The organism is Microcoleus sp. ARI1-B5 (genome assembly GCF_036705795.1).
Classification (GTDB): Bacteria; Cyanobacteriota; Cyanobacteriia; order Cyanobacteriales; family Microcoleaceae; genus Microcoleus.
Genome location: NZ_JAUBVK010000003.1, coordinates 187,831 through 303,173 on the forward strand (window position 1 = coordinate 187,831; position 115,343 = coordinate 303,173).

Sequence of the window (115,343 nt, forward strand, 5' to 3'; positions counted from 1 at the left end):
TCCGATTTCACTGGATACGATGTCAGATGGGCCCCTAATTGAAAGTCTCCCGTCTTCTAGTTCAATTTGGTAATCTAAACCAGCTTCGGAAAAAGCGGTTTGAACTTGCTCTACATCTTTGACAGTCATCGTTGACATAGGAACTTTCTCCCGTTATGAGCTAATATTTAATTTTAGCACGTTCGCTATTTTCAACCTATAATTTAGTCAAAACCCCCCAAAAAACAAATATTCTATGAAAAATTACCCCACTCGAATGCAATCGGTACAATCGCCAATAATTCCAGTAGTAGGCGAACTGATCCGCCAAAATCCGGGAACTATCTCATTAGGACAAGGCGTAGTTTACTACAATCCCCCCCAAGAATCATTTGACAAAATTCCCGAATTTTTCGCAAATCCCGACAATCACAAATACAAAGCCGTCGAAGGAATTCCACAATTACAAAATGCGATCGCAGCCAAACTCAAAACAGATAACGGTATAGAAATTAACAGCAAAAACTGCATTGTCGTTACCGCCGGCAGCAACATGGGATTTACCAACGCCATTCTCGCTATCACCTCGGCGGGGGACGAAGTTATTATCCAATCACCTTATTACTTCAACCACGAAATGGCGGCAATCATGGCAAATTGCCGGCCAGTGATAGTAGAAACAGACGCCAACTATCAACTCAATATTGATGCCATAAAACAAGCAATTACCGACAAAACGCGAGCAATTGTCACCATTTCACCCAACAACCCAACGGGTGTTGTTTATTCTGCCGAAGCACTCCGGGAAGTGAACGAAATTTGCCGCCAGCACAACATCTATCACATCAGCGACGAAGCCTACGAATATTTTACTTATGAGGGAGTTAAACACTGTTCTCCCGCAGCTTTTCCAAATAGCAGCGAACATACAATTTCCCTGTTTACCATGTCCAAAGCCTACGGTTTTGCGAGTTGGCGGATCGGGTATATGGTAATCCCAGAACACTTGCTCGTTTCAGTGAGGAAAATTCAAGATACAATCTTAATTTGTCCGCCGGTAATTTCTCAGTATGCAGCCCTGGGAGCCTTGCAAGTTGGGAGAGGTTACTGCGATAATTATGTAAGGGCGATCGCATCTGTGCGCCAACTCGTATTAGACGAACTCAATACCATCCCAAATCTGTGTACAATTTCCCCAGCCGCCGGAGCTTTCTACTTTTTCTTGAAAGTTGACACCGAGATCGATACAATGGAATTAGTAGAGCGATTAATTCGCGAACATCACGTAGCAGTGCTTCCCGGTACAACCTTCGGCATGGATAGGGGCTGCTATTTGCGCGTTGCTTGCGGCGCTCTGGAAACTGCCACAGCCGCCGCCGGAATTAGCAGATTAGTTAAAGGTTTGAAAACAATTTTAAACAAGTAATAAATAGGAGATTGTCAAATGGTTGCAACTAACTTGAAAGCAAATACAAATATTCAAAATACCTCCGCAGAAAAACTTTCTGACTTGCGCGCTTTGATGGCAAATCATGACTTAGATTGCTATTTCATTCCAGCGGTTGACGAACACTTAAATTTATCAGTTCCAGCAGCCAAACAGCGGCGAGCTTGGATTTCAGGTTTTACGGGTTCCGCCGGCGATTTGTTAGTTGGCAAAAATTCCGCTTGGTTGTTTGTGGATTCCCGCTATTACGAACAAGCAGAATTGCAAGTCGATACGGGAATTATTCAAATATCGAAACTCGGCTTAGAAGGAAATTTAAGCTTAATTGAAACTTTAGAAAAACTGGCTGCAGATTCTGCCCAAAAATCAACTAAAATTAGATGCGGTTTTGACCCGTTTACCGTAGCGACAGAGCAATATCAAAATTGGGTGAAAAAATTTGCGGCTGCGGAGATTGAACTCGTACCGATACCGGAGAATTTAGCAGACAAAGTTCGACAAACAGCCGAGACTTTACCCGCAATTGACGAATCTCCGATATTTAGCTTACCAGCATCCCTGACCGGAGAAACCTGCGCCCAAAAATTAGCCAGAGTCAGGGAAGCGATGCAGAAAGCTAACATCGATGTGCTACCGATTAGCAACCTCAATCAAATAGCGTGGCTGTTCAATCTCCGAGGCTCGGATATTCCCCACATTCCCATTTTCATATCCTACGCCATTGTCACCGCAGATGCAGCGTTTTTGTTGACAAACCTCGAACGAGTTTCACCAGAAATCGAGCAAGATTTGGCGGCGGATGTAACTTTGCTTCCCTACGCAGACTATCCGTCAACTTTAGAAGCTTGCTTGAATTTGTCGAAAAAAGTTCGGGTACTTTTAGACGCGAAACACAGCACAGCAGGTACGTATCAGTTAATCTTAAACCAGCAAAAAGCTAGTGAAAATAAGATAGAAATAGTTGTCCAGCCGAATCCGGTAGAAGGGATGAAAGCTCGGAAAAATCCTGTGGAAATCGAGCAGATGAAATCTGCTAATTTTAAGGCAAGTCGAGCTAAAACTCTAACTTTAAAGTGGTTGACCGAACAGCTAGAAAGTGGTAATGTCTTGACAGAGTTTGATGTCAAAGAAAGCATCGAAAGTTTTTATCAACAAGAAGCTGATTTTCACATTTTAACGTTTAGAACGATCGCAGGTGCGGGAGCAAATAGCTCGATCGTACATTACGGCACTCCCAGCCCCGAAATCACCTTAAAACCCGGAGAATTGCTCCTCCTAGACTCAGGCGCGCAATATTTAGCCGGGACAACCGACGACACCAGAACCATGGTTGTCGGGGAACCGACGGCGCTGCAAATCGAACATTACACAACAGTCTTAATCGCGCACATCAACTGTGCGGTGCAGCAATTCCCGAAAGGTACAACGGGATCGCAGTTAGATGCGATCGCCCGATCGGTATTATGGCAAGAACAGCTAGACTACGGACACGGTACCGGGCACGGAGTCGGCGCATTTTTAGCAGGTCACGAAGGGCCCAACGGCATCAGCAAATTTGTGCAATATCCCCTGGAAGCCGGAATGGTAACGAGTATCGAACCGGGATATTACGAACCGGGTTGGGGCGGAATTCGCCTCGAAAATCTCTATGTTGTCAGGGAAATGCCGTCTAAAAACGGTACGGCTTGGTACGGATTTGAACCGCTGACGTATATTCCGTTTGAGCAAAAATTGATAAATGTCGATCGGCTCTCAACAACTCAACTACAATGGTTGAACAACTATCACGCTTCCGTAGTCGAGAAACTCGAACCCGTACTTGATGCAGCAACAACCGCATGGTTGAAAAAAGCCTGCGCTGCGTTAGGTAATATTGGTTCGTAGTGAGGACTTTAGTCCTTTGATTTGGAAGAGGACTAAAGTCCTCACTACGAACACCTGATTCTGCTTATAAAGCTGGTGACAAGACTCGAACTTGCGACAGGCTGATTACAAATCAGCTAGCTTTAACTACTTTTGAGGTAAACCAACGGCTTGAAGCTCTACTAGATACCCTCTGTCAAAGAAACTGGGTATGAGGCGGGTATGAAATTTACCCATACCCAAAATCATGTTTATCACCCCTGATGACAACAAAGATGGTGTAGTAGCTAAGTACGGTAAGGTTTCGGTAGAGCGATTCCAAGGTAGTTATCGTATTCGCTGGCGGTTTAATGGTAAACGTTACGTGATAACAGTGGGTAAAGCTGACACTGATACTACTCTCAAGGTAGCCAGTGCTAAGGCTCAAGAAATCAATAGCGATATCCTAATGGAACGCTTCGATGAGAGTCTAGCGAAATATTCCCCTAAACACGCACAAGCACTAGCACCTGTACAACGGGTAGCTAAGCTCAATCTAGCTGATGTTTGGGAACACTACAAGGAAGCCAATCTACAGCGAGTAGCTAAAACAACTCAAAAAAAAGACTGGAAAGAAGTAGAGAGGTGCTTAGCTAAAGTTTCCAGTGAAGCTCTTGACCTTGACAATCCTCACTTACTATTGCAGGAGTTATTGGAGCATTACAGTTCAAGTACCCTAAAAAAAGCAATTGCTAACATCAATGCTGCCTGCAACTGGTCTGTTGAAACTAAGTTAATCAGTGATAATCCCTATCACAATCTCAAAAAGCAACTGCCTAAAGGACAAAAAAGCAAACGTTCTAAAGAATGCTTTGAGCCTGAAGAAGTTAAAAGCATTATTCAGTCATTCTCAAGTAATGAATTCTGTTCACCTGCTAGTGCTTACTCTCATTCCTACTACTCTGGTTATGTAGAGTTTCTAGCTTTAACAGGTTTCCGACCAGAGGAAGCAATAGCTCTCAATTGGAATGATATCAAAGAAAGAAATGGGAGGACTGTGATAGTGGTTAGCAAAGCCTACTCAAAGGGAGAGTTAAAGGATACTAAAACCTACAATACTCGAATTTTCCCTTGCAATGACCAACTTCTTAGCCTCTTAAGACGCATTCCTAAACGTCAAAATGAAAATAATCTAGTCTTTCCTAGTGTAGAGGGAGGATATCTGAATCAAGATAATTTTCTCAATCGGCAATGGCGTCCTATAGTAATCAAACTGTACCAGTCTGGAAAAATTAGCCAATACCTACCCTGTTATAATCTTCGGCACTCATTCATCACTCGCTTAATTCGGGATGGTTATGACCCATCTACAGTAGCAGCACTGGTAGGCAATAGTCCTCAAGTTATTCTAGACCATTACCTAGCAGCTAAAAAGGATTTAACCTTACCTGAGTTGTAAGTGTCGTAAATAAAAAAGAAAATCAAGAGGATAGAGGCGAAAAACTTCTATCCTTTTCATTGTGCGTTGGTACGGTTTACCGAACATGAGATACGGTAATCTGGAAATTGCTTAATCTGTCCATTCAATTAACGACTCTCTATAATGAGTAATAGGTAAACACTGAACCTTGACAATTTAGGAGTCTCTTATTTTCTTGTCTTACAAGCAAGAACTTAGAGATTCTACGTTTCTAGCGATTTTGCTATGGCAATCTCCGTTAGAACATTTTAGTGGTGTTTATATGATTATTTATCTATTTTTTTTTTAAGAATGACGAACTACAAAGAAACAGACAGAATTATTGCTAATAACTTTGCTGATCGGTTAAACCTTAACAAAGTCACCAAGGATATTTACTTGGATGGAGAAGTATTTGACTTACCTAAGTTTAGGTATCAGGTTTCTCTCAAGCATAATACTGTCCTAGAGAATGATAAGTACATCCATGAACTAGCATACCTCTACGCTAGTAAAAATGTATTCTCTCCTTTAGAGGATTACTTAAATGTATGCGAGTCTAAGTTCCCAGATATAGACTACAAAGATGTTTTTAGAGAGCTTAATGAGAAAGTCCTACATATTGATCCTCATTCCTTAGAAGGATTATTTTTACCTAGGACTTTAGTAGGTGCAGTAGCGAGAGTGTTAAAGCCTGGTACTAAATTTGATACTGTACTTTTACTTAAAGGTTCTCAAGGCTTTTATAAGACTTCTTTCTTCAGGGAATTAGCGGGAGAAGATTTATTTACTTCTATGTCTTTGCAAGCTTATAATAAAGATGAGTTAATGATTTGTCATAGTAAGTGGATTATTGAGCTAGGAGAGTGTGAAGAGACTCTGACTGCGAGTAAGATGGGTAAGTTAAAAGCTTTTATTACTCAGCAAAGCGACACTCTTCGTAAACCCTATGATAGTAGACCGATTACACTACCTCGACAGTTTATTATAGTAGGTACAACGAATAAAGATAAGTTTTTAGTTGATGCTACAGGTAATAGAAGATTTTGGTGCGTAGATGTAAACGAGAAAATAGATATTGAATGGGTAAAAGAAAATAGAGATTTGATTTGGGCTAGTGCTGTTAAAGCCTACAAAGATAATTATCCTATCTACTTAAATGAAACTGAGCAAGAAATGCTTAATGCTGTAAATGAAAAATATCAAGCAAATGATATGTGGCAAGATATAGTAGCTGATTGGGTAGAGAAACGACAAGAGCCTTTTGTTTTGGGCGATGTCTTAACTGAGGCTATAAGAAAAGAACGTAAGTCTTGGAATAGAAAAGATGCAGAAAGGATTACTAATATTCTGAAAGATTTAGGCTTAGAAAAACCAACTAAAGCTAGTAGAGTCAACGGTAAGTCCGGTAAATACTGGGAAGTAGCTGTGGCTGTAACTGAGCAATTACCTAGTTACGGTTAAGTTACAAGCTGAATCCTTTATATATCAAGGGGTTCAGCTATTTTGTAACTGTGTAACCGTGTAACTGTAAAATCTTAACTAATCCTTTAGATCGATCGGTCAATCTAGTTAGTTAATTGATAGACCCGGAGAAAATAAATATCCAATGGTGTTAAAGTTAGTTGAGTTACAGTTACATAGTTACATAGTTACACTTGTCAGGATAAAGTCACCTACTGATAAATAGCTAAAACTATTGCTATAGAATTTTATGGTTTCAGACAATTAGGTGATTTAAGTCACAGTATATGCAGAGGACTACTGTTAAATTCATAGGTAAGGCTGGGAGAACTTTTAAATAATTACTAAAATTATTATAAGGTTCTATTTACTTAGTGAGAGTTCCCAAAAACAAAGGAGTTAAGTTTTATGAAAGCAGAATCAGAAGTATCTATTCCTTTTGCCAGATCTATCTTTTTAGATAAAGAATTTACACCTGATGATGATACGCTAAACTATGAATCCTATAAAAAGCTAGGTCTTACTTGTGGTAAATGTAGACAATCTATCTTTTTTAAGCGATGTAAAGAGAGAGTTTCTCACTTCTCTCATTTCAATGAGACAGGCAAAGGTTGTGAGTGGAAAACAAAGAACAATACCAACACCAGTAAACAAGACACTGATTCAGAAAGTAGAGAACAAAGCTTAGAAAAGTTCCAGATTAAATTTCACAGAATTCTTGATCGAGGGATAATCACTTATCAAAATATCTCAAAAATTCAACTTAAAAATTGCAAAGTTCAAGGTAAAACTTTAGTCGCTCAATATAGAATTGATATCGAGTCCTGGTTGAATGAGTTTAACAAGGAAAGAGAAAAGGAAACAGAACCTATTAGAGAAATTGCATTATCTATCTATAAGAATAATAATGAATTATCTGAGATACAGTGTCGAGTTTTGGCAAATCTAGTTGATTACTTATGCGTTCCCCCTAGTAAATATATTTTGGAAGATACCCTTTACTATGTGTTTTATTTGTTAAATAAAAACGTCTCTGTTAATAACGATTATCAGGAAGTTTGCTCTAAAGTCATTGAAATAATAAGTTTTGCTGATTGGGAGGAAAAAGAATATAAACGACCAAAAGAATTGGTAGAGCGACAAAGACCTAAGCCTATTAAGTTGGACGGTGCAAAAGTAGCACAGGGAACTGTAATATTTAGGTCGGTAGTTGGTACTACTCCTTTATTAGCTTGCTTAGTACCATCGGGTAAGCAATGGAAGTTAATAGGACTTCCGGTTAAAGTGCCAGAGTATGACCTTGCGAGGTATGTAGTAGGTAATCTCAGTCAGAATCAAGCTATTGCTTATCTGCATAGGGAAATTGACAGACTCAAAAATCAAAACAAGGTAAATAGTCTAAAGCTTATTGCTAAACTAGAAAACCTATTAATTGAGGTAGTAAAAGGGGAAAAGTTAAATTCCGATAGTTTGCGAGAATCTACTGTAGTAATCAGGAAATATTTAGACAAAGCAGAGTTTAAGCATAATTCCTTGTATACGGATAACTACTATAGGAGTCACACGTTAGGAGATGTTTCCTTTATTCAAGAATTAGAGAGTAAAAAATTAACATACACGTTTATTTGGGGGAGTGAGAAAGCCACGCGACAATCAGAAGTACCTAGTGTTATTAAATGGCTTAAGAGGGTTCCAACTAGCTTAGGAAAACAGTTTCCTATTACTTTTCCTAGCTTTGAAGAAATCCGGGATTATGTACGAAGTATCTTTAAATTTGAAAACGTGGAGCTAATCATCAAGGAAGAGAGAGGAATTTACATTGAGATATACTATGAAGGGAGGTTACAGGCTAGACAGCTTTTAGATATTACAAGTCAGATATCAAAGGACACAAGAGCGAGCAAGGTTTCTACTAAAGTATCTACATCGATCCAATATGTCGGAGATAGTGAGTTCTACAGTCTATTAAGGTGTACGAGTGCCGATCGGCAATTAGTACGGGAGGCTAAAAGCCAACTTGAAAAAATAGTGCAAGAGTTTCTAGCTGCTAATCCGGCAAGATTTAGGGGCGAAAACAAAGTATCAATGCCTACCTCAGTAGCAGATATTTGTGGATTTGGTTCTACTGCTAAGTCAATCAATCAAGTAATTGAAACCTTTAAAAAGTTCTCTCGTCCCTTTACTTCTGAATCAGAGGTGGGTAAAGGACAATTGATTAACTTCCAAACACTGCAAACCTACGATCAGCACAACGTTGCTCAGCTACTTGAGTTAATGACTAAGAACTGGAAACACTGGCCAAAAAGCAAGGATGAAAAAATAAAGTTAGGGGGGCAACTCTTCCATAAGCCCGATCCGGGTAAGTTAATGTTAGTAGTTCACAATCTACTAGATGAACAACCACATTTAGACACTTTAGTTTGGAGGGACTTGATTGATGTATTCTACCAACTGTCAAGATTGTCGATCGGTTTTAGGTGTGAGAATGGGGTAGTGCTAACCCCACATCACTTTTATGAGTCAGGTGTGGAAAGATGGAGTCATCGAATAAAGGTACAGCTAATTGATTTATTGCTAAAGGATCAATCAGCTAAGCAGTTACAGGCTGATAAAATCTTGAAAGATGCTGAAGATTTAAAGGATAAATTAGCAATCGAGTCAGCAATCAATCTAGTACGGAAAACAAAGCAGGGAAGTATTGAAGGTTGGTTGCAGATGTCAATAGCTACCCTATATGCAGCGCTTGAAAAAGTAGACAGTAAATGGGAATCTAAAGTGAGTGCCGATGTATTAAAGCACCTATCTGCATTACATGAGGCTCTGTCAATATCAGAACAAATAGAGGCAAGCTAGAAACAATTAGTTAGGGTATGATGTGGTAATCTACCCTAGCTCTTTCTACTAAAAGCATTCAACCTTCTTTGACTTAAGTCAGTAAAAAGAATAAAATTTAGTAGATGTCAACAAATAAAACAGGTATATATACACTACTAAGATAGGACATTATATGTAAAAAGTGATATAGGAAAGTATATATGAAATATGAGAATCTATAGGAACAGACTAGAGACGATAGCTAAATGGTTGAGGTTAGAGTAACCCGCTTTCCCTATGTGCTTCTATTACATAATTTATTTCAATGCAAACTCAAGCTTCTATAACTAAAACAAATCATATTATACGCCTCTAGATTGAGCTACATGGAGCGATAAGGCACGTCTGGGTATGAATTACATTTATTGTGTAGAGGAGCCTTAAAACTCGATTTAAGAGAGGTAGAGTGAGATGTGACAGCTTAGGGTCTAGGCAAGTAGAAGTATTAGGCAGTAATTATCTTTCTATCTAAAGAATTTTGATTTACTTATAAAGCCTAGCTTTAAGACCTTAGTTGGGTATGAAACAGGTATTGTAGTTCTAGACCCACTTCATACCTAGAAATGAGCAGAAGGCTAGAAGTCTTATCTAACCTTGGTTTGAGCTATAAAGCTGGTGACAAGACTCGAACTTGCGACAGGCTGATTACAAATCAGCTACTCTACCAACTGAGTTACACCAGCAGTGAAAATTAATATAGCAAACTTATCGCCATTAGCGCAACCCCCCAGCCAAGTTTTTTTTCAAATTAGCCCAAAAGCTCTCCCCGTAAGGGCAAAACCGGAATTATCGTCTCCTGGGCGCACCCCGACCTCAGAAACCGGGTTTCTTTCTATATTTCTCGTCACTCAACCCAAATTTTCTCAGAAACCCGGTTTCTCGCCTCATCCTGCGCGCACCCAGACCTCAGAAACCGGGTTTCTGAGTGTATTTCTGGTCACTCAACCCAAATTTTCCTAGAAACCCGGTTTCTCGCCCCAAAATCTAAAATCCTATCTAGTCGCGTGGTGGGGGCGGGTTTATATAGATTGTTAGTGAGAACAATAGATTTTTGGTGAACCCGCCCGTACAACTATTCTTGTTAATTAGCGGACAGGATCTGACGACTGAATACTGACAACTAACAACTGACAACTGAATACTGACAACTGACAACTGAATACTGACAACTGTCAACTGTCAACTGTCAACTGTCAACTGCCTAATCGCAGCGCCAAATCTTAATCGTCTGATCCGCACTGCCGCTGGCGAGCAAATTGCCCGAAGGTGCGATCGCCACTGAGTATACAGTACCCGAATGTCCCTTAAGAGTGCTCAACAGCTCCCCCGTCTGCAAATTCCAAATATTAATCGTATTATCATCGCAGCCGCTAGCCAAAGTCAAACCGTCCCCACTGATAGCAACCGAATCGCCCCGACTCACATAATTCTGCAAAATATGCAGCGCCTCATTCATGCCTAAATTCGCTACACCCTTTACCCTCGCAGAATTAGAATTTAAGATCCGCAACAAACGGCCCGTGTGCAAATTTCGCAGCTTAATCGTATAATCATTGCTGACGCTAGCCAGAATCTGACCGTCCGGCGCGATCGCCACAGAATTCACCCCAACATTCAACCCCGAAAGAGTCCGCAGCAACTTGCCGGTTTCCACATTCCAAACCTTGCTCGTCGCATCACTACTGCCGCTCGCCAATATTTTACCGTCCGGGCTAAAAACCACCGCATTCACATTGTTTGAATGACCCCTCAAAGTCCGCAGCAACTCGCCAGTCCGCAAATTCCAAAGCTTAATCGTATTATCAGCCCCGCCGCAGCTAGCAATTATCTGCCCCTTCGGGTTAATCGCCACCGAATTCACCTCCATAGAATGTCCCGGAAAAGTACACAATAAATCCCCGCTGTACAAATTCCAAAACTTAATTGTTTCGTCCGAACTGCCGCTGACCAACATTTTGCCGTCATAGCTAATAGCCACCGAATTTACGCGATCGGAATGTCCCGTCAGAGTGCCAATTAATTCCCCATTTTCTAAATTCCAAATCTTAATAGTTCTATCCCAACTGCCGCTAGCGAGAATTTTGCCATCAGGACTAATCGCCAGAGAATTCACAAACGATGAATGTCCCGGCAGCGTGTATGCGCACCGCCATTTCAGATTTTTAAATTTGTGAGCTAAGTCCTTCGCCCGCTTAGATGCCGCCTCAGCTTCCTCTCTGCGTTTGAGTTCCTCCTCCTCAAGACGCTTGCGTTCCGCCCTAGCTTTCGCCTCTCGCAGCGCCAGCCGCCGCATCTCTCCCTTATAAGTTATTCGCTGCTGCTCCTGAATTTCTTTAAGAGTTTCCATATATGGTAGAGCCCAATCTTTAGAAAACCATTCCCGAGCAAATTCTTCCTCTAAATTAAAGAGCTGAGGTTCGTGAGTAAAATCGATATTTAAATAATACAAATCAGCTAAAAAACCCGCCAATAACTTGTGAATTGTCACAATTATTTGCCGAATAATCCGCAGGCTCAGCTTTTCATCTTTCCCCTGGGCCTCCAACTGGTGATAAACCTCTTCCCAATTCCAAGGCTGCATCGCCACTAGAGAAACGCTCTGATTGATGATTCCCCAAAAACCGACATGAAAATTAACTTCATAATCGCTGATATCGCTGTACAATATAGCTGTCGGCACGGGAGACAAAACAGTCTGCAACCGCTCCACATCAATATCAGAAATCGCCTTTTTGAAATAGTCTCCGTAAAACTGAACCGGACAGGATTCTCCGTGCAGGGGGTAGTGCTGGTTCAAAAAAGATCTCAACTTAGCCGGCAGCTCGATATTTAGATTGTGGCGAAACGAATCCGGGCAATCTTGGCTAATTTTGGCCGGAGCAACTAACAACAGCAATCGGTGCTGCTGCTGCTGCAAAATCTGTTCAGTTTCCTGCCTGCTCAAATTAGAAAACCAGTTGTCTTTGTCCCAAAGAATTTGAATTTCGTTCAGTTTAACTCGAATTGCTTCTGATTGAAACTCCCGCATCAACTCGCGGGAAAGGCGACTAATTGCGCGCTTATCTCTCAATTCTTCTGCCTTAATTCGATTGGCGCGTTCTTCCTTTACCCGTTCTTCTTCTAGGCCGGCGATCGCAATTAACTCTTGTTCTCGGGCCTGCTGCCGCTGCAAATATTTCACTTGTGCTTTAATCCAGCGGGGGTCTTTTTTGATTTGCTGGTTCAAAGCAGAAGAACCAGACGGCTCAATTTCTGCATAGCGCTCGTTGACAGCGCTTGCTCCCAATCTTTCTCCCAATTCGCAGGCTACAGGCTTCAACAGTTCAATTAGGGTGTCTGAGACGGGGCGAGGTAATGACATACCAGTTAAAACTTTTTCTTACTTTGCGGGCGACAAGCAGCGAGTCAGGCGTATCCCGCTGGGGCTGGGATTTTTGGCATGGCCATACATTGGGGCGATCGGTCAATCGATTTTAGATTTTAGATTTTAGATTTTAGATTTACTTGCAGCATTAAATCTGGGAGCTTGAACTAGGGTCTGCTCCCGACTTAAGTTGGGGGCTTGTATCCGTTTTTGGGTGAGGAGCCAGCGTCTCCGTAAGGCGTATCGTGCAGCCGCGCAAGCTTCGCACCTTAACTCAATCATAGTGTTTCTACGGTTTACATTTTACCGCGAATCTGAGTGGAAAGTACCCAGGGAAAAGACTTGAGGATACTCGATCGACCCGGAGTTCCCCCTATTCGTTTTTTTTTGTTGCCATTTGACTCGCTGTTGTCTATAATCGTACTTCACAACCATAATTACGGTATTCCGACCTAATAACCGTACTTTCATTAGAGGAACAAATATAATGAGCCCGTGGCAACGCCTAACTCAACACCTTCACTGGCCGCAACAGCCACCAGCCGGCAAAAATCGATTGACTTCGCTCAAAAGATTTGTGTCGCTATTTTTAGTGGGAATAACTTTAAGTGTGGCCGTTGCATCCTGCGGCGGGGGAACCCCCAACAACCCCGCAGCCACTCCGGGCGCAAGTTCTAGCCCAGGAGCCAACAAAGGCAACGTAGAATTAACCCTAGTTTCCTTCGCCGTCACCAAAGCCGCCCACGAAGCGATCATTCCCAAATTTGTAGAACAGTGGAAAAAAGAAAAAGGCCAAACCGTCACCTTCAACCAAAGCTACGGCGGTTCCGGTTCCCAAACTCGGGCTGTCATTGACGGTTTAGAAGCCGACATCGTACACCTAGCCCTCGCCCTCGACACCAAAAAAATCGAAAAAGCCGGACTCATTGACACGGGGTGGGAAAAAGAAGCCCCCAACGAAGGCATAGTCAGCAAATCCGTAGCAGCAATAGTCACCCGCGAAGGCAATCCCAAAGGCATCAAAACCTGGGAAGATTTAAGCAAAGACGGAGTAAAAGTGATTACTGCCGATCCTAAAACATCAGGCGTTGCACGCTGGAATTTCCTCGCACTTTGGGGTTCGATTCTCAAAACCGGAGGAGACGAAACCAAAGCATTAGATTTTACAAGCAAAGTCTACAAAAACGTCCCCATCCTGACTAAAGATGCCCGCGAAGCCACCGACGTATTTTTCAAACAAGGCCAAGGCGACGCCTTAATTAACTACGAAAACGAGATTATTTTGGCAGGTCAGAAAGGCGAAAAACCGACTTATAGTATTCCCGAAGTCAATGTTTCGATCGACAATCCGATTGCCATTGTCGATAAAAACGTTGATAAACACGGTACTCGCGAAGTCGCCGAAGCATTTGTCAAATTTCTGTACACCCCAGAAGCTCAGCGAGAATTTGCCAAAGCCGGATTCCGCCCAATAGATGCCACAGTAGCCGCAGAACCAGAATTTGTCCAAAAATATGCCCCCATCAAAACCCTATTTACAGCTCAAGACTTAGGAGGTTGGGGAGATATTCAGAAGAAATTCTTCGATGACGGAGCTGTTTTTGACAAAATCCAAGGTTCGATTAAACAGTAGTAGCTGTAGGGACACGGCTGTAGGGACACGGCAGTGCCGTGTCCCTACTGGACTATACAACAATTCTTACCAACTCACAACTATTGACTTATGGCTGTATCATCTCCAACCAGCAACCCTCAATCTCCGATAGAAAATATCAAAAGGGCGATCGGCAAAATAACATTACCTTGGGGAATCACCCTAGGCTACCTCAGCTTAATGCTATTGCTCCCAGTTGCAGCAATGCTGCTGAAAGCCAGCACAGCAAACCCCGCCGAATTTTGGGCAATTGCCACCAGTCCGATCGCCCTTTCCGCCTACGATGTCACCTTCTTTACGGCATTAATTGCGGCATTAATTAACGGAGTCTTCGGCACATTAATTGCCTGGGTATTAGTCCGCTACGACTTTCCCTTAAAACGGATTGTCGATGCAATCGTCGATTTGCCTTTTGCACTGCCCACCTCCGTCGCCGGTTTAACTCTCGCCACAGTTTACAGCGATAACGGCTGGATTGGTTCGCTTTTTGCACCCTTGGGAATCAAGATATCCTTTACTCGCTTGGGTGTAGGTATAGCGATGATATTTATTTCCTTTCCATTTATAGTTAGAACCGTACAGCCTGTTTTAAACGAGATGGAAAAAGACATCGAAGAAGCAGCTTGGTGCTTAGGTGCTTCTCAATTTCAAACCTTCTGGCGAGTAGTTTTGCCGCCGTTATTTCCGTCTATCTTAACCGGAGTTGCCCTCGGATTTTCGCGAGCGGTTGGCGAGTACGGCTCTACTGTAATTGTAGCTTCTAACATACCGTTCAAGGATTTAATCGCGCCAGTATTAATTTTTCAAAGATTGGAACAGTACGACTATGCAGGAGCAACAGTTATCGGCACTATCCTGTTAGGTATTTCGCTGACAATGCTGTTCGCAATTAATCTATTACAAGCATGGAGAAGACGCTATGACGGCTAATATCAATTCACCCGCTGATTACAACAAATTTCCGCCCGCAGGTTCGAGCCGGAGTCAGGAAAAAGCGTGGGTAAAACCAACTTTAATCGGAATTGCGATCGCCTATCTTGCTCTTGTCTTATTTGTCCCCACGCTCAACGTTTTTTACCAAGCTTTCAGAAAGGGAGTAGAGCCATTTTTTTCTAACTTAACATCGCCCGAGTTTCTGCACGCAGCGCAACTTACCCTGGTGATTTCTCTGATAGTTGTGCCTGTAAATACAGTATTCGGTTTGTGTGCAGCCTGGGTAATTGGCCGCAACAAATTTCCGGGCCGCACGCTATTAATCAGCATTTTAGACGTGCCGTTTGCCATATCTCCCGTAGTTGCAGGTTTAATGATTGTACTGCTTTACGGTCGGGTGGGATGGTTCGGCCCGTGGCTGGAAGCCGCCGACATTAAGGTTATTTTTGCCTTCCCCGGAATGGTGCTGGCTACTGCTTTTGTTACCTTGCCTTTTGTGGCCCGCGAAGTGATTCCTGTTTTGGAAGAAGTGGGAACAGATCAAGAAGAAGCGGCGAAAACTTTGGGAGCAAATGACTGGCAAATTTTCTGGAATGTCACGCTTCCGAGTATTCGCTGGGGATTGCTTTACGGAGTAATTTTGACCAATGCTAGAGCAATGGGAGAATTTGGAGCCGTCTCTGTGGTGTCTGGAAATATTGCTAAAAAGACCCAAACTTTGCCTCTTTTTGTAGAGGATGCTTACAAGCAGTACGCGACGCAAGCAGCATTTTCCGCTGCCGTAATTCTCGGTTTATTAGCAGTTGTTACTCTCGTGCTTAAGGAGATTTTGGAACGGAAAACTAGCATTAAGGAGGTTAAGGAATAAAAAACAATCATGTGTTTTTGCGATCGCCCACTAATCGCAACTCTTCGTAACTTTCGGGTAAGCCACAACCACTCCCGGCTTGTCAACAAACACGTTAAACGTACTACCAGTCTACTGTTTGACTATTAGGCCCCGATCCCCCCTAGCCCCCCTTCTTAAGGGGGGAAATGGAAGCGCTCAAAGTGGGTCTTCGATCGGGGGAGTAGGGGGTATGCGAGGGGATCGGGCAAGAGGCTATAAACGAGTAAATTTAGGGTACAGAGTGCGCGCCTTACCCCTGAAACAAACAAACATTAGGAGACCGAAATGTTAGAGCAGAACAAGAGCGAACCTGAATTTGAGCCGATCGACAATTTCCACCAAACTCAACAATCAGACATCCGGCACGCTGAGCCTGGAGACAACAGATTAACTCAAACCCGCATTCGCATTCGCATTCCCAAAGAATACCATCAGGAACCTGTAATCTCTAACCTGATTTCGGAACACGGTTTGAAGGTAAATTTTAATGCAGCTTTGTTGGGTGGAAAAACTTCCGATGACGGTTGGTTTGATTTGGAACTTAACGGTACAAGTCAACAGATTGAAAGTGCTCTGATTTATCTGAACGATTTAGATGTGGAAATCTGGAGCAATTCCAATCATCCCGATGAAGAAACTTGGTAAACGTTTGTAGTGAGGACTTTAGTCCTCATAAAACTAGGACTCTGGGTTCTCACTACAAACCAATTTTATCGCCGTTGTCCGATCGCCCCAACTATCATTCCTTAGCCTAAAAATACCAAATAACATCTGTTTACAGCCGATCGCCACGACTGAGGACTTTTGACTGACAAATATCGATCGCCGCCTGTTATTTATTTACTTGACAATTTTTATATAATCTGGTATTGTATCCATCTTTTGTATATCAAAAAACAGCCCGCAAGTCTTCTGAAAAATTATTGTAACAGCCGGAACAAGATCCCCCTTTAAAACTTCTTCTACACCATCAAACTAACTCAGTTATCCTAGGCGCGATCGCAAACAAAACTTTTTGTCAATATTCAATTTAGGTGAAAGTTAGGGGCGATCCTCTTCGTTGGCGCAGCCCCCGTAGGGGCGGGCTTGACTGCGCGATCGCTCCTGCGGGGGCCAACGACTCGCAGCCTTCCTCGGAATGGGATCGAACGCTGCTGCGTTTGGTTTGTGCTATGAATTTAATGTGTGCGTGTACCAGAGGAATTTAATCATGGAAGTCTATAAAGAACGGAAACACCAGATAGTTTTTGCAGATTCACAAGTTACAGATTGCGAAAGTTTAACAAAAACCGCGAATCCCGATACAGAAGTTGTTATTCTGAAAGCCGATCGCGACGGCATCGAGCAAATAGCCGAAACACTTAAACAGCGAAAAAACATTGCAGCCGTCCACATTTTGTCTCACGGCGCAGCAGCCAGCGTGCAACTGGGAACGACAGAACTAAATATCAGCAACATTGAAAGCTACCGCAATTATTTAGAAAAATGGTTTGCTTTGCCAGCAGCCGAAGCAAACTCGAACTCTTCAACAACTGCTAAACCTGAAATTCTGCTTTACGGTTGCAACGTCGCCGCCACAGAAGCGGGTGTGGCTTTCGTGGAAAGGCTGAGCCAGCTCACGGGAGCAAATATTGCGGCTTCCGACAACTTGACCGGCAGTGCCGCCTTGGGTGGAGACTGGGAACTGGAAGTAACTACAGGCAATATAGAAACACCTTTAGCATTTTCCCAAGAGGCGAGAGAAGCCTATAGCGCTGTGCTCATTAACCTAGACGTTAACAATTTTAACGAACTAGACAATGCTATTAGGGTTGCCAACACCAACGCTGGCCCAGACACAATCACCATTAAGACCAACTTCACCCTGACAGGGTTGCTACCCAGCATTACCGGCCCTACTGATATTATTGGTGGCGGTTTCAAAATCACCGGCAGTCCCACAGCCCGAGCCTTTGTAGTTAACAGCACCGGGGCAGTCAACATCTCCAACCTCACCATTGATTCTGCAACAGCAGTAGGAGGAATCGCACCGGCTGGTGGTGGTGGTGGCGCTGCGGGTTTAGGCGGCGCACTTTTTATCAACAGTGGCACAGTCAACGTTGACAGAGTGACTTTCTCGAACAACCAGGCGATCGGCGGTGCGGGTGCTGCTGGGATCGGTGGCAAAGGTGGCACTGCTGATTTCGGCGGGGTTCCCTTTGGAGGCAGCCCAGGCACCGCTTTCCCAACAGCAGCCAGCGCCGGTGGTAGTTTTACCCCCAATGGCAACCCCGGCAACAACGGTTCTCCTGGCTTCTCCGCAGGTGCCCCTGCTGGTAGTGGTGGTGCTGCGGGCGCAGGCGGCAATGGGATCGGGCCTGCTGGCGTAGGCGGCACTGGCGGCACTGGTGGCGCTGGTGTGACCGGCTCGATTGGTGGTGGCGGTGGTGCTGGCGGTGCTGGCGGGAATGGTGGTACTGGTGCTACGACCAACGGCGGCGGTGGTACTGGTGGTGCAGGCGGTGCTGGTGGCTTCGGCGGCGGTGGCGGTGCAGGCGGTACTGGTGGTACGGCTACTGCCCCTGCTATTGCTGGTGCTAACGGCGCAGGCGGTGTTGGAGGCTTCGGTGGCGGTGGCGGCGCGGGAGCTACTCCCGGTGTCAGCACTGCTATCAATCTCTTCACCCCTGGTGGGACTGCTGTCGCAGCAGCAGGCGGCGGTGGTGCTGGTTTGGGTGGTGCGATTTTTGTCGGCGGCGGCAGCTTGACCTTGACCAACAGCACCTTGTATAGCAATACAGTCAGGGGTGGAAATGCTGGTGCTGCTACCGCAGGTGCGGGTACAGCCGCAGGCGGTTCAATTTTTGTCAACTTTGGTGCTACAGCTACCCTGACTAACAACACGATCGCCTATAACTCTGCCACAGCAGCGACAGTTGGTACACCGGCCAGTCTGATTGCTAATGGCGGAGGAATTTACAACAACGGCGGTACTGTCACGGTCAAGAATACGATCGTCGCTGGCAACACTGCTGCTATCAACACCGATGTTACAGGGGCATTTATTGGTAACAACAACCTGATTGGGGTTCTCGGCACTAGCACCGGTTTGACAGGTCAGGCATTAGCGGTTCCTCTAACAAGTGTATTAGCACCAGTCGCCGCTGCCGGACTCAACGGTGCAACCGCTCCCGCTCCTTTCACCCTCGCCCTAGTTAGCAACCCCGTCGTCACCACTAGCACTAATCCTGCAATTGGTGGAGGCGACCCAACCATAACGGCAGTGGGCGCTACTGCTTTCGACCAACGCGGCACTGGTTTCCCTCGCAAAATTGACAATACTCTCGTTGGTAAACCCAATATTGACATCGGTGCTTACGAGTATGGGCCAGTTGTTCAGGGTCAGAAATTCAACGATATCAATGGCGACGGCGTTAAAGCTGCGACAGATCCAGGTCTAGGGAATTTTACTATTACCGCAGGAACCCCGACTTCTACTACATCTGTCACTACTGCTGTTAGCTCTAGCGTTGCTGCAACTCTCGGTCAGTACACCCTCACGGATACTAAGGCAAACACTGCGATCGATGAAACGTTGCAACCCGGTTGGGTACAGACTTTAAAGCCAACAGTGACCACTGGTACTGCTGATGTCCCTAACGCCAACTTCGGCAACTTCAAGCAGATTATCATCAGCGGTCAGAAATTCGAGGACAAAAACGGTGACGGCATCCAACAGACAACGGAAACAACTCCTCCTGCCGGGACCACTTGGGACATTCAGTTAGTTAGCTCTACTGCTCCTAATACAGTTCTGCAAACCGTTAAGACTGATGCCACTGGCAAGTACACTTTCGCGCCAGCAGGCCCCCTCTCAGGAGGCGCTCAATATGTCGTCAAAGAAGTCGCCCAAACAGGTTATACCCAGACCCTCACTCCTGCCAACATCACCCCCACCAGTGGCGTGGATGTCCCGAACGTTAACCTCGGTAACTTCAAAAACATCACCGTCAGCGGTCAGAAGTTCAACGACCTCAACGGGAACGGCGTCAAAGAGGCGACGGAACCCGGATTACCTGGCTGGAAAATCTTACTGGATCCAGTTGTCTTTATCGGCACAGCAGCGCCAGCACGATCGGCTACCACTGATGCCTCGGGGAATTACACCTTTACTGACGTTGGCGCTGGTACATACATCCTACGGGAAGAGCAAAAGACTGGTTGGCAGCAAACTTTCCCTGTCCCCCCAGCCGCCACTACCCTTACTACCGCAAGTGGCGTTAACATTGCCAACACCGCCGCCCTTCCCACCAACTTCGGGAACTTCCAGTTTGGCAAGATCAGCGGGATCAAATTTAACGATCGCAACAAAAATGGTGTCCAAGATGCCGGCGAACCATCCTTAGCAGGCTGGAGAATCTACCTGGATCAAAACAACAACGGCACGCTAGAACCAACCGAAACTGCCACTGTCACCGATATCACGGGTAAGTACGAGTTCACCAACCTGCCATTCGCCACCTACAACGTCCGGGAATTACTGGAACCGGGCTGGACGCAAATCGCCCCCGCCGCCAGCGCAACCGCGCCTACCATTTCAGGCGCGTATACGATCGCCCTCACCAGCGGTCAAAACTCCCAAAACAACAACTTCGGCAACTTCTTCGAGGCGAGCACGATCAGCGGTCAAAAATTCAATGACCTCAACAACAACGGCGTTAAGGATGCTACAGAACCGGGTCTACCAAACTGGCAAATCTTCGTAGACACCAACAAGGATGGAGTGTTCCAACAGGGCGAACTGACTACCATCACGGATAAGGATGGCAACTACACTATCACCGACGTACCCGCAGGTACTTTCCAGGTAAGGGAAGTCCAGCAAACCGGCTGGACGCTGACAACTGCGCTCCCTGCCGACGTTATTATAGCTAAGGCAGGAGAAAAACCCACCGGCATTGACTTCGGCAACTTCCTGCCCCAACCGGGCACGATCCGCGGTCTGAAGTTCCAAGACAACAACAAGAATGGCACTCAGGATGCCGGAGAACCGGGTTTACCCAATTTCCAAATTCAGTTAACCAAAGTCGTAGCTGCAACCCCAGGAGCTCCTGTTCCTGCTCCTGTTACTACTACCACAGACAGCAGCGGCAACTACCTGTTCGCGAACCTAGCGCCGGGAACCTACAGCGTCCGGGAAGTCCAGCAAGTTGGTTTCACCCAAAGCAGCCCCAACCCCGCCGACATCACACTGGCTTCGGGCGCTATTGTCAGCGGCATCAACTTCGGGAACTTCCCGGCACCTGTAACGACACCGACACCGACACCGCCGACACCGACGCCGACTCCGACACCGCCTACAACGACACCGACACCTGGAACGACACCGACGCCGCCGACACCGCCGACGCCGCCGACACCGCCGACACCGCCGACACCGCCGACACCGCCGACGCCGACGCCGACGCCGGTACCGACACCGACGCCTGTACCGACACCGACGCCTGTACCGACACCGACGCCTGTAACGACAGATTTGGTTTGCCCTGAGGACTTCCCCAGGATCGCTACTCCCAATGAGTCCGGCAGTCCTTCAGCGGGTAATGTAATCAACGGCCCTAACGGCGACGATACGATCCTCGGTAGTGCAGCCCCTGACTCTATCTTCGGGTTGGGCGGCAGCGATTTGATCTTTGGGCTAAAGGGCGGCGACTATATCAATGGCAATACGGGCAACGATACCGTCTACGGTGGCATCGATAACGATACTCTCTTCGGTGGTAAAGGCTTTGACCTGATTTTTGGCGATATCAGCGAGGATACTATTTACGGCAATCGCGGCAACGACTCGCTAAGCGGCGACGAAGGCAATGACGTATTGTACGGTGGCAAAGGCGACGACGTAATGTTGGGAGGCGCCGGCGACGACGTGCTATTGGGCGATCGAGGTAATGACACTCTCTGCGGTGGCGACGGTAACAATACCTTACTGGGCGGCAGCGACGATGATGTGCTCTTTGGTGGCACGGGCGATGACTTGCTCTTTGGCGGCATTGGCAATGACACCCTGATCGCTAATGGCAACCGACAAGACTTTGTATTGGCAGCGATTCAGGGAACTGACACGATTATCAACTTTAGGCCAGAATCTGATTCGATCCAGTTGGTGGGAGGCTTGGACTTCAGTCAACTGTTGTTAACCGAAACTAACGGCTCAACTGCGATCGCGATCGCCAGCAGCAACCAGACTTTGGCTGTACTGGCGGGCGTGGTGCCTAGCCAGTTAGCGGCGAGCAGTTTTAACGTGCTGGTGGTTTAATTCGCAATCGACAGTAGGATGCGCACGAAGCGCACCCTACTCTTACCTGACAATGGGGATGAGGGGAACGAAATTCCGTTCCCCTTTTTTGGTTAAATTTGTTCGAGATATTTCAGCAAGTCGGCCATTTCTTGCGGGCTCGGCTGAAACTGTGGCATTGGTGGGGTTCGCCCGCTGGTGACTTGGCGGATCAGCTCGAATTGGGATTTGCGATCGGACACTCGGTGCAAGTTGGGCCCGACTTGACTGTCTCCAACGGATATGTGACACCCGGCACAGTTCATTTGAAAGATGGCTGAACCCTGAAACTGGTTGCCCGTCAGGGACAGTACGCTTTTGACGTAGGGGTCGGCTGCTTGAAACTGACGAATTGTCATACTCGCCAACATGATGGCAAGCAACACCGCGATCGCAAATATGGCAAGTCGCTCGATCGGGTTCTTAATTTCATTCCTGGCAAGTTGGTGATTCAAAGGAGTTCAATTTAAAAATAGTATCTACAAGAAAATTTATTTCTCATCACATAGCTTAATCGTTCCCTGCGGGGATATCAAGCTCTGAGACCCCGGAAGGCCCAAGAATGCGAAAATTCAACTGTGTAAGTGCTGGTAATATTAAAAATAGATTGTTAAATCTTAACGTTAAGGAGCTCTCATGGTAGAACCGCTGCTTTCAGGTATTGTTCTGGGTCTAATCTTTGTTACTCTGTCGGGCCTGTTTTTTGCTGCTTACCAGCAGTACAAGCGCGGCGATCAGTTGGGTATCAACAAGTAAAAGGGCGAATTTTGCCTTTAGGGGCGGGGAGGGCGGGTTTACACATATCCTGGATCGGAATCATAGATATTGGCGAACCCGCCCCTACCAAACCCGCCCCCGAAAGATGCTTGCTGACACTCCCAGGCGATCGCACCGTCAATGCGATCGCACCCTCGCATCCGATTCTCTGTGCTGTCATAATAGAAAAATTAGATATATCGATCGAGAATAGCAGCAGTTTCCACGCCTGTCTTTTCCCAGCTAAACTGTTTTGATCTGGCCAAACCGAGAGCCCGCAAGTGCGATCGCACTTTGGCATCTGTTGCAAGCTGTTGCATAGCAGAGGCTATTTCTGCGACGCTGTAGGGATTGACTAACAGTGCTGCCTCCCCCCCCACCTCGGGCATCGAAGACAGGTTAGAAGTGATGACAGGAGTGCCGCAGGCCATTGCTTCGAGCACCGGGAGGCCGAATCCTTCCCAAAGACTCGGGAATACTAGGGCGATCGCCCGGTTGATGACTTTGGGCAAGTCAGCCGCGGGGAGGTAATCTAGAAATTTTACGCGATCGAACAATCCCAATTCTTGAACCTGCGCCTTCAGCAGCGGCGTATAGCGCTTATCTTCCGATCCTGTTATCCACAATTCGTACTCAGAATTATTAGGCAAAGATGCAAACGCTGCGACAACTCGCTGCAGGTTTTTATGGGGATTGTGGCGGCCCATATAAAGAAAATAATTGCTAGTTGGTAAGTCGAGAAACTTAAAAAAACTTGCATCGTATCCGGGAAAAATTCGCGTAATTAAAGAACTTGGAATATTACAAAAATTAGTGATATCCTTGGCTGTTGATTCTGAATCGCAGATGATATGTTCAGCTTGCCGCAGGACTTGGGGAATGTAATAGCGGTGATAAGGTGTCAGCGGATCGAAGCGGCGGGGAAAACGCAGCGCGATTAAGTCGTGTACTGTAATTATATAGCGACAACCGGCAAAGAGAGGAGCTTCGGGAATTGGGGAAAATAAAAGGTTGGATTTTAGCTGTTTGTAAATTTTGGGAATTTGGGTTTGCGTCCACAGCAATCGGTTGATGTGTCCTTTCGTTCCTTGTTCTGGTGTGAGGTTGGCTGGGATTTGGTAGCAGTTGCTGTTGGGGAATTTTTGGGCGGTGAGTAAGGTTGGGTTGAGGGTTTTTAGGTGGGGAAATAGGTTTTTAGCGTAGATGGCTAATCCGGTTGGTTCGGAAATTAGGAAGGAGAGATTAATTAGTAGGTTGGATTGGGGGTTTGGCATAGAATAATATGAGGATTGCGGTTTTTTGGTGGGATTTTTTTTGTTTAACCGCAGAGGGCGCAGAGGGCGCAGAGAGAGGAAAGATTTAAAGATATTGTTGTAAGATGTTGGCGGTTGCTGTTCCGGTTTTGTTCCAGCTAAATTGAGCCGATCGCGCTAAACTAGCTTTTTTTAAGTTCGATCGCACTTTTGCATCTGTGGCTACCGTTTGCATGGCTGCGGCTATTTCTGGGACGCTGTAAGGATTGACTAATAATGCCGCATCTCCGGCGACTTCTGGCATTGATGACAGGTTGGAAGTGATGACTGGTGTACCGCAGGCCATTGCTTCCAAAATTGGCAAGCCGAAGCCTTCCCAAAGCGTGGGAAATACTAGGGCGATCGCCTGATTCATCAGTACGGGCAATTGAGAATAGGGAACGTAACCGAGAAACTTTACCAAAGATTGTAAACCTAATTGTTCAACTTGTGCGATCGACTGCGGCGTGTAGGCGTTCGGAGGCCCGGCCAGCCACAATTCGTAGTTTACGCGATCGGCCAAACTCGCAAATGCAGCAATTAATCTTTCTAAGTTTTTGTAAGGATCGTGTCGGCCGGTATAAAGAAAATAGTTTTTAGCTGGCAAGTCAAGATATCTAAAATTCATCTTATCACAAGCTAGAGGAATTGCGGTCATTTTCTGACGCGGAATTTGGTAAAAGTTAGCAACATCTGCCGCCGTTGCTTCAGAATCACAAATAATGTGTTCGGCTTGCCGCAAAACCTGCGGTATGTAGTAGCGGAAATAAGCTGTCAAGCGAGAAAATTTTTGCGGAAATCGCAAAGGAATTAAATCGTGAACTGTAACTATGTAGCGGCATTTGGAATACAAAGGTGCTTCAGGACTCGGCGAAAATATGAGGCTTGACTGCAATCTATCGTAAATTTTAGGCAATTCAAATTGAGTCCACCGCAGCCTGTTAATTTGTCCTTTCGGGCCTCGATCCGGTGTGATGTTGTCTGGGATTTGATAGCAAGTATAATTGTCAATTTGCTGGGATGTAAGTAATGTTGGTTCTAGCTGTTGCAGTTGCGGGAAAAGATTAGCTGCATAAGTCCCGATTCCCGTGGGTTCGGGAGTTAAGAAGGATAAATTGATTAACAGTGAATTAGACATAATTTTAGGGAACAGAATTTATCCAGATTGTAGGGGCGGGTTTTACCAACAATCTACGTCTCAAACAAATCATCTCCTAAACCCGCCCCCACCCAACCAACAATCAAAATGTACATTTTTCGGAATTGTGGGGGCGGGTTTATATAAACTGTTTGTAATCATTAAATATTGTTGGTAAAACCCGCCCCTACGCAATTTATCGATCGCGATCGACATCGACCATTTTGGCTACATCCGCAGGATTTGGCTGCCGAATTGTAGCATATTCTTGGTGAATAATCTCAAAAAAATTCTTGACTTTGTATTCAAAAAGTGCAAGTCTAAAGTTCTGACTGCGTTGCTGTGCACCAACTTGAAGTTCCGCTAGCAAATCGGGATTCGTAATTAGTTGATGTGAATACCGACAAAGTTCCTCAACCGTATTGAACAAAAAGCCCGATCGCCCGTGTTCGACAATTTCCGGTTGTCCACCGCCACAAAAGGCGATCGGAGCACAACAGTTTTGCATTGCTTCCACAGTCGCCATCCCGAAATGCTCAAACCTTTGAGGATTGACTTCACCCAAACCGCAGGCGTGCCAAAATATGCTCGATCGAGCATAAAGCGATTTTACCTCATCTAACTCAGCATTGACTTTAAGTTCGATCGCCCTGGAATCTGGCTTCAAAAAATTCTGAAGCGTCTTTAAATAAGGATTTTTCGGAACGCTGCTACCCGCTAAAATCAGCCGCCATCCTTGAATATCTTCGGGATAATCTGCTAGCAAACTGCGGAAAGCTTCGATTAATTCAATTTGTTTTTTTGTTCCCCCAGCTTCAAACTGTCCCACAGCTAAAATTATCTTTTCTTTCGGCACTTTAGCTGTTGCCATTTCCACGGGCGGATACAGCATAAAAGTGGGCTGCAAGTTCCAGCGTTTCTCCAACCACTTGACAGTAAATTGACTGTTGGCGATAATAAAAGTGTAGTCATCGACAGCAAAGTGACGGTTGCGAAAAGTATTGGGAAAGTGGCAGAAAAATACTGAAATTGGCGACAGCGGTTTGACTTTTTCCAGTTGGTTCGCATTGACAAAAACATCGTAATTTTTGCTTTCTCTGGCAATTTCATCGAAGGGATTTTCCATATCCTCGGCGATGATGCTGGAATCGATGCACTGCATTCCGCGTTTTTCGTAAAATTGCAACGGAATAATTTTAATTTTGCATCCTGAAAGGTTGAGGCCGTACCACGATTCTAAGTCGGAAACAGCAACAGGTTTGTTGGCGATAAAAGTAATGTCAAATTCATTTTGCAGCAGCGAGGCGGCGGTAGCGACGTATTTTTGACCGCCGCCGATAAAATGCAGTCCGTGATCGTAAATCGCGATCGACATTTTGCGATCGCCCCGCACCACCTCCAATCGAGGTAAAATGCGATCGATCTTCATTCTACTGTAAATCACCGCCAACTTTTCCGACAACTGCGGCAGTACAGCGGCGACGATTTCCGGCTTCTGATAATCTAGCAGTTTTTTAATCGCGACAAACAAACTCTCGAACAGCAAATCGTACTGCTTGTTAGTAAAAAAATCCGAAGTGTGAATTGCTTTAACTAATTGCAAAGGTTCGTGTTTCGCCAAATACAAAAATCGATTGCGGTTGCAAAAATACTCGGTTAGTTTGCTACCTTTACTCGAACCCCGATACTCGTGATGGGCGATAGCTGCGGGAGTATAAAGCATTTTCCAACCGCGTTTGTGGCCGCGTTTGGCAAACTCTACATCCTCAAAATACATCACAAAATCTTCATCAATCAGTCCGACATCTTCCAAACATTCCCTGCGAAAAAGCACCGCAGCCCAACAAAGCCCTTCTACTTCTCTTTCTGTATCGTACTGTCCCGCATCTTTCTCGCCAAAACCGATATCTTGCCAATAAAAGTTAGGTAATTGCTGAATGCCCGCGCTGTTAATTCGCCCGTCTTTAAACAGCAATTTGCCGCTAGCTACACCTATTTTTGGGTCACTTGCTAGCCGTTGAACAAGCGTCTCTAACCAACGACTCTCAAGCGTTGCATCGTTATTTAGAAATCCGATATATTGCCCTTTCGCTTCGCTGATCCCGAGGTTGAGGGCTTTCGCAAAGTTGTTGGCGGTATTAACAAATATGCGAACTTTCGGAAACAGTTCGCGCAGCGCATTAACCGAATTATCTTGAGAACAATTATCAATTACAATTAAATCAAGTTGCTCTTCTGGATACGCAAGTTTTTGTAGAGATTTTAGGCAATCTTTGGTGTGGCGCAGACCGTTATAGTTGACTATAATTAACGAGCATATTGGCAGGAAAGTCATTCGATTTTAGATTTTAGATTTTAGATTTTAGATTGAGGGATTGACAGATTGAGGGATTGACAGATTGACGGATTGACAGATTGACGGATTGAGGGATTAGGGATTGACGGATTGAAGGATTGAAAAATTGAAGAGTTTTGGATTTTTTTATTTAAGCATTACTCAGGCGAATAAATTGGGGGCTTGCGAGCCAATTATTTTGGGTCATTTTTGATGTTTGATTGCGGTCGATCGAGCAATTGAGCGGTAATCTCTTCTAAAATAGCAGTATGTTGCTGCTGGACTGCTTTGATTTGCTCTATTTCAGACTGAAAAGTTGCGATCGCCTTTTGTTGAGTCTCAAGCTGCGCCGTCACTTCGGGACATCCGCCGCTGAATTCCGATTGAATTTTTTTCTCTAGGGTTTGTTGACTTTCTTGCAATTTTTGCAACCGTGTGCTCAATGTTTGCACGACGCGGGTATTAGCAAAATTGTAAATTACTTGTCTGTCAAGTACGGGCTTGAGCAATTTTCGGACTATTTTCCTAACGGCGATGACTGCGGAACCGAGGCGCCTTTGGTAAGATGTAATTGGGATGTTATAAATGTCAAAGCCCGCTTTCAGAAGGGCGATGTCTTCGTCATCTTCATTTTGGGCGATCGTACTATTTGCTATTCCCGATAGCGGCTCAGCAATACCAATTCGTGGCTCCAAAGTTTGCCGCAATTTATCTATAATTTGTTGAGTTGGTATTTCTTCGTACTGCAATCTTCCGCCTCCTTATTAATTTAAGGTGCGCCGAGGCGCACCATCTCGTAGACGTAGCAACGCGCACCATCGGGTAAATTGCCCCTACGAGAATAGTGCAAATCCCAGGTTATACTAACTCAATTTGACTGTCATCACCAATCATAAACCGCAGAGCTTTTGGACGTGCAGGCGCATTGGTGAGTTGAGCTCGCTGCCCGATCACGCTGTCAACAATTCGCTGGTGAATGCCAACTATTTTCGCCCCTTGCAATATTACACTGTGCTCGATATCAGCATCAACCATCGTCACGCGATCGGCAATACTGCTGTAAGGCCCGATAAAGCAATTTTCAATGCGGCAATTTTCCCCAATTACCACAGGCCCGCGAACTGTAGAATTAATGATTTCACTGCCTTCGCCTATTTGCACTCGCCCGATAATTTGACTTTTGGCGTCTACTTTTAATTCAGTTGAAGCTACGATACAGCTATCTAAAATGATTTGGTTTGCACTCAGCAAATCATCTTTTTTACCCGTATCCAGCCACCAACCCTCTAAATTGCAGGCTTCTACGTGTTTTTGCTGATTGATGAGCTCTTGGATGGCATCGGTAATTTCCAGTTCCCCGCGGGCCGAGGGTTGAATTTGAGCGATCGCCTCGTGGATACTAGGAGCAAAAAAGTAAATCCCCACCAGTGCTAAATTCGACGGCGGAACCTTGGGTTTTTCTACTAACTGCAAAACTCGCCCGTTTTCATCAACTTTTGCAACACCGAAAGAACTGGGATTTGGAACTGGACGCAGCAAGATCAGAGCGTCTAGTTTTTGCTTGTTAAAAATCTCTAAGAACGGATCTAACTGATTTTGAATTAAGTTATCTCCTAAATACATAATAAACGGAGAATCGCCCAAAAATGGTCGAGCAATTTTCACCGCGTGAGCGAGTCCCGCCGGCTCTGCTTGCAAGATATAAGTAATTTTTGCACCGAAACGAGAGCCATCTCCTGTTTTCGCCTTCACCTCTTCCCCGGTTTCGGGACTAATAATAATCCCAATATCCGTAATCCCAGCCGCCACAATTCCTTCAATTCCGTACCACAGTATCGGCTTATTTGCCACAGGAACCAACTGCTTAGCACCCGTATAGGTGAGGGGACGCAAGCGTGTTCCTTTGCCGCCAGAGAGGATGAGTGCTTTCATTGGGTGAACTCTGAGTTATCCTTTAGGGTTTGCGGTGCTGGCTCGATGTGCCTGCACTTGTTCGCTCTCGTTAATTTTAAAGCACCGCTACCCCGCTGGCAATAGCCGACCAAAAAGAAGGAAGAATTGACAGTTGACAGTTGACAGTTGACAGTTGACAGTTGACAGTTGACAGAAGGAAGAAGGAAGAAGGAAGAAGTAATAAAAGCAAGGGTTTCAGGAATGCGAGAACATTCTAAGTGTATTGGCGGTTGCGATCGCACTTTTCTACTTTATGGGTACAGAATTGCCCTGAAACCAGATTCCTGATAACTGCGTACCATTTTAATAGCGGCCGTATCGGGCGATAACTTGACTACCACTATTGTTTTGATTTGTCAACCATGCCCACATTTGATCGCCCAGACAAAAATGCCACCACTCGTTAGGATGCTGCTGAAAACCAGCCGCTATCATCGCATCTTTTAATATTTGCCTGCGCCGGTGATATTCTTGTTCTTGCGGCTCCTCGCTATTACCAAAATAATCGGGATAAGAACGTTCTGATATTTCATCAATCGGAGAACCCATATCAATTGGCAGATAATTTTCATCGACTAAAGTTATATCTAAAGCTGCACCTGTACTGTGAGGGGGAGGCGTCGCGCGATCGAGGCTCGGTACAGCCCAAAATTGATATACGTGTTCTATAATTACTTGGCGTTTGTCTTCGGAAACCGGAAATTCGCAGCCTTGAGCTACGGCAATTTGATTAAAAGTATAATCTACCATAAATTGCTGAACTTCCACGGGCCGATAAGCGTCAAATATCAGAATTTTCCAATTTTGATAATTTTGCTGTAGCTGCGTTTGAGCTGCAATTAAACTATCTACAACTCCTTGCCGCAAATAGTAAGGCGAATCTGCTTTGCTGTTGTGATACGGAGCACCCAACTTTTGGTAAGGGTGAGGCATTTCAAAAGCAAAATGTTCGGGTGGAATTGGCACTAAAGGCTCGCCGCATTCGTCAATTTCTATTTGCTGATATGGCTTCATCTCAAGGTTTTACCTACTTGATTATTACTGGTGGACTACAATTGTCTCGCGCTTCATTTCTATCAATGAATGTTCCTCAAATATTTCAACCAAATGCGGCTAGTTATTCATAAATAAGTCTATAAGTTGGTTATTATTTATGTTGCCTGTCGTCAATATCAACAGCTTGTAAGGTTGCTGGTTAATCATAAATTAATCGAGAAAATCTCGATCTTTGGTGATAAAAATTCTGCTTTCTTGCATTGAAAGCAAGTTAATTTCTGAATCGGGAGTTGCGTTTAGTCGAGGTAAATCCTTAGTATGAATAGTATCGCAACCAGCAGATTGCAGAACGCGCGCCAAACGTACTGGTAATTGTGCATCTACCAAAAACTTCATTACACTAATACTCGATATATGCTTTTCACTTGAGTCAGCCGCGCTGCAAATAGCAAAGCAGCTAGAATATCTTCGTGTTCTAAATCGTCATAATCATCTATAATTTCTTTAGCATTCATACCTGAACTAAGTAATTCAAGAATCAACTCTACTGGATATCTGAGTCCGCGAATACAGGGTTTTCCGTGACAGATATTTGGATCGAGTGTGATGCGTTGCAAAAGTTTATTTTCCATATTTAAGGAGCAACTGTTCTATATATTCTAACCTAAAGAGCGTAACTCGGGCTCGGTTTGTAGTGAGGACTTTAGTCCTCTAAAAAATTAGCGGACTAAAGTCCTCACTACAAACGTTAAAAAAAATCCTAACTTTGGCGGTAAGCAACTACCGCATAAAACGGATCGCCACTTCCTATTCGCAGCATTTGCATAAAACTCGGCAAGTTAGGCTTGCGAACAATTACTTCCGGCTTGCTAAATCCGGGTATGTTCGCTCCTTTGACAGAATCAAAGTAACCCTGGACTAATTTTACCCGATCGCCCTCAGAACCTTCCCGCCAAGCCGCAATTGCTTTCTGATAAAACATCCGGTTGGAAAAACTGATAATTGCCACGCCCCCCGGCTTCAAAATCCGGTGAATCTCGGCAAAAATCGCATCCGGGTGCTGCAAATACTGCACCGAAACGCAGTTGACAACCGCGTCAAACTCTGCATCCGGCAGCGGCAATTGAGGATTTGCGTTCAAATTTTGCACGAAATAATGATTCAGTCTGGGATTTTTTGCCAACTCCTCTTCATTCATGCCGTGCCCTTCAACATGGGCAAATTCCATTTCATCGGGCAAGTGAGACACCCAACTGCTCATCATATCGAAAATCCGAGTATTCGGTTTCAGCCGTTCCCGATACAAATCGGTTAGTTGCTGAATGAATCCCTCGTCTACGTGCGTCACCAACCGGGGATAGGCATAGAACAGATTGTCGTCCGTGTCGTCTAACTTGGTGCGTTTGTCCGCTGGAAGCAACATAAATTCCGATCGCAAACTAGATTTACCCTTTCTAGTTTAAGAAAAATTAAGAATTGTAAACACACTTCCCCAGAAGGAGATCCGGCACGCTGGGCGGTTGGGGGTGCGATCGATAATAGTATTGAAAGCTACACACCCTCGGCAGCGCCACAGTCTGGGAGTGCGCCCCCGAGTCCGCCAGTCCGCGAGTCCGCGAGTCCGCCAGGGGTTGAAACCCCTGACTCACAGCTAAAGTCCACTAAAAGTGGACTAACAAATTGAATTCAGCGTGAGTTTTTTAGTCGGTTTCAACCGACTCGCAGCTCTGAGACAGGGGTTTAAACCCCTGGCGGATTCTCGGTTTGAGCGTAGCATTTGCCCTAACCAAAAAACCCTACTTCCGCCCTTGACATCTCCCAAAAAACATCTTACACTAATAATACGAACGCGAAGTAATAAACCTATGGTTACTACATCCACAGTCGATCGCACATATCTAGCTCGGTGGCACGACGTTCTCGCCCCCTACAGCCTGGGCTACCGCATCAAACTGCTGGGGCAGCTAGGGACTCGCAGGCTGCAAGAGGCACTCGAACCTTTTGGGCTGACACCATTTCACTGGCTGGTACTGTGCTGCTTGTGGCAAGAAGACGGTTTGCCGACTTCCAGCATTGGCGACAAACTGCAACAGGTAGGCGGTACACTGACAGGCGTACTCGATCGCATGGAAGAAAGAGGCCTAGTCCGCCGGGAGAGAGACACGCGCGATCGGCGCATTTGGCGCATTTGGCTGACAGATTCCGGTACGGCACTGCAAGAGGTATTGCCCCCGCTGGTAGCCCAAATCCGCGATCGAGCAGTCGAAGGCATTCCAGAAGCCGATCGAGAACTGTTTTCTCAATTGATCGATCGGGCGATCGTCAACCTGTCCTAAACCGACAAATCGCTCTTGCGAGTGAAGCGCAGCAGCATCTACCTCCACTACATTACAAATAACCGCAAAATACTACGCACCCTTAAAAAAAGCCGTCTTACTAAATAAAAACTACGTACCCTAAACAAACGACATCTTACTAAAGTATCAGGAGTCAAATACCATGAAAGGCACAAACGAAATCAACCCAGCAGAATTCAACGGTAACGGCAAAGGCAAAGCAGTAGCTGTATTAGAAAAGCCGATCGACGACACCATAGCAAAAAGCCTACCAGTAATCCCCGCGCCAGAAACAGAAGTCAGCGCCCCCGCCGAACTCAAAACCGGCGCCGAAACAGAAATCCAAGCACCCCTGCCGACGCCTGAAACGCCGAAGAAAAAACCCACCAAAGCGATAATTTTAGCAGCGCTGGGCATCGGGGCGATCGCCGCAGGCAGCTTCGGCTACAACTACTGGCAATACGCCTCCATCCACCAAGAAACCGAAAACGCCACAGTTGCCGGACACATCCACCAAGTCAGCAGCCGCATCAACGGTACAGTCGGCGAAGTCTTGGTAGAAGACAACCAACAAGTAAAACCCGGACAACTGCTGATCAAACTCGACCCCCGCGACTACCAAGTTAAACTGCAACAATCCCAAGCAGCTTTGGAAAACGCCCGCCGCCAAGCCGAAGCAGCCCAAGCCAATATTTCCCTAGCCGCCCAAACCAGCCAAGGCAAAACAGCCCAAGCTCAAGGAGATATCGGCACCGCCAACGCTGGCATTTCCACCGCCCAAGCAGCCATTAGAGAAGCCCAACAAGGCGTACCCGCAGCCGAAGCTGCTGTCGCCCAAGCCGAAGCCGGCGTGCCCGCAGCGCAAGCCAAAGTTGCCCAAGCTGAAGCTGTAATTCCCCAAGCTGAAGCTAAAGTGACGGAAGCCGAAGCCGGCATTGCCGCAGCGCAAGCTCAGCTAGTGCAAGCGCAAGCTAATCTCGTGAAAACGCAAGCAGATTATAAACGGTACGAAAGTTTGCAGCAAGAAGGTGCGATCGCCCGCCAGCAATTAGAAGCATCCAAAGCAGCCTACGAAGTAGCCGCTGGCCAAACCACCGCAGCCCAACAAGGAATTGCTCAAGCTAGAGCGCGTTTAGCCCAAGCCAAAGAAGGCGTAACCGCAGCGATCGCAGCAGTAGCCCAAGCTCGAGAAGGAGTTAAACAAGCCGAAGCTCAAGTCGCGCAAGCCCAAGTCGCCGTCGCCAGCGCCCAAGCTAAAGTCGCTGTAGCCCAAGAAGGCATCAGCACCGCTGAAGCTAAACTTGCTGCATCGAAGGGCGGATTGCAGCAGGCTCAAGCTACGGGCGAACAAACTAAAGTCAGCCGATCGCAGTATGATGCTGCTAAGGCTGCGATCGCCCAATCGGAAGCTGCGGTTAAAGACGCTCAACTGCAACTTTCCTACACGAATATCACCGCACCCGCCGCCGGACAAATCGGCCGCAAATCCGTTGAAGTGGGGCAGCGGGTGCAGTCTGGAACTCCGTTAATGGCGATCGTCAGCAACGATTTATGGGTAATTGCTAACTTCAAAGAAACGCAATTAGCAAACATGAAACCCGGTCAAAAAGTAGAAATCAAATTAGATGCTTTTGGCAACCGCAAATTTGAAGGTCGTCTCGATAGTTTCTCCCCAGCTTCTGGCGCTCAATTCTCCTTATTGCCTCCCGACAATGCCACGGGAAACTTCACCAAAGTAGTGCAGCGGATTCCGGTGAAAGTTGTGTTTGATGCCGAAAGCATTAAAGGCTATGAATCGCGGATTGCACCCGGGATGTCTGCTACCGTAAACGTTGAATTGAAATAAAATCAGTTCTCTAGCAGTTCTGGTGTAAGTTCGCCGACGTTGTTGGGATGAGTGCCCTCTTACCCTAGATTATATAGTAAGCTCGCGGACGCGCCAAGAACTGCGATCGCACTCATACCTCACCTATCCAATCGCGGCTATAGATGCAGAAAATTATGTAGGGTGCGCACGGCGCACCTTCCCGCTTCAATTAGCGCGTCAAACCAATTTTTACCAGAAAGAATTGGTTTAAAGCCCGCCCCCCTGAGCGGGAGAATTAAAAGAAGACTATTCATTACTCCAATCCTCGGACTTCCAGGTAGAGGTCGCCCTCAAGCAGTCAACTGTCATCTGTCACAGGTCAACTGAATGAAGTCATTCCTGCGTTAATCTTATCACTAACCAGCAAATCAGCCTAATTTTGTGTTATCAAAGAGCAGCACAAAACAACTAAAAATATCATGAAAGGGCGATCGCAAATCATACTCAGCACCAACCTAGCAATCTTCAGTATTTGCTGCTTACCCATTTTTGCCCAGCCCGCACAGACACTGCAAAACCTACCAGACGGCCAATATTTTTATGGAGAAATACCAGAAGCCAACCGCATAGCCACTCAATATATGATTTTCCAGAAAACAGGTGAAACCTTCACAGCCTTTGAATACCGCAGCAATACGAGCGACAATAGCTGTCTGAAAGGTACAATTAGTCAGAACACTTTTAATATTAAAACAGTAGCATATCCTCCCGACCCAGGTTACGATCGCCCTAAATGGGAATTCTCCTCCGGGAAACCCTTCGATTTCAGTAAATGGTATCAACTCAACATCAGCCAACTACCTGATTTTGGCGAAAAAAAACTCGCAGAATGTGTCCGCGCATTCAGTACAATACCAGACAACAATAAATAGAGGCAAATATTCATGAAAACCCTCCCCCTGGGCCTCACCCTCATCTCAGCAGTTATCACCGCCATCACACCAGTAGTCTTGGCCCAACCGCAGCCGCCAGCCAACGAAATATACATCGATAAAAATTGCCGCCGCAACCAACAACTACCGCAACTTGAAAGATTGACTATCTTCAGCAGAAACGAATTTATAACTAACAGTCAAAAATATTGGTTCTACGCAGCCCGCAATCTAGATGGAAGCGCGCTTTTCTGTATTTCACAACCCAATTTTAACCAACCAAAAGTTTTAAACGCCGAAAAAATACAAAGACAATTTATTGACAAAGTAATCCCAGACCCCAACAAAAAAACAGCCTTTATCATCGCAGTCAGAGGAGGAAATGGCCCAGAGGCACCAGTGACAAATTTTGGCTTAGATTTGAGCAATGTCGATCGACCAAAACTCACCCCTCTTTCCATCCTACAGCAGCGGGGAGCCCTCAAAGACGGCGACCCCACCCTTTCCAACGGCAGCTTGTCGCGCGAACACAGCTTCCAAGGACGTGCAGGTCAATCCGTCACCATCGACCTCAAAAGCAGGTCATTCGACCATTTCATCACACTAATCGCTCCCAGCGGCGATAAAATTTCAGACATCAAACCTGTTCGCGTGAATGGCAGAGAATCCCAAATCATCGTAAAATTGCCCAGTAACGGCACTTACAAAATAGTTGTTCAAGGACTCGATCGCACCAGCAAAGGTTCATACACCTTAAGCATTAATTCCAATCAACTTTAACAAACACCAGCCCAAATATCATAGAGCACTTCTGGGAAACATACTCTACACATCCGCGTTCATCCGCAGTTAAAAAATCCCAATCTTATTTTTGCGCAAAGCCAAAAATCACACACCAACATAAAAGCGAAAGTTGTTAACCACTGGCGCAACCAACCAAACATCAGCCAAGATAGAAACAACCGCATTCCCGCAACCGCCATGACAGACATCCACCAAATAGCCACCGCCCTAGAAAGCCAAGACTACAAAGGCGCCGCCCAACTCATCAAACAACTGCAAAAAGAATCCCCCGAAAATCCCTGGGTGCAATACTACATCGGCCGCTACTACGAACTCACCAACAACCCCGACAAAGCCCAAACAACCTACAAACAAATACTCCGCGACATCACCAACCCCAAAATAGTCTCACTCGCCCGCCAAGGCATTCAACGGATTGAAACCGCACAACAAAACCTCCGCCAACAAGCCATCGAAACCGCCAAAAACGACCCCAGCAGCCTCGAGCCCGGACTCCTCATCCTCGAACCCGTGAGTCCCGAAGACAAACCCGCAGCCATAAAAAATATCAGCAGAATCTTCAAAATCGACGCCTATACAACCCGGATGCAAATCCAAAGCCGCGGCTGGAGACTCTACAAAACCGGCCCCATCGCCGAACTCCGAATTTACGGCCAAGAACTTCTCAACGCCGGCATTCCCGTATTTTGGGCAACCCTAGCCGACATTCAACAAATCCAAATCTTCCGAGTGCAACACTTCGAGTCTCTGTCTTCCCCAGCGGTTGTTTGTAAAGATGGCCTAAATCGGCTCGGTTTTATAGAATTTAACTGGTCAGAAGTCAGCCAAAGAGTAGAAGGATTGTTGCCAATGTTCATAGAAATCATGGACTACTCGCCCAACCGCAGAACCGAGCAATTTCGCCACAAAGAAATCACTCAAGATTACGCTCAAATCTGCGACTTGCACATTCCCAGCAGAAACTGCATTCTGCGAATTTGCGACCAAAGTTACGAATTTAAACAAGGCGTTGACTTCACCAAAATTTCAGATACTATCCCAGCTTCACCGCACCCGAAAAACAAAACGAACCGAGTCAAAAAATCCCCACAAATGCCTCAAAGTACCACCCGAATTAACTGGAATCACTTGCTGGAAATATTTGACCAACAACTTGACGTTACAGTGTGGTCGGAATTTACTCCTTTTGCGGAGACAGTCCTCGATTACACGCATATGTTAAGCAAGATTGAGTCTCGTGTAGAGATCGATCGCAAATCCGAAACTCCTTGGGACCCTGCGTTCCAGCTATACAGCGGATTAGCCTTTCTCAGGAACCAAGGAAATAGGGAATAAAAAAAGAGTTAAAAATTAAAAATGAGGAATGCCATTTTTAATTCTTAACCCCAGCATTGGGAATTATCCAATCCCCAATTCCCTATTACCAATTCTCAATTTCCTACTTGGTTTTCACCTGACGGGCCATTTCCCGGAAATTGTTCATGCTGGGACCAGGGCTGCGACGAGTTCCAGTGGGTGTCGGCATTAAATTATTAGGAGCAAAAGTCCGAATCGGTTCAGCTTGACTCGGCACTTTGCCGTTAGTTGCAGCAGCAGGTACCTTGGCGGGTTCCGAAGTCTTAGCAGCAACGCTAGCGACTGGTTCCTTTTCCTTCTTAGACTTTTTCTCTACCTTAGCTTTCTTAGCCGGTTCAGACTTCTCAGATTTCTCAGACTTAACAGGCTCAAATGAAGCCGGTGCGGCCGCAACAGGCTCAGCCTTCTTGACAGCAGCAGGCTCGACCTTGGCAGGTGCAACCTTTGCCGGTTCTTTCGCCGGAGATTCGCCCAAATCTAGGAAATATTCAGACTTTTTCAAGCCCAACAGTCTGGCGAAAAAGCCGAAAATACCGCCGAAGAAATTTTTGATAAAACCAAACATTAGACTTACTCCTTTTGTTCTTTTAGAGAAATTTGTACAAGTTTGTCAACAAAGTCAGATTACGAGGTAAGGCAACCTTTGTCTATATTTCTTAATCAAAATTTACATTTTTTGATTAAAAACGCAGACATTGTAGTAATTTTTACTCAGTAATCCCCGCCTTACTTTGCACTTATTTACAAGATTATCTCAGAATTTATGACTGATTTCCGATTTGCCCGCGATACCTCGATCCGATTCGCTAGCTGTCCTAGTAGGGGTCAAACTCACGCCCGGGAGTAATTTATGCTGTAATCAGCAAGCAATTTTCTTTTCAAATGAACAGTTCGCTCGATCGCAATCCCGTCATCCTGATACACGGAATTTGGGACACCAAAACCATATTCAGTCAAATGTCAGCCCGCCTCACCCAACTCGGATGGTGTGTCCACAGCCTCAACCTCACCCCCAACGACGGCAGCCTCGGCCTCGACTCCCTAGCCAAGCAACTCGCAGACTACATCTCTGAGACGTTCGATCCAGAACAGGCTTTAGACATAGTAGGCTACAGCATGGGAGGCATCGTCAGCCGCTACTACGTCCAGCGACTCGGAGGCCTTAACCGAGTCCAGCGTTTCATCACCATATCTTCCCCCCACAGAGGAACCCTCACCGCCTATTCCCTACCCCTACCAGGATACCTGGATATGCGCCCCGATAGCAGCTTGCTGCGCGATTTGAACCAAGATGTAACCGTGCTCAAACGCATAAACTTTACATCAATGTGGACGCCCTTTGACATGATGATTGTACCGTCGAACAGCTCCCAAATGCCAGTAGGTAAAGAAGTTAAAATCAACGTCATGCTGCACCGCCAAATGGTGACAGATTCCCAAAGTATTAACGCATTAGTAGAAGAACTAGAAGCACCGATTAAAAATAAAATTCCCACTTAAAAATGAATAGCAATTTCAGTCGCAACCCAGTCTTGCTAATTCACGGAATCTTCAGAAAATCAGGAATTTTTTACAAAATGTCTGCCTACCTCAGAGATTTAGGTTGGTCAGTCTACACCCTCGATCTCTCGCCCCACTGGGGCAACGCCAGCATAGACGAATTAGCCAAACAAATGGCAAACTATATAGACAAAAACTTCGAGCCACAACAGCGTTTAGATATAGTAGGGTTGAGCATGGGCGGTTTAGTAACTCGCTACTACCTGCAAAGGTTAGGCGGCACGAACCGAGTGCAGCGCTTTATTGCCATATCTTCGCCTCACAGCGGTACTTGGACGGCTTACACTCTCTGGGGAAAAGGCTGCGTTCAAATGCGTCCTGGCAGTGCTTTTCTGGAAGATTTAAATCGAGATGCTGCCTTGTTGGAGAAGCTGAATTTTACTTCGATTTGGACTGATTGGGATTTCATCATCGTGCCGTCGAATAGTTCGCAAATATCGGCGGCAAAAGAAGTAAAATTGTCCGTGTTCGCCCATGGGATGATGGCGAGGCATTCCAGCAGTTTAAAAGCGGTTGCCGAGGCTCTCTCAGAACCATTGAAAAATTATTAATATCATGTCTCTTAGGTTTGATCGTTCGGAATGCGAGTCCTTTTCTCAATCTGAGGACTAAAGTCCTGACTACCAACCTATTTTGATTGCGGGTTCGATCGTTTGGAATGCAAGTCCTGTTCAATATCAGAGGACTTGCATTCCAAACGATCGAACCTATTTTGATTGCGGGTTCGATCGTTCGGAATGCGATTCCTTTTCAATAAGAGAGATTGATTCTCAATTATCAAAAAAATAACTCTATTCTGACCCACCCTACGAGGCTACCACTAAACTGCATCGCCGACTTCAGCGTATTCGCTGCGGCCAAAAATTGCTTCAGCTTCGCAGTAATACTTGAACTCCAGTATATTGTGGAAAGGGTCTTCTAAGAAGAAAGTGCGGTGCTCTGTGGGCAAACCGACAAATCGCCTTCTCGGTTCTTGATAGAAATTCAAGTTGTTTTGCTGGGCTTTTTTTAGCAACCCTTCCCAGTCATCCTCGTCCGTAAAAATTAACCCAAAATGCCGGGGATAGATGCCTCGCTGAGGTGTCAAAGGTTCGCGGCTGACGTGGGCGACTATTTGATGGCCGCACAGGCCCATAATCGCAGAATTCGGTGATTCGCGACCTAATTGGCAGCCGAGCCCGTCTACGTAGAAGGCTTTGGTTTGCGCAATATCTGTCACGGGGAAGGCAAGATGAAATATGACTTGGCTCATGGAGGTACTAGATGCAGAATTCAGAATTGTTCTTTAATTATTTATCTTGGTCTAATCCTTGGTTGGTGGCGATCGCCCTCAATACATTTTTACTCGCGATCGCCACCCTTGCTCCCAAAAAATTGCTTACTCCGGCTGGACAACTCCACGGTTGGCTGCTGGGTGTCATCATCTGGGGCTGTTTGGGATGGCGAGGCTATGCTGTGGTGATGTTCTACTTTCTTGTCGGATCTGGAGTTACCCGCATCGGGAAAGCCCAAAAAGAAGCCCAAGGCATTGCCGAAAAGCGATCGGGCGCCCGAGGCCCGGAAAATGTCTGGGGTTCGGCTTTAACCGCAACAATGAGCGCGGTGGGAGTTTTGGCATTATCTATTTTAGGAGAGACAGGCTCCATGCCTGTGCCACAAGAGGTGATTTACCTGTTGTTGCTGGGCTATGCGGCGAGTTTTTGTACCAAACTTTCCGATACCTGCGCTAGCGAAATCGGCAAAGCTTACGGCAAGCATACGTTTTTGATTACTACGTTGCAGCCTGTACCTAGGGGTACGGAAGGGGCCGTCAGTTTGGAAGGAACGATCGCCGGTATTGCGGGATCGATTCTGATTGCGGTTTTGAGTTGGGCTGTGGGTTTAATTGACTTGACAGGAATTGTTTTTTGTGTTATTGCAGCTTTTATTGCTACCAACATCGAGAGCGTGATTGGCGCGACGGTGCAATCAAAGTTTGAGTGGCTGACGAACGAGGTAGTGAATTTTTTTAATACACTCATAGGAGCGATCGCTGCGATCGTCTTAGCCTCTGTCTGGAAGGCTTTTTTAGCTTAGTCAGTGCCCTCGCGCGATCGCGACCCAAGAAACCGGGTTTTTTACCAAAATTCCCGGCATTAACGCAATATTTTCGCAAAAAAACCCGGTTTCTGCCTCCCCGATTATTAGTTATTAATCATTAGTGATTACTGTGAAGCAATAACCAATGACCAATGACCAATGACCAATGACCAATGACCAATGACCAATGACCAATGACCAATGACCAATGACTAATTAAACTAAGCGTCGTCTTGCGGCCCAAAAACCATTTGTACAATCATTGTTGGTTCGCCCCGCTTGTGATAGCGATCGGCCCAATTGCGAATAATTTCATCTAATTCCTCAACAGCTTGGTCGAGCCGTTCCGGCGGGATATCCAAAGTCTCCATAACTCGCATCACCTTGGGTTGTTTTTCCGCCCAATCCTTCATCAGCCGGAAATATCGAGCCGTATCCTCCACCATCGTAAACGTGCGCTCTTCCTGCTCTGCCGGAGAGTAAGTAGCGCGGGTGAGGGCATAAAAAGGCATTCCCCAAGGAGAATCTATCCGAGTCACCGTTCCGGAATAGATCAAGCGGCGTTTGATGTGTTCTGCTAGAGCTTCGCTCAAAGGCATTCGCCTTTCCGGAGGCAGATCTTCTTGCGATCGCCTGTGCAGAAACTCGATCAACTCCATAAACTGAAAAGAATTGATCAGTTGAGCGTCAGGCGGATTAGGAGGAATCTTGGCTTCGAGATATTTTTTTTCATCCGCAGTCAAGCTGTTTCCCGGAATCCGAGGGCGTCCCGGAAGCCAAGCATACTGTTCCAGCCAGACATAAGGAAACTGAATCAAATATCGAGGTTCTTGGGAACCCAACATTTTCAGCAATTTTCCCTTAGTCAGAGCTTCCCGGACTTCCTCGACGATCACTTTCACCCGTTTAGGCTCAATGTGATGCAAGTGTCCGGTCATCCGCAGGTTGTTTTCCTGCTCCATATAGGTCATATAAATGGCACACTTAGCCGCCGTTGCGGCCGCGTCTAGAAACGCCCCGTGCCTGTGCCCACTGGTTCTCATGGCGCTAAACGCCAGATATAGCATGATCTGATCCATTGCACTAGGGCTGAGGCTTTTGACCAGATCTAAAGAGTCATTTTTCATCACAATCCCCGAAATAGCCAAACTAGGAGGTATCTTGCGATCCTCCATTAAATTATTACAAGAGCGCCGAATCAAGCATAGCCGACTGTCGCTGGAAAGCTTGCCACCTACCCTAATATTCAGGCCGATTAATTTTCCGGATGTCACTGGGCATTGGCTTAAAGGCGATCGACACCGAATAAGTGCTTCTTATTGGCGAATTTAAGTCAAGTGGTTCACCCTCTGCACTCAGGGTGTACTTATATATAAGTTAGTTATCGCACGTTTATTATAGTGCAGCCATTGAAAATTAAACCGCACCGGCGGAGGGATAAGGTAAAGAACTATTGCGATCGGAGGAATTTGAGGCGGCTCCGAGAGGGGGAGAATGTCCGAGGGGGAGAATGAGAGCGTTTCCAATACAAAACCGCCATATACTAGAGTCTATCTCTAGGTAGATGGCGGTTCCAGGTTTATATAGTACAATTTATTACACAAAAAATCTCCTAAGGAGTATCAACAAAAAGTGCAGTTGGCATTGGAACTTGACTTTCCTATAATCTCAGAAAATCCGATCGATCGACACGGGCGGCCTCGAAACCAGCGTCGAAACAAGTCATACCATTGAAGCATTGAAGCATTGAAGCATTGAAGATTAAAGAATTGGGAATGACTGGTGAGCTGGGGGTTTGGAAGATATCCTATAGTTGCATTACTTGTTGGAACTGGTATCAGTTGCGGAACTAGCTTTCTGGCAATGCGATTAAAATTGTTGTAGTGCCGCAGTGTCAGCGCTGGGCTCCATAAACTCAAGCCGTCCCTTGCCTCTGCGGGCAGGGCGATCTCCTCTTTGTTGAGTTTGCGCTGACAACATATATTGAGCGGTGGCAGTTTCTAGCTGTTCGACTGGGGATTCAATGGAGAGAGCGGCGCTGGCACTCAAGCTAAGGCCCAACAGGCTCAGTAAAGCAATTGCAGTGTAGGTTTGCATGGGTAGTATCCGTGTCAGTGTCTATTTAGAGATACCGACTTTCCCCTTGCTCATCAGGATTGATTTCCCAGAAATTGCCAGACTATTCAAAAAACATGATGCGAGAATTATTTAACTTTTCAAATTGTGTCACCCACAGTAAATTTTAGTGGTTTAACTTGACAGGGTGAAATGTATTTACAGCCTTGAACATACAAAACCGCCAAATATCGAAAGAGTAAATCTCTCGATAGATGGCGGTTGAAGCTCGATCTATCATTTTTTACACACAAAAAATATCTATCATGACTGTCAGTCGATTTTCCATTTTTCGATTCTTCGATGGGGGCGAGCGAACAAGTTTGAGATTTTAGATTCACTTGCAGCATTTAATCACCCGAGCCCGAACTTGGGTCTAAAATTTTGGGATCTCCACAAAGCGAGCTTGCGTGGCACGGTACCCGTTGATTGCGGGTCAAAAAGAAGTGCAGTGCCGAGACGAACCTGACTTTCCTAGAATCCCAGAAAATCCGATCGACACTGGCGGCCGAAACCGACTCATTGGTGGAACTCCCTTTCGTCCCATGCCATTAAAATGCTGGTATGTGATGGGTGTAAAGATGAGGCTGAATGAACTGTCTGCGTCCGCTGCCTCTTTCAGGAGAACGATCGCCTTTTTGTTGTTGAGTTGGCGCCAAGACAATATAATCCGCAGTGGCAATTGCCAGCAGTTCGACTAGGCATTCAAAAGCACTCTGGGCGCTGGCACTCAAGGTAATGCCCAACAGGCTCAGTAAAGCAATTGCAGTGTAGGTGTGCATGGGTAGTATCCGTGTCAGTGTCTATTACCTGATACAGACTTGCCCCGATCGATCAGGATAGATTTCTGGGAATTTCGGAACTTTGCAAAAAACCTCAGCCATTCCATGCTACTGCTTCCAACCGCAGCCAAGCACCAGAAAAATTCAGCCTGCCCCATACTGTCAGAGGCTTTTCGGTTTCGCAACTCTCTAAAAATCTGTCGGTTTCCCAGTCCAAAGTCACGAGTTGCCAAGTTTGACCGGCTAAGGATGCGGGACTTGTCAGCGTTAGCGTCCAGTCTTGTGCGCCCAGACGGCGGAAAATTCCGGTAAATTCGCTTTGGGTATTTGCTGTTTTACTGCTGGGATTTACACAGAAACCCGGTTCAAATGTCAAGGTTCTGGGTTCAAATACAGGGCTTTTCTGGAGAAACCGGGTTTTTCCATCGCTTTTGACGAACAAAGGACATTCGCCGCTGGCGGGATATGCTTGAGGTCGATCGAGATAATAGCGCTGCCAATGTAGCCAGTCCGATCGCTCCGGTGTCAAATTAAATAAAGGAACAACTGCCGCCCTCGCCTCGGAATCTTGCAGCAAAGCTTCCTGCAAAACTCTGACAGGCAAATCGCGCGGCCCGCATCCAGTTTCGGCGCACAAAGCCGCAGCCATCCCCGCCGCCTGCCCGATATTCATCACAACAGGCTGCAAGCGAGTTGCACCGTTGGCGATGTGAGACACGGAAATATTTTTTTCGCAAACCAGCAAACCGTCTGCACTCTCGGGAATTAGCGCACTGTAGGGAATTGTAAACGGAGTGCCCGTCCAGCGGCCGCCCCAGCGGATGGATTTGGGCTGCAAGGGAATGTCGCCGGTGGTGTAGTGGTGGTCATTTGCATAGTTGCCGATCGCAATTGTCTCGCAAATTCCCTGAGAATTTACCGGCAACTTCGCAACTTTGGCGCCTGCAAAAGGCAAAATATCTTGTTCTGTGACTGTACTTATCCCTCGCAAACGGCGGCTTTCTCGGTAGTAGGGGTGCAAGGCGAAGGCAGAAAGCAGGGAAGAATGTTGTTGATTTTGGATGTTTGAAATGGGGAAAATGTTCTCTGCTAAGCCGTAGCGGGGGCCGAGTTGGGTTTGAATGAAGCGGGCGAAACTTTGGCTGTGCCAGAGACTTTCTTGGAGGAATTCTTCTCGGGATGCTGTCGATCCAATTAGTCGATCGACCTTTTCACCATAATCATTACCACAAATCGGCCAATTAATCATCAACAATCCCCCAGGAAGTCGGCCGTAATTGAGAAATTGTTCGGGAGTGTAATCTTTCCAAGCATCGGAAAATCGATCGGGATTGTCAACAGGCGGCGCGGGAATTTCTGGCGCCACCGCACCTTCCCCAAAATCCTGCATGATTGCCACCCAAGTCGGAGCTTGCACCGAATACCTTTGTGTGAGAGCGTTAGAGGATATCGGCGCGCTGGGTTCTCCCCACTCGGCTTGGAATTCCCAACCCCAGCGGTGCCCGACATCCGCTAAAGCCAGCAAATCTCCCAATTCCGTTGCATCCAAAGTGATTTTCGCCGCCACCGTAAAATCTGCAAACCGAACCCCAGAAATTCTGTTGCCTTCACATAGCACATGGAGGGCTGTTTGTCCAGAAATCCACTGCAAGTTCGGCAAACATTTCACCCAATCAGCAAAAATTTCAGCACCAATGCGGGGATCGTAAGTAAAAAAACTGACCCAGCCCCAATCCAAACCTCCCGGCTGTCGCTGCTGGATTTCCCGGAGAAACGCGCCCCACAAACCTGTCTGAAAGGCTGCTAATTCGTTGCCGTCGGGGGCCGAAACGCCGGCCGAAGTCAGCATTCCTCCCAGCCAGGGGAATTCGCTGACTAAAATAGTTTTGGCACCTCGGCGGGCTGCTTGGACTGCTGCTGCGGTGCCGCCGGTGCCGCCGCCGACTACCAAAACATCTGCTTTTAAGACCGAAGACATGGGCAATAGGATTTTAGATTTTAGATTTTAGATTTTAGATTGCTAAAGGCTCAGTTAGGTGCTAGGGGATAGATGTCCGGTGTTGGCGATCGCAAATTAACTTTTAATGTGTAAAGACTTGACAAATAATAAATCGGGAATTATTCGACGGTCGCACAATTTTGTGACTAAATGACCCCAGGGGCGATCGCAAATTTTGATTTCTCCTTTTTGGCGCGCAAATATTGCCAAGATGACACCGCGAATAACGATAATAGAAAAAAGGGGAACTGCATCTATAAAGTTTTACGTCCTATAATTTCCCAGTTACTAATTAACGGCTGAAAATGGAAAAAGGTTTGATCTTATGGTTCACCGGGCTGAGCGGTTCCGGCAAGACAACTATCAGCAAAGCTCTCGAACCCGAATTGAAGGCTCTAGGCTGCAAAGTTGAAATATTGGATGGAGATGTCGTTCGCACCAACTTGTCAAAAGGCTTGGGATTTAGCAAAGAAGACCGAGATACTAATATTCGGCGGATTGGATTTGTCGCGAACCTACTCAGCCGCAATGGAGTTGTGGCAATTACGGCAGCTATTAGCCCCTACAGAGCAATTCGCGACGAAATTAGGGCGATCGAGCCAAATTTTGTTGAGGTGTATGTCAAAGCGCCGTTAGAAGTGTGCGAAGCCCGCGATGTCAAAGGGCTGTACGCTAAGGCGAGAGCAGGAGAAATTAAGGGTTTTACGGGCATTGACGATGCTTATGAAGAACCGCTGAATCCAGAGATTATTTGTTACACAGAGCGAGAAAGTGTGGCAGACAGCGTTAAAAAAGTTCTGAGCAAGTTAGAAGAGTTGGGTTACATTTGATGTTGGCGGGGTAGAAACAGGATAGGGGCAAACAGCGATGGTGGTGAAAAGTTCTTCGCGGGGCGTGCAACTCGAGCAAAAACCTCACCCTTCGGTAGCCTTCACCCAGAGGGAAAGGGGAGAAATTCTCCCTTCTCTTTGCAGGAAAGGGGCCCAGGGAGAGGTTTTCAGCAAAAGCTGCAAGCTGGGTGATTGCGTAAGTAATGCTGTCAAAAATTTAATTGTCCAAAGTTTAACAGTGTCAGTGCTGGCGGCGGCTGTGGGCTCGTATCCGGCGGCGGCCCAGTTTTTGCCTCCTCCTCCGGCTTCTTCTTCTCCTCCTTCTTCTTCTTCTCCTTCTCCTCCTTCTCCTCCTCTTCCTTCTTTTCCTCCTCCTCCTCCGGCTTCTTCTTCTCCCATTCCCGTACCGGTGCCGGCAGCGCCTGGATTTCCGGCGGTTCCGGCAAGTGCGCCTTCGAGTGTACGATCGGAAGTTTACACTTTGGGCGCGGGCGATCGCGTTCAAATGGACATCTTCAACGTCCCAGAGTACAGCGGCCCCAACGGTCAACACCAAGTACAGGCTGACGGTTCCCTGAGCTTGCCGTTAATTGGCAGCCTATCCGTGGCCGGAATGACCTTAGAACAAGCTTCTAATGCTGTCAAGGAGCGATACGGCAAATATCTCAAACGTCCTTGGATTACGCTGAAACTGCTGGCTGCGCGGCCTTTGCAAATTGCGATCGCCGGCGAAATCAACCGCCCCGGAGCCTATACAATATCCTCAGCAGCAGGCCCCGGAGGCACATCAGAGCAAATCGGCACTCAAATGCCCACAATATCCCGGGCGCTGCGACTCGCGGGCGGAATTACCCAGTCAGCAGACGTGCGGCAAATCAAAATCCGCCGCCCCCAGCGCAACGCAGCGGAACAAATTATTAGTGTGGATTTGTGGGAATTATTGCAAAACGGCGATTTGCGCGCCGATATGACTTTGCGCGACGGCGACACGATATTTATTCCCACTGTAACTAGCCTCAACCGCCAAGAAGCACCGACTTTAGCAGTAGCTAACATTACCGGACAAAGCACTCAACCAATTAATATTGCTGTGGTAGGCGAAGTAACTCGCCCCGGTACTTATACTCTGGCAAAAGAGGTGCAAAGTAGGGTACAAGAGAATGAATCGGGTGCAGATTCTGGTTTATTTGCTGCTAGGGAAACTCCCGGCTCAGGGGAAACTGTTTTGCAGCAAACTGTAACTAGGGCTATTAAAATGGCGGGCGGCATTACGCCGGTAGCTGATATCAGACAAATACAAGTTCGCCGCCTGACGCGGGCGGGTACGGAACAAATTATTAATGTGAATTTGTGGCAACTTTTGGAAGCGGGAGATGTATCCCAAGATTTAGCGCTGCAACAGGGAGATACGGTAATCGTTCCCAAAGCAGAAAATCTCGATGCAGCCGAAGGCGCACAAGTTGCTACTTCTAATTTTTCACCGGATTCGATTAAGGTGAGTCTTGTGGGAGAAGTTGTGAAACCCGGAGCTTTTGCGTTGGGGCCCAACACTACTTTAAATCAAGCGCTGGTAGCGGCGGGAGGTTTTAATAAATCGCGGGCAGAAATGGATTCGGTGGATTTAATTCGCCTCAATCCTAACGGCACTGTTTCGCGGCTAAGTGTTAAGGTGAATTTTTCCGCAACAGCCAATGAAGAAACTAATCCCAAACTGCAAAATAATGATGTAATTATGGTAAGGCGATCGGGCCGCGCTGCGTTCTCGGATAATGTAGGCGGGACTCTCGCTCCTTTAAGCCCGCTGTTGGGAATATTCCGGTTGTTCAATATTTTTCGGTGATTTGAATAGACTAGCGCTAAGGCCTCATCAACCCGGTTTCTACAAAAAATTTCGGTTTGGTAACGAGATATCTAGTTAGAAACCGGGTTGATGAAACTGCGCCAGCCGTACAGACGTTTAAACTAATAAGTTGTAGCAATCAAATGAAACCAGGTAAAAAAGCTCAAATAGCACTGTTTAATCACAATAAAAAACTCCTCGGGCAGCAAAAGTTATCTTCCGTGCTTTATGAAGAAGAGCAATTTTTTGGGAGGGACAAAACTGAGGAAGAACAGTTAAGTTTTTGGGAAGTCTGCCGCAGTCGCTCCATCTTAGTCATCGGCGTAGCAGCTGCAGTGACAACTGCGGTTTTTGCCTGGACGCTGAATCAAAAAAGCGAGTACGAAGGACATTTTCAATTATTAGTAGAACCAGGAGTTACGCCAAACACTTTAGCAAAAGTCTACTCCGGCGAGATGAAACTGCAACCGGCTGCTCCCGCGACGCCAGAAAATCCAGGTTTTGACTACGAATCGCAAATTCAAGTTTTGCAAAGCCCGCAAGTAATGTCGCCAATTATCAAACAGTTGCGGGCGAAATATCCCGAAATGAATTACAACTATCTTTTGAACGAAAAAGCCGATAATTGGCCGTTTTCTCAGGGAAACAGGCTGTCAATCAATCGGTTCAAAAATACCAAAATTATCGAAGTTAGATATCGGGATTACGATCCGAAAAAAATTCAGTTTGTTTTGGAAAAAGTTGCCCTAGGCTACCGCAACTACAGCGTGCAAGATACCAAAACTCAAATTAGCCAGAGTCTGGATTTTGTGAAATCGAAAATTCCCAACCAGCAAAAGCGCCAACAAGTTCTGCAAACAGAAATTCAAAAGTTGCGGCAGCAGTACAATTTCATCGATCCGCAAATTCAAACCCAACAACTGGCGCAGCAAATCAGCCAACTTCAAGCGCAAAGATTGGACGCGCAAACGCAGCTAAACCAGCAGAGATTGCTCTATGCTAACCTGCAAAATCAGCTCGGATTAAACCAGCAACAAGCGCTGATGGCCTCGGCTCTGAGTCAAGCTCCCCGCTATCAAGGAATGCTGACTCAATTGCAGCAATTGGAAGGGCAAATTGCGATTAATTCGGCGACATATACAGACCAAACTCCGCAAATGCAGTTGTTGCGAGAACAGCGCAAAAATCTGATTCCTTTGCTGAAGAAAGAAGCCCAACAGGTTCTGGGAAAGGATTTAGCTAAGGTGAATTCGCAAGTGCTGGCTTTTCAAGATCCGGTGCGGATTAAGTTGATCGAGCAGTTTATCGGTACTGCTAATTCTATTCAGGTGTTGGGGGTGCGAAATCAGGTTTTGGAACAGGCTGCTAAACAGTTGAATCAATATTCTCAAGGATTCCCGGTGATTTTGCGGCGCTATTCCGATTTGCAGCGGGAGGCGGATTTGACTAACAATACGCTGAATGGTTTGCTGGCAAAACAGCAAGCTTTGCAGCTTGAAGCTGTGGGTAAAAAAGAGGTGGCTTGGGAAGTTATTGCTAAGCCGGAAATTCCGCGCTACAAAAATGGCGAGTTGATGGCTGTTGCTCCGATTATGCCTTTGAATTTGGCTTTGGGGGGATTGGCTGGTTTGCTGTTTGGGATGCTGGCGGCGCAGTTGGCGGAACGGTTTAATAATAAAACTGTGTTCCATTCTCCCGAGGATGTCAAACATTCGATTCGGCTGCCTTTGTTGGGGGTGATTCCTGCTAGCGATAAAATTTTGAGACTGCCGCCTGCGGAGACAACTACTATTGATGTGGGAAGTTCGCCGGTGCCTACGGATGCTTTTCAAGAGGCTTTTCGATCGCTCAATGCTAATATTCGGCTGTTAAACGTTGATACTCCGATCAATTCTTGTGTAATTACGTCTTGTCAAGTAGCTGACGGCAAGTCTACTGTGGCAGTAAATTTGGCGCGGGCGGCGGCGGCAATGGGCCAGCAAGTGCTGTTGGTGGATGCGGATTTACGGCGGCCGCAGGTGCACGAAATGCTGGGTTTGCCGAACTGGCAAGGGTTGCACAATGTGATTGCTGAGGATTTGGATGTGGAAGAGGTGATTTTGCGATCGCCCCGCGATGAAAATTTGTTTGTGTTGACTTCCGGCCCGGTTCCTCCCGATCCGACAAAGGTGCTTTCTTCGCGAAAAATGCAGCATTTAATGGCAGCTTTGGCGGGTCATTTTGACTTAGTTATTTACGATACTCCGCCGCTTTTGGGTTTGGCGGATGCGAATTTGTTGGCGGCTCACACTAACGGATTGATGCTGGTGGTGGGGCTGAATCAAACTGAGCGGGAGGCTCTGCTGTTGGCTTTTGAGGATTTGAAAATGGCGGGGATTCCGCTGTTGGGAATGGTGGCGAATAATGATAAGGGCAGCAGGTATTACTATCAGTCTTACGTGCAGAATTACATTGAGGAAAAGTCTGTTTAGGATGATTCTATGGGATTGTTAACGGCGAGCGGGGACAGCACTGTTACTCGTTACCAGGCTCTGCCTGGTAACGGAGATCCGGAGGCTCTGCCTCCACTATCGATTGTCCCAGCCGAGGCTCTTCCTCGCTTATATGGGTTAAGAGGCAGAGCCTCTTAACCCATATAAGCCATGCGATCGCCAACATAAACTTTAAAAACAAAAATTCTTAAGATTTGCGATCGATACCTTGCACTATAATTAAAAGTGGAGACATTTAAACAAATCCCGGCACTTGCAACTTAGCAAGGCCTGAAAACGTGGCTGGCAATTTTCTATTTTGTAATACATCGATACAACTCCCCAGCTAGCTTGAAAACTAGCAGGGAGTTTTGTATTTTTCATGCAGGAGATGAAACAATGGCTATTGCTACTATCAACCCGGCAACGGGAGAAACGCTGAAAACTTTCGATCAGATAACGGATGAGGCAATTGAAGCTAAGCTGGAATTAGCACAGCAAGCTTTTAACAAATACCGCTACCTGCCGTTTGAGCAGCGAGCTCTGTGGATGCAGAAAGCTGCGGATATCTTGGAGCGCGATCGCGAAATTTATGCCCAAATGATGACGCTGGAAATGGGCAAAACGCTCAAATCGGCGATCGGCGAAATAGAAAAATGCGCCTTAGTTTGCCGCTACTACGCCAAAAATGCTGCTCAATTTATGGCAGACGTACCCGCAACCACCGACGCTAGCAGCAGCTTTGTCCGCTACCAACCGCTGGGCGCTATTTTAGCCGTCATGCCCTGGAATTTCCCATTTTGGCAAGTTTTTCGGTTTGCGGCACCGGCGCTGATGGCGGGCAATGTCGGCTTGCTCAAACACGCTTCCAACGTGCCGCAGTGCGCTTTGAAAATCGAAGAGATTTTCGCGCAAGCAGGCTTTCCCGAAGGAGTTTTTCAAACTTTGTTAGTGGGAGCAGACAAAGTAGCTAAGATAGTTGCGGACGATCGCGTAAAAGCAGCAACTCTCACCGGTAGCGAACCGGCTGGTGAAAGTTTGGCAGCAAATGCGGGCAAAAATTTGAAAAAAGTAGTGCTGGAATTGGGAGGAAGCGACCCATTTATTGTGATGTCCAGCGCCGATTTACCAGCAGCTTTATCAACAGCAGTCACATCGCGGATGCTGAATAACGGTCAATCTTGCATCGCCGCCAAACGCTTTATTTTAGCAGAAGAAATCGCCGACGAATTCATCAAAGGATTTGTCGAAAAATTCGAGCAATTAAAAGTAGGCGATCCGATGTTGCCCGAAACCGATATCGGCCCTTTAGCTACCCCAGCAATTCTCGAAGACTTGGACAATCAAGTGCAAGCTTGCATTCAATCGGGAGCAAAACTCCTGACAGGCGGCCGCCCACTGTCAGAGAAAGCAGGCAATTTCTACTTGCCAACTATTTTGACAGATATTCCCCCGGATGCTGCGGCGCGCCAACAAGAGTTTTTTGGCCCCGTGGCTTTAGTATTCCGAGTTGCAGGCATCGATGAGGCGATCGCCCTCGCCAACAGCACATCTTTTGGCTTGGGTGCGACAGCTTGGACTGCGGTAAACTCAGAGAGCGATCGGTTTATTTCCGAACTAGAAGCTGGCGCCGTATTCATCAACGGTTTAGTAAAATCCGACCCCAGATTGCCCTTTGGCGGCATCAAACGCTCCGGTTACGGACGCGAATTGAGCATCGAAGGAATTCACGAATTTGTCAACATTAAAACAGTGTGGGTAAAATAAGTAAAACTCGATACACTGCTCGTGTAAATATCAATTAATCTGCGTTTGTCCGCGTTCATCTGCGGTTGAAAAAATTAATGTCGTATTTTTCCGAGAAGTTGACCGAGAGAAAAAAACCACACTTACAGAGGAGAAAAATGGAAATGAACACAGCTCAACTACTCGTAAAATGTTTAGAAAACGAAGGCGTAGAATACGTCTTCGGATTGCCAGGAGAAGAAAATTTAGAAGTTCTAGAAGCCCTAAGAAACTCTTCAATTAAATTTATTACTACTCGCCACGAACAAGGCGCCGCATTCATGGCCGACGTTTACGGCCGCCTCACCGGCAAAGCAGGCGTTTGCTTGTCCACCTTGGGCCCCGGCGCAACTAACTTAATGACAGGCGTTGCTGACGCGAACTTAGACGGCGCTCCTTTAATAGCAATTACCGGACAAGTCGGCACGGACAGAATGCACATAGAATCGCACCAATATTTAGATTTGGTCGCTATGTTTGCACCAGTTACTAAATGGAACGCTCAGATTGTCCGCCCCAGCACTACCTCAGAAATCGTCCGCAAAGCTTTTAAAGTTGCTCAAAGCGAAAAACCGGGAGCAGTTCATATTGATTTGCCAGAAAACATCGCAGCAATGCCTGCGGAAGGAGATCCACTCACGAAAGACAACCGTGAAAAAACTTTCGGTGCTTACCAAAGTCTCAATAAAGCGGCGGTGGCAATTTCCAAAGCAAAAAGTCCTTTGTTGTTAATCGGAAATGGAGCTATTCGAGCTAATGCTAGCGAAGCGGTGACAGAATTTGCAACTCGATTGAATATTCCCGTAGCTAATACTTTTATGGGCAAAGGCGTAATTCCTTACACTCATCCTTTGGCACTTTGGACGACGGGATTGCAAAAACGGGATTACATTAGCTGTGCTTTTGAAGAAACGGATTTAGTGATTGCTGTTGGCTACGATTTGATTGAATATTCCCCGAAAAAGTGGAATCCTGACGGCAAAATTCCGATTATTCACATTGGAGCTCTGCCTGCAGAAATTGACAGCAGTTATATTCCTACTGTAGAAGTTGTGGGGGATATTTCTGATTCGCTCAATGAAATTTTGCAGCGTGCCGATCGCATGGAGAAAACAGACCCTTTTGCTAAGCAGTTGCGGGCCGATATTCGCGCTGGGTACGAACAATATGCAGCCGACGACGGTTTCCCGATCAAGCCGCAAAAACTGATTTACGATTTGCGGCAAGTGCTGGGCCCGGAAGATATTCTCATATCTGATGTGGGGGCTCACAAAATGTGGATCGCGCGGCACTATCACTGCGATCGCCCGAATACCTGTTTAATCTCCAACGGATTTGCGGCGATGGGGATTGCAATTCCGGGCGCTGTGGCGGCAAAACTCGTTTATCCCGATCGCAAAGTAGTAGCAGCCACGGGAGACGGCGGTTTTATGATGAACTGTCAGGAGTTAGAAACTGCTTTGCGAGTGGGTACTAATTTTGTTACTCTCATTTTCAATGACGGTGGCTACGGGTTGATTGAATGGAAGCAAGAAGATTATTTTGGTCATTCAGATTTTATCAAATTTGGCAATCCAGACTTTGTGAAATTTGCCGAAAGTATGGGTTTAAAAGGCTATCGAGTGGCATCCGCCAGCGATTTGATTCCTATCCTGAAGGAAGCGCTTGCTCAAGATGTCCCCTGCGTGATTGACTGTCCGGTAGATTACCGGGAAAATGCCCGTTTCAGTCAATTATCTGGGGATATGAGTTGCAATATATAACATAAATCCTGTAGGGCGGCTTCACGATTATTCATGCTTTAAATAAGTGAATATTCGTCAAACCGTCCTGACCCAACGAGTTGATACTAGGCATGACTGTCTGCTATAATTATTGAAGTCACCGCTAAGAAATACTAGCCACGACCCAAGCTCCTTCAATCAAAACTGAATATCAAGTAACTGTAAATTATCCAGTCTGGCAAAAAGTTGAGAAAATTGCTGAACAATTCAACTTGTCTGTTTCTGAACTCTTGGAACATCTAGCTCAGGGTCAACTGAAAGTTGTTGCAGTTGCAACCAATTTGGAAACACAGAGCGATCGGGATATTGGAAATTATGGTAGTCCTGCACAGTCAGTATAACTAAAATTTCAATTTAGAAGTAAACTGGCGTTATGCTCATGAATTAAATACCAAATTGCTCCCATATGATAGGAGAGTTTTTTAGAAAATGAAAGAGTGTTTCTGACCAATCGAGATATTCTTTGTCTCATGGTATTATTAAATCTTTCTAGATAGTTTGTCAGCTTTGTTTCCTTTCCTACTTTGTGTGTTTTGAAATAAAAAACTGTTCCGCAAGCACTCCAAAAGTCTGTATAACTCACAGCACATTGGCGATAAACTGGTGGCAATGAATCCCATAATTCCCTCGCTCCCGTTTCATCTCTGTTACCCATATATCCGACGACAATTTCCTTACTTAACGTATCAATGGCTAGCTCCTTCCACGGCTTGTTAGCCTTGAAACTTACCACTGACCGCATTTCATCACATTGAATTGTTAGCTGACCCTTTTTTTTTGACTTTACTTGTATTTGTTTATACCAATTTTAAAAAAGAATGCAACAGTATTCTTGTTCCCCCCGCAATACAGCGGGGGGGCTAGGGGGGGTCGAAGAGTGTTGCACGATTTTAGAAAAATGGTATTATTAACGGCTCTTAACTTTTTATTAAGATAATATTGTTACCACCGTTCCGAAATCCCCGTTGCCCTCACAATTCCCGCCCAAGATATCTTTTCTAATAAAAGTGGGATGGGTTGCATAGGATTCAGAGAATAAATTTAACTGGTAAAGGAATAAAACCTCAAGGAAAAGTGCAAGGGAATTTTATTTATTTGTGGCTGTAGGTCGCAGTATAACCGCTAACAGGAGAGAAATTTTTTTATGAGTTCACTCATCTAGATACAGTGTGTTTCGATTAATTTTTAGAGCTATTTGCCAGTAAGTATCCTCTTGATTTACCGATAATTCAAGTAGATAATGGAGGGTTTCATAACTATTTAAATCTCATTATACCAGAGAATGTAATTTTACTCTTTGGGCCCGCCTCTAGTCCCGAAGTAAACCCAATAGAAAGACTGTGGGGGTATGTAAAAGAACAAATAGAAGAGTTGAGAGAGGCGGTACAAAAAGAGTTAAAAAAGTTGACGTTGGAAGTCATTGCGCGCTTTAGAGATGGCAATTCATTTTAGAAGCCTTATCTGTAGCAGCACTTTAGGAAATTGGTATAACTACACAAACTCATAAACAGGGACTTCCAGCGTGCGACTTGGCTGTTTTCCTTTCCAGATGATTTGCTGTAGGCGCTCTACGGTTTCTGGTGAGAAAAAACGCTCTCCTGTTTCTACACACAATCGGGCTGGCACATTTTCAATAATGATAAAATTTCCATCCATTTCAAGAGTATAGTTAACTCTTTGTTCAATCATGGTTTCTTTCAGGTAACTTAACTTTTAATTCAATACGGCTCAGATCGTATATAGCCTTTCTCAGATAGATGAGGTACAAGTTGAGATTTTAGATTGAAGAATTTTAGATTTTAGATTGGGGGATTGGAGGATTGGAGGATTGGGGGATTTTGTAATTGTTAATTAATTGGTGAATACCTCATCTTTCCGAGAACCGCTATAGTCCGGTCGGGAAAACTAAAGTGAAAAATAGACACGGAGATTGCTTCGTTCCTCGCAATGACAACGGGTAGGTCAAGCGTATTGACTTTTAATTATAAATAAAATTACCCTATTTTGCAACTAAGCGTACTGGAAGCAGCAAATCAATAAGGGCGGGGAATGCCCGCCCTCTTAGCTTCTAATTACCCCGAAACACCGACTTAGCCGTCGATTTCAGAGAATTAGCCGCATCTGCTAAAGTTTGCGCGATCGGCTGCTGCGAGTGCATGAACACCCGAGCCGTATTGCGTCCGGGCATCCCCGAAATCGAGCCGCCGGGGTGCGTGCCCGCACCGGTAAGGAACAAACCGTCGATCGGCGTTTTGTAATTCGCCAACTCCGGTAACGGACGGAAAAATATCATCTGATCCAGCGTCATGTCAACGTGGTAATAATTCCCCTTCAGCGCCCCCAAACGCTCTCCCAATTCTGCCGGACTTTCCACGCGGCGGCCGATTATTGCATTCTTGATATTTGGTGCGTATTCTGCTAATTTGTCAATGCAGCGATCGGCAACTTTGTTTTTCAGCTCGTCCGTCCAACCCGTACCGTGCTGGCCAGTTCCTTCAGCATTTTCGATCATGTAAGGAGCAAAAAATTCAATCCAAGCCGTATGATGTCCGGGGGGAGCCATCGACGGGTCTAGCACCGTCGGAAATACCACATACATCGATGGGTCAGAGTCGGGGATTCTGCCGATTGAAGGGTCGCTGTGAGAAATTTCAACGTGTCTCACCGAGTCTGCAATTAAAACCGACCCGATTAAATATTCGTCCCGATGATTCCAGCGATCGAACCTCGGCGCTTCGTTGAGAGCTAAGTCAATTTTCAGAATTGTCTCGTTGTTATTAACAATTTTGCGCTCCAATCTTTCCCGCAAATTCGGATCGGCACTGTCAACATCGCTGGAGTCCATTAAATGCAGAAACAAGCGCTTCGCATCAATACCAGAAATGACACCTTTGGTAGCTCGATATTCTGTGCCGCCTGCAACTCGAACACCGACAGCGCGGCCGTCATCAACTAATATTTTCTCGACGTGCTGGTCGGTAAGTATAACACCCGAATAGGTTTTCACTAAATTGACCAGCGCTTGCACCAATGCACCCGTTCCTCCGCGCGGCCTCGCCATGCCGGGATTGTGGCGCATTGCTAGCATAATGGCGCCTACAGCCAGGGTTTTTTGCGAAGGAGGCGCGCCAAGTTCTGAAGCGAATCTTGCTAGGGGTGCTTTGATAAATTCCTCGTCAAACCACTCGTTGACAATGTCTTCAGCGCTGGTGAGCATCGTGCGAATAAAGTCCAGCGTTTTGTCGGGGGAACCGATGACTGACAATAAATCTTTGATCTTTGCAATATCGTAGTTGCCCAGAATATCTATGATGGATTTTGGTGGCGCATTAAACATCGGAACCATTGCCCCTAAAGCCCGCTGCCAAAAGTCTGTATATTCGGCATATTTTTTAGCATCGCGCTCGTTGTAACGGGCAATTTCAGCACAAGTTTTTTCTACAGATTTGTGCGCTAAGAAATATTTGCCGTCTGGATGCGGACAAAACGCAACTGGATCGCAGAAAAGATATTCTAATCCGTATTTTTCCAGTTCTAATTCTTCTACGACCGGCCCTAAATGGATAAATTCGTGGTCGATCGCGCACAAATTGAATTTAAAATCGGGTAATTCGGGAATCGCAGCTTCCGTAGTCGCCGCGCCGCCGGGAACCGAACGTTTTTCTAACAAAAGAACCGTATATCCCGCTTTGAGGAGATAAGACGCACAGACAAGCCCGTTGTGACCGGCTCCTATGATAATCACGTCATACGTTTGCATAGATGAAGCTCTGGGATAGGATGTTTTGCTCATTTTACAAATGTTAACAACTTTGCCGGCTCTACCAATAGAAATAGATTCATCTTAAGAGATTAGTTTGAGCATCTTACAAAAGATGGAGTTCTTACCAAATGCTGCTGTGCGATCGCCCTCTCTCAAGTAGCCCCAGGACTGTATCACATAAATAGTCATTTATTAGCCTTAAAAAAATCTTAAGAATCAGCACGACCTGCCAGATAAAGTCTAGTTTTGTAAACTAATGAAACAAAGCTTCGATCGCCGCAGTGAGCTTGATAAAGTTCGGTTAAATCCGAGATAAGTTTCTGCAATTGAGACCCGGAGTTCGGCATATAAGATGAGCTTCGTGCCCGCCCGATTAACCCTGCTAAATCTAGATCTTGTTTGTTAGCAAATTCGAGCGATCGCACATTAGTAAAATCTGCACTCGCAAGCAAAGGTTCGATCGAGCGATCGTGCTTTTCGACAGGATAGCTCTGGGAAGCGCTCTTAACAATTTGAGTGTAGCCCTCTGTCAGTGCATCCGCGCGATCGCGCAGGTTCCAAACTACAGCCAACCTTCCCGAAGGCTTGAGAATTCGCCGAAATTCTGGTAAAGTTAAAACAGGATTAAACCAATGGAAAGACTGGAAACAGGCGACTAAATCGAGTGATTGGTCAGGCAAATTAGTGGCTTCCGAAGTTCCGTCTCTAAACTCTACCAAAGTATGAGCTGCGGCCGCTTGTCTCATCTCGGCATTGGGTTCGATCGCTAATACTCGAACGCCTCTTTCTGCTAACAAACGTGAAGAAATCCCCGTACCTGCACCGATATCGCCTGCGGTTAACTGTGAAGGTTCCCCAAGTCCTGCTACAATCGCATCGATCGCAGCGGCTGGATAACTCGGACGGTACTTGACATAATCGGCGGCGCGATCGGAAAATCGACCTAGCGGATTCATTTCGTATAGCGGCGGTTTAGAATCATTTGAATTCATGTTAATCAGTTGGCAGTTGGCAGTTGATAGTTGGCAGTTGACAGTTGACCTGTGACAGTTGACCTGTGACAGTTGGCAGTGGGATCGAAAGCAGGAAAGCAGTTGACAGTTGACCTGTGACAGTTCTCAGCAGTCAGTAATTAATAGACATTTAACTAATGACGTTGGACGTTGGACGTTCGATCGCGGGGACAGCACTGATGACGTTGGACGTTGGACGTTCGATCGCGGGGACAGCACTAATGACTACTGACTGCTGACTGCTGACTACTGACTACTGACTACTGACTACTGACTACTGACTAATTACTTCAGTTCATTGAGCGCCGCCTCAGCTTTTTGTGCGCCATCATTGTTGCCTTGCTGGCGGTAAGTGTCCAGGGCTTGTTGAAAAGCTTGAATGGCTTCGGATTGGCGATCGCGCGCTTTGAATGCTTTACCCATATTGTAATAAGCTTCTGCTCGGTCTGGATCGAGCTGGATCACTCGCCGAAAAGTGATAATTGCTCCTGAAAAATCTTGTTTTTGTAGTTGAATTTCCCCGATTGCAACGTATGCGCTCACTAGATTCGGGCGCACGTCAATCGCCCGCTTATAAGCTAAAAGCGCTCCTTCTAAGTCGTTCTGAGCCTTGAGAAGTTCGCCAATTTCTAGCTGCACTTCTGGATTCCGAGGTTCCAAGTTTGCAGCTTCTTCAAAAGCTGCTAGCCCTTCGGAAGTGTTGCCGCTTCGCAGCAGGGCAGTACCTAATTTTAACTGGATGCTGGCTTGTTTGGGAGCGAGTTTGGCTGCTTCTTCGAGCACGGTGACAGCACTGGCAAAGTTTCCCTGCTGGATCAATACTAAACCCATTGAAGAATAAGCTTGCCAACTTTTCGGGTCGAGGGCGATCGCCTCTTGGTATGCTTTAAAAGCACCGCTGTAATCTTTTTGCTGAAAGAGTACCACTCCGAGACCGATCCGCGCGTTGACATTTTTGCGATCGAGCTCAGCGGCGCGGCGGTAAGCGGAGGCGGCTGCGGGATAGTTTTGCAGGTTCGCCATAGCATATCCTAAGGCGTATTGGAAGTCAGCATTTTTGGGTTCCAGACCGATCGCTTGTTGGTAAAATTCCACTGAGGCTTGATAGTTGCCCTGACGCGCTTGTAAATAGCCAATACCGGAAAAAATGCGCGGGTTTTCTGCATCTAAACGGGCTGCTTGCTGATAAATGGCGATCGCCTTACTGTAGTCTCCTAAATCTACCAACTCGCGTCCTTGCCGCAGCAGAGTATCTAAATTTGCGTCATTTTTAGGTTGAACTTCAACAGGTGTGTCTGCTGAGAGCGCCCGAAGCGGCGCTGCGATGGCGAATCCCGCTACCAACAGCGTACTGAATACCAAGAGACTTTGTTTGTACACGGCCATTTGTTTCAAAGAGTGTGTGGAATAAAAGAGCGAGTTGGTGTCAAGTTGCGATGCTTGCCCGAAAGAGACGGAGACAAGCCCCCGATACTCGTGAGGATCGATCCCCAAATTTTAGGCCAAAGTTCAACTTCCCAGATGAGTCTGTGGAGTCAATCTAAAATCTCAAATCTCAAATCTCAAATCGACTGACAGCTTAGGGTTTGCCTGGAATCTTTGAGCGGGGAGATGTAGTAAACCTACAGAACAACACCCACTCAAAATTTTCGCGATTGAGGCCAACTGATGATTGTAACAACAACTGATATCATTCAAGGAGCAGAAATTCAATCTTACTTGGGAATTGTAACTGCTGAGGTGGTCTACGGCACTAACGCCCTGCGAGATTTCTTCGCGGGCATTCGCGACATCATCGGCGGGCGCACCGGCAGTTACGAGGAAGTGTTTCTCAAAGGACAGCGAGATGCCCTCGCGGAACTGGAAAAACGAGCGCAGCGCCTGGGTGCCAATGCCGTAATCGGGGTGGAAGTTGATACCGGCACGATTAATGTAGACTCTTCAGGAGCTTTGCTGCTGATTACTGCCGTCGGGACTGCTGTCAGATTGCGCTAAGTTGTCTTTCCTCTATACATCCGCGAAGTTTTCTAACTGGATAAAATAGTTATTGGCGATGATCGGCCATCAGTCATCAGTTATTAGCTAATAACTGCTGGCTGATGGCTGATGACTTTTTAGTTTATTTCTTCAGACATAGATACTGGTTATTTCCCCAGGCAGATATAGTTTTTATCAATCTCAGCCACAATCAATGCTTAGGTGAAAGATTGTTAAAAATTAAACCAACTCTCAAAGGAAACGAAAGGCTATGTCATACGTAAATAGACCTGTAGATAACGTTGTTACCGAACCTGCTGTAGTCAAGCAAGTTATGGAATATCACGATCTAGTGCGGTGGGGCCCGATTTTTTCAGGTTTGGTAATTGCGATCGGCACACAACTGGTGTTAAGTGCATTGGGTGCTGCGATCGGCTTGAGCAACATTGCTAATTCAGGAGCTCCGCGCAGTATAGCCGGCAGCGTGGGTACTGGGGTCGGAATTTGGTCAATTATCAGTTTGCTAATTAGCTTGGGCGTTGGCGGCTGGGTAACGGCTCGCGCTTGCGGCCCCATGAACCGCAGCACCGCGCTTTTGAACGGCGCAATTTTGTGGGCAACTACCTTAACAATTGGCTCTTGGCTGTTAGCAAATGGCGTGGCCGGTACTTTTGGCGTAGTAGCGGCGAATGCGGGAGCAGCGATTAATCAAGCGCAGCAAGGTGGGGTGAATTTGCCGAACCAACCGCCTACCGTATCTGCTCAGGATGCTCGGAATATTGCTGAAAATGCTGCCAAAGCTGGTTGGTCATTTTTGTTCGGATCGCTATTGGGTTTGGTTGCTTCGATGGCAGGAGCATCCGCAGGCGCCCGCACTCCTCGGAATCACTTGTAAAAGTTTGGTCAGACAAGGAAAGTTCATATTCATTAAAGCACTATTTTTAAGGTGCTTTTTTATTGGGTTAATTTGTGTATTCTTCAGTCCGCGAAGGCGGACGAAAGTTTGTGTAGTAGCGGTTTCAACCGCCGAGTTTTATTTGTCTAATGCGCTTTTTGCTGAGTCTAGATCCCCCTAAATCCCCCGAACCAAGGGGAGTAGGGGTTGACTTTGATATCTTCCGGTTGCCCCCTACTCCCCCCTTTTTAAGGGGGGTTAGGGGGGATATGGGCCTAGTGGTCAAACAGTAAATCGATAGTACATTTGACGTTAAGTTGACACTAATGGTACTCCGCGCGCGCAAACAAATTAAGCCGTGAAGTATTTAGCTGCTGGGTGATAGGTAATAATTGCAGTGGTTGACTGTTCGGGATAAAGCTGTTCGCTTTCATCCATATACAGGTTTATACGATCGCACTTTAACAAATCCAATTGCTTGTACTGATCCGCCATATTCGGACAAGCCGGATAGCCAAAACTGTAGCGCGAACCGCGATATCGCTGCGCTAGCATATCCCGAATATTGTCCGGTTCCTCGCTACCAAAGCCCAATTCCCGGCGAATCCGCGCGTGAGTCCATTCTGCTACCGCTTCCGCCGTCTGTACCGCCAATCCGTGAAAGTAGAGATAATCGCTATATTGATTGTTAGCAAATAGCTTTTGCGCGTACTCCGTAGCAACTTCTCCCACCGTCGCTACTTGCATCGGAAATACATCGATTTTACCCGATTCTTTCGGCGCGAAGAAGTCGGCAATGCACAGCCTGCGCGCCGATTTTTGCCGGGGAAAGGTGAATGTCGCAGCGGGTGTCGATACATCTTGCCCATTACTCATAATTTCCGGGTTGTACAGGTGCAAAGAATTGCCCTCAGCTTGACAGGGAAAATACCCGTAAATTGCTTGCGGGTGCAGTAACTTTTCAGCAATGATTTTGTGTTTCCATTCTTCCAATATCGGATAGACTTTCTCAGCTAAGAAAGCGTCGTATTCTTCCCGCGATTGGTCTTTTGGCTTGCGGAACTGCCACTGTCCCGCGACTAATGCTTGCAAATCCAAGTGCCAGAAAATCTCTTCAAAGGGGATTTCTTCGGGCGATAACAGTTTTGTGCCCCAGAAAGGAGGATTCGGGCGATCGATATCTGCGTCAACTGCTTCGGAACGCTTGGTATCAATAAGCACCGGAGTGTCTGCTGTTTCGGCATCTGCTACAGCGGTTTCTGAGGAAGTTTTAGCTGCTTTCACCGCCCCGTTGCCATTTTCAGCTTCATCTAAAAATCCAGCCAAATCTTCCCAGTTACCAGCAGATTTGGCTGGCATCAGTTTGTCCATAAAGTGCAAGTCAGAAAACGCATCTTTGCCGTAAACAACTTTACCTTTGTAAGTATTTTGGCAGTCTTCATGCACAAACTTGGGAGTCAAAGCTGCGCCGCCCAAAATTACGGGAACAGTGATGCCTTTCTGGTTGAATACTTCCAGATTTTCCTTCATAAATGCGGTGGATTTCACCAGCAAACCGCTCATCGCAATACAATCAGCGTTGTGCTTTTCATAGGCTTCGATGATATTGTCAACTGGCTGTTTAATTCCCAAGTTAATCACTCGGTAGCCGTTGTTTGATAAAATAATATCAACCAAGTTTTTGCCAATGTCGTGAACGTCGCCTTTGACAGTCGCGATGATAAATGTGCCTTTAGCATTGTCCCCGGATTCGGACTTTTCCATGTGCGGTTCTAAATAAGCAACCGCCGCTTTCATGGTTTCTGCTGACTGCAATACAAATGGTAGCTGCATTTGTCCCGAACCGAACAATTCTCCGACTACTTTCATGCCGTCTAACAAGAAGGTATTGATAATTTGCAGGGGCGGATAGGTTTCTAATGCTTTGGCGAGTTGGATGTCGAGCCCGATGCGTTCGCCGTCGATGATGTGGCGCTTCAGGCGTTCTTCTACGGGGAGGTTTTCGTCTTGGGTCCGATCGCGCTTGGTAGTTTTGCCCGCAAACACCGTTGTCAGGTCGCCCAAGGGGTCATAAACGCAAATATCGCCGTCGAACTCCCGTTCGTCGTAGATCAGTTTACGGCAGATTTCCTGGTGTTTGGGGTCGATTTTGGCGAGGGGCAAAATCTTGTTGGCGCTGACAATTGCCGAGTCCATCCCCGCTTGCATTGCTTCGTGCAAAAACATGGAATTCAAAACTTGCCGCGCCGCCGGATTCAAGCCGAAGGAAATGTTAGAAACTCCCAAAATTACGTGACAACCGGGCAATTCTTGGCGGATGCGGCGGATCGATTCGATGGTAGCTTTGCCGTTTTTTCGGTCTTCCTCAATCCCGGTAGAAATCGGCAAAGCGAGAGTGTCAAAAAAGATTTCCTGGGCCGGAATTCCGTGGGCGACGGCTGCGTTATAGGCGCGTTGGGCGATCGCAAATTTTTTGTCTGCTGTTCTCGCCATCCCATCTTCATCAATCGTCCCGATAACTATGCCAGCGCCGTATTTTTTCGCCAACTCCAAAACCTGATAAAAACGCGGTTCCCCGTCTTCATAGTTAGTAGAATTAAGCAAACATTTGCCGCCCGCAACTTTTAAGCCGGCTTCCATCTTTTCCCACTCGGTGGAATCCAGCATTAAAGGCAGAGTTGCATTAGTCACAACGCGGGAAACTAATTCTTTCATATCGCGCACGCCGTCGCGGCCGACATAATCAACGTTGACATCAAGAATGTGCGCGCCCTCTCGTACTTGTTCCCTAGCCATTGCTACTAAACCGTCCCAGTCTTCGGCATTCAGCAAATCGCGGCATTTTTTGGAACCGCTGGCGTTGAGTTTTTCCCCGACAATTAAGAAAGAGTTTTCTTGTTCGTAGGGTTGGGCGGTGTAAATTGAAGCGGCGGATGGTTCCCAAGTAATTTCGCGAATTTTGGGTTTAAGAGTTGTGCCAATTTCTGATAGTTCGCGGATGTGATCGTAGCGAGTGCCGCAGCAGCCGCCTATGACTTGCACGCCTAAGTCTTCGACGAAGCGCATCAAGGCCATTTTTAATTCGATTGGCGTGAGTTTGTAGTGCGCGTGGCCGCCGATGTTTTCGGGTAAACCAGCGTTTGGTACGCAGGAAACGACGAAGGGCGAATGTTCGGACAGGTATTTGACGTGTTCGGCCATGCGATCGGGCCCGGTGGCGCAGTTTAATCCTAAAATATCTATGGGATACGGTTGCAAAATAGCGAGGGCGGCGCTGATGTCGGAACCGACTAACATTGTGCCGGTGGCTTCCATTGTGACTGATACCATCAACGGAATTCGCGCACCTTTTTTCTTAAATACTTCTTCAATGGCATTTAATGCTGATTTAATTTGCAGCACATCTTGACAAGTTTCGACTATAAATAAGTCCACGCCGCCGTCATAAAGTCCTTCTGCTTGTTCGGTAAAAGCGGCGGTTAGCGTGTCGAAATCGATGTGTCCTAATGTTGGTAATTTGGTGCCGGGCCCGATCGATCCTGCGACAAATCTCGGTTTTTCTGGCGTGTCAAATTCGGCGGCGATACCCTTGGCGAGTTCGGCCGCTGTTTTGTTGAGATAATATGCTTTGTCGGCTAAATCGTACTCGGCGAGCACGATGGAAGCGCCGCCGAAGGTGTCTGTTTCGATGACATCGGCGCCTGCTTCGAGGAATCCCCGGTGCACGTTGGCGACGGCTTCCGGTTTGGTGTGCACGAGATATTCGTTGCAGCCTTCGTATTCTTTGCCGCCAAAGTCTTCTGCGGTGAGGTTTTGGACTTGCAGGTTGGTTCCCATTGCGCCGTCGAAGACGATGACGGGGCGCGAGGGGTGGTGGAGTCGATCGAGGAATCTGCTATTCATAAGCGGTAAAAAAACGCTGGTGCTATATATTTACAATTTTCTCTATTGTGCAATATTGTCAACAATTATGCGTATGTTGGGGAACGGCTGATGACTGAAGGATTTAATGCTGCTGACCGTAGTTCGAACGCGCCTCTAATTTTACCGATCGCCCTGGATCATTGTCAAAATTCTGCTGCGGGCTCCGCTGCGGGCGCAAAACGGGCGATCGACTCTGAGGGGTTTTTCCGCTTAACTGTTGAGGAATTTTGCGAAAATGCGATCGGCATAATTAAACGAGTGATGCAAAAGGGCGATCGTTTTATCTTACAGCAAGCCGGGAAAGATCTAGCTGCGATCGTTCCCGAAACAGAATTTCACAAGCTAGATTATCTGATGGAAGAACTCAAGCCGTCACAATTCTTTCCTGACGAAGAAGCATATTATGAAGATGAGAGAGGAATCCACTGCATTTACCCGGATGAACTTGTAGAAAACCTTGATAATATCTTAGCAGATGTCAAGGAATTCGACGAATTATTTGGTTTGCTGCCCGCTGAGGAAATGGGAGAGAATATTGATATTTTCATGTCTGTAGCTATTCTCATGTCTGTCGATCGATTTTGGGTGCCGGAGTACCTGATGGCTGAGAAGGCACGATTAAAAATGCTAGAATCGTAGTGTTTTAACTTGTTCGCCTTTGCTCGCAAAACTAATACAGAGGAATCGCAAGATGAACGCGCCAACAGTAACTACGTCTCCTCCCGTACAAGAGCAAATTATCCGCGAGTCAAAAGTTGTTTTGAAAGGCGTTAGCTGGCAAACTTTTCAGGCGTTGCTGGCTGATGTCGGAGACGATCGCGCGTGGAGAATTGCCTATGACAATGGAATGTTAGAAATCAGGAGACTGTACCAAGAACAGGAAGTGCCTGTAATCATGTTAGCGTCCTTTGTGAACGCCATAGCAGACGAGTTAGAAATTGAGGTTATGCACGTTGGCGCGCTGTTACTGGAAAGAGAAAAGTTGAAAAGTGCGATCGAACCAGATACCTGTTTCTACATCCAGAATGAAGCTTTAGTCAGAAGCAGAGATATTGACTTGGAAACCGATCCGCCGCCGGATTTGGCTGTAGAGTCGGATTACACGAATTCTTCTCTAAACAAATTCGCAATTTATGCCGCTTTGGGCGTTCCAGAAATTTGGAGATATCGCCGCCAAACTCTAGAAGTTTATCAACTTGTAGATGGCAAATACGAGAGTGTTGCTCAAAGTCTAGCTTTTCCATTTTTGCCGATCGCAGAAATACCCGGATTTATCGAACAAAGCAGGGCGATCGGACAAAGAGCAGCCGTGCGTCTATTTAGGACAATAATTAGAGAAATTTTGCAAAATCCCAACCCATAATAAAGTATAAAAGGTTCGTAGTGAGGACTTCAGTCCGCATCAAATGAAAGGACTGAAGTCCTCACTACGAACCTGCATAATAAAGTATATATAATATTGGTTCGTAGTGAGGACTTCAGTCCGCATCAAATCAAAGGACTGAAGTCCTCACTACGAACCTTTTAGCCTTAAAAACAATTATAATTTTTCATTATTTCTTTTTCATCTTTCTCTGTGAACCTCTTTTAGGCAGGTGCTTAATTTCACTTTCGGTTGGAACTTCCACTTTTTCTACAACTTCTAAATCCACAATTTCAACCTCGCTCCCGCTGATTTCTTCAGCTTTCTCAACCTCCTGCAAATCCTGCTGATTTTCTCTCAAATGCACTCCCAACCCAGAATCTATAATCGGCAATTCATCGACTTCTTGACTAATCTCAGCTTCTCCAATCCGATCCTCAATTCCCGCCGCCGCTAAATCTTCCTCGATTGCTTGACTAATTTGAGTTTCTCTGATTTCCTTCTCTACTAGCTGGATTGATAACTGCTGGTTTTCCCTTGACAAATGCTCAATCTGAGTTGCTTGAATTCTAAGCTGTTCATTCAAAACGCGAATTTCTCGGTTTTGCTGCTGAATCATTTCTTCGCCATCAGCAATAGTTCGATTCCTCTCTAATATGATTTCATTTCTAGTTTCTAATTCCAAAGCGCTCATCGCTGCTTTAATCACATTATAAAAATGCGGCTTAGATACATCAACTTGTTTAGCATTATGGCGACTTTTCCCCAAAAGCCCAATCTTTTCTCCTTGTTTAACAGCCAACACAAAACCTTGATGATTTTTAATTTTTAATTCTTTGATAAAATCAACTTGAACTAAACTGCAAATATATCTGTGACAGTCATAATAAAATTCTGCTTTCATGAAAAAGCACCCCTTTCTGCTACAGTCCGGCAGAATTATACCACGAACAAGGTTAAAACTAGAACAAAATATCTAAACCTATGGTGTGGGCCGATCGCCCTACCATAATTTCAAATGTATGCGATGTCAAGAGTTGCTGCTAAAATTAATCAAAAATAAAGAATCGATCGCCCCTAATTGCGTTCTTTGCTGACATAAGCGACTTCTAATCCGTGACGGTAATAAGCTGCTTCTAAATCAACTATTTCATGTTTAACTTGAGGTGCTAATTCAAACAAACTTAACTGAATTGGCTCAGGATTTTTTTGACTTTTATTAAACTTGCTCAAAAGTCTTGCTTCTAAATCCGGGTGCGCTTCTAAAGTACCATCGGACAGAATATGATGGATCGGCAAATTAAATTCTTTGACTTGGTGGCAAACTAAAATCGTCCGGTGACAAGTAAGCGGGTCTTTTTCTGCACACATTAAACTGATTTTATAATTGGCTGCGCCTTTGAGCAAGCGCTGAATTCCTGCGGCAAATAGAGGAGTGGCTGCTATGCGATCGTACAAAGCTTTACCGCTATTATCGTAACAGCTTAAATCTTCCGGTCTCGCGCCCAATTCTTGCCCCAAAAAAACATATTGAATCCCGACAGCAGACAGAGAAGCTGCAATTTCTGATTTATTAAAATGAGGTAAATAGCCGCTGAAAGGATGCGATCGCACGTCCGCAACCGCCGTAATTCCGTGTTGTTTCAGCAGCAAAAGAAACGCTTCAATACTGTGATTGGAGTGTCCGATCGTAAATAATTCCATGGCTTCGATCTAACTATTCAGTCTTTAGCTGGCGGACGAGAGTTTCTGTAGGCTGATGGTTTCAACCTGCGGGTTTTTTCACCAACTTTTCAATCAAAATTTGCAAACCCAGCAGCATCAAACCGACAGCCGCCAGCCCAAACACGCCCGTACCCAAAGCCACCATTCCCACTACCAAAGTTCGCACGGCGACACTAATTTTAAGCACAGTAATATTGGTGGAATGCACGGGCTTGCTAGCAAAATTTAGAGCGATCGACATAGTTAGCGAATACAAACCAAAAGCGAACACACTCGCGATCAGCGAACCAGTCACGCACCGCAAAACTGTCGGCTGCCGAGAAGATGCAGGCGTTGCATCCGCCGCCGAACTTAGAGGTTGAGAAGTAGAATTTGGAGTAGTTAAATCAGCCATTGCCATTTTAGATTTGAGATGTTAGATTTTAGCTCTCTGGTTAATTCACCCAAACTAAAATCTGTGTTTGCTGACATTTTATCAGTTCTTCGAGCTCAATAGAATCCGTGCAAAGTTAGATTCATTTTGACGGATCGCCCCCATCGGCGTTTAACGGGCGATCGCGATCGCACCATCTGCGAGTTAAACCCTCGCAATCGGCGGTTTCGTATCATTTCCTTCCGAAAAAATCCGAATCCCAGTATTGCTAAACTTTGCTACCCAAAAATCCAAATCGGGAGAAGCGATCGCACTTTTCACCCGTTCCCTCACCTGCTGAGCCTGCTCTTGAGACTCGCACAGCGCAAACACCGTCGGCCCGGAACCCGACATCATCGTACCCAAAACCCCCGCCGACTCAAAGGCAGAGCGCAATTGCAACACCTGCGGGTACACGGGCAAAGCAACTTTTTCTAAATCGTTATGCAGCAATTGACCAATTTTAGATCGATCTTTTTGGGCGATCGCCCCCACCATCGGCCCCGAATGCAGCCGTTCCCGGCGACAGTCCAAATCCTCTGCTGCACAATAGGAACTACTGAACTGCTGGCGATAAGTTTGATACGCCCACGCCGTAGAAATACTGAGATTGCGAAACTTCGCCAGCACCACAGAAAAACCCCCCAAATCCGGCAGCGGAGACAGTTTATCCCCGCGGCCGGTTGCCAAAGCCGTACCTCCTCCAATGCAAAAAGGCACATCCGAACCCAAAGTTCCCCCCAACTCTTGCAACTCCGACTGAGTAAGTCCCAATTGCCACAGCAAATCCATCCCGACTAAAACTGCGGCCGCATTTGCAGAACCGCCGGCGAGCCCGGCAGCCACCGGAATCTGCTTGTGAATGGCAATCTCGACTCCGCCGTATTTTGCCAAAGCATCGGGGAATTGCTTCGCCAACAAATCCGCCGCCCGGTAAGCGAGGTTATTCTTGTCGGGCGGGACTTGCGGGTGATCGCACCGCACGCGGATCGTGTCCGTACCGATCGCGCGCAAGTCAATTCGATCGGCTAAATCTATGCTTTGAAGAACCATCGCCAGTTCGTGATATCCGTCGGGGCGATCGCCTATTATTTCCAAATACAGATTGATTTTTGCTGAAGCTAGCAGAGAATATGAACGCATAGGTGATTAAGCGGCGGGTTAAATAAACCCCTGGTTGAAATTAATTGACACGAGTCAGAGTCCATTTTCTCACAACTCAAAGGAAATATTATGCAGGAAATGTGGAAAACTTTTTTTAGTTCCGGGTCATTTATTCCTCACGGTCACTGCTATCTCTGGCAGACCAAGTTAGTCTGGCTTCACGTAGCCTCAGATTCAATAATTGCGATCGCCTATTTTTCTATCCCGATTACACTGGTTTACTTTATTTCCAAACGCGAAGATTTGCCCTTTGACTGGATCTTTGCCATGTTTGGAGCCTTTATCGTCGCCTGCGGGATCACTCACATATTTGAAATCTGGACTCTTTGGCATCCTACCTATTGGCTTTCAGGAAGCATGAAAGCAATTACCGCCACTATTTCCTTCGCTACAGCCATACTTTTAGTAAACTTGATCCCTCAAGCCCTCGCCCTTCCCAGTCCCGCACAGCTAGCACTAGCAAACAGCCTCCTAGAAGCTGAAATAGTCGAGCGCCAATCAGCAGAAACAGCACTGAAAAAAGCTAAAGACGAGCTAGAAATTAGAGTTGATGAACGCACCGCACAGTTAAAGCAACAAACTCTACAGCTAGAAAAAACTTTGTTAGAATTGCAGCAAACTCAAGCCAAGCTCATTCAAAGCGAAAAAATGTCATCTCTGGGGCAAGTAGTAGCAGGTGTCGCCCACGAAATTAACAATCCCGTGAACTTCATTTACGGCAATCTGACTCCGCTTGACGAGTATGCCCACAGTCTGCTGGAAATCGCCGATATCTACGAACAGCAGTATCCAAATCCCTTACCGCGAGTCAAAGAAAAACTCCTATCTCTAGATTTAGATTTTATCAGAGAAGACTGGCCAAAAATCTTATCTTCCATGAAAACAGGGGCTGAGAGAATCCGCAATATTGTCAAGTCGCTGCGGAATTTTTCGAGGCTTGACGAAGCAGAAATGAAATTAGCTGATATCCACGAAGGTATTGACAGCACGCTGATGATGTTGCAAAACCGCCTGAATCCCAAACCTGATTCTCCCGGCATTGAAATTATTAAAAACTACGGCAATTTACTGAAATTCGAGTGCTATCCCGGACAGCTAAATCAGGTATTTATCAATATATTCAATAATGCTATTGATGCTTTCGAGGACGATAATGAAGACCCGCAACTTGCCGACAAAACCAAGCCCAAAATCCTCAGAATTTCTACCAGAGTTTTAGAGGGAAAATGGGTAGAAATCAGAATTTTTAACAATGGGCCCGGAATGACCGAGGAGGTAGTCGAGCAGATATTTAATCCTTTTTTTACAACGAAACCTGTAGGTAAAGGTACCGGACTGGGTTTGTCGGTATGCTATCAAATTATCACCGAAAGACACAAAGGAGAATTGCAGTGTATTTCAGCCCCGGGACAGGGTACGGAATTTATTATTCAAATTCCGATTAGCGTTAAAGAATCAGTCATCAGTCATCAGTCATTAGTCATCAGTCATCAGTAGGTCAACTGTCAACTGTCATCAGTCAACTGTCATCAGTAAGTCATCAGTAAGTCAACTGTCAACTGTCAACTGTCAACTGTCAACTGTCAACTGTCAACTGTCATCAGTCATCAGTAGACTTCTTGCATAAATCTTTGATTGATAGGCGAACCGCAGATGCACCCGACAGATGCAACCGACGATGCAACGCAGATAATTTCAAGATAAGAAAGCTTGGGAGTGCAAGAATTCTAGTCATCGGAAAACAAATTATTGCTCAAATTTACCCATTGCGCCACGCTTAAATCTTCGGCGCGAGATTGAGGATTTATCTGTAACTCTTCTAACAATTGAACGAGTTTATCTAAATCCACAGATCCTTTCAAATTATTTCGCAGCATCTTGCGCTTGCTGCCAAATCCCAACTTGACTAAAGTCTCCAAATAGCGCGGATTAACCGCTGGCGTTTCTATCTGTCTGGGAACCAGCCGCACCACGGCAGAATCGACTTTGGGCGGCGGATAAAAGTCTCTTGACGGCACATCGCAAATTAACTCGCATTCTGCTAAATACTGCACCCGCACCGACCAGGCGCCAAAAGCTGTCGAACCCGGTTTAGCGTAAAGCCTTTGGGCTACTTCTTTCTGCACTAACAGCACGATCGCATCGAAGGGTTTAGCAGCAGGCACAGATATCGTTCCCAGCAGTTTTTGCAGGATCGGGCCGGTGATATTATAGGGAATGTTGGCAACAACTTTATTAGGATTGTGGAATTTGGGAAAAGCCGTTAGTTCAGCCTCTAAGTCCATTTCCAGGAAATCGCCTTGCAGCAGTAAAAAGTTGTCGGTTTTGCCGAGTTGCTTGGCTAGCTGCACGCACAAATCTCGATCGATCTCCACAGCAACAACAGACTCAGCCGCAGCCAGCAAGCGCCGAGTCAGAATCCCAGTGCCCGGCCCGATTTCCAGGACGGCAGAGCCCTCCAAACTCGCCGCTTTCACAATCTTATCTAAGGCTTTCTCGCTTTTGAGCCAATGTTGAGCAAACTGTTTCCGGGGTCTGGTCGATCGCATTTTTTGAATTCTTGGAGAAATCTTAGCCTGTCATTCTATCACAACCTCATCTTTTTTCCCAACCTACAGTCATGTTTATTTTTGTTAACAGGGGTTGAATTCAGCAAAAAACTTGGGCAGTATAAAAGGATAAACGATAAAAAATAAATTTATTTCTTCCCCATTACCAATTCCCAATTCGCAATTCCCAATTCCCAATTACCAATTCCCCAAAAATGAACTTCCAACGAATATTTGGTACATTACCCAAAACCCAAGCCAGCGCCCCTGGCAGAGTAAATATGCTGGGCGAACACACAGACTACAACGACGGATTTGTACTTCCGACTGCAATTCCCCAGCGCACAACAGTACAAATCGGATTCAGCAGCGACGCTCGACACCATTTTTATTCAGCAGAATATGACGAACTCATAAATTTTTCAGACGACGATACCATACCGCAAAAATTCGTCAGTTATATCTGCGGCTGCATCAGACTTTTAGAAAAAGAAGGATACAAAATACCGCCAATAAATCTCTACATTACCTCGAATGTGCCGATCGGCGCCGGTTTGTCCAGCAGCGCCGCATTAGAAATAGCCACCCTCAGAGGGATGCGCGCGCTCCTCAACATCCCCCTAGACGACGTGCGGCTGGCTCAAATCGGACAGCTAGCCGAAATCCGCTATGCCGGCTTGAACTGCGGCATCATGGATCAAATGGCGTCGAGTTTAGCAGACACCAACACCATGTTATTTCTCGACACCCGCAGCCTCGAATCGCGCCCGGTACGCTTTCCCACAGGCACAGAAATTTTAGTCATTGACAGCGGTGAAAGCCACAACCTAGCCGCCGGAAGCGGCTACAACCAGCGGCGCGCTGAGTGCGAGGAATCCGCCCGGATATTGGGAGTTAAAGCCCTCAGGGATATCACCGATCCCAAAGCAGTCGAAGTATTGCCCGAACCTCTCAAAAGGCGATCGCGCCACGTCGTTACCGAAAACAACCGCGTGCTCGAAGCACTAAAATCTTTGCCAGCAGAGCGTTTCGGCGACTTAATGAATGCTTCCCACGCGAGTATGCGCGACGACTACGAAGTTTCGGTGCTAGCAGTAGATGCACTGGCGGCAATCTTGCAGTCAATCCCCGGAGTCTTCGGCGCGAGGCTGACGGGCGGAGGTTTTGGCGGTGCTTGCGTAGCGCTGGTTGAGAGTGGCAAAGCGGATGTTATCGCCTCAGAGGCGATCGATCGCTACCAGCGCGCGGGTTATAACGGCCGCGTTTTGGTTCCCGAAATTAAAGTTAATTCTTAACGCCAGAACTATCTCCCGACAGGGAAGGCCAGCGCACAGTCACGATCGCCGAATCCTCCTCGGCCGACCAATAATGAGGCACTCCCGGCTGCCACAGAGCATAATCTCCTTCGCGAGAAAGCAAGATTTCTTGCTCGGGAAATTGCAGGCGAAACCGCCCTTTTACCAGGATAGAAAGCGTGGTGGCTGCCGCATTTACCGCCCACTGAGTCCTACAATCTCCGGCGGGGTGAGTGCCCCATTTTACCTCTAAAACAGAAGTCGATCGCGGGTCATCTTCAGGCGTCATAAAGTGACCCGCAAACCAACCGCCGCGACTTGCACCTTCAGCGCCCGCATTTCCAAAAACCACTTGAGATGACATCAGCTAATAATCTAAAAAACAAATAGATTGATAACACAAACTCTACGTTTTGTACTCAAGGACATCCCGCTCGTCAGTGAAGGTCGTAGGGACACAGCAGTGCCCAAGGCGTGTCAACTTAAGCTTTTAGTCCGCCTGTCCTCCCGCCCACCCGTTAGTCCTAAGCGGGAATGAATTCCCCCTCTTATAGCGAAAGTCCTCTCAAAGAGGACTAATGAGTTCTTCAGTCCTCTTTGAGAGGACTTTCGCTCCATCGGCAGGGGTTTCAACAAGAGCCGGACTAAGGGTTGTACGTTAAGTTGACACCAATGAGCTTGGCCTTAGTCCCTACAAGGGCTTACCCCCAAAAATGCTGTATTATATCATGTCCGGTCGATTACCCTGATTCCTGTAGGGGCGGGTTCACCAACAATAATCGCCAAAAACCGACAATCTAAAAAACCCGCCCCGGCTGATGTATTATGCGCGATCGATACGGACACGATATTACTTGCGACCCGAAGATTGGCCCTCCGTCGTAGCTATTTCCCCAGCTTCCATAAACTGCTTAAAGCGGCGCAAATCATTGGCAATTTGCTGTTCGGGAGCTTCGCCAAATAGTTTAGCAGCACCAGCAGCAATTGCACCGCCCGGAGGGTTGTATTCGATGACAACTTTTACCTCTGTACCCCGTCCTGCGGGTGCCGGTTGAAAGCGCACAAAACCAGAATTGTCAACATCAGATCCTTCAACAGACGCCCAAGCAATTAAGCGATTTTCTTCTTCGCGGACAATCTCTGCATCCCATTCCACACTATTGCCCATCGGCGCGCTCGCAATCCAGTGAGAACGTTTTTCATCTATTACCGTAACGTGTTTGAGATGCTTCATAAACCGAGGCAAATTTTCAAAATTGCGCCATAAACGGTACAATTCCTCAGCCGGTTTGTCGATCGTCACCGTCTTTTCAACTTTAATGCTTTGATTCGGATCGGCAGCCGACTGCAAACCCTCCACAACCCCCAGCCCGCGAGCCGCTAAACCGCCGCCCGCAACCGCCAGCAAAGCACCTCGCAAAGAACGCTGCGACAAACCAAAAAGCACCAGCGCGCCGCCGCCAATTAAAGATGCCCAGCGTTCGGTATCGCCGGTGTTAGTTTGGTTTTGTTTGTCGGAATTTGTCATTGAAGTAGATTCCATTGGTTTAAAACTGGTAAATTAATAGCGGAAAATAGCAGCTAAAGGTGCCTCGTCCGGAACTTTTTCCGGCGGCACCGCGTAAACAGTTCCGCCGTTGAGAATAGTTTGAATTGCCGCGGCATTCAACAAATCTTCGTCGCCCAATTCTGCTTCGGGGTGGATTTGCACCGAGTTCGTATCGGGATTAAAACTACCCCACTGCTGAACGCCAAGAGCAACAAATAGTCGATCGACCCGTCCAAAATAAGCAGCCGAAACAGCTTCTTTCAAATCAGCAGAAATTTTATCGCTTCCTGTCAGATCGCGGTATTGCGCGATCGCCTCCGACTGAGCCTGCAAAAACAAAGGTTCCACCAGCGGCAAAGCTTCGGCCCGCAACTCTTCCGGCTTGAGAAGTTTCTGATTGCCTGTAATTCCTTCTTCAAATAAATGCGGGTAGGTATTGGCTTCTCGGTAAAGCGGGAGCAAATACTCAACTCCAGCTAACACTAAAGGAGCTTTTTTATTGCGCAAATATTCGTGCAGCGCCGCATCGATTATGTGGAAATACTGCAATATTTCCTGCTGGGGTTCATCTCGATCCGGACTTCCTTGACCGTGAAAACTTCCCGGATGCTGAAAAGAATTATTAGTGCCTCCTTTTGAAGTAGCAATCCGAAACTGACCATCTTTAGCAGTAGGGTCATATTGCAGAGCCTCCTCAAGGCTTTTCGGCAAGTTTTCAACTTCAACTTCCCGAGCACTGTAAGCCGTACACTCAATCAGCCTCACTTCCTTTTTACTGAGGGCTAAAACATAAAATAAATTATTTCCTGTCAGCATAGGCATCAGCGGTTTGACGTGAAAATTGTCGCTCACAACCACTAATTCATCAAAATTCACCGGACAGGTATAGTAGCGGAAAAATCCCGAACCGACAAAAATCGCCAGCAGGTTGCTTTGATTTTCCCAAAAGTTTTCCTGGTCAATTTCTGCTCGGACTGGTTCTAGCAATTCCCCAGCTTCTTTTTTGTCAAATCCGTACTCTACTATTTTGTCTTCAGCCTCTCTGATTAAATTTTTGAACCGAATCGGGTTTTGTTGAATTTCTGTTCCTTGAGCGACTGGCATATAAATTGAGACGCACAATCCAGGAGATTGTTGTACCAGCGCTTTGAGTTCCTCTACAGATATTAAATTCACCGCTGAAACTCCTTTGCTAAGGGGTTATGTAATGAAAACAACCGATGCTTTAAAATGTATCTCTCCTGACGCGGCCCCTGCGTCTGCCTAAAGTAAGGATCGCCTGCTGTAGAGCCTTTCATCCCGGAACTAAAACGGGGTTTGCAGCCGCTGTTCCAATCGAACTGCTTATCACTTAAGATAGACGCCGCTAACTCGGCCGCTACTTTACCATAATTTAGTTTAGTCGGGTTCAACTACTCGTTATATCTGATGAAAACAAAAATATTTCTGGGGTTGCTGTGGGCAACATTTATTGCCTACACCTTGCTGCTAGCTCCTCTCGATCGGCCCGGAACGCTAACAGTTATTGAAAAAATGCTCAAATTGCAGCTAGAAGGAATTAACCCCTACCTGGTAACGGTATTCGCTCTCATGGGAGTGTGGCCGATGGTCTACGCTTGCTTCCTATTTATTGATGAGAGAACCCAAAATATATCCGCTTGGCCTGCTTTCATTGCTTCCAACGGCGCCGGCATCATCGGCTTAATTCCCTACTTACTCCTGCGCCAGCCTCAGCCACAATTTTCGGGCCGCAAAGATATGTCGATCAAAATATCAGACTCCCGCTGGACAGGCATTGTACTTTTACTAACTACTCTCTGGCTGTTAGCTTGGGCTTGGTTAAATGGAGATTGGGGAGATTATGTCAGGCAGTGGCAATCAATTCCTTTTGTGCATTTAATAACTTGGGATTGTTGCTTGATGGCTGTAATATTTCCCTCACTTTTGGGAGACGACATGGCACGCCGCGGACTCTCGGACGATCGCATTTTTTGGGCAGTGTCTCTAGTTCCGCTGTTAGGGCCGCTAGTTTATCTTTGTCTGCGCCCCCCTCTGCCAGAATCTCCAACAGAAATCGCCACTTTCCCACTGACAGCCAGAAATTGAAACATTGAAAAATTTGGTAGTGTTCAAGATGTAATGAATATTCAAGCCGCAACGGGATTAACAAACGCTCAAAAAGCGACATTGAGAGGGTTAGGGGCGATCGCGTAGTCTGTGTGTACCGTGGAGAAAGATTTTAATTGCCCTGAAAATCTCGATCGCCACTTATGAGGTCACTCTATGGAGCCAAATGATACATCGGCCCGCTACGACCGAATTGCCCAATGGTGGCAAACTGAGCATCAAGATTCAACCTACGGGATTGCCCAATTAGAACGGGCGATAAAATTTACTTCTAAGCAGCACGCAGCACTTGATGTCGGGTGTGGAAGCAGCGGGCGTTTTATCAACAGTTTCTCCAAGCATGGATTTCAGCCTGAAGGACTTGATATTTCTAGGGAAATGATCGATTTAGCCCAGCGGCTACATCCAGAAATCACGTTTTACCGGGAAGACATTTGTGATTGGCTGCCACCGAAACTTTACAGCCTGATTGCAGCGTGGGATAGCACGTTTCATCTGCCAATCAACAGGCAAGCGCCTGTGATACAAAAGCTATGCGACGCGCTTGAACCCAATGGAGTGATCCTGTTCACTTGTGGTGGCGGACATACAATCCGCGAGGTTTCGGGAGCATTTCAAGGTCAAGACTTTGATTACAGCACTTTGGGTGTAGATACTTTCCTGCAAATTTTGGTTGAGCATCACTGAACCTGCCGCCATCTGGAATATGATCAGTATCCTGAAAATCATGTTTATATCATTGCCCAAAAGACCTAATTTATCATTCGCACCATTAAAGTGTGGGATGTCGCAACTGGTGGCTGTATTAGGACGTTGATGGGCGATCGGGTCTATGAAGGCATGAATATTCAAGGGGCAACTGGATTGACGCTCGCTCAAAAATCGACATTGAAAGCGTTAGGGGCGTTGGTGTAACCTGTGTCGAGATTAGGGCGATCGCGTTAACTTAGCGCTTAACTTGCGGATCTTGAGTGGTGAAATTTGGTAAGATTTTGCAAACTGAGTTCATGCCGCAACAGGTTACGCCATAAGCCATTTAGAGGAAATAGACGTTTCGCTTGTAATAAAAAATCACATTTAAGTTGTACAACTCAAGGCTTTCTGATTCTTGACTCCATTCTGCAATTCCTCATTCAACCATAACCCAAATAGGAGAAATACCTGATGTCTACATTCAAATACAACCGTCTAGACAAGAATAATGCTGCGGTTCTGCTGGTCGATCACCAAACTGGACTGTTCTCACTTGTGCGTGATATTGGTGCCGCCGACTTCAAAAATAATGTGCTGGCCCTGGCAAGTGCAGCCAAATTTTTCAACCTCCCTACAGTTTTGACAACTAGCTTTGAGCAAGGCCCCAATGGAGTCATCATCCCTGAACTGAAGGAGAAGTTTCCAGATGCTCCCTTTATTCCGCGTCCCGGACAAATCAACGCTTGGGACAACGAGGACTTTGTTAAAGCAGTAGAAGCAACAGGTAAAAAGCAATTGATCGTGGCCGGAATTGTCACTGATGTATGTGTTACTTTTTGTGCGCTTTCGGCATTGGAGGCAGGTTATGAGGTTTTTGTTGTCACCGATGCCTCTGGAACCTTCGATGAAGCCTGTCGCTATGCAGCTTGGGAGCGAATGTCTCGTGCTGGAGTTCAGTTGGTCAATTGGTTTAGCGTTGTGTGTGAATTGCACCGTGACTGGCGCAACGATATTGAAGGACTGGGTAGTCTGTTAGCAGAGTTTATTCCTGACTACAAAAACCTGATGACCAGCTATGCAGCAACGGCAAATGCTGGATCTCCTAATAAGTAGTGAGAAAGCGCCTAGTTTATTTAGCTCGTGTGTAACTGAGTTAATATTGTCATCGCTAGGTTATCAATTTTACGTGGAACGTAGCGGTGACAACAACTTTGTTGTAAGTCACGTAGAGGGTGTTTTTAATAGCTATTCTCAAGGATTGTAAGTCTTTTTTTAGTCATTTCATCTCAGGCAAAACCCTCTCGATCGCATTCGTTAATCTCCCTTCTGTTTCAAGACGTGCTGCCGAAAATTGCCCAGCAATTTGATGTCTCTAGGGTCGTTGTTTTGAATAAAACTTTTCTCTCAGTTAATTCTCTAAATTCTATGTTGGAAGAACCGTTGGCGAGCAATACCAGTGAAGACAACTATCTAGTCACCGCTGTGATCTCTCATGTAGTGAAACCGGGGCGCGAGCAAGGTTACGAAGCATGGTTTCATGGCATCGCCGCAGATGCACGAAAATCCAAGGGACATCTGGGTGTCAGCACTATTCGACCCCAGGATCACGCTCATCCTGAGTACGTGGTCATTCTCAAGTTCGATTGCTACGACAATCTCAAGGTTTGGCTTGAATCTGATGTTCGGCGAGAGTGGATTGAGCGATTGCAGCCATTGATTGAAAGGCCAGAAGATATTCAAACCCTTACCGGATTGGAAACCTGGTTTACGCTGCCCAATAAATCGATGAAGGCTCCACCCCCTCGCTACAAAATGGCGTTAGTTACATGGTTGGGAGTGTTTTTTACCATTTCTATTCTCAATCGTTTGCTGGTACCGCTACTATCATGGCTTCCTGCGTTGCTCACAACTCTGACGATCACAGGTCTCACTGTTATGTTGCTCACCTATTTGGTCATGCCGCGCTTAACACAATTATTTCGCAAATGGCTATATCCCATTCGATAAAATGATATGAATTTGTGGCGCTGCGGCGACGGGCACAATCGGTTGGGCTGGATAATTTTGAGCGAAGTTGGATTACCAACAGTAAGTTGCAGCCCTAGATTGATGACGATGGACTATGAGGGGTGCTGCCAAACTTTCAAAGCTTGCAAGCTGCAATTGAATCGAAGAAATACGATCTCGACTTCAGTACACTAGCCCACCAACATATCAAGCTATCCGCTCGGCCTAAAATGGTTATGTTCAAGTTGATCTGACTCCTCACTCGCTATTGCAGGCCCAAAGTGCGATCGCTGAAGCTCAAATCCTTTGGCGTTCGGTCGGCTGGTGTAATTTAATGCTCAGAATTCCAGCCGCTCAAATCATGCTGCCGGCGATTGAACAACTCATTTGCGATCGTATTAACGTCAATGCAACGTTCGTGTTTTCTCAGACAACCTATGAGCCAGTAGGGGATGCTTATCTCCGAGGATTAGAAAGCCTCATTCAGCAAGGAGAATCTGTGAGTGAGATTGCTTGTTTTACCAGCTTCTAGATTGCTCGTTTAGATGCAGTTATTCATCCAATTCTAGAGAAAATTAAAATTAGGGGTGAGTGCTTTTCACTTACCCCTGCCATTTTTTGTCCGCCGTTTAACCAACGAATTGCAGCAACAAATCGCCAAAACAGCCGCGCCATTGCTACTAGATAGCCTTGTCGATACTCAGCGCCAAAATCGCGAATACTCCCAGCAAATGACCGGCGCTCATGCAAGCGAGAAATGCCGGTACGCTAACATTGTTGAACAGAGAGGGGAAGGGCAAAGGCATTTTCGGCCCGACGTGGGGATACCAAATTCTGCGACTGATAACTAGCAACGCTAAGATATTGCAAACAAACATCACTAGAGGCTTTTGCCAATTTCCTGATGCTGTGTCAGTCAGAGTGGATTCTACTACTGCCAGTAAATTTGAGTTAATCATTGTGGATGCTCCTATTTTTCATAAAGTATCAGAAATGCTCGATGAGATTTCTTGCCAACAATACAGCAGGGGCGATCGGCTTTACGCAATAAATATCTGTTTTGCTCTCAATATTCACCGCGCCAGCGGAGCGCCCCCACCCGCAATCGTCGAATCACAGCAAGAAGTCTTTTAATGCCATTCAAAAGTAACGAAAGATACAAAGGGACAAAACCCTACTCGCTGCCATTTGTAACTTTTAGGCTGTCTGGCAGTTGCGGCATTTCCTCATGCTGCCAGACAGGAAAGACTGCTCGTTATTAGCGAGCGATGTAGGTAGGCAGAAAGTGCAGTATGTCGCGCAGAACGCTATATCCAGCCATGTCCCAAAGCAAATAAGCTAAGAAACCGATCATCGCTAAGCGACCGTTCCAAAGTTCTGCTTGCGGGTTTAAGCCAAACAGAAAGGCGTTCCGATCTTTGCCGTTGTAGGCATTAGCTGTTGGAGGTAAGTTTGTAGGACGGGTTTCCATGTTTTTACATTCCTTAACAATGTTTCGCTTATCATCGTAGCGACCTAATTTCTAGTTTGCTATCTGCCGATAGGCTCAAAATACACACAAGTCTAAAGGAGGATTTTGAGACCAAAAATAAGTGTTAAGTTTTGTTAAAAAGTATTTTTTAAGCGATCGCCTGTATCTGTAGATACTAAAGACAACTGCAAGTAGAGATGGCTGCAGTGAAAGCCTCGCGGAGCCTCCGGGGCGGCAAACAACGGCGCCCGATACCCGACAATGCTGACTCCGCGAGCTCCCAGAGGGAAAAAAAACTACTAAATTTCCACTGCAAACCCGAACACGATCGCCCTGGAGTTAACTAAAATAGGAAATAGATAGAACGATCGGGAGAAACAGTTATCGAAACCATCTACGGCAATCTTCAGGGTTTAAAGTCCAGCCAGCTCAAGCAACTCGAAAAGCTGTACCACCAGCGACTACCGGGCGATCGCATCACCACGGCAGAATTCGCCCAGCGTGTCGCCGCCATCAGCACCGAAATAGACAAACCAATCTGCACCTACATCAACCGCCGCGGACAAGTAATTCGCGTCGGCGTCGGTACACCCCGCCAAACGCAGATTGCGCCCCTAGAATTGCCCCGCTACGGGGGAGGTCGCCTCAGCGGCATTCGCTGCATCGCCACCCACCTGAAGCCAGAAACCCCAAGCGAAGCAGCCCTCACCGCCATGGCAATTCAGCGCCTCGATGCCCTCGTTTGGCTGACGCTGACCGGCGGAGGATTTCAGCGCCGCGGCGGCGGTGCGACGGGTTACATCCAAGAAACTTATCTCGCTCATTTGATACCCCAGGGAGACAGGCCAAATTTTGAGTTCTCTGTGTTGAGCGCTCAGTTAGAACCAGCTTCAACTGATGAAATAGAAGAGCTTTCAATTCAAAACTCACCCATCAAAACTCAAAACTTTCCCTGGAAAATATCAGAACCACTGAGTTTGGACGACCTCGCAGACCAAGACTTTCTGGAGTTGGTGGAAGGACTCGAAGCAGACTTTCAAGCAGAGTTTGTCGCTAAGCAGGTCGATGCAGACGAAGATAAAGTGCTGCTGGTGGGTGTCATGACTCAGCAGATGACTCTGCTGGATTTTGAGGACGGACTCGCAGAAATCACGCGGCTGGTGGAAAGCGCCGGAGGTCAGGTACTCCAAACAGTTCGTCAAAAACGATCGCGCCCCCATCCGCAGACAGTCGTCGGCGAAGGCAAAGTTCAAGAAATTTCCCTCACCGCTCAGACGATTAGCGCTAACCTCGTGGTATTCGATCGCGACTTGTCTCCCGCACAAATACGGAACTTGGAAACTCTGATCGGTATCCGCGTAGTCGATCGCACGGAGGTAATTCTCGACATCTTCGCCCAAAGAGCGCGATCGAGCGAGGGTAAATTGCAAGTCGAACTCGCTCAGCTAGAGTACGCACTGCCCCGCCTGACAGGTCGCGGTCAGGCAATGTCGAGACAAGGCGGCGGCATCGGTACCAGAGGCCCGGGGGAAACTAAACTCGAAACAGAACGCCGGACGATCGCCAAACGCATTTCAAGATTGCAGCAAGAAGTAAATCAACTGCTCGCCCACCGCTTTCGGCTGCGGCAGAACCGGCACCACATGGACGTACCCTCAGTGGCGATCGTCGGCTACACAAACGCCGGTAAATCGACTCTGCTCAACCTGCTCACCAATTCCGAGGTCTACGCAGCCGATCAGTTATTTGCCACCCTCGACCCCACCACCCGACGGCTGACGATTCCCAACGGCATCAGCGGCGAACCTTTGTCGATCGTCCTCACAGATACAGTGGGCTTTATTCGCGAACTGCCCCCGTCCTTGATCGACGCTTTTCGGGCTACCCTCGAAGAAGTCACAGACGCCGATGCTTTGCTGCACCTCGTCGATCTCTCTCATCCGGCATGGCAGAGCCAAATTCGATCGGTCATGAATATTTTGACAGATATGCCCGTAACTCCCGGGCCCGCCCTTGTAGTTTTTAACAAAATCGATGCCGTAGATGGAGATACTCTCGCCCTCGCCAGAGAAGAGTTTCCTCAAGCCGTATTTATCTCGGCCGCCAAAGGTCTCGGGATGGAAAGCCTCCGCGATCGACTAGCTCAGCTCATTCAATACGCCCTCTACCCTCGGTAAATACTTAAATATTCCTTTTAAGTAGTTGACATTCGGGAATACACGTACATATACTGAGGACAGATCGAGTCGAAGCATGAGACTATAAAAGAGTAGTCAGATTGTAGATTGCCAAGTACAATACAGCAGAGCCTGTTTGAGCTCGGTTACATAGTTAATTTCAGGAGGCGCCGGTCAAGGTAAAAACTCTCTTGGTTAATGGCTGTAAGGGCAGTTGATTGAGAGGTTGCCCAAAGATGTTGCGAGACGGTGCAAACCATCGTAGGTGGGGCTAGGGTGAAATAAAATAAGATGATGAAAGTGTTTGGGCGATCGCCTCAAGCACTATACTATCTTTTACAGGCGCCCGGGAGAGAAAAAAATCAATTTATGGTAAGAACTCTAAAATCCAGACCCGCCGTGCAGCGCTAATCTCTAGCACTATTTCTATAATTCCGATTTTACCACTGTTTAACTAAATAGTTATGTGTACGCCACTGGCAAAACTAGCAATTGGACTCTCTGCCACAATGGCAACAGGGTTCTACTATCTAGCTGCCGCCCCTCCGGCTTCAGCAGCAATCGATGTGTGCGGGCCCGGAAACTATTCCAGTGCCTGCGTGCCTGACAGTTCCCCCAGCCCGACATCACCAACACCCGTACCAGAACCAGTACCGACATCACCAGCATCCTTGCGAGACCCGGTACCGTCCGAGCCGCTAGTCGAATCACCATCACCAACACCGATAGTAGAGCCAACAGCGTCGCCGTCGGTAGTCGAATCACCAGCACCAGCACCGATAGTAGAGCCAACAGCGTCGCCGTCGGCAGTCGAATCACCAGCAGCATCCGCGATAATAGTAGAGCCCGTAGCGCCGGTGGCTCCTGTCGAATCACCACCACCAACACAAGATCTGATACCGCTATTGGAAGAAACCCAGGTACCTGCGGCGATCCAAAACCCGATCGCGCCAGTGCCTGCGCCCATAGCGACGCCTTTGCCGACTTTTCCAAACATCTACACAAACCCCCCCGTCCTGAGGACAACAACTATCCCAGAACCGGGTAGTGTGGTAGCACTCCTGTTGACAGGCGCAGGAATCATCTGTTTCAGCAGAAAACGAAACAAGCAGGTCGGTCAGCAACGGTAGGCAGGCCCAAGCTGCTGCTTGCGCATCAAAATCTCTCCGTTTCTTGAAGCGCGGGTGTTTTTTTTATTTTTAGGTAAAAGTTAAAAAAATGTATACACAATCACCTTACAGCTTTCGGGCTGCAACTATAGCAGAAGGAAGAAGGCTTTAGTTATCAAAAAGAGAAGTCAGAAGCAATCCACCGCATCATCCAAGTGCCATGCGAGAACGTAGTAACCGTCGGGCGCTGTTGCTGTATATAAAAATTAAAATAAGATTGGTTAAGATTACAATAAAAAAATATTCTTATTGTTTGAGCGTCCCATGACCCCTAAAGTAGAAATTTACACTTGGAGAACCTGCCCGTTTTGCATTCGTGCTAAAGCACTGCTGAAGCAAAAAGGGGTTGATTTTACAGAATATGCGATCGACGGAGATCGAGCCGCAAGGGATAAAATGACCGATCGAGCCAACGGAGGCCGCACCCTGCCCCAGATATTCATTAACGACCAACACGTAGGCGGCTGCGACGACCTCCACGAACTCGATGCTCAAGGCCGGCTAGACCCGCTGCTAGCAGCAAAATGAGGCATTCCCCGTTAAATTTTGAGTTTGCCCAATTTTACCTTCGACCAATTCTTAATTGTAACTGATAATGAAATTTGCATTCATCATCGATCCCCTCCCTCGACTAATTCCAGCACACGATACCAGCGTAGCGCTGATGGAAGCAGCTCAACAGTTGGGTCACGAAGTCTGGGCGACTCAAGCCAACGAATTAAGCATCATCGGCGGCAAAACCTGGGCAATGCTCAGTCGGGTAGCCCTCAGCCCAGTAACACAGGTAGAGGGACGCTGGGAAGCCGCTGAGGCTTGGTACGAGGTAGAATCGCCTACATTGCAGCCACTCGAAGCAATGGACGCAGTATTTATGCGGACCGATCCCCCAGTCAACGTTCCTTACCTCTACGCAACTTACCTTCTAGACGGCATCGATCCCGCGAAAACTTTGGTAGTTAACAGTCCCAAAGGATTGCGGGCGGCGAATGAAAAGATGTATGCTTTGCAATTTGAGGGAGCGATCCCCGAAACAATTGTTTCTCAAAACAAGCAGGTAATTCGGCAATTTGTTGAGAAAAAAGGAGCCGCAGTTCTTAAACCCTTGGGCGGCAAAGCTGGCGAGGGGATTTTGTTCTTGGAAGCGGGCGATCGCAATCTCAACTCCCTGGTCGAAATTAGCACTCAACAAGGGCAAATTCCAGTGATGGTTCAGACTTATCTCCCCGAAGCAAAAGAGGGAGACAAGCGGATAATTCTGTTGAACGGCAAGCCCATCGGTGCTATCAACCGCATTCCCACCGGCAATGAATTTCGGGGCAACATGGCCGTCGGCGGCCGAGTCGCAAAAACAGAAATTACCGATCGCGAACATCAAATTTGCCAGCAGTTAGCACCGGTGCTGCAACGAGACGGACTGTACTTTGTCGGCATTGATATCATCGGCGGTTATCTCACCGAAGTTAATGTCACCAGCCCTACAGGCATCCGAGAAATTGACTTGTTTGACGGCGTTAGTTTGGGCAAACAAGTAATTGAATGGACAGTCTCGCAGCCAGAAACTAGAAGTTAGAACCTAACCGAGAATTAGTCATGAGCCAATTATTTTGATTTTTAGAAATTAAAAAAAATCGCCCTTTTTTTAATGCCAAAAGCTTGACTTTGAAACTCCTAGGAAGTACAATTAAATAATGGGAGTGGTGAAAAAAATAAATTTTAAGTCACCACTCCCATTATCTAAAATATACCCCAACAGTCTCGAAAAATCAATAGGTAATAGTTCCTTTTTAGGGCGATTTTTTTAACAAGATTAGAAAAAACTTAGAAAAAAATTGGTTTCATCAACAATACCTTCATGAGATTAACTCTGCACCAGCTTTTGTATAAGTCTTTGCTCTAAGATCCTCAAAGATTCTCCCAGATAGAAGATGGGAGAATTCCCAATTCCCAATTCCCAATTCCCAATTCCCAATGATTAAATTATGTCAAAAATTGGCGTTGCAGTAGTCGGTACAGGTTTCGGTCAAAAAGTACACCTTCCCGGATTCCAGGCACACCACCGAACAGAGGTTGTGGCTGTTTACCACCGGAATTTAGAGAAAGCTCATGCGATCGCCAGCGCCCACAACATCCCCTACGCTTGCAACTCGATCGCAGATATAGTAGCGATCCCAGAAGTAGCGGGCGTCAGCATTTCCACGCCGCCATTTTTGCATTTTGAAATGGCAAAAACCGTCTTGGAAGCAGGGAAACATTTATTATTAGAAAAACCCACAGCCCTGACAGCCAACGAAGCCAGGGAACTTTACCGATTAACAAACAGCGAATTTAAAACCGCAGCCATTGCCACAATGGACTTTGAGTTTCGCTTCATCCCCGCATGGCAAATGCTAGCAGAATTATTAGCAGCAGGATATGTCGGAGAAAACCGTTTAATTAAGATTGATTGGTTGGTGTCGGGCCGCGCCCCTTCGACTCGCCCTTGGAATTGGTACGCGCAAAAAGAGCGGGGCGGCGGAGTTTTGGGCGCGACAGGTTCTCACGTTTTTGATTATATTAGCTGGCTGTTCGGCCCTGTGCAGAGGCTGTCTGGGCAATTGATTACAGGAATTTCGGCGCGTCCCGATCCCCATGATTCGGGAAAGTTAAAACCCGTTGATGCCGATGATTCTTGCACGTTGATGCTGGAATTGGCCGGGGGAACGCCTTGTCAAGTTTGCTTGAGTTCTGTTACCTATCAAGGGCGGGGACATTGGGTCGAAATTTACGGGAGTAAGGGTACGTTAGTTTTGGGAAGCGACAACCAGCAGGATTACGTACACGGATTTCGCTTGTGGGGCTCCCAAGGTGGAGAACCTTTAGCTGAAATTAAGATTCCTCAGAGATTGGAGTTTCCTCAAGTTTATCCAGACGGGAGAATTGCACCGTTTATTCGAGTAGTAGATAGGTGGGTGGAAGCAATTGATGCGGGGAAATCTTTGATACCGTCGCTGAAAGAAGGGGTTTACTCGCAGTTGTTGATGGATTTGACTACTGAGTCAAATGCTACGGGAACTTGGGTTGATGTACCGAATTTAGATAAATTTTTGGGTGTCAGGTAAAGTTAAAAACTTACAAGGCAATCTCGCCCACTCGATCGCACCCCAAACCCGATAAACTACTAATAGAGAAACTCGATCAATCCCTATATCCAGACTCGGTAGTTGTGAATGGCGCGCCCTGAAAGTCCTTGCCTCAGTATAGCGATCGCTCGCCTGAGAACCGCTGGGGCAAACCATTTTGCCACTTGGGTTCTACAAGCTCCCTATCCCAGCGGGTACGTTCACCACGACTGTATGTGGCCACATACCCTATCCCAATCCTGGAAAGCTTGGCAAGAAATGTTTTCCCCGTCGGGGACAATTCACGAATTGCCCCTAAATCCTGATGGCAGTTTCGTCTCGCCCCAAAACAATCAGAATATCCTGGCAGAACCTGAAAAACGCACCCCTGGGTCGCTACAAATACCTCCAGTGATGCCCTCTGTGCCTCTCCACCTCGGTCAAGGGTGGTCAGTCCAGAGGGGGGAGCAGAACCCGCCGCCACCACCTGCTAGCTACAGCAGCCGCCTGATGCAGCATTTGGGGATCGATCTTTGGCAGTGGCTGTTTGAAGGGCCGATTCAGGGCAGTCTCCAGGAAAGTAAAGGTATCGCGATCGGGCAAAACCTACCCCTGCGAGTGCGCATAGACTTGCGCGAACCGTATTTGATTGCCTTGCCTTGGGAAATTATGCAGCCTCAAGCGGGTCAACCGGCAATTTCTCTGTCGCAGCAACTGCTTTTCAGCCGCACTACCAGCAATGTTGAGCCTTTGCCGCCCCTGCGTCCTGCGGAGTCGCTAAACATTTTGCTAGTTTTGGGACAAGCAGAACCGGGCGGGAGTGCTAATTCTCGCTCTTTTAGCGGCAAGAACCATCATTTGCAGTTGGAATCAGAAGCACTCGCCCTAGCTGGGGTTCTCGAAAGTGCTTTTCAAACCGATGACAGCGGTAAATATTTTGACATCAGCGTTCCGACTAACGTTGATACTCTGATCGAACCGACTCCGGCCCAACTAATTTCTCGGCTGGAAACGCAAGCTTACAATATTCTGTTTTACGCCGGCCACGGGATACCGGGCCCCGACGGCGGCTTGCTGTTTTTGGGGCCGGATACCACGATTAACGGTACTGAACTGGCTCAGGTTTTAGTTCGGTGCCGCGTGACTCTGGCGGTGTTTAATGCCTGCTGGGGAGCTCAGCCGGCGGTGGAGAGGCTGCATTCAACTAACGGCCAGCAACAGGCGATCGCCCGCAGCAGTTTGGCGGAGGTGCTGATCCATCACGGGGTGCCGGCGGTGTTGGGGATGCGGGACTCGATCGCCGATCGCGAGGCCCTGAGTTTTATCCAAACTTTTGCTCAAGCTTTGGCCGGGCGGATGTCGGTCGATCGGGCCGTCGCCGTCGCCAGACAGCAGCTACTGACACTGTACAAGTTCAATCAACCGGCTTGGACTCTGCCCGTACTGTATATGCACCCGGAGTTTGACGGTCAACTGACTGAACCGGTAGATGACCTGAAAACTGAATTGCCTTTAAATTCTTCTACTTGGCTGGGACGTTTGCCGTCTTGTGCTTACTTGCGGGGGCGCGCTCGACCAAATGTCAAATCCACCGAATCGAGCAATCAAGTTTGGCCGATTCGCGCCGGTATGGTTCGAGTCGGACGCTGGGAAGAAAACGACGTAGTGATTCGAGAACAGTGGGTTTCTCAAAAACACGCCGAGATTTTCTGCCGCAACAGCATCAGAGATAGCCGGGAAGAACCTAGCTATTTCTTGCGCGATTTTTCTCGCTACGGCACTCTAGTTTTGGGGCCTGAGGGATGGGTGAGAGTCCACCACCAAGAACTGCTGTTGCGCAGCGGCACTCAGCTAAAATTTGGCAGTTCTCAGGGTCAGATTTTTGAGTTCACTATTGAGGTTCCAAAAAGTTCGGGCTACAGTGAGACTGATTGCGGAACGAATTAAGGTGCGGGTGTAGAAGAAAGAAGGCGATCGGCGATCGGGACACCAAAGTTCTTTCTCGTTGAGTCTCAAGTCTCAAGTTAAAACAGTTACTTACCACTGGCAACTCGCACTTGGCAGAGTCCACCTTCTGTATTTTCCTTTTCCCACTTAGGTATTACATCATGACTACCCAATCTCCTGATTCTCAATATTTTCGCGACTCGCTTCCTCAGGCCCAGATGGAACTTCTCGCTACAATCGTTCAGGCTGATGTTGCCTATCCCTGGAATCCTGCACAGCTTGAATCAGAATCTTATTTGACGGATCTAGAGGAGGAATTTGCACTGTCTGATTCCTTCAGCGACAGCGATATTGCCCAGAAGTCGCAAGTTTTATTCGCACAACTAGAACAAGTTTGGCTGGCGGCTGCTCTGCAAAAGTCTTTGCGCGAAAAATTTGCTCGCGTTCCTCAAGATTTTCTGGCTTCCATCGCTCAAAGCGTCCAAAACGCAACAGTTAAGTATCAATCTTTAGCTGACCAAATGGTTGAGTGCGTGTTAGATATTTTGCCGACTTGGGCCGAGGAAGATTTGCAGGTATTGGCGCGTCCTTTGGCTTATGCAATGCGAGAGGCTGATTCGTCCGGGGTGGAAGTGCTAATGGAGACTAGAAGACCTTGGGCCCAATTGTCGGAAATAGAACAGGCGAGAGTTGGTTTGGCTGTCGCCCGCTATGCAATCTCGCAATTAGAAATTTCTGATTAGTTTTTTCACGGCTGGTTTTTGTGCTGCGATCGCGGTAATCTTTTAAAATTAATATAAAATTAATCTACCTTTAGTTAGATGTGTAATTCGTCTAATTGTTAATTCCTAGGGATTGCTAGAGTTTGATATAGCAATCCTATTTGATTTGTAGACATGATATTTTTTTGTGAAAATAACTGCAAACAGTCGAAGAACGCTGGCAGCAAGCAGGAAAGAAAGCAGGAAACACCATCATAAATGGGGCAAAAAACTTGGTTTATAGGTCGCCACGTTTGTAGTGTGGACTGCGAGTCTGCAGAATTTTATGAGGACTCGCATTCCGATGCTGCGAACCAGGTTTGTAGTGTGGAATGCGAGTCCACAGAATTTTATGAGGACTCGCAGTCCGATGCTGCGAACCAATTTTATTGCGGTTGTTGGACGATCGATCGCACGCAATCTCAAGGAGCTGTTGCTATACTTGGCCAGAATTGGACTTGCCCAGCAGTTTGCCACCAGCGAGCAAGTGAACTATCATAAAATTGTCAGAATGTTAAAAAATGTAAATATAGTCAGTGGAATGTGTGGGAATTTTCAACGGGATTAAAAAGCGGACAGCAGAAAAGCCGGACTGTTGCAGGTACGATCGGGAATTTCAGATTTTATGACAAATTCAAGATTTGACCTTCAAGACTTGAAACGCCGTTTTTGGGGGATTTCGCGCGTGCCGGCGGCAACGCTAGTCGTGTTGGGGGCGGTTGCAGTAGCAGGTGCGATCGCCTCCGGCTGGTTTAGCGGTGAAGGCACAGTCAGCGGCATTTTTGCCACAATCGACACTTGGCAGCAAAACCCGCCTGTGTGGCTGCAAGTGCCTGCTGCGAGCAAGATGTATTTGTTAGTGCCGACTTTCGCCCTGGTATCGGCTGCTTTAGCGGCAATGAAAATTTCGCCTCAGCCACAAAAATGGTCGCGGGCTGTGGTAGTCGCCATAGTTTTAGCTTTAACCATTCGCTACGTTTTGTGGCGATCGCTCGTTACCCTAAATTTAAGCGATCCCCTCAACGGTATATTTAGTCTGGGGCTGTTTTTCCTAGAAATGTTAATGGTGTTCACCAGCAGCATTCAACTGTATTTAATGCTGAGAGTGAAAGACAGGCGTGGAGAAGCCGATCGCATGGCAGTTGCAGTAGCAGAGGGAAACTTTGCCCCTTCTGTAGACATTCTTATCCCAACTTACAACGAACCTATTTTTATTTTACGGCGCACTATCATCGGCTGTCAAGCTTTAGATTATCCCAACAAAAAAGTATATTTGCTCGACGATACAAAGCGCCCTGAAATCAAATTGCTAGCAAAAGAACTGGGATGCAAGTATATAACCAGACCCGATAACAGTCACGCCAAAGCTGGAAACATCAATCACGCCACAGCCCTAACCAATGGGGAACTAATTGTAGTTTTCGATGCGGATTTCATTCCCACTAAAAACTTTTTAACCAGAACAGTTGGCTTTTTTCAAAATCCAGAAATCGCCCTCGTTCAAACACCGCAAAGCTTTTACAACCACGACCCGATCGCGAGAAATTTGGGGTTAGAAAATATTCTCACTTCGGAAGAAGAAGTATTTTACAGGCAAATTGAAAATATCAAAGATGGCGCAGACAGCGTAATTTGTGCTGGCACGTCTTTTGTGATGAGGCGCAGCGCCCTACAAAGAGCGGGAGGCTTTGTCACAAATTCAATCTGCGAAGATTATTTTACCGGAATTCGGCTCTCAGCAACCGGGTATCGCTTAGTTTATTTAGATGAAAAATTGAGTGCTGGTTTGGCGGCAGAAAATATAGAAGCTCATCTAACTCAAAGGCTGCGCTGGGCGCGAGGCACGCTTCAGGCATTTTTCATTGATTCCAATCCTTTAACGATTCGCGGCCTCAGATTGGTACAAAGGCTGTCTCACCTGGAAGGATTGCTGCACTGGTTTACCAGTTTAACCAGAGTTTTGTTTCTGTTGATGCCTTTAGCTTATTCGTTTCTCGGCGTGCTTCCTTTGCGGACAAATCCGCGGGAATTGCTCTACTTTTTCCTGCCTTACTATTTGGTGCAAGTTACTGTGTTTTCTTGGCTGAACCGCAAATCGCGATCGGCTTTGCTTTCCGATGTTTACTCGTTCGTCCAGTGTATTCCTTTAGCGGTGACGGTGGTGAGTGCCATGCTCAATCCCTTTCAGAAAGGGTTTAAGGTGACGCCAAAAGGAATTGCGAGCGATCGCTTTAGTTTTAACTGGAATTTGGGATGGCCTTTGATTGTCTTGTTCGCAGCTACAGCATTGAGTTTATGCCACAATTTAAACATTCATTTAGTGAAAAATGTTGGCAGCTTGCAGGCAATATCCGAAAGTGCAGATTTGTTAAAAGGCATGAGTTTGGGCTGGATTTGGAGCGTTTACAACCTGCTGATGCTGGGAATTGCGCTGCTGATTTTGGTGGATATTCCTAAGCCGGATATTTACGAATGGTTCAATTTGCGCAGGGTAGTGCAGTTGAATGTGGGCGGTGAAAGTTTTTGGGGAATAACGACTGTAATTTCGGAAAGTGGCGCTGAAGTTGCTCTGACACAGCGGCCGAGTTTTGCGGTGAAAGGTAAAGGCAGCAAACAGAGTTTTACCGCAGCAGAGATGTTGTCAAAATATGCCGTTGAGACAAGTTTATCGCAGGGTAAAATAAGAGCGATCGCTCGCAGTGCGGCAGTCAAAGCGAGGAACTCGTTAGCGCCACCTGTTCAGGAGTTGAACACCGAAACCGGTTTTGCCAACCGTTTGATTGATTGCGACTCGGCGACTCTGGAAATTATGGAAGAAAAATGTTTGATTCCTGTGGCTAAGATTGAGTTGGTGAGCGATAAATCTCAGTTGCAGTCTAGTTTTCGGGATGCGGCCGGGTGCAGTGTGGGGGAATTTCCCACGGTGCGAATTGCCTTCGATCGCCTGAACATTAGTCAACACCGCTGTTTGATTGAAATGCTGTACTGTCGCCCGGGCCAGTGGAAACGCCAGGAAACACCCGGAGAATGGCGATCGCTGTGGCTGTTGTTGAGAATTGCTTTGAAACCGAGGGCGGTTTTTGAGAGAAACAGGCAAGTTAGACCGATCGCAGTTTCGCAAGTTTAGCTCGAATTCCCTACATAAAACAAGATTGCATTAATTCGCTCTCAAGACTTGCAATTATCTGCGTCGATCTGCCTGACATCTGCGGTTGACAGATCGCTCAAAGATTTATGAAATCTTGTTTAATTTAAATACACAACAGCTTATAACGATTACCATACAATTTACAAACCGGATATCGGCACAAATTCGTAACCGTAACTGGTGCGATTTCCCGGTTTAACAGTTACTAATTGAACTGCTCGATTGCGATCGCCCGAAGGCAAAAATCGAATCGGGCCCGATGCTCCTGTTGCCGAAAAATCCGACGCCGATAAAGCTTGTTGAATGCCTGCACGAGTTGGATTGCGCCCTAAACCGACAATTAGCGCGATCGCCGCGTCGTAAGCTAAAGCTGTGCGCCAACTGACTTCAGCGTCCCAAAGCTGTTTGGATGTTTGGGGAAAGTTTGACTGCGGATCTGCGAGAATGTGCCAAGGAACAGCCAACACCATATCTGTGGCTCCTGCGCCACCAATTTGCAGTGTTTTAGCACTATAAGCACCGTCTCCTGCTAGTAACGGCAGCCGTTTGGCGTTTAATTCCACTACTTGCAAAGCTTGGTCTAGCGTGGCTGAATCGGATGCTAACATAATTACTTCTGCTCCTTGGGCGAGCGCGCTTTTAACGCTCTCGGCTGCATTAAAATTGCCCTTAGCAAAGTCAAATTCCGATACTATTTGTCCGCCATCTCCGTAAACAGCAGTAGTAAATTCATCTTTTAAAGATTTGCTGTAACTGCTGGCCGAATTGAAAAATACAGCCGCTTTTTGCTTGGGCAATTTTGTCAGCATATAGCGGGAAAGAGCATTCGCCGCAAACCGATCGCTCGGAACAGTCCTAAATATATTGCTGCCAACTCCTGAAAGCTGTACAGACGTACTTGTCGGAGAAATTGCTACTAATTGACTTTGCTGGTAAATCTTGCTGGCTGCTAGCGTTGTGTCAGAACCAAAATGCCCGATTACTCCTAAAATTTCTGAGTTATTTGCGATCGCGCTGGCAATTTGCGAGGCCATCTCTGGGTTGTTGTCGTCGTTAGCAATTAGCACTTTTAATGGAGTACCGCTAATGCCGCCGCTTTGGTTGATTTCATTTTGAGCTTGAGCGACTCCCCGCAGGATTTCTTGAGCGGCATTGATATCGGCGCCAATGGGAACCGCTGCGGCAATTGTGTAGGATTTGCGATCGCCGATGCGGGCGTTGTTGAGGTAAATTAGTGCTTCGGGATCGTTGCGATTGGTTTTCAGCGAAGCTTGTAAATCGGTAATAGCTGCGTTGTAGTTGCCGGATGCGATCGCCTGTACTGCTGATTCTTTGGTTGTTGTTGCTTTGTCTGGAATTAACAGTTTTTTTCCGGCACTCAGGCGCTGCTGAATTTGCTGCTCAGACTGCGAGTAATTCCCTGTCGGGGACTTGGAAAACGTCTGATTTTGGGGTGATGAACCTCCGAGATTGATGCCGCCGCGGCTTGTCAGCCACCAAATACCTGTACCGGCTAGCCCGATCGTAATTAGGAGCGATAATACCAGAACAGCGGTTTCGTTTTTTTGGGACATGGCTGCACAATTTTAGATTTTAGGTTTTAGATTCAGCAATAAGTCAAGCGTGAAGTCGTCAAGCGTGAAGTCGTCAAGCGTGAAGAAGGCTCGCTTCGGCTACGCTCGGAGGGGAAAAAGAAGGATTCGGGAAGGCAGAGGGAAGAGGCAAGAGTGGGAAAAACGAATCTAATTATATTTTGACATTTTTTTAATAATCTTAGATAGTCATAGAGGCACGGGTACCGAGCAACGGGGTTTGATGGACGAAAATACACTGGTTGGAGCCAGCCGACATAGTAAAAAATCAAGGCGATCGGGCCTTGTCCGTGCGATCGCCAACGGTTAGGATTATTTAACCGGAATCGATCGAAAAATACCAAAAACCAGGCTGAGGGTTTTCTGCTGTATCCACTGTGACTTTCAAAAAGTGTGAGGAGCTAAACACTTTTGAACGCTGAATATCACAATTCTTTATTAACAAGGTATTTCTTAATTATATCTTTATTTTTAACACAAAGTCCACAGTGGGGGAGTTGTAAACCATCAAGGATTGGGGTGAAAGATTAAAGTTTTTTGAAGTTTAGCAAAAATCCTGAAATCTTTTGTAATATAAATAGGAAAGTTGAAAAATATCTAAAGACAAAGTAATTAGATAAAAGAGTCGCTAAGGTAGTAAGTATGACAGATTGTCTGAGAAAAAGAGTGTTAAGCTCGGCTAAGCTCAGCCCAAGCGAAACCGCAATATTTAATTAAGCTCGATCGATAACAAAGGCTAAGGTAAAGTTCATGGCAAACTCAGTTTTAAATGGGCCAAACGCAGCAGCAGGAGTGCAGTGGCAGCCAAAAGATATTATCCGCGGCCTAGTGTGGAAAATTGCGATCGCAACCTGGCTGTTAATGGCTGTAGGCAGCGCCACGCGCGTGATGAATGCGGGGCTCGCTTGCCCCGACTGGCCGCTGTGCTACGGTCAATTAATACCCGCAGCGCAAATGAATTTGCAGGTATTTCTGGAGTGGTTTCACCGTTTGGACGCAGCGGCAATTGGCTTGAGCGCGATCGCCCTTTTGGGACTTTCTGTGTTCTACCGCAGCCGCCTGCCTTCATGGCTGCCCCTCGCCAGCGCCGGCGCAGTATTTTTAATAGTTTTTCAAGGCATATTGGGCGGCCTCACCGTGACGCAACTGCTGCGATTTGACATCGTTACGGCTCACTTGGGAACGGCTTTACTGTTTTTTTGTGCCCTGCTAGCGATCGGTTTTATGCTGACTCCCTACGAAGCTACGGGCAATACAGGCAAATTAGCATGGGTAAGTTCGATCGCAGCATTGTTAGTTTACCTGCAAAGTTTGCTAGGAGCATTAGTAGGCTCGAGATGGGCACTGCACCAATGTTTGAGCTCCTCAGAATTGTGCTCGGTAATGAACAGCCACATCGCCGGTATCGTACCAGCTACAGCAGCGACTTTAGCCGTAGCAGTTATGGCTTGGCGGCAGCCTGCACTGAGTCCAAATTTGCGAAAACTGGCTAATTGGGCGAGTGTTTGCCTCATTGCTCAATTAGTTCTGGGATTAGCAACTTTCCGGCTGCACCTTCAGGTAGAACCGCTGACAGTCGCCCACCAAGCAGTCGGTGCTGCTTTGCTGGGAACCCTGATAGCTTTTAGTGTTTTAGCTTGGCGCGATCGAGTTTTATCAGCTTGAGAGTCAGATCCTGTCCGGTAGCATCGTTATTATATAGTGCAAGGTCTTGTAGGGGCGGGTTCACCATTATTCTCGATCTAAAAGCCAAAAATTTCATCAACCCGCCCCGCCCGTACAAGCACGAATCAACAGCATCGTTGTTATTATAATGCAAGGTCTTGTAGGGGCGGGTTCACCATTATTCTCGATAAAAGCCAACAGTTTCATAAACCCGCCCCGCCCATACAAGCACGAATCAACCGGACATGATAGAAAACGCAGATTTATCCCTCGGTGGGGGCGGGTTTATTAATCCTTTTACCTACAGTCAATATCTCTCGTAAAACCCGCCCCTACAGCCCAATGAAAAATGACAATTGACCGAGGACAATTGACAACTAACAACTAACAATTAATCACCAATGCAAGAAGTTCTTACAAACAATAGCCCCCGCCTCCACGAAAACTTTTCGCAAGTCGTGAAAAGTTACTACCAACTAACAAAACCGAGAATTATTCTGCTGCTGCTAATCACCACATCAGCAGGAATGTGGATGGCGGCCAAAGGAGAAGTAGACCCGCTATTGCTGGTATCAACTATCGCGGGAGGCGCTTTAGCTTCCGCTGCTGCGAATACAATCAATTGCGTCTACGACAGCGATATCGATTATATTATGGAGCGCACCCGGTGGCGGCCGATTCCTTCCGGGCGTGTCAAGAAGCGGGATGCTTTGATATTTGCGATCGCCCTAGCTACAATATCCTTTACATTGCTGACAGTTGTTGCCAACTTATTAGCCGCATTGCTAGCAATGTCAGGCATCGTTTTCTATGTCCTAATTTACACCCACTGGCTGAAGCGTCACAGCGTGCAAAACATCGTCATCGGCGGTGCAGCAGGCGCGATTCCCCCGCTAGTTGGGTGGGCTGCGGTGACGGGAGATTTGAGTTGGGGTGCGTGGCTGCTGTTTGGAATTATATTCCTGTGGACACCGCCGCATTTTTGGGCATTAGCAATGATGATTCGCGACGAATACAAGGAAGTAGGGGTCCCGATGTTGCCGGTAATTGAGGGCGACGAAGCCACAGCCCGCCAAATTTGGATTTACACGCTATTGATGATTCCTGCAACTTTGCTGCTAGTTTATCCCCTGCATTTAGCGGGCGCGTTGTATGCGGGAACAGCTATTTTCCTGGGTGCTATTTTTGCCCAAAAAGCTTGGTTGCTGTTGCAGACTCCCGAGGATAAGATTGTTGCGCGATCGCTCTTCAAATACTCTATTCTGTACCTGATGCTATTGTGCGCCGGAATAGTGGTTGACAGTTTACCTGCGACTCATAATTTTACTACTGCTCTTGTACAAAATGTGCAAACTTTGATTAGTGCAGTTGTGATGTAGTAATCAGTTAAATTGCCATTATTAAAATAAAGCCCGCACCTTGCGGGTTTTGTTTATGGTAAAATAGCAGTAGTCATTCTCCCATCTGCGTTAATCTGCGTTAATTTGCTTTAATCTGCGGTTAAAGAAAGAGTAAATGGACAGGAAAGAAATTATTAAACTAAATGCTGACTATGGTAGCCACCCGCGTGTAAAATTAAAACTGGAGGAAAGTTCTGATGGCTGAGAATACTGTGAAAGTAGACATCTCATTTCAATCACTGCTGGAAGCTATTTCGTTACTGGGAATTGCTGAAAGATACAAGATATGGGAATTTTTGGAAGCTGAATTATTCCCGAATGAGGACGATTCTCCAGAAGACATTGCCGAAATTGAAGCTGCCCGTGCTGATTACAAAGCTGGAGATTACACAACTTTCGATCGATATATGGCACAACGGGCAAATAAATCGACATGACTTACACTATCCTTATCCCTAAAGCTGTACAAAAGCAGCTAGATGCCCTGCCCAATGATGTCTACGATCGTATCGCTGTCAAGATTTTGCAACTTGCCGAAAACCCGCGCCCAGATGGGGTGGTCAAGCTCAAAGGTGCTGGCAATGAGTACCGTATTCGGATCGGTGATTATCGCGTTCGTTATGAAATCGGCGATGAAGAACTAATCATTCTCCTATTACAATGCAAACATCGGAAAGATGTTTACAAAGCATGATTTTTCTTCACCTATTATCTCACTCATGCTTCTTTACCAAAGTTGCTGTGCAAAGCTACAAGACGCTTGGCTTCTGCTGCTTGATTAATCAAATCAGTTTCAATTTCTGCGGTGTTGGCATGATAGTAAGTTAATGCAGTGTAGACTTCGGCGAGGGTGAGATGAGAAATGCGATCGCAAATATCTTCAGCAGTCCATCCTCGCTTGTACCAGGTTACGATCCGGCGAACGGTAACGCCTTTACCGACGATGTGAGGACATCCACCATGCAGTCCGGGAGTGCGTGTAATGAGCGTACCAATGTCAATAGATACTGCTGCGGTCATAAACTATCGAAGTTTGAATGGACTGATCTCTATTACAGCATAGCGATCGAGGAATTATATCGCGGTGTGAGTTTCGATCGATTGAGGAACGGGTAATTTTGACGTTCGATCGCAAGGTGCAAAATATTATATCCCTTGCTGCTTCTGGATCCACCGCTTCCTGGCCGCCTCTGATGCTTCTCTCACAACTAAGCTCAAATCACACTGATACAAGGCTGAACACGATAGAAAATTAATCTCTAGAACGTAAGCCAAATTACCAGAACAACAGAGATCTAGAACCCAAATTGGGTCAGGCTGCCATTGTTGTTGCGCCACCGCTTCGGCTACTTGTCGCACAATCTCAGGCATTCCGGATTGATAGTAAGGTTTCTCAATCTGCCGATATTGAGAAGCACACAAGATTTGCCCTTGGGCAATAATCACTCGCCATTCTGCTTCAATAGACTTTTCCGGTGCAACCACCACCAAAATGTTCGGGTCTTCGAGGTAATGGCGTTTCATAAAACTGTCTAAGTCCGTCACTTCTCTAGGAGAATACAGACTACCTGCAAAAGGTTTAAGTGGACTGTTGGGACGGATAAACAAACGTTTGCTCTCCTCTAAATTGAAAAGTAATTTAGGCTTTTCAAGCACAGAGGAAGACAACTCTGATAGTGGCAAAATATAACCCCCTGCATTCAACAGCCAAGGTTTAAGATGAGGATAATAAGCTGTGCAATGATAATGTTCAATAGTCCCGATAATTCCTGGTGTCCAAGACAAATCCCAACTGAGAATCTGTTCAGCTATATAGAGTGACCCATAGAAGATGACACACTCTGTTTGGGGAAAGAAGCGTTGATAGTCTGTTATGCCTCTGGTATAGTCAACAATCTTAACATTGTGTCCTTGCTTGCGAATCTCCGTTGCAAGTGGAGCCATAGAGCAGCCAAATACACCATCTTCTAGAATCCAGCTAACCATCTAGTTACCCTCCCCCAAGTCATATGGCAGATGAATTTATTGTTGTAGCGCAAATTTCGACTAAAAACCAGGAGCGATCGCCCACACCAGTCTTGTTATCATTAAAATCAATGACTGTAGATTGCAAACCAGGACGCGGGCAGTAAAACCGACAAGTCGCAGGCGATGAAGTTTTTGATAAGGTGAAAGCGCGATGGCTAAAATGATAAATAGATGTTACTGCCAAGATAACCATGACCACCATTAACATCGGCTTTAGTGCACAAACCTGGGAAGAATACCATGCCCTCATCGCCAAGCGTCATGCCGAAACCCTGACTCCCGAAGAACACAAGCAACTGATCCAAATGAGATCACGCCTTGAACAACTCAATGTTGCCCGCATTCAAGCCTTAATTCAACTCGCAACCTTCCGCAACCAACCTCTGACGGAGCTCATGCAAACCCTCGGCTGCCTGCGGGTTCTTCCGTCTATGATAATAAGTAGTTAGAATCAAAAAAATGTATGTTAGTTGTAGCAGTTAAAACTTACATAGAGTATCGGAATGATGCCTATTGGGTTGAAGGAACTCGGATTTCTCTTGACTCGATCGCCTATGCTTTCCAACAAGGATTATCGCCCGAAACTATTGTTCAATCTTTCCCACTACTGACACTGGAACAGGTTTATGGCGCGATCGCATTTTATCTAGGCAACCGCGCTGAAATCGACGCTTACCTAGCCGCCGAAGAAGCTGCATTTGATGCCATGCCTCAACCTCTACAAACCAGCGATCCAGCTTTGTACAACAAACTGATTGCAGCTAAGGCAGCAAGACAGCAGGTGCGATCGTGAATGTGCGCTATCAAGCTGATGCTGACTTAAATCAGGCGATCGAAAGCGTTAAGTTAGAAACAGACAACAGAGAGCCAACCTACGCAAAAGGTTAATATCAATGGTTGCGATCGCCCAAAAAACCCTTTCCTTCGAGGAATTTCTCAACTGGGATGACGACTCCGGTAGGTCATTCGAGCTAGTCAATGGAGTTGCCGTGCCCCTGAGTGAACCCACAGCCAAACATGAGGATGTCGTCGATGGTTTATGTCGTCTCTTGGTAGATCGTTGCCAATCCTTGAACCTTCCCTACGTTCCCCGACAAAGTAAACAAGTCAGATTGAACGCTGGCCCGGGCGAAAGTGAATCGAGTCGTAAAGCCGACATTGTGGTGTTTGCTAAGGAAGAATGGGTCAGAATGCGTCAAAGTTCTGCTTCTGCTGCTGCCTATATTCCACCTCCCTTGGCGATCGAAGTTGTCAGTACCAATTGGCGAGATGATTACCGCATCAAATTGAATGAGTATGAAACTTTAGGAATCCTGGAGTATTGGATCGTTGATTGTGCAGGGTTGGGAGGCGTTCAGTATATTGGCTCTCCAAAACAGTCTACTGTGACTATCAACCGCTTAATCGATGGTGAATATCAGGCACTGCGATATCAAGGAGAAGCCACTATTGTTTCTCCAACGTTTCCTCAGTTGGTATTAACGATCGCTCAAATCGTTGCGATGACACAAGTTTAGTGTTTGCAAATTATTTGTACAGCATATTCCAAGTTCATGCTGTATTATCTAAAATCTTGGTCAAGACCAGAAACTATGCGATCGCATATCCAGTATACTGTCGAACTTCCGGTGGATGGAAAGCCAGAACAATACAGTCTTTGGGCACGCCAGCGGCGACGAGTTCAACCGTAATGCCGTCTTCAATGCCATCATAATGAATCCAGATTTTGTCTCCGATAATTTGGACATGGGTGACGCAACCGTGAACCCGCTTTTTACGATCCCAACCTTCATTGAAGAGTAGAAAATGAGTCCGCTCGGCATCAATGATGACATATTGCTGAATGTCGCCATGACTATAAGAGATAGCAGCATGATCTTTGAGAATTTTCTCAACTGTATCTTGATAAAATTTTAGTCTATCCACTGAAGAATCTCCTCTGTTTCTGAATCGAAAACTATCAGGTTAATGCTTTTTTTACGAAGTACCATTTGACATATCTCTTCTGAGAAAAAACCTGAAAATACGGTTTGGGCGATCGCTAGGTAAAGGACTCTTTCTGGATCTTCATCCTCCATAATCAGAGAGTACAAATCGTATTGACCGAGTGCCTTTTCTAACTCGCTTACAAGTGATGGGTCGAGGAAGCTTTTGATTTCTACGGCAATTTTGCGCCCTTGCTTCTCGGCTGCGAAAAGCTTTTTTGCGCCCAAATCAACGTAGACTGAACGTCCGCCAACTCTGAGCTTGAAAGGATCGTCAGTAATTTTCCAACCGTCTTTGATGAGGGCGGTGCAGACACTATCGTGATAAAGGTCTTTGGCTGGCATAAGGGCTGTTGTGTTTAGGTTCCCTGTATATCTATCGTATACGACGCAAGTTCCGAATTATTTTAAGTTGACTGAGATTCTAAGAAACCGGGTTTTTGACCAAATCTGCCGGCGGCAACGAAATATTTTCGTAAAAAACCCGGTTTCTGGACACCCAATTAATTCGACTGAATCTGTGCGTTCAAAACCTTAGAAATTCGATCGCGCGTTTCCTCCAAATGAGCCAGCGTATAAGCATCCGCCTTCCTGTCCAAATTCCGAATACTCTTGCTCAAACCCTCCCGCAACTGCCGCAACTCGTACCACGCCAGAGTCCGCGCATCTTCAGGAACATTGGTTTTTCGCAGCACCATTCCCATCAAAACCGCCAAATGTTCCCGCTGCAAAGAACGCCGAAAAGTCGAAATTTGCATCTTCTTTTCCGGCTGCAATACCTCTTTCCAGATATCATGAAGCAAAGTATCGAACACTTCCGGCAACCTCAAAGCGCTTTCCGGTGCTGATTTTAACTCCGCATCCCGCAGCCTCGCCAGCCGCACGGGAGATAGCAAAACTCGCAGCACAAATCGCTGCATAAAAGTAATTCGATCGCCGATCGGGTAATCTAGAGGAAACACCAAAGCCGGACTCCCCCAGTGTTCCCACCGCGCCGGCGCTAATTTATTCAGCAAATCCGGCGCAAAACTAAGCGCATCCGGTGCAAATACGTACTTGTCCAGTGTAGCCAAAGCTTCTCGCTGCTGCGCCAGCGCGATCGGCACAAACGGCAATTTTGCATTACTATCTCCTGGGCGAATCCGACTAAACGACTGTCCGCCGACGTACAAAGTAGCATTCATCACCTGCTGAAAATAATACCCGAACACCGAATCAAACATCACCCGCAGTTCGTTATAACCATCCTCCCCAACCGGAATGCGCTTTTCTAAACGCTTCCACATCGCCCTAGCATTATCCAATTGCCATTGCGAGTATTTGAGCATATTACCGCTGAGATCGAAAGTATTTGCAGCGGGATCGAGAATATCCACAGAATCCTCATCCGGCGCGTAAGCTAATTGCGGTTCCCCCGCGCGGCTGGCAATTTGTTGCAGCCCTGGTAAGTCGCTGTTGGGGTTGGCACCGCCAATAACTTTGTAACCGTACTCGATCGCCCAATCGTCATAAGGGCCTACAATCGTTGGATAATAATCGCCCTGTACAGTTCCCGGAGGTGCCAAATTAATCGGCACGTAATCCATCACCGACGCCACTATACCTTGGGCGCGAGTTACCTGAGTATTGTTCAAATCCTCCGGTTGCAGCATCGTACTCCCGTGAAAATTGTGCCTCAAACCGAGAGTGTGACCGACTTCGTGCGCCGTCAAAAATCGGATGTATTCATTAACATAATTCTCAATCTCCGGACTGCTAGGCGCTCGATTTTCCGACAGATCCATCGACATTGCCCCGATCGCAAACTGGCGGCTCGATTCCAACCCAAAACACATATCCGAACTCGACATCAACCGCGATAAAGGATCTCGCTTTTGCTGCTGATACTTTTCCACCAAAGTCGGCAAATCATCCGCAATTCCACCTCGAGCAATTTCCCCGCTGCCCCGAACCAAATCCCCATTTTCCAGAACCTGCAAATAACGCGAATACATCCCGAACTGACAGGGATTAGTATTAGAGCCATTTCGCCCTTGAAAACTTCTCGCTAGCGAGCGATTTTGTTCCACCAAAGAGCGATAGCCCTGTTTGATTTGCCGCACAATATTAGCATCCAACAAAATATCAGCATCCAAAATTTCCCCAGTCAGCGGGTTAGTGCGAGACGGCCCGAGTCCCGCAAAATCCGACTCAAAAGAACTCGACCACCTAATAGTATTGTAGCGGACATCAGCCGGGTCCCATTTAGCATTGTCCGGCATTTGTTTGACTTGAATTGCCTCTGTAAAACCTGCCTTTTCAAAAGCTTTGTTCCACTCCAAGATGCCCTCGCGAATTGCATTTCGGTATTCCAGAGGCACATTGTTTTCAATCCAAAAGACGATCGGCACCACCGGAGGCGACACCGGCGCCGTCGGGATTTGCTTTTGCAAATGCCAGCGATTGATATAGCGCACAAAAGGCTCCCCGCTGCTCTTGTCAGAAAAGTCTTTATATGCTGTAAGAAAATAGCCCACTCGCTCGTCTGCAAGTCTAGGGCGGTAGCCGTTATTGAGCGGCACTTCCGAGAAACTGTAGTGAATGCGGAGGTTAAAAGCCCGACTGTCAGGAATCGAAGGTAAATAGTTAACCGCACTGTCATTATCGCTCGAAAAACCGTAAATAGAAGCAATCTCGACATTCAGCGGAAACGCTTTAACATCTTTAAAATAAGACTTGTCTTCATCGATCGAGTAAGCAGCGCCCAAAATCGCCGGCAAAATCGCTTTAACCCCCGGTAAATCGCGCTTTTCGCTCATCAGCAAATCGCCTAAGTCTATCAGCAGAGTTTGCCTTTGCGGATGAATGCTTTTGAGCGGCAAAGAATAGAGAATCGACTCGCTAAATGCCCTTTCCACCGAACCCGCTTGCGGGTCGCCCGGACGGGTGCGAAAATTGATATTCGGTATGACAAACTCCACGTTATTCTGGACTCGCCGCAGTTGAAACAAGAAATCTCCGAAGGGCAATCCGCTCAAAAGGCCCTCTTCCCCCAAACCCGATGCCAATGTCACGAAACAGAGAAACTTTTTTTCGAGTTGTTGCGGTTTAATTTCCAGATAAACTTTATTAGTTGCTCGATTGCGATACAGGGTAAACAGCCCGTCCAACTTTTGCGCCTCTTTGACAACCTGCTCGAAGGGTTGCAAAGGCTGCTGTTCGCTGCCCGGCGGAGCTGATAAAGCAAAAGGTAAAAATAAACCTTTATACAAACTAAACAGGAAAAATGCTAGAGATAATATAAAAAATATCAAAGGCAGATTTTTTCGGGGACTTTTTATCTGTTTATTTTTGCTATTTTCAGGAAATATCAATCTTTTCATGTTCAGTATTCAGCCACAGGAAAGGATAGTTTTGAGCTGGTCGCGTCGCACGAGTGATGAGTTAAATATAAATCATAGATATTGCTTAACCAGCCTTTACAATAACATTTAAATCATTTATAGCAGTTGACCTGTGACCTGTGACCTGTGACAGTTACATAGTACCCTAATCAAACCGTTTATGCTAGCGGTTTCAGGGAGCTATTGATGAGGTTATTTATGTCCGCGCCAGATGTGGCGGTTGCTATAAATGTTAACAACACGTAGAGACAGTTTTAGGGTAGACGCGCCGGGGACTAGAAACCGGGTTTCTACGAGAATTTTGCGACGAGTCACGAGAAATATTCGTAGAAACCCGGTTTCTGAGATCGGCGTGCGTCCAGGACTACTTCTTTTGCTCTCTCTTGCAGAACATAACAGACAATCTAGATGCTAGCAAAGCCGATCGATTCTCCCCCTCGGACACTCTCCCCGTCTCCCCCTCTCCCTCTCCCGATAAATAATCTTCTACTTCTTTGCCGGCCAGGGAATCATCGGATCTTGAGCCAACCGCTTAGAAACTGCAACAGCACCGTAACGGTTGAGGTGGCTGGGGTCGGAAAAAGATTCCCGTGCCTGGGGCCACAATAAACTATTATCTCGGAAAATTAGTCCAGTTTGAGCTGCTAATTGTTGCATATATTGCCGGAATTCTTGTTCGTAACCTGTCCGCACCGGGTCTAAATAATCGACCGTCAGAGGCATATTCACAAACACGAGATTGATGTTGCGAACTTTGGTAAATTCGATCATATTTTTGAGTGCTACCGTTTGTTCGCCTGTCAATTTAAAATCTTGATAGTCGGAGTCGTAATAGCCAGATACTTTCGGATGTTTCTGAAAGTAATTATCGGGATTGAAGCGTATGTCGACCGGCAAAAAGCCGTTTGGTTGAAATTCGCTGGGTTGTTTACCCGCAGCAGGTGGCTGGGCGTTTTCAGTTGTTGTGGGTTGGCTGTCGGTTTCGGTGCTGCCGGTTGCAGCAGGGGCTGATGGATTCGCGATCGATCGCAAAAACCCTTTCAACCGAGATCGCTTTTTGTAAGTTGCAGAACCCTCCACCAACTTTTGACTCAAAAATTGCTGAACATTAGCTTGACTTTGTTCCAAATTGTGCACTAATTCACTAGCACTCGCGATCGGATTGTTTGCACTCGGATTCGATGCTTGCGGCTCTAATTGATTGGTGCGGATCAGAAAACTGCCCCGGGCCAATTGCCTGTAACCTTCCGAAGAAGCGATCGCACTAAAAGTCAAATCCGGCCGCCCGCTGTTGAGAGCCCTCGCCCCGTCCGCCAAAACCAGCAATTTCGGCAATTGCTGCGGCGGCAAAATCCGGCGCACGATCGAGTCTACAACTTGAAGAGTAGCTCCGTTAACCCCAAAATTGTAAGCCGTCAGCCCCGGATAGCCCCCAGCGGCCAAAGCCGTTTCCAGAACCGCCGGGTCGATGCCCCGCAGCGCCCTGGAACTCCCCACAATTAAGATATCCGGCGGTTTTTTGTGCTGGCGGATGTACTCTTGGTAGCGCGCAATCTGCTCGTCAAGCTGCTCGCTCCTCAAAGTCGGGAACACGGGAGCTGCAGAAACATCAGCTACAGGAACGCTAGTATTTCCCGGTTTCGTAAACCCCGAGCCGTTGAAAGCCTCGAACCCGCTAGCGGACGGATCTGGCTGTAACGGAATTTGAGGCAAATTCACCTCCTGAGACTGCGGAACCGGGAGCGGGGATTCCGAGCTGTTTACAGAGGCTTTAACGTCGTCAAAAGGCTTGGGGGATGAATTTTGACAATTTGGGCCGCTGCAAACTTCCGAGGCGCTAGGAGCTTGACTGACCGGCGCAGATTGCAGAAATAGACCGAGCAACCAATCGGTATTGAAGGTCAGCAGACAGCCGGCGATCGCCCAAATCAAAGCCATTCGGGCCGCGCGATCGGCTCTCACGCCCCCGGGTTCCTGGGCATTCGTTGACAAAGCGTCGTTGGGAACAAACAAACCCGAAGCGACAAGCGGCTGCACCGCAGCTTGAACTAACTGCTCGCCCAGCTTAGATCCGGGGAGTCTAATTTTGAACCCTTGCCGCCAGGAGTTGGGTACCGGAGCATCGAACACCAAATTCTCGCCCAAACCCGAAAAACTCCGATCCTCCGCCGACGGCGCAAACTCCGGCACCTGTTCCTTGGACAAGAGAGCCAGTTGCGAGGGAGCCGGTGCCGGTGCCGGCGCTGATTCCCCGTCAACCGCCGTTCTCAGGTCAATTCCGTAGCGCCACAGGGGCAGTTTCTGGCCGGCGCGGCGCCCGTAGACTCGCACTCCTGCCACTCCCGGAATTTGTAACTGCCGCAAGAATTTAGCCACCGGCGGCCCTACCTTCGACTGAGAAGGGCAACTCATAGCTTCAGTCATGACGTGCAGCACGTCGGCTTTGTGCAGCGCCACAGCCCGAATCCCTCCGGTTTCCAGCTTGCGGTTGAGATTGGGATTGAGAAACCTGTTGAGCAAAAAAGTCAAGGCTAATTGGTCGCCTTCGGCTGCCAAGATTCTGGGGTTTGCAGCCAAGTCGGGGTGGTGGGCGGCGGGCAAGTCCACCCAGTCGATCCACACCGGCGACTCCGGCTCCGTCTTGCTGTCGCTGGCTGGTTCTACGCCGTAGATAGTAGCAGCGCGGATGCCTTGGGGCGCGAAGGATGCAAGCATTGGGGCGATCGCGTCGGTGGTTTGCTGTTTGTCGGGGTATTCTTGCCGTTTGGGTTTTTGTCCTTTTTTGGCAGTTTTGCTGCAAAACAGGTGCAGCGTGGATTCTTTGAGGGTAGCCCGCACTTCGATTTTTGATGCTGCCAAGTGTTGGTTTAGCAGTTTGGCGATCGCAGGCACGTCTCCCCAGCGGGCCCATTCCTTGAGAATCGTGTCCGGCGGCGTCAAATCCACCCGCAGCACCCAGTCCGGCTTCGCTTCGCCTGCAACTTGGCAGCCGATCGCGGCTTCGGAGAAATCCTCTAATTGCAGTTTCCGCAACCTACTGGCGATCGGTTCTGCCAGCAAGGAGGGTTCGGGGCTGTAGGCTGACTCGCACAGCACTAACAGCCGCCGTTCCTTGGACTTGAGAATTTGTGGCGCATTGGGGTGCAGGGTTTCCCGACTGCTTTTGACTTCTTTTTCGCGAATGCTGACTTTCACCGAAACTCCCATCGGCCCGAGGATTTCGCTGAGATAGCTGGCGATCGCATCTGGATAGCCCCGGCGCGCCAAAGTTTCCGGCGAAACCGTCAGCGTGTCCGGGCGAGCGCTGTCGCCGGAGTCGGTTTCGGGGGATTGAATCAAAGCCACCGCGCCGCGGCTTGCTTTCTGCTGCCGGGATGTTTCCGGCGCGTGCGGGGGAACGGGGGGACTGAAAGCGAACGGCGCTGTCCGCGTGTCGATCGTCAGCGGGGAAGTTTCAAAAACTTCTGGGTATTCAATCCGGGAGGCGATGGGGAAACTTTCGGCGTCAAAATCCAGTTCTTCCCGCACCTGCGGCGGTTGGATCGGTGTTTCTACCTGTTCTGGTGTCTGTTTGAGTTGGCGGTTTTGATTTTTGAATTGGTCGAAGAATCCGCCTTTTTTACGACCCGCTGGCGGTTCGCCCTCGGGGGGACTCGCCCGTTTCGACACTTCGGAAACTTTTGGTTTTAGTTTTGGTTCCGGTTCCGGTTCCGGTTCCGGTGGTTGTGGTTGTGGTTGTGGTTCCGGTTGCTGTGGCTGTCGCTGTTTACCGCTGCAATCGAGCCGGACTGTCCACTCATTTTGTCGGGAACCGAGTTTGCGACCGCACAGAAACAACTGGTAAATTTTAGCTCGATCGGGCAGGAGTCGCGTTAAATCAGTTTGTTCGATCGCGGCCTTAAATCTCGCCGTCACCAATTCCTGAGACGGACACGCTGGCGCTTCGCACAAAATATGCAGGTGATTTCCGCGCAAACGCGCTTGTACCTGCACTTCGGGCAGCCCTAAAGCGGATTGCGCCCACTGCGATGCGGGCGATCGATTGTCGGCCAGTATACTCCCGTTCGCATTCAACATGGGACTTTAAATTTTGTCAAAGCTGGTTTTGTTTTCTAGAGATAGCACAGTTTACAGGTTTTACAAACAATTATTTTATTTGCCGAGCCTAACCGTTGCATCAGGTTTAACCGTTACTGCCGAGCCCTGTCTCCCCTCGTATCCGTTGGGGAATATTTTTTTGGGCAATACCTCGAATGTATTTTGGCACAATTAGACCAAGTTAAGCGAAGTCAGAAGGCATTAGTCATCAGTCATTAGTCAAGATGATTATTTCCCCCCTTTAGCAACCGCGCCCAAAGATTAGGAAGTTCTTAATTGCTGAAACCCATGCTATTCTTCCTTCTTCCTTCTTCCTTCTTCCTTCTTCCTTCTGCTGTAAACTAAGGATACTCAATAACACAGGAGGAATTTATGCCGTCTGAAAACCAAGATTTTCGCAAAACTCAAACACCTGAGAGCCCAAAGTTGCCAGTTCCCTCAGATATTTTATTGAGCTTGGCCGCCTTACCCATGCTGGGCGGGTTGCTGGCGGCAAAAACTGCTGCTGAGTTTGTTAGCTCGATCGGCATTGAAAGCGAAGAAGTCTTTCGGGGCTCGCGCCTCCCGGTGCTCCACTTTCCTCGATCGCACGACTCGATCGCCTAGCCGTGAAGTTCACAGCTAATTTTTTCCAGCTAAAAGCTTGACAATCAGTACAATCCGTGATAATAAAATTTGTCTTTCCTTCTAGAGAAGTGCCTTCTGCATAAGTGCCTGCACATCAGATTAGTTTCAAAACAGCAGGGAAGGCCCGGCCCGCGATCCAAACCCTGCAGGTCATAAGTCATCCGCGAGCGCAAATCGAAAATTGTATAAGTTGTCTCAAATTTGACTGCAAACAAAAGTGTTTTAGGCGAAACTAAACAATACAATTTTCACAGACACCCGCAGCTATTGAGGAACAGCCCGATGAGTTCAGTCCTCCAGTCTTCAGAACAGGCTATTGATACACCATCTATTCCCCATTCTGCCCCTTACTCAAAATCAGACCTGTTTCTGCGCAATCGCCTCAAAGTAGTAGAGGACTTGTGGGAATCGGTGCTGCGACAGGAGTGCGGGCAGGAATTGGTGGATTTGCTCCAACAAATGCGATCGGTGAATTCCGCCGAGGGACAGGCCACTCACTTTCGCGAGTCGAATGTCCTACAGCTAATCGAAAAGCTCGACCTCAACGCCGCCATCCGCGCCGCGCGGGCTTTTGCACTGTATTTTCAGTTGATCAACATTGTCGAACAGCACTACGAACAGCGAGAGCAACAGCTAGCTTACGCTGGCAGCAACAATGCAGGGGGGCGGATGTTTTCTAAGCTGCCCGGACAAGCAACGGATGCGCCCGATCGCCTGCGGCACAGGGAAGGCCCCGCCCTAACGGCTCCTCGCCGTGCAGACAGCAGCGAGGCCGCCCAAGACGCCGGAACATTTCACCAACTGTTCCCGATGCTGCTGCGCTTGAACGTGCCGAGCCAGCAAATCCAGCGCTTGATCGATCAGTTGGACATCCGCTTAGTATTCACCGCTCACCCGACGGAAATTGTCCGCCACACGATCCGCACCAAGCAGCGGCGGATGGCGAAAATTCTCCAACAGCTAGACCAAGTTGACGAGAAATTTCAGGTGCTGGAGGGAGACTCTCAAAGCCCCTACCCGGTGTCTTCCTGGGAAGCGGCGGCCCTGCAAGAGCAACTGATGGAAGAAATTCGCCTCTGGTGGCGCACTGACGAGCTTCACCAGTTCAAGCCGACTGTGCTTGACGAGGTGGAATACACTCTCCACTACTTCGAGGAAGTGCTGTTTGATGCTATTCCCGAACTCTACCAACGCTTAAAGCAAGCGCTGCACGCTTCTTATCCTTATCTGAAACCGCCGAGTTACAATTTTTGCAAGTTCGGTTCTTGGGTCGGCTCCGACAGGGACGGCAATCCTTCTGTTACCCCGAAAGTTACTTGGCAAACTGCTTGCTATCAGCGCCACTTGGTGCTAGAAAAGTACATCTGCGCGGTGAAGCGGCTCAACGAACTTTTGAGTTTGTCGCTGCACTGGAGCGACGTGCTGCCGGAATTGCTCGAATCTCTCGATCGCGACAAATCAGAATTCCCCGATGTTTACGAGCAGTGGGCGATCCGCTACCGCCAAGAACCTTATCGGTTGAAGCTGGCCTACGTGCAGCAGCGGCTGGAAAATACGCGCGATCGCAATTGGCGTCTCTACAAAGGAGACGAGTTGCAGCGGGAGCGCGAAGCTTTGTCGGAACATCCCGGAATGACCGGCCTTTATCGATCGGGAACCGAGTTTTTGACCGAATTGCAACTCATCGAGCGCAATTTAGTCGAAACAGGTTTGAGCTGTCGGGACTTGGAAAATCTGCTCTGTCAAGTAGAAATTTACGGCTTTAACTTGGCTTACCTAGATATCCGCCAAGAGTCAACAGTACACTCCGACGCTTTGAGCGAAATTGCTGAATACTTGCAAATTTTGCCCAAGTCTTACAATGAAATGTCGGAATGCGATCGAGTTATTTGGCTCGCCACAGAACTGCAAACTCGCCGCCCTTTAATTCCAGCAGAATTGCCCTTTTCTCCCAAAACTTGCGAGACGATTAATACCTTCCGCATATTGCGGCAAATGCACCAGGAGTTTGGGCCGGAAATTTGCGAAACTTACGTGATCAGCATGACCCACCATGTCAGCGATATGCTGGCGGTTTTGCTGTTAGCAAAAGAATCGGGACTTTACGATCCGGCAACAGGAATTAGCAGCATTCAAGTAGTACCTCTGTTTGAAACAGTGGAAGACTTGAAAAAAGCCCCCGAAGTAATGCAGCATCTGTTTGAACTGCCGCTTTACCGGGCTTTGCTAACCGGAGGATACGCGCAGGAAGTAGCAGAAAAAAGCGAAGAAAAGCTGCACTGCCCAATCCAAAATCTCAAATTGCAAGAGGTGATGCTGGGCTATTCGGACAGCAATAAAGATTCTGGTTTCCTCAGCAGCAATTGGGAAATTCACAAAGCTCAAAAAGCTTTGCAAATGGTTGCGGAAAAGTACAATGTAGAGTTGCGAATTTTTCACGGCCGGGGCGGTTCTGTAGGGCGCGGCGGCGGGCCTGCTTACAAGGCGATTTTGGCTCAGCCCGGAAAGAGTATCAGCGGGCGAATTAAGATTACCGAACAAGGCGAGGTTTTGGCTTCTAAATATTCTTTGCCGGAGTTGGCGCTTTACAATTTGGAAACAGTGGCGGCGGCGGTAATTCAAGCGAGTTTGCTGCACACTGGTTTTGATGGCATCGACCCTTGGAATGAGATTATGGAGGAGTTGTCCGCGAGATCGCGATCGCACTACCGTCATTTAATCTACGAACAGCCGGATTTAGTCGATTTCTTCCACCACGTTACCCCGATTCAAGAAATCAGTCAGTTGCAGATTAGTTCTCGCCCCGCCCGTCGCGGTGGCAAAAAAGACATCAGCGGTTTGCGAGCAATTCCGTGGGTGTTTAGCTGGACTCAAAGCCGCTTTTTACTTCCTTCTTGGTACGGTGTCGGCACGGCTTTGCAAGAGTTTTTGCTGGAGGAACCGGAAGAGCACATGAAACTTTTGCAGTATTTCTACTTGAAATGGCCGTTTTTTAGAATGGTAATTTCTAAGGTGGAAATGACTTTATCTAAGGTGGATTTGCAGATTGCAGAACACTACGTGCAGGAGTTAGCTTTGTCGGCTGACAGGGAGCGTTTTAAGGCTTTATTCGATCAAATTGCTGCCGAATTTCACTTGATTCGCGATTTGGTTTTAACTATTACCGG

The 115,343-nt window shown here is 46.9% G+C and carries 96 protein-coding genes, 2 tRNA genes and 2 pseudogenes (2 of these 100 only partly in view); 53 read left to right on the forward strand and 47 right to left on the reverse strand.

What is annotated here, in order from left to right; all coding sequences use genetic code 11:
* Window positions 1–138, reverse strand: partial view of a Uma2 family endonuclease gene (locus tag QUB63_RS06075; protein WP_332943905.1) — the beginning only. Its footprint begins 438 nt before the window's first position; the window shows 138 of its 576 coding nt (coding positions 1–138); its start codon is at window positions 136–138; its stop codon lies off the left edge, out of view.
* A 97-nt stretch (window positions 139–235) separates the two neighbouring features.
* On the opposite strand from QUB63_RS06075, the gene QUB63_RS06080 reads away from it, so the two are divergent.
* Both QUB63_RS06080 and QUB63_RS06085 read left to right on the forward strand, forming a co-directional pair.
* Complete coding sequence (locus tag QUB63_RS06080; protein ID WP_332943906.1) at window positions 236–1,405, forward strand: pyridoxal phosphate-dependent aminotransferase; 1,170 nt, start codon at window positions 236–238, stop codon at window positions 1,403–1,405.
* Window positions 1,406–1,423: 18 nt separating this feature from the next.
* Window positions 1,424–3,310, forward strand: coding sequence for an aminopeptidase P family protein (locus QUB63_RS06085; RefSeq protein ID WP_332943907.1), 1,887 nt, complete (start codon window positions 1,424–1,426; stop codon window positions 3,308–3,310).
* A gap of 69 nt (window positions 3,311–3,379) precedes the next feature.
* Here QUB63_RS06085 and QUB63_RS06090 read toward each other — a convergent pair.
* Window positions 3,380–3,458, reverse strand: a tRNA-Thr gene (locus QUB63_RS06090).
* A gap of 78 nt (window positions 3,459–3,536) precedes the next feature.
* Here QUB63_RS06090 and QUB63_RS06095 point away from each other — a divergent pair.
* The 3 genes from QUB63_RS06095 to QUB63_RS06105 all read left to right on the forward strand — a co-directional run bounded on the left by QUB63_RS06095 (window position 3,537) and on the right by QUB63_RS06105 (window position 9,044).
* Entirely contained in the window at window positions 3,537–4,727 is a 1,191-nt protein-coding gene (locus tag QUB63_RS06095) for a tyrosine-type recombinase/integrase (RefSeq protein ID WP_332943908.1), read from the forward strand.
* Window positions 4,728–5,039: 312 nt separating this feature from the next.
* Window positions 5,040–6,191 carry a virulence-associated E family protein gene (locus QUB63_RS06100; RefSeq protein ID WP_332943909.1) on the forward strand — a complete coding sequence of 384 codons (1,152 nt, stop codon included), beginning with the start codon at window positions 5,040–5,042 and terminating at the stop codon, window positions 6,189–6,191.
* A 408-nt stretch (window positions 6,192–6,599) separates the two neighbouring features.
* Window positions 6,600–9,044 carry a hypothetical protein gene (locus QUB63_RS06105; RefSeq protein WP_332943910.1) on the forward strand — a complete coding sequence of 815 codons (2,445 nt, stop codon included), beginning with the start codon at window positions 6,600–6,602 and terminating at the stop codon, window positions 9,042–9,044.
* A gap of 631 nt (window positions 9,045–9,675) precedes the next feature.
* Here the strand turns inward: QUB63_RS06105 and QUB63_RS06110 are convergent.
* Together QUB63_RS06110 and QUB63_RS06115 are read right to left on the reverse strand one after the other, a co-directional pair.
* Window positions 9,676–9,748 (reverse strand) — tRNA-Thr (locus QUB63_RS06110).
* A gap of 518 nt (window positions 9,749–10,266) precedes the next feature.
* Entirely contained in the window at window positions 10,267–12,426 is a 2,160-nt protein-coding gene (locus tag QUB63_RS06115; RefSeq protein WP_332943911.1) for a serine/threonine protein kinase, read from the reverse strand.
* A 490-nt stretch (window positions 12,427–12,916) separates the two neighbouring features.
* Between QUB63_RS06115 and QUB63_RS06120 the strand changes: the two genes are divergently transcribed.
* The 5 genes from QUB63_RS06120 (at window position 12,917) to QUB63_RS06140 (ending at window position 22,203) form a co-directional block, all read left to right on the forward strand.
* Complete coding sequence (locus QUB63_RS06120; RefSeq protein WP_332943912.1) at window positions 12,917–14,062, forward strand: sulfate ABC transporter substrate-binding protein; 1,146 nt, start codon at window positions 12,917–12,919, stop codon at window positions 14,060–14,062.
* Between the two features lie 90 nt (window positions 14,063–14,152).
* Window positions 14,153–15,013 carry a sulfate ABC transporter permease subunit CysT gene (cysT, locus tag QUB63_RS06125; RefSeq protein WP_332943913.1) on the forward strand — a complete coding sequence of 287 codons (861 nt, stop codon included), beginning with the start codon at window positions 14,153–14,155 and terminating at the stop codon, window positions 15,011–15,013.
* Window positions 15,003–15,884: a sulfate ABC transporter permease subunit CysW gene (gene cysW, locus QUB63_RS06130; protein WP_332943914.1), complete on the forward strand. Its 882-nt coding sequence runs from the start codon at window positions 15,003–15,005 to the stop codon at window positions 15,882–15,884. The genes cysT and cysW overlap by 11 nt, the downstream gene beginning before the upstream one ends.
* 306 nt (window positions 15,885–16,190) lie before the next feature.
* Entirely contained in the window at window positions 16,191–16,550 is a 360-nt protein-coding gene (locus QUB63_RS06135) for an NIL domain-containing protein (RefSeq protein ID WP_332943915.1), read from the forward strand.
* 493 nt (window positions 16,551–17,043) lie between these two features.
* On the forward strand, window positions 17,044–22,203 hold the full coding sequence (locus QUB63_RS06140) for a DUF4347 domain-containing protein (protein ID WP_332943916.1): 5,160 nt from the start codon (window positions 17,044–17,046) through the stop codon (window positions 22,201–22,203).
* Between the two features lie 92 nt (window positions 22,204–22,295).
* Here the strand turns inward: QUB63_RS06140 and QUB63_RS06145 are convergent, their stop codons facing one another.
* The gene (locus QUB63_RS06145) at window positions 22,296–22,676 is read right to left on the reverse strand and encodes a cytochrome c (protein ID WP_332943917.1); all 381 of its coding nucleotides are present in this window, start codon (window positions 22,674–22,676) and stop codon (window positions 22,296–22,298) included.
* Window positions 22,677–22,857: 181 nt separating this feature from the next.
* Here QUB63_RS06145 and petG point away from each other — a divergent pair, with 181 nt between their 5' ends.
* On the forward strand, window positions 22,858–22,977 hold the full coding sequence (gene petG, locus QUB63_RS06150; protein WP_015174208.1) for a cytochrome b6-f complex subunit V: 120 nt from the start codon (window positions 22,858–22,860) through the stop codon (window positions 22,975–22,977).
* On the opposite strand, the gene QUB63_RS06155 is transcribed toward petG, so the two are convergent.
* From QUB63_RS06155 to QUB63_RS06200, 10 genes are all read right to left on the reverse strand, one after another.
* Window positions 22,967–23,158 carry a hypothetical protein gene (locus tag QUB63_RS06155; RefSeq protein WP_332943918.1) on the reverse strand — a complete coding sequence of 64 codons (192 nt, stop codon included), beginning with the start codon at window positions 23,156–23,158 and terminating at the stop codon, window positions 22,967–22,969. The genes petG and QUB63_RS06155 overlap by 11 nt on opposite strands.
* 10 nt (window positions 23,159–23,168) lie before the next feature.
* On the reverse strand, window positions 23,169–24,251 hold the full coding sequence (locus QUB63_RS06160) for a glycosyltransferase family 4 protein (protein WP_332943919.1): 1,083 nt from the start codon (window positions 24,249–24,251) through the stop codon (window positions 23,169–23,171).
* 85 nt (window positions 24,252–24,336) lie between these two features.
* Window positions 24,337–25,407 (reverse strand): glycosyltransferase family 4 protein, encoded by a 1,071-nt coding sequence (locus tag QUB63_RS06165; protein WP_332943920.1) that lies wholly within the window; start codon window positions 25,405–25,407, stop codon window positions 24,337–24,339.
* Window positions 25,408–25,603: 196 nt separating this feature from the next.
* Entirely contained in the window at window positions 25,604–27,742 is a 2,139-nt protein-coding gene (locus QUB63_RS06170) for a glycosyltransferase (protein ID WP_332943921.1), read from the reverse strand.
* Between the two features lie 194 nt (window positions 27,743–27,936).
* Window positions 27,937–28,491: a hypothetical protein gene (locus QUB63_RS06175; RefSeq protein WP_332943922.1), complete on the reverse strand. Its 555-nt coding sequence runs from the start codon at window positions 28,489–28,491 to the stop codon at window positions 27,937–27,939.
* A 109-nt stretch (window positions 28,492–28,600) separates the two neighbouring features.
* A complete protein-coding gene (locus QUB63_RS06180) occupies window positions 28,601–29,674 on the reverse strand; it encodes a glucose-1-phosphate thymidylyltransferase (RefSeq protein WP_332943923.1) in 1,074 nt (357 codons plus the stop codon).
* A gap of 324 nt (window positions 29,675–29,998) precedes the next feature.
* The gene (locus QUB63_RS06185) at window positions 29,999–30,709 is read right to left on the reverse strand and encodes a M15 family metallopeptidase (RefSeq protein ID WP_332943924.1); all 711 of its coding nucleotides are present in this window, start codon (window positions 30,707–30,709) and stop codon (window positions 29,999–30,001) included.
* Window positions 30,710–30,901: 192 nt separating this feature from the next.
* Window positions 30,902–31,087: a DUF5615 family PIN-like protein gene (locus tag QUB63_RS06190; protein ID WP_332943925.1), complete on the reverse strand. Its 186-nt coding sequence runs from the start codon at window positions 31,085–31,087 to the stop codon at window positions 30,902–30,904.
* Window positions 31,087–31,323 (reverse strand): DUF433 domain-containing protein, encoded by a 237-nt coding sequence (locus tag QUB63_RS06195; RefSeq protein ID WP_332943926.1) that lies wholly within the window; start codon window positions 31,321–31,323, stop codon window positions 31,087–31,089. Before QUB63_RS06195 ends, QUB63_RS06190 begins: the two co-directional genes overlap by 1 nt.
* Window positions 31,324–31,451: 128 nt before the next feature.
* Complete coding sequence (locus QUB63_RS06200; RefSeq protein ID WP_332943927.1) at window positions 31,452–32,114, reverse strand: class I SAM-dependent methyltransferase; 663 nt, start codon at window positions 32,112–32,114, stop codon at window positions 31,452–31,454.
* Between the two features lie 442 nt (window positions 32,115–32,556).
* Here QUB63_RS06200 and QUB63_RS06205 point away from each other — a divergent pair, with 442 nt between their 5' ends.
* The 5 genes from QUB63_RS06205 to QUB63_RS06225 all read left to right on the forward strand — a co-directional run bounded on the left by QUB63_RS06205 (window position 32,557) and on the right by QUB63_RS06225 (window position 37,905).
* Window positions 32,557–33,027 carry a MarR family winged helix-turn-helix transcriptional regulator gene (locus tag QUB63_RS06205; protein WP_332943928.1) on the forward strand — a complete coding sequence of 157 codons (471 nt, stop codon included), beginning with the start codon at window positions 32,557–32,559 and terminating at the stop codon, window positions 33,025–33,027.
* Between the two features lie 163 nt (window positions 33,028–33,190).
* Window positions 33,191–34,873, forward strand: a complete 1,683-nt coding sequence (locus QUB63_RS06210) for an HlyD family secretion protein (protein WP_332943929.1) — start codon at window positions 33,191–33,193, stop codon at window positions 34,871–34,873.
* 440 nt (window positions 34,874–35,313) lie between these two features.
* The gene (locus QUB63_RS06215) at window positions 35,314–35,766 is read left to right on the forward strand and encodes a hypothetical protein (RefSeq protein WP_332943930.1); all 453 of its coding nucleotides are present in this window, start codon (window positions 35,314–35,316) and stop codon (window positions 35,764–35,766) included.
* Between the two features lie 12 nt (window positions 35,767–35,778).
* Complete coding sequence (locus tag QUB63_RS06220) at window positions 35,779–36,546, forward strand: PPC domain-containing protein (protein WP_332943931.1); 768 nt, start codon at window positions 35,779–35,781, stop codon at window positions 36,544–36,546.
* Between the two features lie 201 nt (window positions 36,547–36,747).
* The gene (locus QUB63_RS06225; RefSeq protein ID WP_332943932.1) at window positions 36,748–37,905 is read left to right on the forward strand and encodes a tetratricopeptide repeat protein; all 1,158 of its coding nucleotides are present in this window, start codon (window positions 36,748–36,750) and stop codon (window positions 37,903–37,905) included.
* Window positions 37,906–38,008: 103 nt separating this feature from the next.
* Here the strand turns inward: QUB63_RS06225 and QUB63_RS06230 are convergent, their stop codons facing one another.
* Entirely contained in the window at window positions 38,009–38,491 is a 483-nt protein-coding gene (locus tag QUB63_RS06230; RefSeq protein ID WP_332943933.1) for a hypothetical protein, read from the reverse strand.
* A 317-nt stretch (window positions 38,492–38,808) separates the two neighbouring features.
* On the opposite strand from QUB63_RS06230, the gene QUB63_RS06235 reads away from it, so the two are divergent.
* Both QUB63_RS06235 and QUB63_RS06240 read left to right on the forward strand, forming a co-directional pair.
* The gene (locus QUB63_RS06235) at window positions 38,809–39,426 is read left to right on the forward strand and encodes an esterase/lipase family protein (RefSeq protein ID WP_332943934.1); all 618 of its coding nucleotides are present in this window, start codon (window positions 38,809–38,811) and stop codon (window positions 39,424–39,426) included.
* Window positions 39,427–39,428: 2 nt separating this feature from the next.
* On the forward strand, window positions 39,429–40,037 hold the full coding sequence (locus QUB63_RS06240; RefSeq protein WP_332943935.1) for an esterase/lipase family protein: 609 nt from the start codon (window positions 39,429–39,431) through the stop codon (window positions 40,035–40,037).
* Between the two features lie 269 nt (window positions 40,038–40,306).
* Here the strand turns inward: QUB63_RS06240 and QUB63_RS06245 are convergent, their stop codons facing one another.
* Complete coding sequence (locus tag QUB63_RS06245) at window positions 40,307–40,738, reverse strand: VOC family protein (RefSeq protein WP_332943936.1); 432 nt, start codon at window positions 40,736–40,738, stop codon at window positions 40,307–40,309.
* An 11-nt stretch (window positions 40,739–40,749) separates the two neighbouring features.
* Here QUB63_RS06245 and QUB63_RS06250 point away from each other — a divergent pair, with 11 nt between their 5' ends.
* Entirely contained in the window at window positions 40,750–41,562 is an 813-nt protein-coding gene (locus tag QUB63_RS06250; protein ID WP_332943937.1) for a TIGR00297 family protein, read from the forward strand.
* A gap of 224 nt (window positions 41,563–41,786) precedes the next feature.
* On the opposite strand, the gene hetR is transcribed toward QUB63_RS06250, so the two are convergent.
* The 4 genes from hetR to QUB63_RS06270 all read right to left on the reverse strand — a co-directional run bounded on the left by hetR (window position 41,787) and on the right by QUB63_RS06270 (window position 46,440).
* Window positions 41,787–42,692 carry a heterocyst differentiation master regulator HetR gene (gene hetR / locus QUB63_RS06255; RefSeq protein WP_332944225.1) on the reverse strand — a complete coding sequence of 302 codons (906 nt, stop codon included), beginning with the start codon at window positions 42,690–42,692 and terminating at the stop codon, window positions 41,787–41,789.
* Window positions 42,693–43,434: 742 nt separating this feature from the next.
* Window positions 43,435–43,662: a hypothetical protein gene (locus QUB63_RS06260; RefSeq protein ID WP_332943938.1), complete on the reverse strand. Its 228-nt coding sequence runs from the start codon at window positions 43,660–43,662 to the stop codon at window positions 43,435–43,437.
* Window positions 43,663–44,231: 569 nt separating this feature from the next.
* Window positions 44,232–44,462, reverse strand: coding sequence for a heterocyst-inhibiting protein PatX (gene patX, locus QUB63_RS06265; RefSeq protein WP_332943939.1), 231 nt, complete (start codon window positions 44,460–44,462; stop codon window positions 44,232–44,234).
* Between the two features lie 94 nt (window positions 44,463–44,556).
* Window positions 44,557–46,440, reverse strand: coding sequence for an FAD-dependent oxidoreductase (locus QUB63_RS06270; RefSeq protein WP_332943940.1), 1,884 nt, complete (start codon window positions 46,438–46,440; stop codon window positions 44,557–44,559).
* A 326-nt stretch (window positions 46,441–46,766) separates the two neighbouring features.
* Here QUB63_RS06270 and cysC point away from each other — a divergent pair, with 326 nt between their 5' ends.
* Window positions 46,767–47,291 (forward strand): adenylyl-sulfate kinase, encoded by a 525-nt coding sequence (gene cysC, locus QUB63_RS06275; protein WP_332943941.1) that lies wholly within the window; start codon window positions 46,767–46,769, stop codon window positions 47,289–47,291.
* Between the two features lie 84 nt (window positions 47,292–47,375).
* On the opposite strand, the gene QUB63_RS06280 is transcribed toward cysC, so the two are convergent.
* Window positions 47,376–47,690 carry a hypothetical protein gene (locus QUB63_RS06280; RefSeq protein ID WP_332943942.1) on the reverse strand — a complete coding sequence of 105 codons (315 nt, stop codon included), beginning with the start codon at window positions 47,688–47,690 and terminating at the stop codon, window positions 47,376–47,378.
* Between the two features lie 10 nt (window positions 47,691–47,700).
* Between QUB63_RS06280 and QUB63_RS06285 the strand changes: the two genes are divergently transcribed.
* From QUB63_RS06285 to QUB63_RS06300, 4 genes are all read left to right on the forward strand, one after another.
* The gene (locus tag QUB63_RS06285) at window positions 47,701–49,131 is read left to right on the forward strand and encodes an SLBB domain-containing protein (RefSeq protein ID WP_332943943.1); all 1,431 of its coding nucleotides are present in this window, start codon (window positions 47,701–47,703) and stop codon (window positions 49,129–49,131) included.
* Between the two features lie 143 nt (window positions 49,132–49,274).
* Window positions 49,275–51,602, forward strand: coding sequence for a GumC family protein (locus QUB63_RS06290; RefSeq protein ID WP_332943944.1), 2,328 nt, complete (start codon window positions 49,275–49,277; stop codon window positions 51,600–51,602).
* A 399-nt stretch (window positions 51,603–52,001) separates the two neighbouring features.
* The gene (locus QUB63_RS06295) at window positions 52,002–53,369 is read left to right on the forward strand and encodes an NAD-dependent succinate-semialdehyde dehydrogenase (RefSeq protein ID WP_332943945.1); all 1,368 of its coding nucleotides are present in this window, start codon (window positions 52,002–52,004) and stop codon (window positions 53,367–53,369) included.
* A 143-nt stretch (window positions 53,370–53,512) separates the two neighbouring features.
* Window positions 53,513–55,150, forward strand: a complete 1,638-nt coding sequence (locus QUB63_RS06300; protein ID WP_332943946.1) for an acetolactate synthase large subunit — start codon at window positions 53,513–53,515, stop codon at window positions 55,148–55,150.
* 370 nt (window positions 55,151–55,520) lie between these two features.
* Here QUB63_RS06300 and QUB63_RS06305 read toward each other — a convergent pair.
* The 5 genes and pseudogenes from QUB63_RS06305 to QUB63_RS06325 all read right to left on the reverse strand — a co-directional run.
* Window positions 55,521–55,967 (reverse strand): annotated as a pseudogene (locus QUB63_RS06305) (IS1 family transposase); the annotation flags it as partial.
* 695 nt (window positions 55,968–56,662) lie between these two features.
* The gene (locus tag QUB63_RS06310; protein WP_332943948.1) at window positions 56,663–56,860 is read right to left on the reverse strand and encodes a YgiT-type zinc finger protein; all 198 of its coding nucleotides are present in this window, start codon (window positions 56,858–56,860) and stop codon (window positions 56,663–56,665) included.
* Between the two features lie 379 nt (window positions 56,861–57,239).
* Window positions 57,240–58,931 (reverse strand): beta-carotene ketolase CrtO, encoded by a 1,692-nt coding sequence (gene crtO, locus QUB63_RS06315; RefSeq protein WP_332944227.1) that lies wholly within the window; start codon window positions 58,929–58,931, stop codon window positions 57,240–57,242.
* Window positions 58,932–59,143: 212 nt separating this feature from the next.
* The gene (locus QUB63_RS06320) at window positions 59,144–59,926 is read right to left on the reverse strand and encodes a class I SAM-dependent methyltransferase (protein WP_332943949.1); all 783 of its coding nucleotides are present in this window, start codon (window positions 59,924–59,926) and stop codon (window positions 59,144–59,146) included.
* Between the two features lie 306 nt (window positions 59,927–60,232).
* Complete coding sequence (locus tag QUB63_RS06325; protein WP_332943950.1) at window positions 60,233–61,333, reverse strand: tetratricopeptide repeat protein; 1,101 nt, start codon at window positions 61,331–61,333, stop codon at window positions 60,233–60,235.
* Window positions 61,334–61,615: 282 nt separating this feature from the next.
* Between QUB63_RS06325 and QUB63_RS06330 the strand changes: the two genes are divergently transcribed.
* Both QUB63_RS06330 and QUB63_RS06335 read left to right on the forward strand, forming a co-directional pair.
* Window positions 61,616–61,942 (forward strand): YbjQ family protein, encoded by a 327-nt coding sequence (locus QUB63_RS06330; protein ID WP_172184303.1) that lies wholly within the window; start codon window positions 61,616–61,618, stop codon window positions 61,940–61,942.
* Window positions 61,943–62,195: 253 nt separating this feature from the next.
* The gene (locus QUB63_RS06335) at window positions 62,196–62,819 is read left to right on the forward strand and encodes a hypothetical protein (protein ID WP_332943951.1); all 624 of its coding nucleotides are present in this window, start codon (window positions 62,196–62,198) and stop codon (window positions 62,817–62,819) included.
* A 351-nt stretch (window positions 62,820–63,170) separates the two neighbouring features.
* Here QUB63_RS06335 and metH read toward each other — a convergent pair whose 3' ends face one another.
* Window positions 63,171–66,722 (reverse strand): methionine synthase, encoded by a 3,552-nt coding sequence (metH, locus tag QUB63_RS06340; RefSeq protein ID WP_332943952.1) that lies wholly within the window; start codon window positions 66,720–66,722, stop codon window positions 63,171–63,173.
* 90 nt (window positions 66,723–66,812) lie between these two features.
* Here metH and QUB63_RS06345 point away from each other — a divergent pair, with 90 nt between their 5' ends.
* Together QUB63_RS06345 and QUB63_RS06350 are read left to right on the forward strand one after the other, a co-directional pair.
* Entirely contained in the window at window positions 66,813–67,382 is a 570-nt protein-coding gene (locus QUB63_RS06345) for a type II toxin-antitoxin system Phd/YefM family antitoxin (protein ID WP_332943953.1), read from the forward strand.
* A gap of 52 nt (window positions 67,383–67,434) precedes the next feature.
* Window positions 67,435–68,106: a Uma2 family endonuclease gene (locus QUB63_RS06350; protein ID WP_332943954.1), complete on the forward strand. Its 672-nt coding sequence runs from the start codon at window positions 67,435–67,437 to the stop codon at window positions 68,104–68,106.
* Window positions 68,107–68,296: 190 nt separating this feature from the next.
* Here QUB63_RS06350 and QUB63_RS06355 read toward each other — a convergent pair whose 3' ends face one another.
* The 4 genes from QUB63_RS06355 to ispE form a co-directional block, all read right to left on the reverse strand.
* Entirely contained in the window at window positions 68,297–69,010 is a 714-nt protein-coding gene (locus tag QUB63_RS06355) for a hypothetical protein (RefSeq protein WP_332943955.1), read from the reverse strand.
* A 173-nt stretch (window positions 69,011–69,183) separates the two neighbouring features.
* Window positions 69,184–69,810: a DUF488 domain-containing protein gene (locus tag QUB63_RS06360; protein ID WP_332943956.1), complete on the reverse strand. Its 627-nt coding sequence runs from the start codon at window positions 69,808–69,810 to the stop codon at window positions 69,184–69,186.
* A gap of 61 nt (window positions 69,811–69,871) precedes the next feature.
* Window positions 69,872–70,225: a DUF3082 domain-containing protein gene (locus tag QUB63_RS06365; RefSeq protein WP_332943957.1), complete on the reverse strand. Its 354-nt coding sequence runs from the start codon at window positions 70,223–70,225 to the stop codon at window positions 69,872–69,874.
* Window positions 70,226–70,408: 183 nt separating this feature from the next.
* Window positions 70,409–71,386 carry a 4-(cytidine 5'-diphospho)-2-C-methyl-D-erythritol kinase gene (ispE, locus tag QUB63_RS06370; protein ID WP_332943958.1) on the reverse strand — a complete coding sequence of 326 codons (978 nt, stop codon included), beginning with the start codon at window positions 71,384–71,386 and terminating at the stop codon, window positions 70,409–70,411.
* A gap of 90 nt (window positions 71,387–71,476) precedes the next feature.
* On the opposite strand from ispE, the gene QUB63_RS06375 reads away from it, so the two are divergent.
* Window positions 71,477–72,904: a sensor histidine kinase gene (locus QUB63_RS06375; RefSeq protein WP_332943959.1), complete on the forward strand. Its 1,428-nt coding sequence runs from the start codon at window positions 71,477–71,479 to the stop codon at window positions 72,902–72,904.
* Between the two features lie 230 nt (window positions 72,905–73,134).
* Here the strand turns inward: QUB63_RS06375 and rsmA are convergent, their stop codons facing one another.
* Window positions 73,135–73,956, reverse strand: a complete 822-nt coding sequence (gene rsmA / locus QUB63_RS06380; protein ID WP_332943960.1) for a 16S rRNA (adenine(1518)-N(6)/adenine(1519)-N(6))-dimethyltransferase RsmA — start codon at window positions 73,954–73,956, stop codon at window positions 73,135–73,137.
* A gap of 215 nt (window positions 73,957–74,171) precedes the next feature.
* On the opposite strand from rsmA, the gene galK reads away from it, so the two are divergent.
* Window positions 74,172–75,251, forward strand: coding sequence for a galactokinase (gene galK, locus QUB63_RS06385; protein WP_332943961.1), 1,080 nt, complete (start codon window positions 74,172–74,174; stop codon window positions 75,249–75,251).
* Here the strand turns inward: galK and QUB63_RS06390 are convergent.
* The 3 genes from QUB63_RS06390 to QUB63_RS06400 form a co-directional block, all read right to left on the reverse strand.
* Window positions 75,241–75,615, reverse strand: a complete 375-nt coding sequence (locus QUB63_RS06390; RefSeq protein WP_332943962.1) for a signal peptidase I — start codon at window positions 75,613–75,615, stop codon at window positions 75,241–75,243. The two genes, galK and QUB63_RS06390, sit on opposite strands and share 11 nt — an antisense overlap.
* A gap of 486 nt (window positions 75,616–76,101) precedes the next feature.
* Window positions 76,102–76,794 carry an SRPBCC family protein gene (locus tag QUB63_RS06395; protein ID WP_332943963.1) on the reverse strand — a complete coding sequence of 231 codons (693 nt, stop codon included), beginning with the start codon at window positions 76,792–76,794 and terminating at the stop codon, window positions 76,102–76,104.
* An 18-nt stretch (window positions 76,795–76,812) separates the two neighbouring features.
* Window positions 76,813–77,976, reverse strand: a complete 1,164-nt coding sequence (locus QUB63_RS06400) for a baeRF3 domain-containing protein (RefSeq protein WP_332943964.1) — start codon at window positions 77,974–77,976, stop codon at window positions 76,813–76,815.
* Between the two features lie 252 nt (window positions 77,977–78,228).
* Between QUB63_RS06400 and QUB63_RS06405 the strand changes: the two genes are divergently transcribed.
* From QUB63_RS06405 to QUB63_RS06425, 5 genes and pseudogenes are all read left to right on the forward strand, one after another.
* Complete coding sequence (locus QUB63_RS06405; protein ID WP_332943965.1) at window positions 78,229–78,906, forward strand: DUF2834 domain-containing protein; 678 nt, start codon at window positions 78,229–78,231, stop codon at window positions 78,904–78,906.
* 177 nt (window positions 78,907–79,083) lie between these two features.
* Entirely contained in the window at window positions 79,084–79,614 is a 531-nt protein-coding gene (locus QUB63_RS06410; RefSeq protein WP_332943966.1) for a class I SAM-dependent methyltransferase, read from the forward strand.
* Between the two features lie 477 nt (window positions 79,615–80,091).
* Window positions 80,092–80,733 (forward strand): isochorismate family cysteine hydrolase YcaC, encoded by a 642-nt coding sequence (ycaC, locus tag QUB63_RS06415; protein WP_332943967.1) that lies wholly within the window; start codon window positions 80,092–80,094, stop codon window positions 80,731–80,733.
* Between the two features lie 225 nt (window positions 80,734–80,958).
* Entirely contained in the window at window positions 80,959–81,627 is a 669-nt protein-coding gene (locus QUB63_RS06420; protein ID WP_332943968.1) for an antibiotic biosynthesis monooxygenase, read from the forward strand.
* Between the two features lie 241 nt (window positions 81,628–81,868).
* A pseudogene (locus QUB63_RS06425) lies at window positions 81,869–82,159 on the forward strand (transaldolase family protein); the annotation flags it as partial.
* Window positions 82,160–82,307: 148 nt separating this feature from the next.
* Here QUB63_RS06425 and QUB63_RS06430 read toward each other — a convergent pair.
* A complete protein-coding gene (locus QUB63_RS06430) occupies window positions 82,308–82,586 on the reverse strand; it encodes a photosystem I reaction center subunit PsaK (RefSeq protein WP_332943969.1) in 279 nt (92 codons plus the stop codon).
* A gap of 1 nt (window position 82,587) precedes the next feature.
* On the opposite strand from QUB63_RS06430, the gene QUB63_RS06435 reads away from it, so the two are divergent.
* Window positions 82,588–82,761 (forward strand): hypothetical protein, encoded by a 174-nt coding sequence (locus tag QUB63_RS06435; protein ID WP_332943970.1) that lies wholly within the window; start codon window positions 82,588–82,590, stop codon window positions 82,759–82,761.
* Window positions 82,762–82,885: 124 nt separating this feature from the next.
* Here QUB63_RS06435 and QUB63_RS06440 read toward each other — a convergent pair whose 3' ends face one another.
* Window positions 82,886–83,098, reverse strand: coding sequence for a chlorophyll a/b-binding protein (locus tag QUB63_RS06440; RefSeq protein WP_293261442.1), 213 nt, complete (start codon window positions 83,096–83,098; stop codon window positions 82,886–82,888).
* A 406-nt stretch (window positions 83,099–83,504) separates the two neighbouring features.
* Window positions 83,505–83,642, reverse strand: a complete 138-nt coding sequence (locus tag QUB63_RS06445; protein ID WP_293297880.1) for a hypothetical protein — start codon at window positions 83,640–83,642, stop codon at window positions 83,505–83,507.
* Here QUB63_RS06445 and hflX point away from each other — a divergent pair.
* Window positions 83,635–85,275: a GTPase HflX gene (gene hflX, locus QUB63_RS06450; protein ID WP_332944228.1), complete on the forward strand. Its 1,641-nt coding sequence runs from the start codon at window positions 83,635–83,637 to the stop codon at window positions 85,273–85,275. The genes QUB63_RS06445 and hflX overlap by 8 nt on opposite strands.
* A 583-nt stretch (window positions 85,276–85,858) precedes the next feature.
* Here hflX and QUB63_RS06455 read toward each other — a convergent pair.
* Complete coding sequence (locus tag QUB63_RS06455; RefSeq protein ID WP_332943971.1) at window positions 85,859–86,272, reverse strand: hypothetical protein; 414 nt, start codon at window positions 86,270–86,272, stop codon at window positions 85,859–85,861.
* Between the two features lie 436 nt (window positions 86,273–86,708).
* Between QUB63_RS06455 and grxC the strand changes: the two genes are divergently transcribed.
* The 7 genes from grxC to QUB63_RS06490 all read left to right on the forward strand — a co-directional run bounded on the left by grxC (window position 86,709) and on the right by QUB63_RS06490 (window position 95,377).
* Window positions 86,709–86,972, forward strand: coding sequence for a glutaredoxin 3 (gene grxC / locus QUB63_RS06460; RefSeq protein WP_332943972.1), 264 nt, complete (start codon window positions 86,709–86,711; stop codon window positions 86,970–86,972).
* A gap of 67 nt (window positions 86,973–87,039) precedes the next feature.
* The gene (gene gshB, locus QUB63_RS06465) at window positions 87,040–88,014 is read left to right on the forward strand and encodes a glutathione synthase (RefSeq protein ID WP_332943973.1); all 975 of its coding nucleotides are present in this window, start codon (window positions 87,040–87,042) and stop codon (window positions 88,012–88,014) included.
* 409 nt (window positions 88,015–88,423) lie between these two features.
* The gene (locus QUB63_RS06470) at window positions 88,424–89,542 is read left to right on the forward strand and encodes a Gfo/Idh/MocA family protein (protein ID WP_332943974.1); all 1,119 of its coding nucleotides are present in this window, start codon (window positions 88,424–88,426) and stop codon (window positions 89,540–89,542) included.
* Between the two features lie 108 nt (window positions 89,543–89,650).
* Complete coding sequence (locus QUB63_RS06475) at window positions 89,651–91,489, forward strand: CHAT domain-containing protein (protein ID WP_332943975.1); 1,839 nt, start codon at window positions 89,651–89,653, stop codon at window positions 91,487–91,489.
* Window positions 91,490–91,650: 161 nt separating this feature from the next.
* On the forward strand, window positions 91,651–92,232 hold the full coding sequence (locus QUB63_RS06480; RefSeq protein WP_332943976.1) for a hypothetical protein: 582 nt from the start codon (window positions 91,651–91,653) through the stop codon (window positions 92,230–92,232).
* Window positions 92,233–92,536: 304 nt separating this feature from the next.
* Window positions 92,537–92,818 carry a hypothetical protein gene (locus QUB63_RS06485; RefSeq protein WP_332943977.1) on the forward strand — a complete coding sequence of 94 codons (282 nt, stop codon included), beginning with the start codon at window positions 92,537–92,539 and terminating at the stop codon, window positions 92,816–92,818.
* A 57-nt stretch (window positions 92,819–92,875) separates the two neighbouring features.
* On the forward strand, window positions 92,876–95,377 hold the full coding sequence (locus tag QUB63_RS06490) for a glycosyltransferase family 2 protein (protein WP_332943978.1): 2,502 nt from the start codon (window positions 92,876–92,878) through the stop codon (window positions 95,375–95,377).
* Between the two features lie 161 nt (window positions 95,378–95,538).
* Here the strand turns inward: QUB63_RS06490 and QUB63_RS06495 are convergent, their stop codons facing one another.
* Complete coding sequence (locus QUB63_RS06495) at window positions 95,539–96,972, reverse strand: ABC transporter substrate-binding protein (protein ID WP_332943979.1); 1,434 nt, start codon at window positions 96,970–96,972, stop codon at window positions 95,539–95,541.
* 768 nt (window positions 96,973–97,740) lie between these two features.
* Here QUB63_RS06495 and QUB63_RS06500 point away from each other — a divergent pair.
* The 4 genes from QUB63_RS06500 (at window position 97,741) to QUB63_RS06515 (ending at window position 100,749) form a co-directional block, all read left to right on the forward strand.
* Entirely contained in the window at window positions 97,741–98,655 is a 915-nt protein-coding gene (locus QUB63_RS06500) for a COX15/CtaA family protein (protein ID WP_332943980.1), read from the forward strand.
* A gap of 401 nt (window positions 98,656–99,056) precedes the next feature.
* The gene (locus tag QUB63_RS06505) at window positions 99,057–100,034 is read left to right on the forward strand and encodes a heme o synthase (RefSeq protein WP_332943981.1); all 978 of its coding nucleotides are present in this window, start codon (window positions 99,057–99,059) and stop codon (window positions 100,032–100,034) included.
* A 218-nt stretch (window positions 100,035–100,252) separates the two neighbouring features.
* Window positions 100,253–100,492 carry a hypothetical protein gene (locus QUB63_RS06510; protein WP_332943982.1) on the forward strand — a complete coding sequence of 80 codons (240 nt, stop codon included), beginning with the start codon at window positions 100,253–100,255 and terminating at the stop codon, window positions 100,490–100,492.
* Entirely contained in the window at window positions 100,489–100,749 is a 261-nt protein-coding gene (locus QUB63_RS06515; RefSeq protein WP_332943983.1) for a type II toxin-antitoxin system RelE family toxin, read from the forward strand. The genes QUB63_RS06510 and QUB63_RS06515 overlap by 4 nt, the downstream gene beginning before the upstream one ends.
* 23 nt (window positions 100,750–100,772) lie before the next feature.
* Here the strand turns inward: QUB63_RS06515 and QUB63_RS06520 are convergent, their stop codons facing one another.
* Together QUB63_RS06520 and QUB63_RS06525 are read right to left on the reverse strand one after the other, a co-directional pair.
* Window positions 100,773–101,075 carry a DUF433 domain-containing protein gene (locus tag QUB63_RS06520; RefSeq protein WP_332943984.1) on the reverse strand — a complete coding sequence of 101 codons (303 nt, stop codon included), beginning with the start codon at window positions 101,073–101,075 and terminating at the stop codon, window positions 100,773–100,775.
* Between the two features lie 126 nt (window positions 101,076–101,201).
* A complete protein-coding gene (locus tag QUB63_RS06525; RefSeq protein WP_332943985.1) occupies window positions 101,202–102,041 on the reverse strand; it encodes an ATP-grasp domain-containing protein in 840 nt (279 codons plus the stop codon).
* 233 nt (window positions 102,042–102,274) lie between these two features.
* Between QUB63_RS06525 and QUB63_RS06530 the strand changes: the two genes are divergently transcribed.
* From QUB63_RS06530 to QUB63_RS06540, 3 genes are all read left to right on the forward strand, one after another.
* On the forward strand, window positions 102,275–102,532 hold the full coding sequence (locus tag QUB63_RS06530) for a hypothetical protein (RefSeq protein WP_332943986.1): 258 nt from the start codon (window positions 102,275–102,277) through the stop codon (window positions 102,530–102,532).
* A gap of 14 nt (window positions 102,533–102,546) precedes the next feature.
* Complete coding sequence (locus QUB63_RS06535) at window positions 102,547–102,876, forward strand: DUF433 domain-containing protein (RefSeq protein ID WP_332943987.1); 330 nt, start codon at window positions 102,547–102,549, stop codon at window positions 102,874–102,876.
* A gap of 100 nt (window positions 102,877–102,976) precedes the next feature.
* Window positions 102,977–103,600: a Uma2 family endonuclease gene (locus tag QUB63_RS06540; protein WP_332943988.1), complete on the forward strand. Its 624-nt coding sequence runs from the start codon at window positions 102,977–102,979 to the stop codon at window positions 103,598–103,600.
* A gap of 73 nt (window positions 103,601–103,673) precedes the next feature.
* Here the strand turns inward: QUB63_RS06540 and QUB63_RS06545 are convergent, their stop codons facing one another.
* The 4 genes from QUB63_RS06545 to QUB63_RS06560 all read right to left on the reverse strand — a co-directional run bounded on the left by QUB63_RS06545 (window position 103,674) and on the right by QUB63_RS06560 (window position 111,528).
* On the reverse strand, window positions 103,674–104,009 hold the full coding sequence (locus QUB63_RS06545) for a XisI protein (protein WP_332943989.1): 336 nt from the start codon (window positions 104,007–104,009) through the stop codon (window positions 103,674–103,676).
* On the reverse strand, window positions 103,997–104,413 hold the full coding sequence (locus QUB63_RS06550; RefSeq protein ID WP_332943990.1) for an element excision factor XisH family protein: 417 nt from the start codon (window positions 104,411–104,413) through the stop codon (window positions 103,997–103,999). The genes QUB63_RS06545 and QUB63_RS06550 overlap by 13 nt, the downstream gene beginning before the upstream one ends.
* 158 nt (window positions 104,414–104,571) lie before the next feature.
* A complete protein-coding gene (locus tag QUB63_RS06555) occupies window positions 104,572–107,430 on the reverse strand; it encodes a zinc-dependent metalloprotease (protein ID WP_332950305.1) in 2,859 nt (952 codons plus the stop codon).
* A 507-nt stretch (window positions 107,431–107,937) separates the two neighbouring features.
* Window positions 107,938–111,528, reverse strand: a complete 3,591-nt coding sequence (locus QUB63_RS06560) for a hypothetical protein (RefSeq protein WP_332943992.1) — start codon at window positions 111,526–111,528, stop codon at window positions 107,938–107,940.
* A gap of 393 nt (window positions 111,529–111,921) precedes the next feature.
* On the opposite strand from QUB63_RS06560, the gene QUB63_RS06565 reads away from it, so the two are divergent.
* On the forward strand, window positions 111,922–112,155 hold the full coding sequence (locus tag QUB63_RS06565) for a hypothetical protein (RefSeq protein WP_332943993.1): 234 nt from the start codon (window positions 111,922–111,924) through the stop codon (window positions 112,153–112,155).
* Between the two features lie 303 nt (window positions 112,156–112,458).
* A protein-coding gene (gene ppc, locus QUB63_RS06570; protein ID WP_332943994.1) for a phosphoenolpyruvate carboxylase crosses the window boundary here: on the forward strand, window positions 112,459–115,343 show its 5' portion. 232 nt of this gene lie beyond the right edge of the window; 2,885 of the gene's 3,117 nt are visible here — the first part of the coding sequence; it begins with the start codon at window positions 112,459–112,461; the stop codon falls past the right edge of the window.

What these genes read in the sequence shown, in the direction of transcription:
- QUB63_RS06080 (WP_332943906.1), top strand. Translation starts at nt 236, where the DNA reads ATGAAAAATTACCCCACTCGAATGCAATCGGTACAATCGCCAATAATT.
- QUB63_RS06085 (WP_332943907.1), top strand. Translation starts at nt 1,424, where the DNA reads ATGGTTGCAACTAACTTGAAAGCAAATACAAATATTCAAAATACCTCC.
- QUB63_RS06095 (WP_332943908.1), top strand. Translation starts at nt 3,537, where the DNA reads ATGTTTATCACCCCTGATGACAACAAAGATGGTGTAGTAGCTAAGTAC.
- QUB63_RS06100 (WP_332943909.1), top strand. Translation starts at nt 5,040, where the DNA reads ATGACGAACTACAAAGAAACAGACAGAATTATTGCTAATAACTTTGCT.
- QUB63_RS06105 (WP_332943910.1), top strand. Translation starts at nt 6,600, where the DNA reads ATGAAAGCAGAATCAGAAGTATCTATTCCTTTTGCCAGATCTATCTTT.
- QUB63_RS06115 (WP_332943911.1), bottom strand. Translation starts at nt 12,426, where the DNA reads ATGTCATTACCTCGCCCCGTCTCAGACACCCTAATTGAACTGTTGAAG.
- QUB63_RS06120 (WP_332943912.1), top strand. Translation starts at nt 12,917, where the DNA reads ATGAGCCCGTGGCAACGCCTAACTCAACACCTTCACTGGCCGCAACAG.
- cysT (WP_332943913.1), top strand. Translation starts at nt 14,153, where the DNA reads ATGGCTGTATCATCTCCAACCAGCAACCCTCAATCTCCGATAGAAAAT.
- cysW (WP_332943914.1), top strand. Translation starts at nt 15,003, where the DNA reads ATGACGGCTAATATCAATTCACCCGCTGATTACAACAAATTTCCGCCC.
- QUB63_RS06135 (WP_332943915.1), top strand. Translation starts at nt 16,191, where the DNA reads ATGTTAGAGCAGAACAAGAGCGAACCTGAATTTGAGCCGATCGACAAT.
- QUB63_RS06140 (WP_332943916.1), top strand. Translation starts at nt 17,044, where the DNA reads ATGGGATCGAACGCTGCTGCGTTTGGTTTGTGCTATGAATTTAATGTG.
- petG (WP_015174208.1), top strand. Translation starts at nt 22,858, where the DNA reads ATGGTAGAACCGCTGCTTTCAGGTATTGTTCTGGGTCTAATCTTTGTT.
- QUB63_RS06155 (WP_332943918.1), bottom strand. Translation starts at nt 23,158, where the DNA reads ATGACAGCACAGAGAATCGGATGCGAGGGTGCGATCGCATTGACGGTG.
- QUB63_RS06160 (WP_332943919.1), bottom strand. Translation starts at nt 24,251, where the DNA reads ATGCCAAACCCCCAATCCAACCTACTAATTAATCTCTCCTTCCTAATT.
- QUB63_RS06165 (WP_332943920.1), bottom strand. Translation starts at nt 25,407, where the DNA reads ATGTCTAATTCACTGTTAATCAATTTATCCTTCTTAACTCCCGAACCC.
- QUB63_RS06170 (WP_332943921.1), bottom strand. Translation starts at nt 27,742, where the DNA reads ATGACTTTCCTGCCAATATGCTCGTTAATTATAGTCAACTATAACGGT.
- QUB63_RS06180 (WP_332943923.1), bottom strand. Translation starts at nt 29,674, where the DNA reads ATGAAAGCACTCATCCTCTCTGGCGGCAAAGGAACACGCTTGCGTCCC.
- QUB63_RS06185 (WP_332943924.1), bottom strand. Translation starts at nt 30,709, where the DNA reads ATGAAGCCATATCAGCAAATAGAAATTGACGAATGCGGCGAGCCTTTA.
- QUB63_RS06190 (WP_332943925.1), bottom strand. Translation starts at nt 31,087, where the DNA reads ATGAAGTTTTTGGTAGATGCACAATTACCAGTACGTTTGGCGCGCGTT.
- QUB63_RS06195 (WP_332943926.1), bottom strand. Translation starts at nt 31,323, where the DNA reads ATGGAAAATAAACTTTTGCAACGCATCACACTCGATCCAAATATCTGT.
- QUB63_RS06200 (WP_332943927.1), bottom strand. Translation starts at nt 32,114, where the DNA reads ATGTTGCTTCCAGCGGACAAACGCACCAAGTTAGACGACACGGACGAC.
- QUB63_RS06205 (WP_332943928.1), top strand. Translation starts at nt 32,557, where the DNA reads ATGGTTACTACATCCACAGTCGATCGCACATATCTAGCTCGGTGGCAC.
- QUB63_RS06210 (WP_332943929.1), top strand. Translation starts at nt 33,191, where the DNA reads ATGAAAGGCACAAACGAAATCAACCCAGCAGAATTCAACGGTAACGGC.
- QUB63_RS06215 (WP_332943930.1), top strand. Translation starts at nt 35,314, where the DNA reads ATGAAAGGGCGATCGCAAATCATACTCAGCACCAACCTAGCAATCTTC.
- QUB63_RS06220 (WP_332943931.1), top strand. Translation starts at nt 35,779, where the DNA reads ATGAAAACCCTCCCCCTGGGCCTCACCCTCATCTCAGCAGTTATCACC.
- QUB63_RS06225 (WP_332943932.1), top strand. Translation starts at nt 36,748, where the DNA reads ATGACAGACATCCACCAAATAGCCACCGCCCTAGAAAGCCAAGACTAC.
- QUB63_RS06230 (WP_332943933.1), bottom strand. Translation starts at nt 38,491, where the DNA reads ATGTTTGGTTTTATCAAAAATTTCTTCGGCGGTATTTTCGGCTTTTTC.
- QUB63_RS06235 (WP_332943934.1), top strand. Translation starts at nt 38,809, where the DNA reads ATGAACAGTTCGCTCGATCGCAATCCCGTCATCCTGATACACGGAATT.
- QUB63_RS06240 (WP_332943935.1), top strand. Translation starts at nt 39,429, where the DNA reads ATGAATAGCAATTTCAGTCGCAACCCAGTCTTGCTAATTCACGGAATC.
- QUB63_RS06245 (WP_332943936.1), bottom strand. Translation starts at nt 40,738, where the DNA reads ATGAGCCAAGTCATATTTCATCTTGCCTTCCCCGTGACAGATATTGCG.
- QUB63_RS06250 (WP_332943937.1), top strand. Translation starts at nt 40,750, where the DNA reads ATGCAGAATTCAGAATTGTTCTTTAATTATTTATCTTGGTCTAATCCT.
- hetR (WP_332944225.1), bottom strand. Translation starts at nt 42,692, where the DNA reads ATGAAAAATGACTCTTTAGATCTGGTCAAAAGCCTCAGCCCTAGTGCA.
- QUB63_RS06260 (WP_332943938.1), bottom strand. Translation starts at nt 43,662, where the DNA reads ATGCAAACCTACACTGCAATTGCTTTACTGAGCCTGTTGGGCCTTAGC.
- patX (WP_332943939.1), bottom strand. Translation starts at nt 44,462, where the DNA reads ATGCACACCTACACTGCAATTGCTTTACTGAGCCTGTTGGGCATTACC.
- QUB63_RS06270 (WP_332943940.1), bottom strand. Translation starts at nt 46,440, where the DNA reads ATGTCTTCGGTCTTAAAAGCAGATGTTTTGGTAGTCGGCGGCGGCACC.
- cysC (WP_332943941.1), top strand. Translation starts at nt 46,767, where the DNA reads ATGGAAAAAGGTTTGATCTTATGGTTCACCGGGCTGAGCGGTTCCGGC.
- QUB63_RS06280 (WP_332943942.1), bottom strand. Translation starts at nt 47,690, where the DNA reads ATGGGAGAAGAAGAAGCCGGAGGAGGAGGAGGAAAAGAAGGAAGAGGA.
- QUB63_RS06290 (WP_332943944.1), top strand. Translation starts at nt 49,275, where the DNA reads ATGAAACCAGGTAAAAAAGCTCAAATAGCACTGTTTAATCACAATAAA.
- QUB63_RS06295 (WP_332943945.1), top strand. Translation starts at nt 52,002, where the DNA reads ATGGCTATTGCTACTATCAACCCGGCAACGGGAGAAACGCTGAAAACT.
- QUB63_RS06300 (WP_332943946.1), top strand. Translation starts at nt 53,513, where the DNA reads ATGAACACAGCTCAACTACTCGTAAAATGTTTAGAAAACGAAGGCGTA.
- QUB63_RS06310 (WP_332943948.1), bottom strand. Translation starts at nt 56,860, where the DNA reads ATGATTGAACAAAGAGTTAACTATACTCTTGAAATGGATGGAAATTTT.
- crtO (WP_332944227.1), bottom strand. Translation starts at nt 58,931, where the DNA reads ATGCAAACGTATGACGTGATTATCATAGGAGCCGGTCACAACGGGCTT.
- QUB63_RS06320 (WP_332943949.1), bottom strand. Translation starts at nt 59,926, where the DNA reads ATGAATTCAAATGATTCTAAACCGCCGCTATACGAAATGAATCCGCTA.
- QUB63_RS06325 (WP_332943950.1), bottom strand. Translation starts at nt 61,333, where the DNA reads ATGGCCGTGTACAAACAAAGTCTCTTGGTATTCAGTACGCTGTTGGTA.
- QUB63_RS06330 (WP_172184303.1), top strand. Translation starts at nt 61,616, where the DNA reads ATGATTGTAACAACAACTGATATCATTCAAGGAGCAGAAATTCAATCT.
- QUB63_RS06335 (WP_332943951.1), top strand. Translation starts at nt 62,196, where the DNA reads ATGTCATACGTAAATAGACCTGTAGATAACGTTGTTACCGAACCTGCT.
- metH (WP_332943952.1), bottom strand. Translation starts at nt 66,722, where the DNA reads ATGAATAGCAGATTCCTCGATCGACTCCACCACCCCTCGCGCCCCGTC.
- QUB63_RS06345 (WP_332943953.1), top strand. Translation starts at nt 66,813, where the DNA reads ATGACTGAAGGATTTAATGCTGCTGACCGTAGTTCGAACGCGCCTCTA.
- QUB63_RS06350 (WP_332943954.1), top strand. Translation starts at nt 67,435, where the DNA reads ATGAACGCGCCAACAGTAACTACGTCTCCTCCCGTACAAGAGCAAATT.
- QUB63_RS06355 (WP_332943955.1), bottom strand. Translation starts at nt 69,010, where the DNA reads ATGAAAGCAGAATTTTATTATGACTGTCACAGATATATTTGCAGTTTA.
- QUB63_RS06360 (WP_332943956.1), bottom strand. Translation starts at nt 69,810, where the DNA reads ATGGAATTATTTACGATCGGACACTCCAATCACAGTATTGAAGCGTTT.
- QUB63_RS06365 (WP_332943957.1), bottom strand. Translation starts at nt 70,225, where the DNA reads ATGGCTGATTTAACTACTCCAAATTCTACTTCTCAACCTCTAAGTTCG.
- ispE (WP_332943958.1), bottom strand. Translation starts at nt 71,386, where the DNA reads ATGCGTTCATATTCTCTGCTAGCTTCAGCAAAAATCAATCTGTATTTG.
- QUB63_RS06375 (WP_332943959.1), top strand. Translation starts at nt 71,477, where the DNA reads ATGCAGGAAATGTGGAAAACTTTTTTTAGTTCCGGGTCATTTATTCCT.
- rsmA (WP_332943960.1), bottom strand. Translation starts at nt 73,956, where the DNA reads ATGCGATCGACCAGACCCCGGAAACAGTTTGCTCAACATTGGCTCAAA.
- galK (WP_332943961.1), top strand. Translation starts at nt 74,172, where the DNA reads ATGAACTTCCAACGAATATTTGGTACATTACCCAAAACCCAAGCCAGC.
- QUB63_RS06390 (WP_332943962.1), bottom strand. Translation starts at nt 75,615, where the DNA reads ATGTCATCTCAAGTGGTTTTTGGAAATGCGGGCGCTGAAGGTGCAAGT.
- QUB63_RS06395 (WP_332943963.1), bottom strand. Translation starts at nt 76,794, where the DNA reads ATGGAATCTACTTCAATGACAAATTCCGACAAACAAAACCAAACTAAC.
- QUB63_RS06405 (WP_332943965.1), top strand. Translation starts at nt 78,229, where the DNA reads ATGAAAACAAAAATATTTCTGGGGTTGCTGTGGGCAACATTTATTGCC.
- QUB63_RS06410 (WP_332943966.1), top strand. Translation starts at nt 79,084, where the DNA reads ATGGAGCCAAATGATACATCGGCCCGCTACGACCGAATTGCCCAATGG.
- ycaC (WP_332943967.1), top strand. Translation starts at nt 80,092, where the DNA reads ATGTCTACATTCAAATACAACCGTCTAGACAAGAATAATGCTGCGGTT.
- QUB63_RS06430 (WP_332943969.1), bottom strand. Translation starts at nt 82,586, where the DNA reads ATGATTAACTCAAATTTACTGGCAGTAGTAGAATCCACTCTGACTGAC.
- QUB63_RS06440 (WP_293261442.1), bottom strand. Translation starts at nt 83,098, where the DNA reads ATGGAAACCCGTCCTACAAACTTACCTCCAACAGCTAATGCCTACAAC.
- QUB63_RS06455 (WP_332943971.1), bottom strand. Translation starts at nt 86,272, where the DNA reads ATGTTTGGAAAAGTCGGCAAAGGCGTCGCTATGGGCGCAGGCACTGGC.
- grxC (WP_332943972.1), top strand. Translation starts at nt 86,709, where the DNA reads ATGACCCCTAAAGTAGAAATTTACACTTGGAGAACCTGCCCGTTTTGC.
- gshB (WP_332943973.1), top strand. Translation starts at nt 87,040, where the DNA reads ATGAAATTTGCATTCATCATCGATCCCCTCCCTCGACTAATTCCAGCA.
- QUB63_RS06470 (WP_332943974.1), top strand. Translation starts at nt 88,424, where the DNA reads ATGTCAAAAATTGGCGTTGCAGTAGTCGGTACAGGTTTCGGTCAAAAA.
- QUB63_RS06475 (WP_332943975.1), top strand. Translation starts at nt 89,651, where the DNA reads ATGGCGCGCCCTGAAAGTCCTTGCCTCAGTATAGCGATCGCTCGCCTG.
- QUB63_RS06480 (WP_332943976.1), top strand. Translation starts at nt 91,651, where the DNA reads ATGACTACCCAATCTCCTGATTCTCAATATTTTCGCGACTCGCTTCCT.
- QUB63_RS06485 (WP_332943977.1), top strand. Translation starts at nt 92,537, where the DNA reads ATGAGGACTCGCATTCCGATGCTGCGAACCAGGTTTGTAGTGTGGAAT.
- QUB63_RS06490 (WP_332943978.1), top strand. Translation starts at nt 92,876, where the DNA reads ATGACAAATTCAAGATTTGACCTTCAAGACTTGAAACGCCGTTTTTGG.
- QUB63_RS06495 (WP_332943979.1), bottom strand. Translation starts at nt 96,972, where the DNA reads ATGTCCCAAAAAAACGAAACCGCTGTTCTGGTATTATCGCTCCTAATT.
- QUB63_RS06500 (WP_332943980.1), top strand. Translation starts at nt 97,741, where the DNA reads ATGGCAAACTCAGTTTTAAATGGGCCAAACGCAGCAGCAGGAGTGCAG.
- QUB63_RS06505 (WP_332943981.1), top strand. Translation starts at nt 99,057, where the DNA reads ATGCAAGAAGTTCTTACAAACAATAGCCCCCGCCTCCACGAAAACTTT.
- QUB63_RS06510 (WP_332943982.1), top strand. Translation starts at nt 100,253, where the DNA reads ATGGCTGAGAATACTGTGAAAGTAGACATCTCATTTCAATCACTGCTG.
- QUB63_RS06515 (WP_332943983.1), top strand. Translation starts at nt 100,489, where the DNA reads ATGACTTACACTATCCTTATCCCTAAAGCTGTACAAAAGCAGCTAGAT.
- QUB63_RS06520 (WP_332943984.1), bottom strand. Translation starts at nt 101,075, where the DNA reads ATGACCGCAGCAGTATCTATTGACATTGGTACGCTCATTACACGCACT.
- QUB63_RS06525 (WP_332943985.1), bottom strand. Translation starts at nt 102,041, where the DNA reads ATGGTTAGCTGGATTCTAGAAGATGGTGTATTTGGCTGCTCTATGGCT.
- QUB63_RS06530 (WP_332943986.1), top strand. Translation starts at nt 102,275, where the DNA reads ATGACCACCATTAACATCGGCTTTAGTGCACAAACCTGGGAAGAATAC.
- QUB63_RS06535 (WP_332943987.1), top strand. Translation starts at nt 102,547, where the DNA reads ATGTTAGTTGTAGCAGTTAAAACTTACATAGAGTATCGGAATGATGCC.
- QUB63_RS06540 (WP_332943988.1), top strand. Translation starts at nt 102,977, where the DNA reads ATGGTTGCGATCGCCCAAAAAACCCTTTCCTTCGAGGAATTTCTCAAC.
- QUB63_RS06550 (WP_332943990.1), bottom strand. Translation starts at nt 104,413, where the DNA reads ATGCCAGCCAAAGACCTTTATCACGATAGTGTCTGCACCGCCCTCATC.
- QUB63_RS06555 (WP_332950305.1), bottom strand. Translation starts at nt 107,430, where the DNA reads ATGAAAAGATTGATATTTCCTGAAAATAGCAAAAATAAACAGATAAAA.
- QUB63_RS06560 (WP_332943992.1), bottom strand. Translation starts at nt 111,528, where the DNA reads ATGTTGAATGCGAACGGGAGTATACTGGCCGACAATCGATCGCCCGCA.
- QUB63_RS06565 (WP_332943993.1), top strand. Translation starts at nt 111,922, where the DNA reads ATGCCGTCTGAAAACCAAGATTTTCGCAAAACTCAAACACCTGAGAGC.